The organism is Sphingomonas alpina (assembly GCF_014490665.1).
Classification (GTDB): domain Bacteria; phylum Pseudomonadota; class Alphaproteobacteria; order Sphingomonadales; family Sphingomonadaceae; genus Sphingomonas; species Sphingomonas alpina.
In genome coordinates this window covers 4,052,501-4,163,732 of sequence record NZ_CP061038.1, presented here as the reverse complement: position 1 = coordinate 4,163,732, position 111,232 = coordinate 4,052,501, and the positions used below count along the sequence as shown (strand labels likewise).

Genomic DNA, 111,232 nt, shown 5'->3' with positions numbered 1-111,232 from the left:
GCAACAGGGTGGTCGATTTCCCCGCATTCATCGAGGCGTAGTAGAAATAGAGCTTGGCCATGCCGCGCTTGTTCCACGCAGGGCCGTTGCGATCAATCGCCGGTCGCGAAGATCATCAGCATATCGTCGCCGTCATCGCCCGCGACCAGACCCTGTTCGACGAATCCTGCCCGCGCATAGGCGCGGCGCGCCCGGAGATTGGCCGCATCGGGATCGATCGCGACACATGGCGCACCTTCGGCGAGCAATCGTTCCGCCAATTGCCGCAAGAACGCCGAACCATGCCCGCCGCCGATCATGTCGGGCACGCCGATGAACGCATCGATCGCGACCGTGTCGGCGGGCATCGCCTGGAAATGCGGCTGCGGCCAGCGATGCACCTCATAATGCTGGGCATAGCCGAACGGGTGACCGTCATGGCTGACGATCCACATCGTCATGCCGGGTTCGTCGAGATCCTCGCGTAGCAAAGTTTCCTGTTCGTCCGGATCGCCCCACCAGCGCACGACCTCGGGCGTTTCGAGCCACACGCGCAACATCGGCAGGTCGGCGGCGGTCGCGGGACGGAAGTCGTAGTGGTCGTTCATCCCAGCAAGATGGGTCCTGCCGGATTCGGGAGTCAATCGTCGCTGGCGGTATCGAGATCTCGCGCAACATGCGGCGTGCGCAGCAGCTGATCGATATGGCTGCCCTCGTCAAAGCTCTCATCGGCGAGGAACTTCAGCTTGGCGGCATATTTCATCTTCACTCGCGCGGCTGCCTCGCGTTGCAGATAGGCGGTGTTGGTGCGCAGCGCCTTGAGCACTGCATCCTCGTCCTTGCCGAGCAGCGGCTTCACGAACACTGTCGCATGGCGCAGGTCGGGCGACATGCGCACCTCAGTCACCGTGACGAGATGCTTGGCCAGCGTCTCGTCATGCACATCGCCGCGGGCAAGGATGTCCGACAGCGTGTGACGCATCTGTTCGCCCACGCGCAGGACGCGGACGGAGCGGGCTTCGGGAGTTTCGGCTGACTTCATATCATTCCTACCCCCTCTCCCCCGCATGGGGGAGAGGGTGATGGGTTACAGCGTCCGTTCGCGCAGCTCGACCTCGAAGGTTTCGAGGAAGTCGCCGGGCTTGATGTCGACGAAGTTCTGCGTGAACGTCACGCCGCACTCCAGGCCCGCACGGACTTCCGCCACATCATCCTTGAAGCGACGCAAGGATGCGATCTCGCCCTGATAGATGATGACATCTTCGCGCGTGATGCGCGCCTTGAGCGCCTTGCGGATGATGCCTTCGGTGACGAGCAGGCCCGCCGCCTTGCCATGCTTGCCGGCCGAGAAGACTTCGCGGATTTCCGCGCGGCCGACGACCGTTTCGAACGCCTCGGGGCCAAGCTCGCCCGCCATGCCCGAGCGAATCTCGTCGATCAGGTCGTAGATCACGTCATAATATTTGAGCGCGACCTTCTGGCGTTCGGCGATCTCGCGCGCCTTGGCGTTGGCGCGGACATTGAAGCCGATGATCGGCGCGCCGCTGGCACCGGCCAGGGTCACGTCGCTCTCGGTGATGCCGCCGACTCCCGAATGGAGCACGCGCGCCTTGATGTCGTCGGTCGAGATCTTGTTGATCGACGCGACGATCGCCTCGACCGACCCTTGCGTGTCGGCCTTGACCACCAGCGGATATTCGATCGCCTGCTTGTCCTTGAGCGCGGAGAACATGCTCTCCAGGCTGGCCGGAGCCGACGTCGTGCGCTTGTTGGTGATCACGCTCTGACGATATTCCGCGACCTCGCGGGCGCGTGCCTCGTTCTCGACTACCGACAGCGGATCGCCGGCGCGCGGCACGCCGGATAGGCCGAGCACTTCGACCGGCATCGACGGGCCGGCTTCCTTGATCTGCTGACCCTTGTCATTGGTCATTGCGCGGACCTTGCCGCTCTCGGCGCCGACGACGAAGATGTCGCCGACCTTGAGCGTGCCACGATTGACCAGGATCGTCGCGACCGGGCCGCGGCCCTTGTCGAGCTTCGCCTCGATCACTGTGCCTTCGGCGGCGCGATTCGGATTGGCCTTCAGTTCGAGCAGTTCGGCCTGGAGCTGGATTTTCTCGACCAGTTCGTCGAGACCCGTCTTCTGCAAGGCGGAGACTTCGACGTCCTGCACATCGCCGGACATTTCCTCGACGATCACTTCGTACTGGAGCAGCGCTTCGCGCACCTTTTGCGGGTTGGCGTCGGGCTTGTCGATCTTGTTGATCGCCACGATCATCGGCACGCCGGCCGCCTTGGTGTGGTTGATCGCCTCGATCGTCTGCGGCTTCAGCCCGTCATCGGCGGCGACGACCAGCACGACGATATCCGTCACATTGGCGCCACGCGCACGCATTTCGGTAAAGGCCTCATGGCCCGGCGTGTCGAGGAACGTGACCTTCGACTTGTCCTTCAGCGTGACCTGATAGGCGCCGATATGCTGGGTGATGCCACCGGCCTCGCCCTTCACGACATCGGTGCCGCGCAGCGCGTCGAGCAAGCTCGTCTTGCCGTGATCGACATGGCCCATGATCGTGACGACCGGCGGACGCGGCTGCAGCGTCTCATCGGCATCGGCATCGGTTTCGATCGCGAGATCGATGTCCGAATCGCTGACGCGCGTGATGTTGTGGCCGAATTCGGTCACCAGCAGTTCGGCGGTGTCCTGGTCGATCGTCGCGTTGATCGTGACGGGCATGCCCATCTTGAACAATGCCTTGACCAGGTCGGCGCCCTTTTCCGCCATGCGATTGGCGAGTTCCTGAACGGTGATCGCTTCCGGCACGACGACGTCGCGGATCTGTTTGGCCTGCGCTTCGCGCGGGCCGCCCATCCGGCGATGTTCCTTTTCACGAGCACGCTTCAGCGCCGCGAGGCTGCGGGCACGCGCGCCGTCACCGTCGCCGAGCGCGCGGTTGACGGTCAGCTTGCCGGCAGTACGGCGATCGTCGCCCTTGCGGTCGCGCAGGGCGGCGCGCGGCACGGTCTCTCCGGCGCGCTTGATACCGACACCAGCGGGAGCCGGCGGTGCGTTGTTGTTGGCCGTGCTGGCGGTCGCAGCCGGCGCCGGTGCTGCCGGGGCAGGCGGCGGCGGAGGCGGCGGACGCGGGCGTTCCGGACGTGCGACCGGGGTGAACCGACGCGGCGCCGGCATGCTCGGGTCGAGCGTGATCTCGATCGGCGCGGGCGGGGGCGGTGGAGGCGGTGGCGGCGGTGCAGCAACGGGCGCTGCCGGAGCGGCGGCCACTGGAGTGGGCACAGGCACGGGTGCTGCGGCTTCGACTGGAGTCGGTTCCGGGGCCGGCTCGGGCGTCGGAGCCGGCTCGGGCGCTGCGGGCGAATCGGGGGCATCGCCGGCAAGGCGCGCTTCCTCGGCGCGGCGCCGGGCTTCCTCGGCCGCTTCGATGCGCTCGCGCTCCTCGCGGCGACGCGATTCCTCCAGCGCGTTCATGCGCGATTCGTCGGCCTCGCGCAGCAGCTTCGCCTGAAGCTCCTGACGCGACAGCAGGGAATTCGCGGGCGAGACCGGAGCAGGCGGCGGCGGGGCGGGCCGCGGGGCTACCGGAGCAGGGGCTGCCGTTTCCTCGACGACCGGCGCGGCTGGGGTTGCGGCCGGACCGAGGATACGGCGGCGCTTCACTTCCACCTGCACGGTGTTCTGGCGGCCATGGCTGAAGCTCTGCTTCACCTGGCCAGTCTCGACCGTGCGCTTCACCCCCAGCGGTGCGCGCATGACCAGTTTCGGCTTCTCGTTGTCCGTATCGCTCACTCGGATTCCTCGTAATTCTCGTCGGCCGGATCGTTCACTTGGTCGTCGGCGTCGTTTCCGTTCCCGGATTCAGACGGCGATGCGCCCTGCGAGGCCGTTTCGCAAGGCACGGGAGATGGGTCAGGGCCGATGAAATGCAGCCAGCGGTGAAGCGCTTCGCTCACCCTCTTGGCTGCATCGGGATCAGTCAGGCCGATATGTACCACATTCTGGCGGCCTAGTGCCACGGCCAATATGGTGCGCGGAACCGGCAGAACCAACCCCCTGCGGTCGCTGCCTTCTTCGTCGTTGCCGACGCGCCATGCCTGGTCGAGCTTGCGGTTGCCGTCGGTGCCTGCGTCGGACGCATGCAGCAGCAGATGAAGCTTGCCCGCGCGGGCGGCGGTCTCGATCTTGTCGGAGCCGGAGAACAGGCCGCCGGACCGCGATTCGAGCCCGAGCCGGTCGAGCGCCGCGCGTTCCAGCGCCGCCTCAATCTTTGTCGGCAGGTCGTCGGGTACGATGATCGGTCCGGTCTTGAAGGCACGCGCGAGCGCGCCTTTCAGCTTGCCCTTCTTTATCGCGGCCTCGAGTTCGGTCCGGGTCACGCCAATCCACGCCCCACGGCCTGGCGCCTTGGCGCGGACATCGGGGAGAATGTCGCCGTCCGGCGACAGGGCCAGCCGCACCAGCGCATGGCGCGGCGCGCGGTCGCCGAGCAGGATGCAGCGGCGAATCGGGTCAGCGGCGGTCATGCGCACGCCTCCACTCGCATCGCTGCGAACCCCGGAGCCAGTCCGGAGCGGTGAGGGAATGTCTGTAGCCCTAGCGCGTCATTGTGAGGGAACCGCATGCGCGTCCTCCCTCGACGGTGCCGATGAGGGAGTGTCACGATCGGCGATCAACTGACCACCTGCGCCGTAATTCTCCGTCGACACTTCTTCGATCACGACCTGCACCGCAGCCGGGTTCTTGCCGAGGCGCGAGACCAGGGATGCGGTGACGTCGGCGACGATCCCCGCTTTCTGATCGCGCGTCGCGGTTCCCGATATGCGGATGCTGACGAATGGCATTACGCTTCACTCTCCTCCGATGCATCGGCAGCAGGCGCTGCTTCCTCATCGTCGAACCAATGCGCGCGGGCGGCCATGATGATCTCATTGCCCTGCTCTTCCGACAGGCCATATTCGCCAAGCACGCCGCCCTTGTCTTCAGGGCGCTTGTTCTCGGTTTCGGCGCGGCGGCGCTGCTCCTGGCGCTTCTTCTGCACCAGTTCGTCGGTTGCAAGATCGGCAAGATCGTCGAGCGTCAGGATGCCGGCCTTGCCCAGCGTAACGAGCATCGCCTCGTTGAGATGCGGCATGGTGGACAGATCGTCCGACACGCCAAGTTCGCGGCGCAGCGTGCGATTGGCTTCCTCACGGCGCTCGAGCGCTTCGGTCGCGCGGCTCTGCAGTTCGGCGGCGAGGTCCTCGTCGAACCCTTCGATCGAGGCGATTTCGTCTGCCTCGACATAAGCCACTTCTTCCAGCGCGCCGAACCCTTCGGCGACGAGCAGCTGAGCCAGCGTCTCATCGACGTCGAGCTCGGTCTGGAACATCTCGGTACGCTCGGCGAATTCCTTCTGGCGCTTCTCGGATGCGTCGGCTTCGGTCAGGATGTCGATCGCCTTGCCGGTCAGCTGGCTGGCGAGACGGACATTCTGGCCGCGACGGCCAATCGCGAGGCTGAGCTGATCGTCGGGTACGACGACTTCGATGCGATCCTCTTCCTCGTCGATCACGACGCGCGAGACGGAGGCGGGCTGCAGCGCGTTGACGACGAAGGTCGCGGTGTCGGGCGACCAGGGGATGATGTCGATCTTCTCGCCCTGCATCTCCTGCACGACGGCCTGAACGCGGCTGCCCTTCATGCCGACGCACGCGCCGACCGGATCGATGCTGGAGTCATGGCTGATCACGCCGATCTTGGCGCGGCTGCCCGGATCGCGCGCGGCGGCCTTGATCTCGATGATGCCGTCATAGATTTCGGGCACTTCCTGCGCGAACAGCTTCTTCATGAAGTCGGGATGCGCGCGGCTCAGGAAAATCTGCGGCCCGCGATTCTCGCGACGCACGTTGAGGATCAGCGAGCGGATGCGGTCGTTGACGCGCACCACTTCGCGCGGGATCTGCGCGTCGCGACGGATCACGCCTTCGGCGCGGCCCAGATCGACCACGACATGACCGAATTCGACGCGCTTGACCACACCGGTGATGATCTCACCCATGCGATCCTTGAATTCCTCGAACTGGCGCTCGCGCTCGGCGTCGCGGACCTTCTGGAAGATCACCTGCTTGGCGGCCTGCGCCGCGATGCGGCCGAACTCGATCGGGGGCAGCGGATCGACGATATAGTCGCCGACCACCGCACCGGCCTGGAGTTTCTGCGCTTCCTTCAAATTGACCTGCTTGAAATAGTCATCGACGGCCTCGACCACTTCGACGACGCGCCACAGGCGAAGGTCGCCGGTATTCGCATCGAGCTTCGCGCGGATGTCGTTCTCGGCGCCGTAACGGGCGCGGGCTGCGCGTTGAATCGCGTCTTCCATCGCCTCGATCACGATCGCGCGATCGATCATCTTCTCGGTCGCGACGGCATTCGCGATCGCGATCAATTCTGCCTTGTTGGCGGAAACGGCAGTGGCCATCAATCTTGCCCTTCACTGGTGTTGGTATCGGCGGCCTCAAGCGCGCCTTCGTTGTCGGTAAAGTCTTCGAATTCTTCTTCGTCCGCGCCCTCGGTCGAGAGCGGGCGCGTCGCGGCGAGCAACCGGTCGGTGAACAGCAATTTCGCATCGGCGACCTGGTCGAACCCGATCGTCATCGGCACATGCTTGTTCACGTCGATCGTGATGCGGTCGCCTTCGACCCCGGCGAGATTGCCGGTCAGCTGCTTGCGGCCCTCGACCGGTGCGGTCAGCACGATGCGTGCTTCATGCCCTTCCCAGTCGGCGAAGTCGTTCAGCCGCGTCAGCGGCCGGTCGATTCCCGGCGAGGACACTTCGAGGCGATATTCGCTCTCGATCGGGTCGGCCTCGTCGAGCAGGTCGGAGATGCGACGCGACAATTCGGCGCAATCGTCGATCGTCAGCTGGCGCGTGTCGGGGCGCTCGGCCATCACCTGCAGGGTGATGTCGCCGGCTCCACCGAACAATTTCACGCGCACCAGGTCGAAACCCAAAGCCTGTGCCTCGGGTTCGATCAATGCCGTCAATTTGGCGAGATCCGCCATCTGCTCTCCGAATGAATAGGTCTCGTCGCCGCCGCGAGCCGGAGCCCGCAGCCTCTTCATCAATCAACGATGTAGAGAAAGCGCGAGTGCGATATAGGCGGATCGCACAAGACTGGCAAGCGGGCCGCGCAGTCACCGGCGCTATACCGCATTGTCCCGCCCAACCGACCGACCGGAGAGACGATATGCGCCTGTTGTACCTGAGTCTGCCGATAGCGCTGATCGCCTGCAGCGCGAATCAGGCAACCCCCGCGGCCGCACGTGGCGAGCTGCCCTTCGCCAGGACCGTGGTGGCCGATTTCGACTCGCCCTGGGCGATGACCTTCCTGCCCGACGGGCGCATGCTGGTGACCGAAAAGGCCGGACAGCTGAAGCTGGTGTCGGCCGACGGCAAGCAGGCGACGACCGTCACGGGCACGCTGCCGGTCGACAGCGCGGGGCAAGGCGGGCTGATGGACGTCGTCCTCTCACCCGGATTTGCACAGGACCGGCTGGTCTATTTCAGCTTCTCGGAAGCCGGGCCGGGCGGCAAGGGTGTGGCGCTGGCGCGGGGCAAGCTGGCCACCGATGCGGGCCAGCTGGAGGATGTCGCGGTGATCTTCCGCGCGCACCCCTATGTCGAGGGCGACGGCCATTATTCGGGCCGCATCGCCTTCTCTTCCGATGGCCAATATCTCTTCTTCACCAATGGCGAGCGGCAGAAATTCGACCCTGCGCAGGACCCCAGGGCCACACTCGGCAAGGTCCTGCGCCTGACCCTCGACGGCAAGCCGGCGCCGGGCAATCCGCTGGCCGCACAGGGCTTCGATCCGGCGATCTGGTCCTATGGCCATCGCAATCTGCTCGGCATCGCCTTCGATTCGACCGGCAATCTGTGGGAGCAGGAAATGGGCCCGAAGGGAGGCGATGAGGTCAATCTGATCGTTGCGGGCAAGAATTACGGCTATCCCAAAGTCTCCAATGGCAGCCATTATGATGGCCGCGACATTCCCGATCACAAGCCCGGTGATGGCTTTGAAGCACCCAAAGTGTGGTGGAACCCGTCAATCTCGCCCGGCGGGCTGATGATCTATTCCGGTGACCTGTTTCCGGCGTGGAAGGGCGATGCGTTCATCGGCGGCCTGTCGTCACGGGCGCTGCTGCGGGTCGATCTCGATGGCACCAATGCGAAGAAGGGCGACCAATGGGATATGGGCGCGCGGATTCGTGAGGTCGAACAGGGTCCCGACGGGGCGATCTGGATGCTGGAGGATGGTAGCGATGGGTCGCAGGGCCGGCTGATCAAGCTGACGCCGAAAAGCTAGGGCTCGGGACGGGCAACAGGAGATATGTTACACCGGAATGTCGCATATCTCAGGCCGATATTTCCGAAGAGGTCTATAAATAATATAATCATATCAAGTGCTTGATGTGATCTAGGGCCTTGGCCGCCGCTCTCAGCCCCGCGCCACCATATAATTCATTCGCGCCGCCGCGATCGGCTTGGCGGGATCGTCCTGCCAGGCCGTCGCTTCGACATTGGCGACGCGATTGCCGAGCCGGGTGACGACACCCTGTGCGCGGGTCGGCTTGTCGCGGCCGCCGCGCATGAAATCGACCGTGACGTTGATCGGCTTGATTCGCCCCCGAGACTCTTTGGCGCCTCCTTCGGCCGCCAGGGCGTGCTGGAGCGCGGCGATCGCCGCCATTTCCATCAACCCGCTGATCGCGCCGCCGTGCAGAAAGCCGGGGCGACCCAGTACGTCGTCGCCGAACGGCATGATCAGCACAGGGGCTGCATCACTCAAATCGGGATCGACGGTCAGGCCGAGCAGATCGGCATAAGGCGGCAGCATCAGCGATAGCCCTCCGGTGCCATGAAGGTGCCCGCGACATGCGCCAGTGGATCGGCCGGGTCGCCGTCATGCGCCGTACCGCGCACGAACGCGATCGAGCGTGTCAGGCGATAGCATTCGCCGCGCCCGATCACTGTTTTTCCGGGCGTTGCGGGGCGCAGATAATCGACCCGCAGGTCGAGCGTCGCGTGCGGGCGAAAGCCGTTGAGCTTGAGCCACACCGCCATGCTCGTCGCCATGTCCATCATCGACAGGATCGGGCCGGAGGCGATCACACCACTCGCCGGATCGCCGATCTGCTCCTCGCTATAGGGCAGAGCGAGTTCGACCCAATCGAGACCATGCGCGTGATAATGCAGCCCGAGCCGACGGCCATGACCACCGGCACCGTTGCGGAGGAAGCGTTCGGGATCGAAGACGAAGCCGGGGACTGTCATGTTCCGCGCTCTACACGGCAACGCGATCAAGGCAAGCCGGGCTGGATTCGGTCGTTGCGGGTGTTGCGGCCCACGTCTAGCATTAGGTTGCAAAACAAAACGAGGAGAGACGGGTGCATCCCAGCATTCATGGCGCCGCGACGCCCGACAAGGCGGCGCTGATCGTTGCCGAAACCGGCGAGACGATCAGTTTTGCCGAGCTAGACCGCCGCTCCAATCGCGCCGCGCAGCTGTTTCGCGCCCGCGGGCTGGCGATCGGCGACACGGTTGCGCTGTTCCTCGACAATATCCCCGAATTCTATGACATCACCTGGGGTGCGCAGCGGTCGGGCCTCTTCTATGTCTGCATCCCGTCGAAGCTGACCGCGCCCGAGGTCGAGTATATTCTGCGCGATTCGGGGGCGAAGCTGCTTATCGCCTCCGCGGCACAGGCCGATGTAGCGGAAAAGCTCGATCTTGCCGGCTGCACCGGTCTGGCGATCGGGGGCGTGGCGGGATGGGAAGACTGGGCCGCGGCAGTCGCGGCAATGCCCGATACGCCGGTTGCCGACCAACGCGCCGGCGCCGATATGCTCTATTCGTCGGGCACCACCGGACGGCCAAAGGGCGTGCGCGTCGCGCTGCCCGAGGATCCGGGGATTGCGACCCCCAATGTGCTCGCGACGCTGGCACAGGTGCTTTACGGCCTGGGTCCGGACACGATCTATCTCAGCCCTGCGCCGCTCTATCATGCCGCTCCGCTGCGCTGGTCGATGACCGCGATGCGGCTTGGCGGCACCGTCGTGATGATGCGGCACTTCACACCCGAAACCGCACTCGCCGCGATCGAGCGCTACGGCGTCACCGCGAGCCAATGGGTGCCTACGCATTTCGTGCGCATGCTCAAGCTCGATGAGGCGGCGCGCCGTGCTCATGACCTGTCGACGCTGAAGGTCGCCATCCACGCCGCCGCGCCGTGCCCGGTGCCGGTCAAACAGGCGATGATCGACTGGTGGGGGCCGGTATTGTTCGAATATTATGCCGGGTCGGAGGGCAATGGCCTGACCACGATCAACTCGGCCGAATGGCTCGCCCATCCCGGTTCGGTGGGCAAGGCGGCCTATGGTGCGCTGCACATCTGCAACGAAGCCGGCGAGGAGCTTGGCCCAGACGAGGAAGGCTTGATCTATTTCGAAGGCGGCGGCGTGTTCGAATATCACAACGACCCGGCCAAGACCGCCGAGGCGCGCAATGCGCTAGGCTGGACCACGCTCGGCGATATCGGACGGATCGATGCCGATGGCTTTCTCTATCTCACGGACCGCAAGAGTTTCATGATCATCTCGGGCGGGGTGAACATCTATCCGCAGGAAATCGAGAATCGCCTGATCACCCATCCACGCGTCGCAGATGTCGCGGTGATCGGCGGTCCCGATGCGGAAATGGGCGAGCGCGTGATTGCGGTGGTTCAGCCGCTCGACATGGCCGAGGCCGGGCCCGATCTGGCAGCCGAACTGACCGCCTGGTGTCGCGCCGAGCTTTCAGGGGTGAAGACCCCGCGCCAGATCGACTTCACGGCGGAACTGCCACGCCATGCGACAGGGAAATTGTACAAGAGGTTGCTCCGCGATCGCTATTGGGGCGAGAGCGGGAGCCGGATCGTCTAGCCATGATCCAATCCCGTTCGTGCTGAGCCTGTCGAAGCACCGTCCTTTTCACGACGCCGGGAAATAGCAGAAGGGCCTTTCGAAAGACGAGGGCGAACGGAGATTTTATGAACGACCGCGTATCCATCACTGTGACTGACCATATCGCCGATGTCCGGCTGACCCGCGCCGACAAGATGAATGCGATCGATCCGGCGATGTTTCAGGGCATCGCCGATGCGATCGACCAGCTTGCCGGCATGGATGACGTGCGGGTTGCGATCCTGTCGGGCGAGGGGCGCGGTTTCTGCGCCGGTCTCGACATGGGCAGCATGGCCACGGGCGGCTCGGGGCTCGAATTGTCGTCGCGTCCCTGGGACGGCGCCAATCTCGTCCAGCAGGTATCGATCGGCTGGCGCAAATTGCCGATGCCGGTAATCGCCGCGGTCCATGGTGTCGCGTTGGGCGGGGGTTTCCAGATCATGTCAGGCGCGGATATCCGCATTGCCGCGCCGGCCACGCGCTTCGCAATCCGCGAACTGCACTGGGGACTGGTACCCGACATGGGTGGCTTCCCGCTATGGCGCAGCCTGGTGCGCGACGATGTGCTGCGCGAACTGACCTACACGGCGCGAGAATTCGGTCCTGAGGACGCACTCGGCTATGGCTTCATCTCGCACATCGCCGACGATCCTCGCGCTGCCGCGCTGACGCTTGCGGCCGAGATCGCGTCGCGCAATCCGCACGCCGTGCGCGGTGCGAAACGGCTGTGCAATATGGCCCATGATGCGGATCCCACAACGATGCTCGAGGCCGAGACGGTCGAGCAGCTGAAGGTCATCCGCCAGCCCAATCAGGTCGAGGCGGTGATGGCCAATATGGAGAAGCGCACGCCCGTGTTTCGGGATTGATGTCGTTTGTCGTTCATGAATCCGGAAGCGGTCTCAGGATCCCGTAAGGATCGTCGCCAGCGGAGCGCTTCACTTCGTCGAGCAACCAGTCGCGGAGCGCGCGTACCTTGGTCTGGTTGCGCTTATGCTCCGGATAGACCAGCCAGAAGCCGTTGCGATAGGTCGCGAAATGCTCGAACGGCGGCACCAGCAGTCCGGCCTCGACCGCCGACTGGAACATTGGCGGGCTGACGATCGCGACGCCATGGCCGGCAATCGCGGCATGCCCGTCCAGCACTTGCGATTCGAACCGGATGCCGGTGCGCGACCGGCCATTCGAGTCCAGGTCGGCCAACGAATCGAACCATAGATCCCACCAGTCATCGTCGGGCGACAGGCGCGCAACCGTGAGCAGGTCGGCTGGTGTCCGGAGCGGATGCGCCGCCAGGAAAGATGGGCTCGCCAGCGGCGTTATCGGCATGCGCATGAGGAAATGCGAGACAAGCCCGGTCGATGGTGAGGGTGCCGGCATGCCGCGAATGGCGACGTCAAACTCGCTCGATGCCAGATCGACCATCTCGTCGGAAACGTGAAGACGCACCGATAAGTCGGGGCGGATGACGTTGAAATCCCCCAGCCGTCCGGAAAGCCAGTTGGTCGAGAAGGTGCGCGGGGCGGTGATGCTGAGGACCGAATCATTCTCCGTGCCGGCAATGGCGAACGCTTCTCCCAGCATGGTGAACGCGCCGGTCACGCGCGGTGCGATCCGGCGGCCAAGATCGGTCAACGCCATGCCACGTCCCTTGCGCACGAACAGTGCCGCACCCAGCCGCTCTTCAAGAATCTTCATTTGATAGCTTACCGCGGCCTGGGTGAGTGCAAGCTCCTCGGCGGCGCGGCTGAAATTCTCGTGTCGCGAGGCAGCTTCGAACACCCGGATCGCGGCAAGAGGAGGAATGCGATGCATAGCATATATATAAGGTGAATTTATATATCGAGTCCATCGCTTTGTTGGTGTCGAAACCGTGGCTGCGTCAAAAAGAATGCGTCGTTCACGATCAACAAAGGCCCCTGTCATGCTGAAGCTACTTCTCCCCGCACTGCTCCTCTCCGCCGGCGCAACGGATGCCGCATTCGCACGCAATGCGCAGCCGGACGTCCACATTTCCTATCATGATCTCGATCTGCGCAGCCAGGCGGGGATCACGCAGCTCGATCGGCGGATAAACCGCGCGATCAATGCGGTTTGCCCCGACCCAGTCGGTGTCGATCTGCAGCTCAAGCTGGCTATTTCCAAGTGCCGCAGAATAAAGGCCGCGGAGGTATCGGGACAGCGTATCGGGGCACTGGCCAGCGCTACGCGGGCCGATGTGTCGATCGCTGCATCGCGTTGAGACCGGCTATCCGATACTGACCGGCAGATATGCGGCGGCGTCCCATCGCCGTCGCATATCTGCTTATGAATATACAAGCCAAGCTGATGTTTTCTGATGGCCCGGCTTCCGTCCGACGCGCTGCGGCGCGGATCGCTTCATGCGCGCCTGATACGATGCCCCTCGAGTCCGATCCGGAAATCGGCGGCGAGGGCGGTCGCATTCGCGCCACCGCTCATCACGATTACCGTGTCGCAGGTGGCGATCGGTTCGCCATGCTGGAACGCGGCCGACAGCAGGTGCCAGCTTCGTGTGCCGATATCGCCGACCCCGGTCGCGATCTCGACATCGCCGGGAAAATGGCCCTCGGCGAGATAATTGATCTCGACCTTGGCGACGAGCCAGCGATGGCCGTGCCAGCCCGACAGATTCATCGCCTTGTTGAAGCGTACCCGCCCGCTCTCGAACAGGGCTGCCATTGCGACATTGTTGATATGGCCAAGCACGTCCAGGTCCTGGAACCGGGTCTGGATCGCTTCGCTATGTGGATAGCTGGCGGGGTCGAGCCGCCATGGTTCTGGTCGTGCGATTGGTCGTCTCCCCCTGCCGTCCGCGCCGCGCGCCGCCGAAACGCCGTCTCAAGGCAGCGTTTTCGACGTCGCGCGAGGCGACCGGTGACGCCATAGCGCGTGGCTCAGCGCGGCGCCATGCGGATCGCGCCGTCGAGGCGTACATCCTCACCGTTGAAATAGCTGTTCTCGATCATGGTCAGCGCGAGATGAGCATATTCCGGCGCATTGCCGAGCCGCTTGGGGAACGGCACGCTGGCGGCGAGCGCGTCCCTTACCGGCTGTGGCGCGCCCTGCATCAGTGGCGTGTTGAAGATGCCGGGCAGGATCGTGTTGACGCGAATCCCCTCGCTCATCAGGTCGCGCGCGATCGGCAAGGTCATGCCGACCACGCCGCCCTTCGACGCGGAATAGGCGGCCTGGCCAATCTGACCGTCCTCGGCGGCGACGCTCGCGGTCATCACGATCGCGCCGCGCTCGCCATCTTCACCCGGGTCGAGCGTCAGCATGCCCGCCGCCGACTTGGCGACGCAGCGGAACGTGCCGACCAGATTGATCTGGATAAGCCAGTCGAACGCGGCGAGCGGGAAATGCTTGATGCTGCCGTCTTCCTTCGACCGGCTCGCGGTCTTCACCGCATTGCCGGTGCCGGCGCAGCACACCAGCACGCTCTCCTGGCCATGCGCGGCGCGCGCCTTGGCAAAGCCGGCATCGACGCTCTCGTCCGAAGTCACGTTCACTTCGCAGAAGATGCCGCCGATATCGGCCGCGACCTTCTCGCCCTTTTCGGCCTGCAGATCGAAGATCGCGACCTTGACCCCCTTGGCCGCAAGCGCCCGCGCAGTCGCCTCGCCAAGGCCGGACGAGCCGCCGGTAACGACGGCGGCGGTGGTGTTGTCGAGTTTCATCAGAGTTTCTCCACGATCGTCACATTGGCGATACCGCCGCCTTCGCACATCGTCTGCAGGCCATAACGCTTGCCGCGCGTGCGCAATGCGTTGACCAGGGTCGCCATCAGCTTGGTACCAGACGCGCCGAGCGGATGGCCGAGCGCGATCGCGCCGCCATTGACGTTGAGCTTTGCCGGATCGGCGCCGACATGTTTGAGCCAGGCGAGCGGGACCGGCGCGAATGCCTCATTGACCTCGTACAGATCGATATCCTCGATCTTCATGCCCGCACGCTTCAGCGCCCGGTCGGTCGCGAACAGCGGCTCTTCGAGCATGATTACCGGGTCGCCGCCGGTCACCGTCAGATTGACGATGCGCGCGATCGGGGTGAGGCCATGCTCCTTCAGTGCTGCCTCGCTGACGATCAGCACCGCGCTCGCGCCATCGCAGATCTGGCTGGCATTGGCGGCGGAGATCGCTCCGCCTTCCTGCAGCAGCTTGACCGAGCCGATTGATTCGAGCGTCGCGTCATAACGGATGCCCTCGTCGCGGCGATGGCTTTCGACGCCTTCGGGCGTCTCGACATCGATCGCGACGATTTCGCGTTCGAACGCGCCGCTTTCGGTCGCGGCGATCGCGCGCTTGTGGCTTTCCAATGCGAATGTGTCGAGCTGCTCACGGTTGAAGCCGTGCTTCTTGACGATCATTTCCGCGCCCATGAACTGGCTGAACAGGATGCCAGGATATTTTTCCTCGAGCCGCGGCGACTTATAATTGCCCAGGCCCTCCTTCATGTGGAGCATCGCGGTCGATCCCATCGGGACGCGCGTCATGCTTTCCACACCTGCGGCGATCACGATGTCCTGAGTGCCCGACATCACGGCCTGGGCAGCGAACTGGATTGCCTGCTGCGACGACCCGCACTGACGGTCGATCGACACGGCGGGCACGCTGTCGGGCAGGTTCTTCGCGGCGAGCACGGCGTTGCGGCCGACCTGGCCGGCCTGCTGGCCACCCTGGCTGACACAGCCCATGATCACGTCGTCGACCGCTGCGCCGTCGAGTCCCGTGCGCTCGATCAGCTGGTCGAGGACATGCGCCGCCATGTCGACCGGATGCGTGCCGGCAAGCTTGCCGCCGCGCCTGCCGCCTGCGGTTCGCACCGCATCCACGATATATGCCTCGGCCATCCGACTCTCCTATAAGTCCCGATTTGCAACTTCTCTTGCTCAATCCGGCGTGCTCGGCAAGGGGTGTGCGAACAGTGCGGGTGCCGAAACGGAGTGTCTTCAATGAAAGTGTCCGAAGCCGTAGCGGCACGCCGATCGGTGCGCGGATTCCTCGATACGCCGGTCGATGCGGATTTGTTGCGCGGCCTCGTGACCAAGGCCGCGCGCGCCGCGACCGGCGGAAATCTGCAGCCCTGGCATGTCGACTTGCTCAGCGGTGCGCCACTGGCTGAGCTCAAGGCGATCGTCGCGGCGAAACTGATCGCCGGCGAGACTGAGGAGCCGGCGTATCAGATCTACCCGGCGCCGCTCACCGCGCCCTATCGCGACCGTCGCTTCGCGGTCGGTGAAGCGATGTATGGTGAGATCGGCATTCCGCGCGAGGACAAGGCGGCACGGCGGATGTGGTTCGCGCGCAACTTCCAGTTCTTCGGCGCGCCGGCCGCCTTGTTCTGCACCGTCGACCGACAGATGGGGCCACCGCAATGGGCCGATCTCGGCATGTATCTGCAGAATGTGATGCTGCTGGCGGTAGAGGCGGGGCTCGCCACCTGTCCGCAGGAATGCTGGGCGATGTATCCCGGGACGATCACGTCGTTCCTCGGCACACCGGCGGAGCGCATGCTCTTTTGCGGCATGGCGATCGGGTATGAGGATACAGAGGAGCCCGCGAACCGCTTGCGCAGTTCACGGGCTCCCGAGGAAGAGTGGCTGACGGTTAGGTCTTAAAGCGGGCCTGCTAAGCCCCTTATTCTTCTCCCCTCCCTTTATGGGAGGGGTGGGGGAGGGTGCGATCGCGGAGCGTATCGCTCGACGCGAAGCGTCGACCGGGGCATCGAGCCCCGCCCGCCGCTGACCCTCCCCTAGCCCCTCCCATAAAGGGAGGGGAATGATAGGGTCAGCACAAACGGTTGAAATTCTAGACCTTAAGCCGCTGGTGAACGGCGCCCGCCGCCCGAATGCTGACGACGCGGACCGCCACCAGCAGGACGGCCGGCATTGCCGCCGGGACGGCCCGGACCACCGGGCCGATGGCCACCGGCCGGACGACCGGCACCTTCAGGACGACCACCGCCCGGGCGACCCGCACCCTCGGCACGCTGGCCGGTCGGGCGCGCAGCATGCGTTGCGCGCGGCGGCGCGCGGTGACGGCCGCTATCGTCGCGACGGCGCTCGTCATCGGCGCCGGCCGGGCGGTTGGCCTTGATCTTCGCCGCCTCGGCGGTGAAGCCCTCGGGCAATTCCATCACGTTCGGCTTGACGCGCGTCAGCTTCTCGATGTCGCGCAGATACGGACGCTCGTCGCTCGCGCAGAAGCTGATCGCCACGCCGCTCGCGCCGGCCCGTGCGGTCCGGCCGATGCGGTGGACATATTGCTCGGGCACATTGGGCAGTTCGAAGTTGAACACATGGCTCACGCCCGACACGTCGATGCCGCGCGCGGCGATGTCGGTCGCAACCAGCACCCGAGCCTTGCCCGCCTTGAACTCGGCCAGCGCCCGCTCGCGCTGCGGCTGGCTCTTGTTGCCATGGATGGCGTTGGCGAGGATGCCGGCATGGCCGAGCAGCTTCACGACGCGGTCGGCGCCATGCTTGGTGCGGGTAAAGACCAGCGCGCGCTCGACGCTCTCGTCGCGCAACAGGATGGTCAACAGCGCCTGCTTTTCGGCCTGGTTGATGAAGGTGACATGCTGGTCGACGCGCTCGGCGGTGGTCGATACCGGCGCGACCTTCACGGTCACCGGATCCTTGAGGAACTGGTCGGCCAGCTCGCGGATCGCATTGGGCATCGTCGCCGAGAAGAACAGGGTCTGGCGCTGCTTGGGCAGCATGCGGACGATCTTGCGCAGCGCATGGATGAAGCCCAGGTCGAGCATCTGATCGGCCTCGTCCAGGACGAGGATTTCCAGCGTCGCCAGGCTGACGAAGCGCTGTTCGATCAGGTCGAGCAGACGGCCCGGCGTGGCGACCAGGATGTCGACGCCGCGCGCCATGTCCTGGCGGTTCTTGTTGATGCTGGTGCCGCCGAACACGGTTGCGACCGACATCTTGGAGAACTTGCCGTAGTCGCGTGCGCTGTCGGCGATCTGGCTGGCCAGTTCGCGCGTCGGTGCGAGCACGAGCATGCGGCAATGCGTCGGCAGGACGCGCTTTTCCTCATTGACGAGGCGCTGGATCGACGGGAGCACGAACGCGGCGGTCTTGCCGGTGCCGGTCTGCGCGATACCAAGCAGGTCGCGGCCCTCGAGCAAGGTCGGGATCGACTGCTTCTGGATCGGGGTGGGGGTAGTATAGCCCTTTGCTTCGAGAGCGCGGACCAGGGGTTCGGCAAGGCCGAGATGTGCGAAAGACATGAAAATGATAGCCTGAATCGGCCAACGCACGTCGAATCGACGCACGTATGGCGGGGGAGGATGACACCCCGCGTGAAAAGGGAAGCCTGTTAAAAACGACCGAGGCGGAGCCGGAACCTTGCGGATCCAATCACGCTGCATGACGCCTCGATGGGCGCTATTTAAATGCTGCGCTGCAAAATGTCAATGTGGATCGGGTTCGGCGCGTCGTCATGCGCGCGGCCGACGGGCTGGTTGATATCCGTTGTTCGGCTACCACTGCGTCAGACGGGCAGGTGGATTCCGGCCCTTCCGATTTGCCGCTATGCTCGGCGAAGCTCGATGCCGCCCTTGTGCGTCGAATGCATATTCAACCGCAGCCCGAGGATAATAGACAATGTCGCACGAGGACGGCACCAGGATCATTCACAGGAGAACGCCGGAATCTGCGGCCATGGTGGCGAGCGTCAAGCGGGCGATGGCGCTCACCCCGGCGCTCAATCGTTTGGCATATGACGATGCGGACGCAATCCGGGCCGTGTTCAGCGATTTGATCGGCAGGAAGGTGGACGACGGCTTTTCGTTGATCCCGCCATTCTACACGACCGGCGGCGAGAATATCCGCGTTGGGCGCAACGTGTTCATCAACCAGAATTGCACCATGTACGACCTTGGCGGGATTGATATCGCCGATGACGTGATGATCGGTCCGAACGTGAGCATCATCACATCGGGCCATCCCATCGAACCTTCTCAGCGACGCGCCTTCGTAATCGCAAAGCCCATCGTGATTGAGAGGAATGTGTGGATCGCAGCTTGCGTCACGATCATCGGCGGGGTGACGATTGGCGAAAACTCTGTTGTGGCTGCCGGTTCGGTCGTCACTCATGACGTTCCCCCGAATAGCTTTGTCGGAGGGAATCCGGCACGAATCATCCGATCGATCGGTGGCGAGTGAAAGGCATCCGCGAAGGTTCGTTCCAGCCGGCAGCCTCCTGCCCTCAGCGCTGATACGCCTTGGGCAACGCGCCTTCCTGCGGCACCAGATAGCGATCGCGCAGCATGCCCTGGCGCGTCTCGAGTGGTTGCTTGACCCCATCGATCCAGACGCTGAGCGCTGCCGTATCGAGTTCGAGTGGGTCGCCGCTCCAGATCACCACATCGCCGCGCCGCCCGGGGCGCAGCGAGCCGATTTCGCCGCCCAGGCCGATCACCTCTGCCGGGATCGAGCTGATCGCGGCAAAGGCGCTGTTCCAGTCAAGCCCGGTCGCACCAGGCAGTTTCGTCAATGCGACGAGGTTGCCGGCATATTGCTTCTCGAGCCGCGCCTGGCGCGCTTCATTGTCGTTGATCATGCCGATGCCGACCTGCACGCCCGCTGCCTTCATCCGGCCGATGTTCGACTGAGTCGATCCGAGCTGCTCGAACGAAGCGGGCAGGTCGGTCAGCGCGCTGGCGATCACCGGCACATGCGCCGCGGCGATCTGGGGCGCGACGGTCCAGCCCTCCGCCGCACCGACCAGCACCAGTTTCAGCGCAGGCATTTCCCGCTTCAGGTCGAGCAGCACCAATATGTCGGACGCCCGCTCGACATGGATCAGCAGCGGCATGCGCCCGCTCGCCACAGCGCCCAGCGCCTCGGCATCGGCGCGGGTGAGCAGCGCATCCTTGCCGAGATCGGCATAGCCAGCCGGGTTGCGCGCATAATCCCTCGCCTGGATCAGTGCATTGCGGAACTGCAGGATCGCCGAGGCGCGGCTGCCGCCGCCGGCACGTGCGCCGGATTCGCCATATTCCATGAACTGGAAAGCGCGGGCGCGAGTCACTGCGTCGCGGTCCGCTCCGAGATCGATCACTGCGCCCATGCCCGCGAAGACCGAGCCATTATTGTCCGGCGCGACGATCGCGCGGGTTACGCCCTCGGCGCGATTGAGCGGGATCGAGCTCGACTTGGGATTGACCGCCGGTGCGATATCGATCGCGGCGTGGAACGGGCTGCTCGATGCGCCCGAATCATTGGTCTGCGACACGCCATCGACTTCGATGATGCCCATGCGAGTGAAGCCGGCGACGATGCCCGGCGTGACCCAGCGACCACCGGCATCGACCGTGTCCACGCCCGCCGGCACCGCGATATGCGCGCCGGCCGCGATCACCTTGCCGTCGCGTACCACTACCGTGCCGCCCTCGATCGGGGCGGAGCCGTCGCCGATCACCAGCTTCGCATTGACGATCGCCACCGATTGGGCGGCTGCCGGGGTTGTCGTGAATGCCACGGCGCAGAGCAGGAGGCGCTTCACTTCACATCTCCAGCACCAGGTTGGCCAAGCTCGAAATCGGACACCGGCCTGAGTTTGGGGTTGGTCGCGTCGTAGAGCAGGGCGCCGTCGATCCAGACCTTTTCGGGGCGCGAATAGACGCTGAACGGATTGCCGTTCCACAGCACGACATCGGCCATCTTGCCGGCTTTCAGGCTGCCGGTGCGGTCAGCGATGCCGAGCGCCTTGGCCGGGTTGATCGTCAGCCATTCCCACGCCACCGCGTCCGAAATGTCGATCCCCGCGCGTCGCCCGGCGGCGAGCGCCTTGGCCACTTCCTGATTGAGCCGCTGAATGCCATTCTCGTCATCGCTATGGATCATCGCGCACGCGCCGGCCTTTTGCAGCAGCGCGAGATTCTCGCTGATCGCGTCATAGCTTTCCATCTTGAAGCCCCACCAGTCGGCCCATACCGCCGCGCAGGTGCCGTTCTGCTTCAACAGGTCGCCGATCTTATAGGCTTCGACCGCATGGTGGAACGCCGCGACATGATAGCCGAACTCCTTGGCCATATCCATGACGATGGCCATTTCGTCAGCGCGGTAGCAGTGATTCTGGACGAGGATTTCGCCGTCGAGCACGCCGCGCAGCGTGTCCATCGCGATGTCACGCGTCGGCGCGTCGCCACCGTCCTTCTCGTACTTGTCCCATTTGCGCTTATACTCGACCGCCTTGGCCCAGGTCTGGCGATCGACCGCGATATTGCCCATCCGGGTCGAGGGCTGACGGCCCTTGCTGCCATAGACGCGCTTGGGATTCTCGCCGCACGCCATTTTCAGGCCATAGGGTGCGCCGGGGAATTTCATCCCCTGCACGGTGCGGGCATAGACATTCTTGAGCACGACTGACCGGCCACCCATCAGGTTGGCCGATCCGGGCAGGATCTGCAGCGTGGTGACCCCGCCATTGGCGAGCGCACGGCTGAACCCCGGATCCTGCGGCCAGACGCTATGCTCCGCCCAGACATCGGCGGTGACCGGTCCGGTCGCTTCATTACCGTCGGAATTGGCTTCCACCCCGGGCGAGGGATAGTCGCCGAGATGGCTGTGGATATCGATGATGCCGGGGGTGACGACCTTGCCGGTGCCGTCGATCACCGTCGCGCCCTCGGGTGCGGTGACGGTCTCACCGACTGCGACGATCTTGCCGTCGGCGAACAGCACCTGGCCCCTGGCGATACTGCCGCCTTCGCCGTCGAAGATCGTGACGTTGGTGACCAAAGTCGGCGCGCCCGGATAGGCTTTGTAGGTCGATGGATAGGGATCGCGGCTATAACTCTTGCCCGGCGTGGACTTGGCCGAGCTGCTCGCGCTCTTCGGCTTGTCGGCATTGGCGTCTGTGGCGCAGGCCGAGAGCATCGCTGCGCCCGCACATGCCATCGTCGCGGTACGCAGCCAGTGTGCCGCCCGAAACCCGTCCGCCATTACGCCCCCTGTTATTCAATCCGGTGTCGTCCCGGGAAGCGGCACGAATCCGTTAGCGCGGGCCCTGTGTCAACCGTCGTGTCAACCGCTGGTTTGCGAAAATCAGCTGCCCGCGAGCCATGTTTCGGCGGCGGCGAGCGCCTTTGGATCATCGACGTCGATCCAGTCGATATCGCTGCAATCGACCACGCCGGCACCGCCGCCGGCGGCGAGCAGGCGGACCGCATCGGTGATCGACGGTTCGGCCAATGTCTCGAGTGCGGCGAAGAAGGGCACTCCGACCGCGAACACGCCGGTGTCGTAACAATCGTGCGGCGCCATGCCCTTGCCGATCGCGATGATTCGATCGCCTTCGGTCGCAACAAAGGTCACGTCGTCGGGATCGACCCAGGGATGGCCAAGCCGGCGATCGATGCCGAGGTTGAGCCCGTCACCCGCGCCGGCATCGGCCATGCGCGCATAGAGTGCCGGATCGACGAGATGGTCGCACATCGCAAGCAGCGTCGCTTCGCCCGCCAGCAACGGCGCGGCGGCCAGGGCGGACACGCCATTGGGCTGGCGCCAGTCGGCGGTCAGCGCGGTTTCGACCGTGACCGGCCAGTCGCGCGCGGCAAGATGCGCCTCGATCGCTTCGGCACGGTAGCCGGTGGTGACGATGACGCGGCGGATCCCCGCTGTCGCCATGCGTTCGATTGCATGGTCGATCAGCGGTTTGCCGCCAACGACGCACAGCGGTTTGGACTCGGCGGCGGAGCGCAGGCGCGTGCCGGCGCCCGCCGCGAGCAGGACCGCAGTGGTTATTCGATTCACGCAGCGGCGGCGATGAAGTCTTCAACCGCGAGCTGCGCCAGATCGTCGGTCATCTGGATCGGAGGATGCTTGCAGAAATAGGCCGATGCCGGATGGATCGGGCCGCCCATGCCGCGGTCGCTGGCGAGCTTCGCGCAGCGGATCATGTCGATCGCGACGCCGGCGGAGTTCGGACTGTCCTCGACCGAGAGGCGCAGTTCCAGGTTCATCGGCACGCCGCCGAACATCTGGCCTTCCATGCGCAGGAAGCAGACCTTGTTGTCATTCTGCCACGCGACATAGTCGCTCGGGCCGATATGCACATTGTCGTCGGTCAGGCGCTCGGCCGCGACCGATTGCACCGCTTCGGTCTTGGAGATCTTCTTCGATTCCAGGCGGCGATGGTTCGACATGTTGAGGAAGTCGGTGTTGCCGCCGGTGTTGAGCTGATAGGTGCGGTCGAGTTTCACGCCACGCTTGGCGAACAGGTCGGTCAGCACGCGGTGGACGATCGTCGCGCCGAGCTGCGCCTTGATGTCGTCACCGACGATCGGCACGCCGGCATCTTCGAAACGCTTCGCCCAGACGGCGTCGCTGGCGATGAAGACGGGGATGTTGTTGACGAAGGCGACGCCCGCTTCGAGCGCGCATTCGGCGTAGAATTCGGTCGCCTTCTGGCTGCCGACCGGCAGATAGTTCATCAGCACGTCGGCCTTGCTCTCGCGCAGCGCGGCGACGACTTCGGCCTTGGTCGGCTGGGGCAGGTCGGCGACGATGAAAGTGCGGTCATCGGCATAGTCGGCCATATGGTCGGCCACGCCGTCGAGCACATTGCCCATCTTCACCTTGACGCCGCTCGGCGGGACATCGGCGCAGAACACCGCGGTGCAGTTCGGCTTGGCGAAGATCGCGTCGGACACGTCGACGCCGACCTTGCGCGTATCGACGTCCCAGGCTGCGACGACCTTGATGTCGCTCGGCTTGTAGCCGCCCAGGTCCCAATGCATCAGGCCGACATGGTCGTTCGACCCCTTGTGGTAGAATGCCAGACCCTGGACCAGCGAGCTGGCGCAGTTGCCGATGCCGATCACTGCGACATTGATGGTTTTCATGGTTGAGGTAGCCCCTTCGATATTCAAATGTTCAAATGATGGTGTAGCGGATGGCGACCATATAGGTGCCGATGGTCATGTATTCACGGGTGCGGCGCCACCTGGATGCACCAGGTCGGCTTCGACGCGCCGATGCCAGACGAGCGTGGCAATGATCAAGAGGGTTAACGGTACGATCTCGAACCACCAGAACAAGCGGGGATTTCCGATCAGGCAGGCGACGAAGATCGCCAGAACGCGCATATTGGCGCTTTCCAGCGCCATCAATTTCATCACCGGTGCGGCGCGCAGGCCATAATCCACGCCAAAGCGTGCCGGATCGCGGCTTGACCGGAGCGCCTGATCGAACCGGCCCGCGACTCGATCGACCCCGTGCGAGATCGCGTCATAGCCGCGCTCGAGCAGGCCGCCAGTTCGCGCCGGCGGCGACTCGCCCGAATCTCCCCGTACGCGGCGGTGGAAACGGGCGCGTTCCGCCTCGTACAGGCTGGACTGGACGATATGGGCGGCACCGGCGACGACCGCCAGCGCCCAGCCTTCGCCGGTGCCGATCGACGTCGCGATCACGACATAGATGAGGATGAACACGCCATGGTCGCAAATGCCGTCGAGCAGACGGCCAAAGGCGCTGGCGGTCTGCGTCGCGCGTGCCACCATGCCGTCCAGACCATCGGCGATCAGCCAGCCGATCGACAGGATCAGGCCGATGACCGCAGCAAGCGGCGTATCCCAGTTCCAATAGGCGATCGCGGCCCCGATGCCGAGGACAAGGCCAATGAACGATACCGCATTGGCGGACACGCGCCATGCAAGCGCTACCGGGAGGAGCCGCCGAGCGGTGGGATGGATCAGCCAGAGATTGGTTGGATCTTCTATCCGCCTGTCTCGGGTGCCGTCAGGCGTTGGGGGTGTCATCGGATCGCCGTCATGCCGACATGACAGTGTTTTTGCAAGAGACGACGCGACGAACGGTGACGTAGCCAATACGCCACCGCCGTAACGGCTTTTCGCGGCACGGCCGTTACAGACTCCGCCCGATCAACTCTTTCATGATCTCGTTGGTTCCGCCGTAGATCCGGCTGACCCGCGCCGCGCGCCACATCCGGGCGATGGGATATTCGTTCATATAACCGGCACCGCCATGCAGTTGCAGGCATTTATCCATCACCTCCCATTGTAGCTCGGTGTGCCATAGTTTCGCGGCGGCGCCCTCGACCGGGGTCAGCTCGCCCTTCAGGTGCCGCGCGATTGCCCAGTCGAGATGCGCCCAGCCGACCTGCAACTTGGATTTCAGATCGGCGAGCACGAAGCGCGTATTCTGGAAATCGAACACCATGCCGGCAAAGGCCTTGCGGCTTTTGGTGAATTCGACCGTTTCGTCGAACGCCTTTTGCGACGAGGCCTGCGTTCCGACCGCGATCGACAGCCGCTCCTGCGGCAGCTGGCTCATCAGATAGATGAAGCCCTTGCCTTCCTCGCCCAGGCAATTGGTCATCGGCACGCGGACATCTTCGAAGAACAATTCCGACGTGTCGGCGGCGTCCTGCCCGATCTTGTCGAGCTTGCGTCCGCGCTTGAAACCCTCGCGATCACTTTCGATCAGCAGGATCGACATGCCCTTATAGGCCGGTTTGGCGTCGGGGTCGGTCTTGGCGACGACCAGGATCAGGTCGGCATTCTGGCCATTGGTGATATAGGTCTTGGAGCCGTTGACGACATAATGATTGCCGTCCTTCTTGGCCGAGGTGCGGATCGCCTGCAGGTCGGATCCGGTGCCCGGCTCGGTCATCGCGATCGCGGTGATCGTCTCGCCCGACACGAAGCGCGGCAGCCAGTGCGCCTTTTGCTCCTCGGAGCCATAAGCGACGATATAGTCGCAGACGATGTCGCTATGCAGCGTGAAGCCGGCCGGCACGCCATTATAGGCAAGCTCTTCATTGACGATCGAATTATAGCCGAAATCGAGACCCAGCCCGCCATATTCCTCCGGCACGGTCGGGCACAGCATGCCGATCTCGCCGGCCTTACGCCAGAATTCCTTGGGGACGAGTCGCTTTTCCTCCCATTCGCCGACATTGGGCACGCCTTCCTTCTGCAGGAAGCTGCGTACCGTCTGGCGGAACGCCTCATGATCTTCATTATAGGCGAAGCGGCCGGGAATGGCGTCGAGCATCGGTTAAGTCCTCTCTTGCAACTCGTTTTGAGCGGTGTGCTGTGAGGTTACGTCCGCGTCAACCCAAGACGTCATCCCCGCGAAAGCGGGGATCCCGCTGCCTTTTTCGTGGTCGGGGAGAAGAAAGCGGTATTCCCGCTTTCGCGGGAATGACGGGGAGGGCTATGGTCGCGTTCGAGAATAGAACCTAGGAGACCCCATGAAACTGGCCAGCCTCAAGCACGGGCGCGACGGGAAACTCGTCATCGTCTCCAATGACCTCGCCTGGTACGCCGATGCCAGCCATATCGTCCCCACACTGCAAGGAGCGCTCGACGACTGGGACCGGCTGTTGCCCGACCTGCAGAATCTCGCCACCGATCTCGAACATGAAATGATCCCGATGCGGCGCTTCCATGAAAAGGACGCCGCCTCGCCGCTGCCGCGGGCGTATCAATGGGCCGATGGCTCCGCCTATGTGAACCATGTCGCGCTCGTGCGTCAGGCACGTGCGGCGGAAATGCCCGAGACCTTCTGGCACGACCCGCTGATGTACCAGGGCGGCTCGGACGGCTTTCTCGGGCCGCGCGATCCGATCCCGCTCGCCGACGAGGCATGGGGCTGCGACCTGGAGGGCGAAGTGGTGGTGGTGACCGGCGATGTGCCGCTCGGCGCGACTCGCGAAGAAGCGCTGGCCGCAGTCCGGCTGGTCGGGCTGACCAACGACGTGTCGCTGCGCAACCTGATCCCGGGCGAACTCGCCAAGGGATTCGGCTTCTTCCAGTCAAAGCCGGCCAGTGCTTTCTCGCCGGTGTTCGTGACCCCCGACGCGCTCGGCGATTGGTGGAAGGACGGCAAGCTCCACCGCAAGCTGATGGTCGATCTCAACGGCAAGCCGTTCGGTCGCGCTGAGGCAGGCGAGGACATGACGTTCGATTTCGGCACCCTGATCGCTCATGCCGCCAAGTCGCGCGCGCTCGGCGCTGGCACGATCATCGGGTCCGGCACGGTGTCGAATCGCGGCAGCGACGGCGGCCCGGGCAAGCCGATCGCCGAGGGCGGAGTCGGCTATTCCTGCCTTGCCGAAGTGCGCACGGTCGAAACGATCAAGGGCGGGAAACCCATCACGCCGTTCCTGACCAAGGGCGACACGGTGCGCATCTGGGCCGAGGACGACAAGCATCACGCGATCTTTGGTGTGATTGAACAGACCGTCGGCGGCTGAGGACCCTGATGGGGCGGGAAAGGAGTGCGTGTCCGGCCGAGACACGCACTCCGACCCGATCGGAGAACGAAACGACACGATTGGCACAGTGGCGGCACGGCGGGACACTCGCCAAGCGCGTTGAAATTTTATAACAAGGGGACGATCATCGATTCCACGCGTTTGCTCAGACCAGGGGCAACGCCGAAAAGACTGGAGAGGCCATGGCAAGCGACATTCCGCGCGCCAATCTGAAACCTTTGTCGCTGTACGTGCCGGAGCCCAAGTTCCGCCCCGGCGACGCGGTCGACTTCACCGAAGTGGCGATTCCCGCGGCCGGCTCGGTCCGTCGTCCCGACATCGCCGATCCCGCCGACAGCTTTATCGACCTCGCCTATGAACTCGTGCGTGTGCTCGACCATGAAAATCAGGCGGTCGGCTCGTGGAATCCGCGCCTGTCGCCGGACACGCTGCGCGCGCTGCTCCGCAGCATGGCGCTGGTGCGCGCGTTCGACGAGCGCATGTTCCGGGCGCAGCGCCAGGGCAAGACCAGCTTCTACATGAAGTGCACCGGGGAGGAAGCGGTCGCCGTCTCCGCCGCTTTTGCGCTCGATTATGAAGACATGTGCTTCCCTTCCTATCGCCAGCAGGGCCTGCTGATCGCGCGGGGATGGAGCATGGTCGACATGATGAACCAGATCTATTCCAACCGCGGCGACCGGCTGCAGGGCAAGCAGCTGCCGATCATGTATTCGGTCAAGGAAGCCGGCTTCTTCTCGATCTCGGGCAATCTCGCCACGCAATATCCCCAGGCCGTCGGCTGGGCGATGGCGAGCGCCGCCAAGGGCGACACGCGCATTGCCGCGACCTGGTGCGGCGAAGGCTCGACCGCGGAGGGTGATTTCCATTCCGCCTGCACCTTCGCCAGCGTCTACCGCGCACCGGTGATCTTCAACGTGGTCAACAACCAATGGGCGATTTCGAGCTTTTCCGGCTTTGCCGGCGCTGAATCGACCACCTTTGCGGCGCGCGCGGTCGGCTATGGCATTGCCGGCCTCAGGGTCGACGGCAATGACGCGCTCGCCGTCTATGCCGCGACCGCCTGGGCTGCGGAGCGCGCCCGTACCAATCAGGGTCCGACCCTGATCGAGCATTTCACCTATCGCGCCGAAGGGCATTCGACCTCCGACGATCCCGGCCAGTACCGCTCCGAAGGCGAGCCGACCGCCTGGCCGCTCGGCGATCCGATCAAGCGCCTGAAGGATCATCTCATCGCGATCGGCGAATGGGACGAGGAGCGCCATGCCGCGCAGGACAAGCAACTCGCCGAGGATGTGAAGGCGGCCCAGAAGGAAGCCGAGAAGAACGGTATTCTCGGCCATGGCCTGCACCAGCCGCTCGATTCGCTGTTCGATGGCGTGTTCGAGGAAATGCCGTGGCACCTGCGCGAGCAGCAGGCGCAGATGATCGCTGAAGAAACGGCCTCGGGCCGCCCATGGGCACGCAAGTCATGAGTGAGACGATCGAAACCATCGCGGCAGACGCCGGCGAGCCTGCGCTTGGCGGTGAAACCACCCGCATGAACATGATCCAGGCGATCAATTCCGCGATGGAAGTGGTCATGGCGCGCGATCCGAACGTGATCGTGATGGGCGAGGATGTCGGCTATTTCGGCGGCGTGTTTCGCGCCACCGCCGGCTTGCAGGAAAAATTCGGCAAGACCCGCGTGTTCGACACGCCGATCACCGAATGCGGCATCATCGGCGTCGCGGTCGGCATGGGCGCCTATGGCTTGCGCCCGGTGCCCGAAATCCAGTTCGCCGATTATATCTATCCCGCGCTCGATCAGCTCGTGTCGGAAGCGGCGCGGCTGCGCTATCGCTCGGACGGCGAATTTACCGCGCCGATCACGGTGCGCTCGCCATTCGGCGGCGGCATCTTCGGTGGCCAGACGCATTCGCAGAGCCCGGAGGGCATCTTCACCCATGTGTCCGGGATCAAGACGGTGATCCCGTCGACGCCATACGACGCGAAGGGGCTGCTGATCGCGGCGATCGAGGACAATGATCCAACGCTCTTCTTCGAACCGAAGCGCATCTATAACGGCCCGTTCGACGGCCATTGGGATCGCCCGTCGCAAAACTGGTCGAAACATCCGGCCGGCGAAGTGCCGACCGGCTATTACAAGATCGAGCTGGGCAAGGCGAACATCGTCCGTGCCGGCGACGCGCTGACCATCCTGGCTTACGGCACCATGGTGCATGTCTGCATGGCGGTGGTGACCGATGCCGGTGTCGATGCCGAGATCATCGATCTGCGCACCCTGGTGCCGCTCGACATCGAGACGATCGAGGCGTCGGTGAAGAAGACCGGCCGCTGCATGATCGTGCACGAGGCGACACGCACCGGCGGCTTCGGTGCAGAGCTGTCGGCGCTGGTGCAGGAACGCTGCTTCTATCATCTCGAAGCACCGATCGAGCGCGTGACCGGCTTTGACACGCCGTATCCGCACAGCCTGGAATGGGCGTATTTCCCCGGACCGGTGCGGATCGGCGAGGCGCTGAAGAAAGTGATGCGGGACTAGGCTCCCGGACGACCCACCCCGCGCGCTGATGCCGCGAAGTCGAAAGGCGGGGCTGGATACAGGTTTTTTCGACTTCGCTCGAAACGAACGGATGACTGGGATGGCACGCTTCGAATTCAAACTGCCCGATATCGGCGAAGGCATTTCCGAGGCGGAGATCGTCGCGTGGCACGTCAAGGTCGGTGACCGGGTCGAGGAAGATCAGGGCTTGGCCGACATGATGACCGACAAGGCGACGGTCGAGATGGAATCGCCCGTCTCCGGCACGGTGATCGCGCTGGCCGGCGAAGTCGGCGACCAGGTGTCGATCGGCTCGCCCTTGGTGGTGATCGAAACCGACGCGGCCGAGGATCACGTCCCGGCGAGCGATGCAGCGGCCCGCGCGGAACTGGCGCAGGATGTCGCCGAGCAGATGGGTGCGGAAAATCCCGGTGCGGAAGAGATCGCGGAAACGCCGGCTCCCCCTCCCGTTCGCGCTGAGCCTGTCGAAGCGCCGGTCGCCGACACGCCGGCTGCTGCAAGCGCGCCGGTTCTCCACGCGCTCGCCTCACCCGCCGTCCGTGCCCGTGCGGCGGATCTCGGCATCGATCTCACGCAGGTGAAGACCGAGGGCGACCGGGTGCGCCACTCTGATCTCGACGCGTTCCTGCGCTACGGTTCGGGCCAGGGCTATCAAGCTCCACATGCCAGCAATGCGCGCGCCGATGAGCCGATCAAGGTCATCGGCATGCGCCGCAAGATCGCGGAGAATATGGCCGCGTCGAAGCGCGCCATTCCGCACTTCACCTATGTCGACGAGATTGACGTGACCGCGCTTGAGGAGATGCGCGCCGATCTCAACAATAATCGCGGCGGCCGGCCCAAGCTGACCATGTTGCCACTGTTGATCGTCGCGATCTGCAAGACCATCCCCGATTTCCCGATGATCAATGCGCGCTACGACGATGAGGCCGGCGTTGTCACGCGTCACGGCCAGATCCATCTCGGCATGGCGACTCAGACTCCGGCCGGCCTGATGGTCCCGGTGATCCGTGATGCGCAGGACCGCAATGTCTGGCAACTCGCGACCGAGATCGCCCGCCTTGCCGAGGCCGCGCGTACCGGCAAGGCCAAGGTCGAGGAATTGTCAGGCTCGACCCTGACCATCACCTCGCTCGGACCGCTCGGCGGCATCGCCACCACGCCGGTGATCAACCGGCCCGAGGTCGCGATCATCGGCCCCAACAAGATTGTTGAGCGCCCGGTTTTTGACGGCGATGAGATTCGCCGCGCCAAGCTGATGAACCTGTCGATCAGCTGCGATCACCGCGTGGTCGACGGCTGGGATGCAGCAAGCTTCGTCCAGGGGCTGAAGAAATATCTCGAAACCCCGGTGCTGCTTTTTGCCAGCTGATCCCGCGTAACGCGAAGAAGGGTAGGAGGTGGGTCCCGAAAGTCCTACCTCTCTCTCTCCCGTTCGTTTCGAGCGAAGTCGAGAAACAGCCATAAGCGCCGCGCGGGGTTTCTCGACTTCGCTCGAAACGAACGGATGGGGAGGGCCAATCCGCTGCTGCGTTTACAGCCCGAGCTTTTTCTCCAGCCAGCGCGCGGCCTCTTCCGGTGACGCCTTGTCGGCATCACGGTCGACCATATAGTTCGCCTCGCGCATGGCCTCGACCGGTACCTTGCCGATCAGCGGCTGCAACGCCGCAGCGAAGCGCGCATCCTGCGCCCGGCGTGGCGCAAGCAGCAGAATCGCATCATAGCCGGGAATCGCGCCCTTGGGGTCGGTGAGCACGGTCAATTTGTCCGCCGCGATCCGTCCGTCGGAAGAGAAGGCTGGAATGACATCGGCAGTGCCGCTGGTCAGCGCGCGGTACATGAAGGTCGGTTGATAGGGCTGGGCCGAGGCGAAGCGCAGGCCGTACGCCTTGCGCACCGCCGCCCATTCGGGCCGTTCGAGAAACTCGATATCGGTGGCGAGCTTCAGCCCCGGCGCGATCGCGGTCAGGTCGGCGATGCTCGTCACGCCGCGTCGCGTCGCATCGGCGCTGCGCATCGCAAAGGCATAGCTGTTCTCGAACCCGAGGTTGCCGAGCAGACGCACGCCATGCTGCTTCATCGCCCAGGCGCCGACCCCCGCCACGATCGCGTCGCGCGGCGGCACGTCGTTGCGCTTCATTTCGTTGGTCCAGATCGTGCCCGAATAATCGACATAGGCATCGACATCGCCGCCAGCGGTCGCGTGGAACGCAACGACCGATCCGAGCCCTTCGCGATATTCGACGCGATATCCGGCCTTTTCCAGCCTGTGCCCGATCAGCCGGGCCAGGATATATTGCTCCGAAAAGCCCTTTGCGCCGACCACCACCGTCTCACCGCCGCGCGGCCACATTGGCGCCAGCGCCGCGACCACGCCAAGCGCCAGCACGCCGCCTGCAATCCATACGCGCAGTTTCTTGCGCGCGGCGATGCCATGCTCGATCACGCCGAGTAGTGCATCGACCGCCAGCGCCAGCGCCGCCGCGCTGAGACAGCCGGCCAGCACCAGCGCCCAGTTCTGCGTCTGCAGCCCGGCAAAGATCATGTCGCCCAGGCTTGGCTGGCCGACCGTGGTCGAGAGCGTCGCGGCGCCGATCGTCCATACTGCGGCGGTGCGGATGCCGGCCATCAGCACCGGTGCGACCAGAGGGGCCTCGACCAAGCGCAATTTCTGCCAGGCGGTCATGCCGACCCCATCAGCGGCCTCGATCACCGCCGGATCGAGCCCGATCAGCCCGGTCACGCCGTTCCGCAGAATCGGCAGCAGCGCATAGAGCGTCAGCGCGAGCAATGAGGGCAGGAAGCCCAATGCCGGAATGCCGCCGCCGATCAGCGTCGAGAGCGACAGCAGCAGGGGATAGAAGAGCGCCAGCAGCGCCAGCGACGGAATGGTCTGGACCAGGCTGGCAAAGCCAAGCGCGACCCGCGCGATCAGCGGCCGCCGCGCCGACCAGATCGCCAGCGGCAGGCTGATCACCAGCCCGAGCGCCAGCGCCGACGCGGCGAGCAGCAGATGCGCGGCAAGCAGGTCGGGCACCCGCGCGAACGCGGCGAAGAACGGGCCGTTCATGCGCCGCGCTCCAGCGCGATCAGGCGGCGGCTCTGTTCGCGCGGCACCGCGACCAGCGCATCGGCGGCCGCACCGCCCTTGCCGGCCAGCAGCTCACGTGGCGTGGCGTCGGCGACGATCTTCCCCGCTTCCATCACCAGCACCCGGTCGGCGAGCAGCAGCGCCTCGGCCATGTCGTGCGTGACCATGATCGTGGTCAGCCCGAGCCGGTCGTGCAGCGCGCGGATCGCCACGCCGAGCTGGTCGCGCGTCACCGGGTCGAGCGCGCCGAACGGCTCATCCATCAGCATCAATCCCGGCGCAGTGGCCAATGCCCGCGCCACGCCGACTCGCTGGCGCTGCCCGCCCGACAGCGCGTCGGGCATGCGCACGGCAAAGCCGGCGGGCAGATCGACCAGGTCGAGCAATTCGGCGACGCGCGCCGCCTGGCTCGCCTTGTCGCCCGCGTTCGACAGCTTCAGCCCGATCGCGATATTGTCGGCCACGCTCAGATGCGGGAACAGGCCGATATTTTGGAACACATAGCCGATCCGCCGGCGCAGCGCGTGCGGTTCGACGGCTAGCACCGCTTCACCGGCGATGGCGACATTGCCTGCGCTCGGCTCGATCAGCCGGTTGATCATCTTGAGCAGCGTCGATTTGCCCGATCCCGATGCGCCGACCAGCGCGACGAAACTGCCCGCAGCGATCTCGACCGACACCGCATCGACCGCGGTCGTTCCGCCCGGATAGGATTTGGTCACGCCGTCGAACGCGACCGAAGGACCGGGCTTGGGGTTCTCTGGCATCGGCGAGACTGTGCGGGAGGAGCGGCGACGCGTCAACGAACGCGATTCAACATCGGCGGCTGCCGTGCCAGCGCAGGACTGCGCGGCCGCGATTCGGCGGCCACTCACGCTCTTTCTCGGGAGGAAACGGTCCGGTGCTGTGAACGCTCACTGTTTTTGCGATAACAGGGAGGAAAATCTCCCTGTTATCATGCCGTCGCTCCCTGTTCTTTGAATAACAGGGAGATTGCGGGTCAAGATACTGAAAATGATCAGCTATTTTCCTGCCAACCTCCAACATAACAGGGAGAAATTCTGCGAAAAAATACCATCCGGCGAAAACAGGGAGGATCAGGGAGTAACAGGGAGATGCCCGACGCCCGTTAAGACGCGGCGATGCAATCCCCGGCTTGTCCAACGCGCTCCCGTTCCGCATAGATCGCCGCGAAATTGACACGATGGGTGCCGGAACAGCGCCGGTACCGGAGCGAAGAGGGAAGCAGGATGGCGGACGGCGTGCAGCAGGCGATCTTCATCACTGGTGGCGGATCGGGAATCGGGCGGGCGACGGCGATCCTGTTCGCGTCGCGTGGCTGGCGGGTCGGGCTCGCCGACGTCAACACCGCTGGCCTCGCCGACACCGCGGCGATGCTGCCGGCAGGCATGGTCTCGACCTATCAGATGGACGTGCGCGATCGCGATGCCTGGGTCGCCAATCTCGATGCCTTCACCGCGACCAGCGGCGGGCGGCTCGACGTGTTGTTCAACAATGCCGGGATCGGTACCGGCGGGCCGATCGCGCAGATGAGTTTCGACGATATGGACCGCACTGTTTCGATCAACCTGATGGGAGTGCTGAACGGTGCGAAGATCGGTCATGCCTATCTTGCCCGCACGCCCGGTTCCTGCCTGCTCAACACCGCGTCGGCCTCGGCAATCTACGGCTCGGCCGGCCTTGCGCCCTATTCCGCGACCAAGTTCGGCGTGCGCGCACTGACCGAGGCGCTCGACGGCGAATGGGCAGCCGACGGCATCAAGGTCCGCGCGATCGTGCCGGCCTTTATCGAAACCCCGTTGCTCAACTCGCCCGCCGGTGGCTCGAACCGCTCGATCCGCGAGACGGTGACCGGGGCAGGGCTTGAACTGACCTCGGCTGATGTGGTGGCGCAGGCGGCCTGGGACGCGGTGCATGGCGACAAGGTCCATACCTATGTCGGCAAGACCGCCCACCGCATGGCCTTTGCCGCGCGCTGGATGCCCGGCAAGCTGCGCAAGATGATGCGTCGCGGTGTCGGCGCGGCAGCGGAGTAGCAGATAAATCCTCCCCGGAACGGGGAGGATTACCCCACCAACCCGTCGATCGCCTCGGCCATGTCCACGTCGCGGTGCGACAGACCGCCGGCGTCGTGCGTGGTCAGCAATATCTCGACCCGGTTCCACACGTTCGACCATTCGGGGTGATGGTCGGCCTTTTCGGCGAGCAGCGCGACGCGGGTCATGAAGGCGAACGCTTCGCTGAAATCGGCAAAGGTGATGGTGCGCGTGATCGCGTCGCGCGCCTCGTCATAATCCCACTCGTCCAGCGCATCGAGCGCTTCGACGCGGTCCTCTTCGCTGAGCGGCTCGATCGTCCCCGTCACGGCTTCCTCCTGCTGGCGCCATTTGCGCCTTGGCCTTATGGCATAGCCGATGGTTACACCCGATCAACCCAACCCGGGAGAATTCCGGGCACCCGACGCAAAAGCGATCGAGGACATCGCGCTCCGCACGCTGGAAAGCCTGCCCGAGGCGTTTCGCGCGCATCTCGGCGATGTCGTGCTGATCGTCGAGGAGCTCGCCGATGAGGAGACGCTCGACGCGCTCGGCATCGAACATCCGCTCGACCTGACCGGCCTCTATCACGGCCGGCCGCTGGGCGAGAAATCGTCGATGGAATCGGGCTCGCTGCCCGATCGCATCCATCTCTACCGTCGCGCGATCCTGGAGGAATGGGTCGAGACCGGGGTCGGGCTCGACGCGCTGGTGAGCCATGTCATGATCCATGAGATCGGGCATCATTTCGGCCTGTCCGACGCGGACATGCACGCGCTGGAGGAAGCGGCCAGTTGAGCCTGTCCCGCCAGGATGACGGGCTCGCTTTCCATGCTGTGGCGTGCGCGCGGGGTGGACGGCCCCTGTTCGAGGACCTGTCGTTCGCATTGAAGCCGGGTGAGGCGCTGCTCGTCACCGGGCCGAACGGCGTAGGCAAGTCGAGCCTGGTGCGCGTCGCGGCCGGACTGCTGCAACCGGCTTCGGGCCGGATCGATGTGCGTGGCGACCGGGCCTTGCTGACCGAGGCTAGCGCGCTCGATCAGGATCTGACGCTGGGTCGGGCGCTGGGTTTCTGGGCGTCGATCGACGGGCGGCCTGAAGGAATCGGCGCAGCGCTTGCGGCGTTCGATCTCGCCGTCTTGCACGATGTGCCGGTCCGCCTGCTCTCGACCGGCCAGCGTCGTCGCGCCGCGCTGGCGCGGGTTGCGGCGAGCGGGGCGGGGATCTGGCTGCTCGACGAACCCGCCAATGGCCTTGATGCCGGGGCGATCGGCCTGCTCGAGGCGGCGATTGCCGCGCACCGGGCGCTGGGCGGCATCGTGCTGGTCGCGACGCATCTGCCGATCGCCGTACCCGACGCGCAGGCGATTATGCTGGAGAGATGGGCATGATCGCCGCGCTGATCCTGCGCGACCTGCGCCGCGCCTGGGCGGGCGGTGGCGTGACGCTGGTGGTCGCCTTTTTCCTGCTTGTCGCGATCCTTTTCCCCTTCGCGATCGGGCCCGATGCCGTGCTGCTCGCTCGCGTTGGTGGCGGTGTGATCTGGGCCGCTGCGCTGCTTGCCGCATTGTTGCCGGTCGAGCGGCTGGTCGGTCCCGATGCCGATACAGGCGTGCTCGATCAGCTTGCGGTCCGCGGCGTGAGCATGGCGACCGTCGCCGCCGCGAAGATTGCGGCGCACTGGCTGAGCTTCGGCCCGCCGCTGATGCTTGCCGCGATCATCGCCGCCGGTCTGCTCGGCTTGCCGCTCGAAACGCTGCTGGCGGTCGAACTCGGGCTGCTGATCGGTACGCCCGGCCTCGCTGCGCTGGCGGTCGCGACCTCGGCGCTGGTCACCGGCGTGCGTGGCGCGAGCGCGGTGGCCGGGCTGGTGATGCTGCCGCTCGCCGTCCCGCTGCTGATCTTCGGTGCCGGCTCGATCGAGGGCGGCCCGGGCGCGGTAAAGCTGCTCGCCGCGGTCAGCCTGGTGCTGCTTGCCGGGGCGCCGTTCGTCGCCGGCGCGGCGATCCGCGCAGGGATGGACTGACAACGGGAGGTCAGTTTGTCAGTCTTGTGACCACCGCGCGAAGATCGCCGTCGGCAGCAGCAACCCGCGCGCTTCCTCGCGCACGACCAGCTCGCCCGCCTCGACCGTGCCGCCAAGATCGGCAAAGGCCTGGCGCAGCAGCTCGCCGATCGCCAGCGCCGACATGCGCACGGCATAGACGGTGAGGAACAGAAAGCGTGAGTCGGCGTCCAGCAGCTTGCGGCAGTCGGCGATCAGGTTGGGCAAGCCTTCCTCCAGCTTCCACACTTCGCCCTCCGGCCCACGACCATATTTCGGCGGGTCGAGCAGGATGCCGTCGTAACGCCGTCCGCGTCGCACCTCGCGCGCGACGAACTTGGTGCAATCGTCGATCATCCAGCGCACCGGCTTGTCGCTCATCCCCGACAGCGCGGCATTGGCGCGCGCCGCCTCGACCGATTTCTTCGATGCATCGACATGGACCATCTTCACGCCCTTGTCGGCCATCGCCAGCGTGCCGACGCCGGTATAACCGAACAAATTGAGGCATTCTGGCGCCTCGACCCCGGCCACGCGTTCGCGCATCCAGCTCCACACCGGCGCCATGTCGGGGAAGAAGCCGAGATGGCGGAACGGCGTGTTCTGCGCGGTGAAGGTGACGCCGTCCCATTTGAGCGGCCAGCCCTCGCGCGGCACCGGCTCATTATACTCCCAGCGACCGCCGCCATCCTCGTCGGATCCGGGCACGAACTCGCCCTGCGCGCGCCAGTCGGGGTTGGCGGGCGCCCATAATGCCTGCCCCTCGGGCCGGATGAAGCGGAAGCGGCCATAGCGCTCGAGCTTGCGGCCATGGCCCGAATCGATCAGGCCGTAATCCGCCCAGGGCTCGCCGATCAGGGTGGTGAGGTTCATGCCCTTACCTTGCTTTCCGTTCGCCCTGAGCTTGTCGAAGGGCCGTTCTTGCTTTTCCGACGTCCCGCAAAAGAAGGACGGGGCTTCGACAAGCTCAGCCCGAACGGATGGTTATTCGTTTAGCGCGTCGAGACCGCCCGCTCGGCGATATAGGCGGTCACTGCGTCGAACGTGCCGGGCAGGCTGTCATAGCGTTCCTGCCGCTCGAACAGGTCGCCGATCCGCGCCGGCAGCGTCGGGCGCACGCCGGTGGCGCGCTCGACCGCGTCGTCGAACTTGGCCGGATGCGCGGTCGCCAGCGTCACGACGGGCACATCGCCGAGGTCAGCACGCCGTGCGGCGGCCAGGCCGATCGCGGTGTGCGGGTCGATCACTTCGCCCGACTTCTCGCAAGCCCAGCGCATCGCCAGCGCCATATCGTCCAGGTCGATCCGGTCGCTGCCGAACAGTCCCGCCGCGCCCTCGCGCTGCGCATTGGTCAGGCGCATTGCCTTGCTCGATTCAAACCCGGCCATCTGTGCGGCAAGGGCAATGCCGTCGCGGCCGCCAAGGTCGAACAGCAAGCGTTCGAAATTGCTCGAGACCTGAATGTCCATCGACGGGCTTGGCGTCGGCACCACGGTGCCTTGCGAATAATCGCCATCGGCGAGCGCGCGGTGGAGGATATCGTTGACGTTGGTCGCGACGATCAGCTTGGCGACCGGCAGGCCCATCTTCGCTGCGACATAGCCGGCGAAGACATCGCCAAAATTGCCGGTCGGGACGGAGAAGGCGACCGGCCGCTCGGGCGCGCCGAGCCGGACGGCGGCGTAGAAATAATACACCACCTGGGCCATCAGCCGCGCCCAGTTGATCGAATTGACCGCCGACAGCGCGAAGCGGCCGGAGAAGTCGGGCGAGTTGAACATCGCCTTCACCAGCGCCTGGGCATCGTCGAAGCTGCCGTCGATCGCGATGTTGTGGATGTTCGGCGCCAGCACCGTGGTCATCTGGCGCCGCTGCACGTCGGACACGCGGCCTTTGGGATGGAGCATGAAGACGTCGACGCCCTCGCGCCCGGCAAGCGCATCGATCGCCGCCGAGCCGGTATCGCCCGAGGTCGCGCCGACGATCGTGACATGCTTGCCGGAGCCGCTGAGGAAGCGCTCGAACAACAGCCCGAGCAGCTGCAGCGCGACGTCCTTGAAGGCGAGCGTGGGCCCATGGAACAGTTCGAGCAGCCAGTGGCGCTGGTCGAGCTGGACCAATGGCGTGACGGCGGCATGCGAGAAACGGCCATAGGCTTCAGTGCACAGCGCGCGCAGTTCGTCGTCGCTCAGCACGCCGGCGACGAACGGCGCCATCACCGTGACTGCGGTATCGACATAGGACATGCCGCGCATCGCCGCGATCGTCTCGGTCGAGAGGGTCGGCCAGCTCTCGGGCAGGTAGAGCCCACCATCGCTGGCAAGGCCGGCCAGAGTGACCTGCTGGAAATCAAGGGCTGGCGCGGTGCCGCGGGTGCTGATGTAACGCATGGCCTTGGCGACTAGCGGCGTGGGCGCAGAGTCACAAGTTGTGTGTCATTGCTTCATCACCCGAACTGGCTCCGAACCAACCCTTTCCACCAGGGCATGGGCATAGTTGAAAACCATTGCTCCGAACTTTGTGCTCCCGCGAAGGCGGGAGCCCAGGCTGGGTTCCCGCCTTCGCGGGAACACAAACTTCCTTACTTGAATGAGATAGGCCCTGACTTGTTTCACCACGGCGAAATCAAAGCTTTGCGAGAATACCGGGCAATGGATCCCGGAACAGGTCCAGCATGATGGCTAGGCCTTCATCCGCCGCCTGAGCGCGAGCGCATAGATGATCCCGGCGATGGTCGCGAACACGAACCATTGCACGGCATAAGCGAGATGGTTGTTGGGCACCGCCGACAGGTCAGGCTCGGGATTGGCGTCGAACCCGGCCAGCGGCGTGTCGGTGACCAGCATCAGCGTCTTGGGATGCGCGCGCCCGATCAACGAGGCGATCAGCGGCTGATCGTCGGGGGCATGGGTGATATAGCCATGCACTTCGCCGCCGGTCCATGTCGGTTTCGCGTCGGGGGTACGCGCCAGGCCGATCTGCACGGTCAGCCCAGGGCCCTCGGCGCCGGTCCGGCACTGCGCGATCTGCCGCCAGCCGGTCGCACCCCTGGCGTTGCGCCCGGCGCGATTGGTCCAGCCGACCGGCTCCAGGCAAAAGGCGCCAGCCTTGCGGAACAGCAGCGAATCGTCGACCGGAATGGCGGGAAAGGCGATCGGCGGCAGCGTCCGGTTCGCGGCGTATTGCGCGATCAGCGCTTCCTTCTCTCCCTTGCGTTGCAACTGCCAGATGCCGAGCGCGATCATGATCGCAATGGCGAGGCCGACCACGATGGTGGCGACGATCGGGATCCGCTTCACGCGTCTTCGCCCTTGATCCGGCCTTCGCGCGCGGCGTTGCGATATTCGAGCGCGATCAGCACGCCCTTGACGGCGCGCAGCGATCCGACCACGCCGGCCGCGGTCACCGGGATCCAGATCAGCATGTGCAGCCAGAGCGGCGGGTGCAGCGTCAGCTCGGTGGTGATCGCCATGGCGACGACGATCGCGCCGAGGATCAGGGTCAGGAACGCGGCCGGGCCATCGCCGACATTGAAGCTGTCGAAATCGAGACCGCAATTCGGGCAATTCGGCGCGAAGGCGGCAAGGCCGGCGAACAGCGTCTTTGCGCCGCACCGCGGGCAAAGTCCCTTGATCGCGACCTGGGCCGGCGTCGGCGCCGTGGTGAGATCAGGCGCGGCCGACACACCATGGATCGGGTTGATGATCGACCGGAACGCCGGACTCGTCGGGCGCCGGGAAACGCGCCTTGAAGGTAAAGGCTTGAGCCGTCGGGCCATAGCGGTCGAGCCGCCACAGTCGTCCCAGGGCTTCGTCGATCGTCGGTATGTGACCGGCGGGAATCCACCACAGCGCCTGATAGGCACCGTCGAAGCGATCGAAGAATTCGCGTCGCCGCGCCATGACCGGCGTGTGCGCGCTGCGATAGACATAGTCGAACAGCGCATCGGCATCGCGCCACACCGACATGTTGACCGCGAACAGCGGGTCGGATGTCGGCCGGATCGCGGTCGCATTGCCGCTATCGTCCTGCAGCCGCCAGATGAAACCCGGCGATGCGTCGGCAATGGCGTTGATCCGGTCGAGCGCAGCCATGAATGGCTCGATGCGCGGGTCGCCGGGCGGCGCGACGAACCGCCCGACATTGACCTGCGCGAGGTGCCAGCTCTCGCTCACCCGCCGTGGACCGGCGCGCCCCAGCCGCCCCAGACATAGATGGTGACGAACAGGAACAGCCACACCACGTCGACGAAGTGCCAGTACCAGGCAGCGGCTTCGAAGCCGAAATGCTGGCGCGGGGTGAAGTCGCCCTTATAGGCGCGCACCAGGCAGACGATCAGGAAGATCGTGCCGATCAGCACGTGAAAGCCGTGGAAGCCCGTCGCCATGAAGAACGACGCGCCATAGTTGATGCCCTTGAACGGGAATGGCGCGTGCATGTACTCATAGGCTTGGATCGAGGTGAACAGCGAGCCGAGGATGATGGTCAGCCACAGGCCCTTGAGCACGCCATCGCGGTCGCCCACGCCGAGCAAGCCCCACAGGCCGGTCTTCTCACCGCCACGCTGACCATGGATCAAGGCATGGTGCGCCCAGGTCACTGTCGTGCCCGAGGTCAGCAGGATGATCGTGTTGAGCAACGGCAATTCGAAGGCGTTGATGACTTCGATGCCCTTGGGCGGCCAGTGCGCCGCGCCGGCGGCGGCATCGGCGATCACGCTCGTCGCGCCATCCGCATATTGGATCGCGGCGGGAAAGAGCGAGAAGTCGAAGAATGCCCAGAACCAGCCAACGAAGAACATCACCTCGGAGGCGATGAACAGGATCATGCCGTAGCGCAGGTGAAGCTGCACCACCGGGGTATGGTCGCCGGCATGCGCTTCCTTGATCACGTTCGCCCACCAGCTGAACATGGTCAGCAGCACGCCCGCCACGCCCAGGAAGAAGACGATGCCACCACCGTTCGGCTTGCCGACATGGCCGCCATGCATCCACATGATCGCGCCCGCCGCCATGGCGAGAGCCGAAAAGGCGCCGGCGATCGGCCAGATATCGGGTGGCAGGATATGGTAATCGTGGTTCTTGGCGCCGGCCATGCGTCGGTCCCTTGTTGAGATAGGCTGTTCGTAGGTGCTCTAGCTTGCGCCGCCGCCGGAATCCACCGGGTAAAATGTATAGCTGAGCGTGATTGTCTTGATGTCCTTCGCGTCGGGATCATCGAGCATTTTCGGATCGACGAAGAAGATCACCGGCATGCGCGCGGTCTCCCCCGGTTTCAGCGTTTGCTGGGTAAAGCAGAAGCACTGGATCTTGGTGAAATATTTCCCGGCCTGGGCCGGAGTGACGTTGAAGGTCGCGGTTCCGGTCACCGGCTTGTTCGATGTGTTGGTGGCGGTGAAGAAAGCCATGTCGCGCGCGCCGACATCGACCGTCTCGGAGGGATGCTCGGCGGCGAACTTCCAGGGCAGCTTCGCGCTGACATTGGTATCGAAGTCGATCTGCACGCGGCCCGCGCCGGCGACTGCTCCTGGTGCGACCAGGCCGCGCTGTGTCGTGCCGTTGAGCCCGGTCGCCTCGCAGAACATGCTGTAGAGCGGCACGCTGGCAAAACCGAGCCCGGTCATGAAGCAAACGCCAAGCCCGGCAAGCAATGCGGTGCGGACCGGCGGGGTCAATGCGGCATCCCCGCCTTGATCTTCACGATGGTGATCGCGAACACCAGGATGACCAGTGCGCCGAGGATCAGGCCCATGACGGTGGCGCGCGAGCGCTGGCGCGCGCGGATCAGCTTGTCGGTATCGGACTGGAGGTCGGGCATGATGTCAGATCCAATGATCGACGACGAGCGCGCCGAAGAGAATGAACAGATAGAGGATCGAATAGGCGAACAGGCGCTTTTCCGGGCGCATCGTATCGCCGGCGCTGGTGGTGCGCAGCGCGACCTGCAACGCCATTGCGCCGAACACCGCAGTCGTCACGACCGCGACGATCCCGTAAAGCTCGCCCGCCAGCCCAAGCGGCCAGGGCGCGATCGCGGCGGCCGCCATCGGCAGGGTGTAGAGCCCGATCTGCACCCGGGTGGTGCGCTCGCCCGCGACGACCGGCAGCATAGGCACACCGGCAGCAGCATAATCGGTCTTCATGAACAGCGCGAGCGCCCAGAAATGCGGCGGCGTCCACAGGAAGATCAGCGCGAACAGCAGGATCGGCAGGGTCGCGACGTCGCCAGTCGCGGCGGCCCAGCCGATCAGCGGCGGAAAAGCGCCGGCGGCGCCGCCGATGACGATGTTCTGCGGCGTGCGGCGCTTCAGCCAGATCGTGTAGATGAAGACATAGAACAGGATCGAGGCGGTCAGGATCGCGGCGGCGACGAGATTGAGCGCCAGGCCCATCAGGATCACCGAAAAGGCGGCGAGCCCGACGCCGAAATGCAGCGCCGACTGGCGCTCCATCCGCCCGGCGGGCAGCGGCCGGCCGGCGGTGCGCTTCATCACCAGATCGATATCGGATTCATACCATTGGTTGAGCGCGCCCGCGGCACCCGCGCCGAGCGCTATGCACAGGATCGCGGTGAAGCCGAGCACCGGGTCGATCGTCACCGGCGCCGCGAGCATGCCGCATAGGCCGGTGAACACGACAAGGCTCATCACCCGGGGCTTGGTCAGGGCAAGAAAGTCGCGCCAGTCGGCGGGCAAGGTGAGAGTCGCGGAGGTCATGATTGCCAGCGCCTATAGGCCGCTGGGACGGCTGGGGAAAGTGCTGCGTTTGCCGGCCGGCCATTGCATTGGATGACACGTGATTCTAGCCTTTGGCATGCCTTCCGAACCCGACGCTGCGATGGATCCGTCGCTGATCGAATCCTGGTTGCGCGCGCGATCCGTAGCGCGGAACCTTCCCCAGCCTGTCCGTGACCAGGGCGGCCTGAGACTCGACACCAATCTGCCCGCCGAGATGCGGCGATACGTCTTCGCACGGCCCGGGCCGGGACTGGTCGAGCTGGGCCGATCGATCACCGCGCCGCTTGTCTTTCTGAAGCTGTGCGGTCCTCCGGAGCAGCTCGCAGCGTTGCTCCCCGCACATTGGCGCCTGTCTCCGGTCGGCTATGTCATGACCTCCGACGCAACGCCTGCAGCCGCTGGGCTGTCGCCGGGCTATCGGATGGAAATTCATGCCGACGGTCCGACCACTGAAATCCGCATCCTCGACGACCGCGGCGATCTCGCGGCGAATGGCTTCGCCGCGGAATGGGACGGGCTGTTCATATACGACCGCATCGTGACGGATGCCGGGCATCGCCGGAAAGGTCTTGGCCGCGCCGTCATGGCCGCGCTCGGCGCGGCGCGACGGTCGCCGCAATCGCGCCAGCTGCTCGTGGCCACCGAAGAAGGACGCGCGCTTTACGCCACGATGGGCTGGGAGGTGGGGATGCTCTTTTCCTCCGCCGGCATCGTGGATGCCATTGGCATGGTGGCAGGCGGCGATTCAATCGCGCGGTGAGATGCCGCACAGCGACGGTCGGACGAGATGCCGCCCGCTATTCTTGTTCCGCTCTTTCACATGGCCGCGAAGCGTCGCCCCTGTTTTGATCGCACGGCCCCTGTTGTTGCCCCTGTTTCACCCCTGTTTCCATAACAGGGGCTGGACCAGTCATGGTGCTGAAAACAAACGCGTAATTCGGCAGGCGAATCCAACTTAACAGGGGCGGGAAAATACAACGCCGAAAACAGGGGATAACAGGGGCGAAGCCCGAGCCATCGGCGGACGCGACAGCCGTCCCGGGTTTCCATCCTAACCGATCTCCCTCGCCGCTTGCGCGATCGCATCGGCAATGTCCTTGCCCGACATCTCCCCGGCGCGAAACGCACGGGCGGTCGCGTCCGCCCAGAGTGTCGGCGGATCGGAGCTGGCGCGCGAGAGGCCGCCGACCGCTGCCGCTTCTTCCCGTGCCCAATGTTTGAGCGGCGCTGCCAGGACGGGGTCCGGCTGAGGCGAATCGCCTCGGGCCAGATAGGCGCCCCAGCGATGCGGTGCGTCGCACACCATGCTGACCAGTGCGCGGTCGAACCGCCGGCGGACTTCGTAATGGCCGAAATCGACCAGCCGGGCGCGAACCCCCGCCTGCCGGTCGAAGCGCGCGAGTTGAATGTTGATGCCGTCGCAAGTCGCGGCGTCCGTTCCGTCAAGCGCCGCCTCGACCTTGGCCCGGATGCCCGGATCGACTGGTTCGAAGGCGCCATCGACATAGGCAATGCGCGACCCATCCGCTGTCGCCTGAAGATGGTGGCGCGATCCGGCATTACTGCTGGTCAGACCATAAGCGCGCAGCAGCAGCTCGATTTCCAGCCGAACCCGCTCGCCGGTCGAGCTGCGCCAGGGCAGAACCGGTTCGTCCTGGTCGCGGGCATGGGCGCGGCGCACCAGCACGGCGGCGGGCAGCTGCTCGCCGCGATGAGTCAGGACATCGAAACCGAGATCGAGCACCGCATAGGTCGGCACCGTCCACAGATCCGGTGCGGCGCGCGCGAAAATCGCGGCGATGATTGCCTCCATCAGCACTTCGCGCAGTGCCTCGCGAAGCGAGCAAAGTCCCGACGAATGATGCGCGCGTGCCGGGACATGCCCCGCACCGCGACCAACGCCTTTCAGGTCGAGCAGCAGATGGTCGGCGCTCCCGGGTCCCTCGGTACGCAGCACGGCGGCGCGGCCATAGCGCGGCGGCCGCCATGCCGGGCGCGGTGCGCCGATGGTGGCGATCGGCGTGTTGACCTCGGTCTGGGCTGCCTGGGTCGGCGAGACCAGGCCGGCATGGTCCACTATCCAGGCCTCGCGCGCCGCAACCGGATCTTGGTCGACGGCACGAAGCGCGGCGTCGGACAGGGCCGGCAGGTCATGGGCGAGCAGGGCGTGATCGAGCAGGACGACCCGCGCCGTGGCGACCCGCACCAGCTGGCCGGCAACCCCCTCCGGGGCATCGATCTCGGCCAGGTCGCGCTTCGGCGGGTCGAGCGGCAGGCGCCTCGCCAACAGGCTCATCTATGACTCGATCGGTGCAGGAACATTGTCTATGCGTAACGAACCGCCGGAGCGAGTACAAACACGTGCCGATGGTGGCGGCAACAGGGGGATGCAGACCATGAGCAGCGACGACTCGACGCCATCGACCGATCCACATGCCACCGCCGCGAATCTGGCGTCGCAACAGGCCGGGCAGGCCGTGCCCGGCGATGCCGGCCTGAGCGACGATATGAATGACCTGCTGCTCGGCCTGAAACGCAAGATTGCGGCCAGCCCGGCATTGCAGAGCACGCTCCATGCTGCCGAAGATGTCGAGGATTTCTTCAAGCGCCTGGTCGGCATCGGTGCCGACCACAATGTCGAAATCACCCCGGAGCAGTGCAAGGCGTTCGTGCAGCGCCGCAATGATGTGGTGGCCGCCAATCTCGGTGCTGAGGTGCCGGCCAGTTCGCAGACCAATGGCTGCACCCAGGGCAATACCTGCCAGACGCTGTGCACCAACAATCCCTATAACTCGGCCTGCTGACGGCCGGACTGGCCGGGACGGCGAATTGCATCGCGAGTGGTTCCATCTGCGACTCGCTCGACGCCAAAACATTGTCTATGCGTAACGAACTGCCGACGCCCGGACGGACGATCTAGGCCGGTATCTGGCAACAGGGGATGCACGCGATGAGTGGTGACGAACAGAAACCTTCGACCGACCCGCATGCCGCCGCGGCGAGCGCCGCGTCGCAAAAGGCGGGGCAAGCAGTACCCGACGCTCACGGCCTGAGCGACGATATGAACGACCTGCTGCTCGGCCTGAAGCGCAAGATCGCGGCCAGCCCGGGGTTGCAGGGCATTCTGCACGGCGCCGAGGATGTGGAGGATTTCTTCAAGCGGCTGGTCGGCATCGCCAGCGATCACAATGTCGAAATCACGCCCGAGCAGTGCAAGGCCTTTGTCAAGCGCCGCGACGACGTCGTCGCCGCCAATGTCGGCACCGAACCTCCGCCCAGCTCGCAGACCAATGGCTGCACCCTGGGGAACACCTGCCAGCACTTGTGCACGGCAAATCCCTATAATTCGAGTTGCCGCTGACGGTTGATCGCGCCGCTCCGGCCTTCCCGTCGGGGCCGGACGGCGTTGCCCGATGATGGTTGATCGGTCATGCCTGACATGATGACGCAGGCGCCGATCCTGTCCGCCTCCACCCGCCCGGCAAGCATCTTGCCGGGCGTCGATCCAGCCATGCCATTGCCGTTCGAGCAAGTCCTGGCGCCGCTGGTCGGCCGGACGGTGGATGCATTGCTGGCGACGCTCGGGCAGGCGCATCCCGCCTTTGCCGAGCGGCTGGCGCCCGCGGCGATCGGGATGATCGAGCGCTCGCTGCTCCACCGTCTGGTGTCGTGCAGCGTGCCGATGCTGCTGGGCGCGTTCAACGACTGCCGCCCGCCGGGATTCACCCTGTTGTCGCGCTTCCTCGATGGCGAGGTTCGGGCGGCCAATCCCGAGGAAGGCGCGTCGCGGGTCCGCTATGACGGCTTCGTCGCGGACATGCTCGCCGGCGGGTTCGAGCGACTGCGGCTCAGCCATCCGGTCTTCGCTCATGTCCTCGATACCGAGACGGGCCATTTCCACGATCATCTGGTCGAGGCGGCGGGGCGCCTGTTCGCCGATCTTCCTGCGATCGTCCGCATACTGGGCGGCGAAGGCGATCCGGGTGCGATCCGGTCGCTCCATCTGACCCTGTCCGATCCGCATCGCCATGGCCGTTCGGTGATGATTTTCGCGTTCGAATCCGGCCTGTCGATCGTCTACAAGCCGCGCGATCTGGCGCTTGATGCCGCATTTCACGCCTTTTGGCAGCGCTGCGAACCATCCGCGACCCGACCGGCCTTTCTGCTGCGCGGCGACTATGGCTGGATGCAGGCGATCGAGCCGGTCGCGCCCGCCACGCCTGCGGAACAGCGAGAGCTCGACACAGCGTCGGGGCGGTTGCTGGCGGTGCTGTATCTGCTCGGCGCGACCGATTGCCATTTCGAGAATTTCATCGTCCGCGGCGGCGAGCTGGTGATGATCGATGCGGAGACCGCATTGCACCCGGCGCTATCCGGCCAGCCGGTCGATCGCGCCCATCTCGGCGATCCCTGGGAATGGGACAGCGTCGTCCGCCCGGGTCTGCTGCCCTATTGGATCCATGCACCCGAAGGCGACGGGGCCTGCGATGTCAGCGCGCTTGGGTGGCGCGGCGCGGTGCGCGGCAATTTCGCGCGTCAGCGCTGGCGCGCCCTCAATACCGACGCGATGACGCTGGCGAGTGAGCCGGTGATGCCCGATGCCGAGGCTTCCGACAGTCCCGCGATCGATCTCGACGCGTTGAGCGATGGCTTTGCCGCGATGTACCGGAATCTGGTCGAGCGGCGCGGCGCGTTGAAGGAATCGGACGAACTTCGCGCGCTGGGCGCGGCGCGGGCGCGGTTCGTGCTGCGCGGGACGATGCAGTACGGAACCATGCTGCAGAAGAGCCTGGTACCGCATTGCCTGGAAAGCTTCGCTGCTTACCGCGCGCATTTCGAACAGCTGCCCGTGCTGGTCGATGCTACCGATCCGCATTGGGCCCGGCTGCGCGAGGCCGAGATTGCCGCGCTGGAGCGGCGCGACATCCCGTATTTCGCGGTCGATACCTCGGGTGTGACGGTGACTGCATGCGACGGCGCAACGGTCGACGCATCCGGGTTGCGCCGCGCCTATCCCGATATGCTGGAACGGTTCGACCGGCTCGGCACGCCCGATCTTGCGCGGCAGATCGCGCTGATCGGTGCGAGCGTCGCGGCGACGCAAACCCGGCGCGGGACCGTCGATGGCGATCGCACGCTGGTGCCGATTCCGGAGCCGGGCGATCGGTCGGATGAGCTGACACAGGCTGCGCTGGATATCGCCGACCGGATCGTCGCCAGCGCTCATGGCCTCGATCGGGGAAACGCGCAGTGGATCGGGCTGCACTATTACAAGGCGGCCGATTGCTACGCACCGCAGCGCCTGGGCCATGGGCTTTATGAGGGCAATGCCGGGATTGCGCTGTTCCTCGCCGCCGCTGCGGGGCTCGGCCGGCGCGATGACCTGCGCGACGCAGCGCATGCGGCACTGGCCCCGGTCCGTGCATTCGATCCGCATGGGCCGGATGCGGCGGCCGGGCGGATTACCGGGATTGGTGCTGGCGCCGGTCTCGGCTCACTAGTGTATGCGCTGACCCGCTGCGCCGATCTGCTTGGCGACGACTCGCTGCTCGACGATGCGACGCGGATCGCCGGCGCGATCGACGATGCGGCGATCGCCGCCGACACTCATGCCGACATCCTGTACGGCACGGCCGGCGCAATCGTCTCGCTGCTCACGCTGCATCAGCGTACTGGTGCGCCGGACTTGATCGATCGGGCCGTCGCCGCCGGCCGGCGCCTGACGCAGCAATGGACCGAAGTGTCGCGCGCGCCGGGCATGTCGCACGGTGCTGCCGGTTTTGCCCTCGCGCTGGCGCGACTCTCCCATGCGACCGGCAATGCGGCGTTCGGACGCACCGCCGGCGAGGCGATCGCGTTCGAGCGCAGCCTGTTCGATACGGCGGCGGGCAACTGGCCGGACCTGCGCTTCCCGCCAGAGCCGGAGACCGGCCGGCCGCCCTGCTCGATGATGTGGTGCCACGGCGCGCCGGGCATTGGCGTGGCGCGCCTTGCCATGCTGGACCTCCATGCCGATCCGCAGTTTCTGGAGGAGGTCGACGCCGCGATCGCGGCGACCTTGGGTAATGGTGTCGGTCCGATCGATCATCTGTGCTGCGGCAATTTCGGGCGGCTCGATTTCCTGGCCGAGGCGGGACGCGTGCTCGATCGACCCATGCTCCAGGCCCAGGCATCCGCGATCGCACTGGCTCGCCTTGCGCGCTGGCGTGACACCGGATCGTTCGCGCTCGACGTCAACGATGCACCCGATGCGCTGAAGCCGGGATTGTTCAGCGGTCTGGCCGGGATCGGCTATAGTCTGCTGCGCCTCGCTGTGCCGGGACGGCTGCCCACGGTCCTGACATGGAATTGAGTCCGGGCGAATTGATTCCCGGCGTGACGCCGACGGTCGGGACCATGCTCAACCGCCTGGCGCCGGCGCTGGTGCCGCCGCTGTTCGGTTCGGTCGCGCTCGACCGGTTGCACGCCGTGTCGAAGCGCCTGCCGCCGGCGCGCTTCCTGCTGTTCGAACGCCATCTGGGTGATGAGGCCGGGCGCGTCGATCTGAGCATCGGCCACCCTGCCCATCTGCCCGCGGGGCTCGATCTGACGGCGATACCTGCCGCGCCGGGCGCGCTGTGCCTGGAATATGATCTGCACGGTGATATGCCGGCACCTGCTCTGTTTTATACGGTGTCGCCCAGCCCGGCGCTGGCGGATATGGCACTGGTTGCGTTGGCGACCGGCCTGCTTGGGCAAGTGCCGGCGCCGATGCGCGACTGGCTCATGGGTGCCGCGGCGGCACAGGTGCCGGACGAAAGCTGGATCACCCATGTCGGCGCGATGCTGGGCCGGGACGGCCGGCCGATCCGGATCAATATCGGCGCATCGGCCGCCGCACCGCTGCGCCGTTATGCAGCGGCGGCGGGATGTCGGGCCGGGCCGCTGGCCGCGCTCGATCGTCTGTTGTCGATCGTCGATGGCCTCCCATTATCGCTGATCCTCGCGCTGGAATTCGGCATCGCGCTGTCGCCGCGTATCGGAGTCGAGCTCTATATGCCGCCGCCCGAACAGGCGGTGGCGGCGTTGCTTCACCGCCTCGAGACGCATGAATTGTGCAGCGCCGCCGAAGCCATCGCGATCCTCGCCTGGACCGACGAAACGGACGCGGATGGACCACCCTGGCCGGAACCGCTGCGCAGTCTCGACGCGCTGCTCGGCCCGGCCGAGCAGGGGCGGGCGATGCGGTCGGTCGCACATCTCAAGCTGGTCGCCGAACCCGAGGGCGACGTGCGGGCAAAGGCGTATCTCGCGGCATTCTATGTGCGCGGCGATCCGCGAGCGGTACGACAGGCATGAGTGACATGCGGGTCGAGTGGCGCGGCGACCTGTTCGCGACTGACCTGGCCGCTGCGCGGGCCGGCCTGGCCCGTTTTCCGGTCATCGCGCGCCCGTTCAGGCACACCATCACCATATTTCTGCATCCCTCGCGTGACGATGAGATCGATCTCGGCGCGATCATCCGCCTTCGCGCCTATCACGACCTGGCGATTGTCTCGGCCGAGGCGATCGCGGTGCTGTTGCGAGATGGGCTGCACGGCAAGCTGCAACGCAAGGCGCAATCAGGGGAGATGTGCTCGCTCGGGTTCGCAACGCTGCGCTGGCCGGACGGCGAGATATTGGTCGCGGGCACGCTCTATCGGCCACTGTCGGTGCGGGTATCGGATCGCATCCATCACAGCCTGGCCGATGCCGCATCGTCCGGCCCGGAGGCCGAGGCGCGACGCGTGACGGTCGATCTCGATCGGCATCTGTTCCGGCTCGCTACAGATGGGGAAGTCAGGCTGGTCGGGCAATTGGGGCCGCGGATCGAGTTCAAGGGGCCGACACAGGCCTGGGTCGATGATGTGCGCCTCGCGGTCGCTGCCGACCATCTGGTCAGGCGCCGACCCAATCGCGCGCTCGAACTGCTGTTCCAGGATATGCTACGCGACAAGGTCGTTCCCGCACCTGGTGGGTTCCCCGAAGTCGAGCTTAAATTCGACCTGCAGGGCGGGATCGATGACGCGCTGGTCGACGATGCCATGCGGGCGCTTGGCGATGTGCGGCCGCTCCTGCCGCCGCCGCACCGGATCGAGCGGATGCGCCGTTATCATCTCTGCCGTGACCGCCCGGGCAGCGATGCCTGCACCGTGGTCGAAACACCGTGCGGGCGACTGTCCGAAAAGCGCAAGCGCAACAGCCGGGCGCTCGGTGCCGTATTGCTGCGCGATACATCGGCCTCGCGCACGACCGACCGCGACGGCGCAGCGGTGCCGATCGCGTCCTTCCTCGCCGAGCGTGGCTGGACATGCCTCGCCATGTTCGAAAAGACTCAGACCAAGCTGCCCTTCGCGCTGCCTGGCGGCCGTGCTTATCTAATCAGCATCGATCAATGTTTCGCGTCCGATGGGCGGACGCTGGATCAGGTCGAGCTCGAATTCATCGGGTCGGTGGATGGAGCGCCGGTCGATCCGGCAGTGGTGGTTGCGGAGCTTGAGGATCTTGGGTGGCGGCTAAGGCAGAGCGCGCTGGGTCGGCGCCTCACGCCCAGCACGCACACCAAGCATGGATTTTTCAGCGCCGCCGCGGCGCTTGTCGCCTGAGGCGGAGAGTATCAGATCGAGCACGGCATGGAAGGCGCGCCGCTCGGCTGGCATGCCATGACCTGACGCCATCTTGCGGCCGTTCCGCACCAGGCGAGCGCGCAGGTCCTGATCCTCGATCGCGCACAGGACCGCCCCGACATGCGCATCGAGATCGCCGAACGGCGGCTGAAGGCAGGTCTCCTGCGCAATGCAATGGCCGTGCGTGCCGGCGACGTCGCTGCAGACAACGATGCATCCGGCTGCCATCCCCTCAAGCGCCGGCAGATAGAAGCCTTCGACCCGGCTGGGCAGCGCGACCAGCACATCGGTGGCGCGAATGATGCCGACCTGCTCGGCATGAGGGCGCCAGCGACCGTCGAGCAGCTCCGGTTCGTGACCGCGCGCGCGCAACTGTTCGTCCAATCGGGCCGCGAACTCGGGCTGTTTCGCGGCCAGAATGGTGATGCGGTGGCGCTTGCACGGATGGCGCGGCGCGAAACAGGCGGGGTCGATGCCGATCGGCACGACATGGATCGGCCCGTTCGCCACCGGCGCGATCTGGTCTGCTAGGGCCGGAGTGGTGCAGATGCGCCGCGCCGGCCGTTCGAGATAGCCGCGTAGCACAGGGTCGGCGAGATAGCCGGGGTGCTGGACGAAATGGATGATCTCCGCGGCGGCGGTGTCGTCGGGCAGCAGCGACCAGTCCTTGCCGTTGATACAGACGAAGCGGATGCCGTCCATCGTCGGCGTTGTGGCAAGACGATCGGCCGGCAACTCGGCCCAGATGTCGTTCGACTGGTGATTCGAGCAGGGCGGAAACCAGATCGTCGCGTCGATGCCGGGATGCGCCGCCGCGTGCGTGAAATAATCGCGGACCTTGATGTTGCCGCCAGTCGGCCGCCGTACGCTGCGAATGAACAGCATCCGGCTTGGGACTGGCGGCGACGGGATCATCCCGCCCACCGTAGCTATCCGCCCGGTCTTCGCAACGCTCCATAAGCAAAACGCCCCGGCTCATCACCGGGGCGTTTCGTTGCTTTAGGGACCCGTCGGTCTCAGTGATGATCGCCGTCGTCGATCACCGGGAGCGTCTCGAACTGGTGATAGGGCGGCGGGCTGGACAGCGTCCATTCCAGCGTCGTCGCGCCTTCACCCCAGGTGTTGTCGACCGCCTTGCTGCCCTTGGCCAGAGACCAGAACAGATTGACGAAGAAGATGATCATCGACGCGCCCATGATCATGTAGCCGACGGTCGCGATATAGTTCCAGTGCGCGAGGCCGTCAGTATAGTCGGGCATGCGGCGCGGCATGCCCTGCAGGCCGAGGAAGTGCATCGGGAAGAACATCACGTTCACGCCGACGAAGAACACCCAGAAGTGCAGCTGGCCGAGGAACTCGTTATAGTTCTTCCCCGACATTTTCGCGAACCAGTAGTAGAAGCCCGCGAACAGGCTGAACACCGCGCCGAGGCTCAGCACATAGTGGAAATGCGCCACAACATAATAGGTGTCCTGCATGTAATCGTCGACGCCGCCATTGGCGAGCACGACGCCGGTCACGCCACCTACGGTGAACATGAAGATGAAGCCGATCGCCCACAGCATCGGCGTCTTGAAGGTCAGCGAACCGCCCCACATCGTCGCGATCCAGGAGAAGATCTTGATGCCGGTCGGCACCGCGATAACCATCGTCGCGGCGGTGAAGTACATCTTGGTGTTCACGCTGAGGCCGGTGGTGAACATGTGGTGCGCCCACACGACGAAGCCGACCACGCCGATCGCGACCATCGCATAGGCCATGCCGAGATAGCCGAAGACCGGCTTTTTCGAGAAGGTGGCGATGATCTGGCTGACGATGCCGAAGCCCGGCAGGATCATGATGTACACTTCGGGGTGACCGAAGAACCAGAACAGATGCTGGTACAGGATCGGGTCGCCGCCGCCAGCCGGATCGAAGAAGGTCGTGCCGAAATTGCGGTCGGTCAGCAGCATGGTGATGGCGGCCGCGAGCACCGGCAGCGCGAGCAGCAGGAGGAAGGCGGTGACCAGCACCGACCATACGAAGAGCGGCATCTTGTGCAGGGTCATGCCCGGCGCGCGCATGTTGAAGATGGTGGTGATGAAGTTGATCGCGCCGAGGATCGAGCTGGCGCCGGCGAGGTGGAGCGACAGGATCGCCATGTCGGTCGACGGCCCGGGCTCGCCATAGGTGGAAAGCGGCGCGTAGAGCGTCCAGCCATTGCCCGCGCCGCCGAAGAACGGCGACGCGAGCAGCAGCGTGAAGGCGGGCACCAGCAGCCAGAACGAGATGTTGTTCATGCGCGGAAACGCCATGTCCGGCGCGCCGATCATGATCGGCACGAACCAGTTGCCGAAGCCGCCGATCATCGCCGGCATGACCATGAAGAACACCATGATCAGGCCGTGCGCGGTGACGAGAACGTTCCACAGATGCAGCGAGTGATCGAGACCCGCTTCGCCGCCGGGCAGATAATGCACCCAGGTGTTGAGATACTGGATGCCGGGATGCATCAGTTCGGCGCGCATCAGGCCGGAAATCGAACCGCCGATGATCCCCGCGGTAATCGCGAAGATCAAATAGAGCGTGCCGATATCCTTGTGGTTGGTCGACATGAACCAGCGCGCGAAGAAACCGGGCTTGTGATCCCCGTCATGCGCGTGATCGTGACCATGGGCATGCGCGTCGAACGCGGACGAATGAATGGCGGTATCGGTCATGTCTTAGCGTCCGGTGCCGGCTGCGGCGGTGTTAGCCGTCGCGCCCTGAGTGGTGGTGGGGGCGGGCAGGCTCGCATTCTCGACCGGACCCGTGGTGTTGGCGACGGCCGCGGCAGGTGCTGCGGTTGCCGGAGCAGCGGCCGGCTTCGCGCCCTTGGGCGTACCGCCCTTGGCCTTGACCCAAGCCGCGAACTGTTCAGGCGTCACCGCCTCGACCGCGATCGGCATATAGCCGTGGCGCGCGCCGCACAGTTCCGAACACTGGCCGAAATAGACGCCCGGCTTCTCGATGGTGAAGCTGGTCTCGTTGATGCGGCCGGGGACGGCATCGAGCTTGATCCAGAAGGCGGGTACCGCCCAGCTGTGGATCACGTCATTGGCGGTGGTGATCAGGCGGATCGGCACACCGACCGGCAGGACGACGCGATTGTCGGCGGCGAGCAGACGGGGGCCGTCGGCGTCGGTGCGGAAACGCTCACCGGCGGCGACGTCGGCCTTTTCCTTGAGCATGTTGGCGGTCACTTCGAACCCGCCATTGTCGGGATATTGGTACGACCAATACCATTGGTTGCCGATCGCCTTCAGCGTGATCGCATTGGCCGGGGCCGGCTTGTACTGCGCCTGGAGCAGGCCGATCGACGGCACCGCGAGCAGCACCAGAATGATCACCGGCGCAAGCGTCCAGACGATCTCGATAAAGGTATTGTGCGAAGTCCTGGACGCCACCGGATTGGCGGCGGCGCGATAGCGGTACATCACCCAGAACAGCAGGAAGAGGACGAACAGTGAGATCACCGTGATCACGGGAACGAGAATATGGTCGTGGAACCGATGAGCAGTATCGCCATTCTTGGTGACCTGCGGCTGGATGCCCAAATGGCCATCGACCGGCTGGCCGATGCCTGCGGTCGGGGCCATGATCGGCGCGCCATCCTGGGCGAGCGCCGGATCGGTCGGCTTGGCAGTCGCGGCGGCGGGCGCTGCTTGCGGTGCCGTGACGGCTGGTGCGGTCGCGGTCGGCGCGGTCGCCGCGCCTGGTGCCGTTGCTGCCGGCGGCGCGGCATGGCCAGCCCCTGCCAGCAGCAAGCCTGCCGCCAGTACGATCGATTTCAACCCCGTTATACGCATCAATGTCGTCATCCCCGAAATCTTGGCCCAAAAATCTTGGCCCCGCGAACACGTCACCCCTGCTGGAAAGGTGACGCTGGGCGGGAATACGCCCGTTTATGACGGGCCTATACGCGCGACCCTCGCGTGTCTCAAGCTTGCGAGCGGCTTTTTTGACCATGACGTTGCGCTTGGGGTGCCCACCCCCCTATTTGAGCTGCGACGAAAGGGCCCAGCCATGACCAAAGCCATGACCGAAGATCAGGTTCTCGCAGAATTCCGTGCCGCGGAGGCGTTGCTCGAGGGGCACTTCATTTTATCGTCGGGTTTGCGTTCATCGCGCTATCTGCAATGCGCGCGCGTCCTGATGGATCCGGCGCGCGGCGCGCGACTGGCCGAAGCGGTTGCAGCGCAACTCCCTGACGATGTTCGCGAATCGATTCAAGCGGTGGTTTCGCCGGCGATGGGCGGGGTGATCGCCGGTCATGAGATGGCGCGCGCGCTGGGCGTCGAGGCGATGTTCCTCGAACGGCCCGAGGGCGTGTTCGGACTGCGCCGCGGATTCCGCCTTGCGCCCGGCACACGCGTGCTGATGATGGAAGATGTGGTGACCACCGGTCTCTCGTCGCGCGAGGCGATCGCCGCGATCGGCCGGGCCGGCGGCGTGACCGTTGCGGCGGCCGCGCTGGTCGATCGGTCGAATGGTGCCGCCGATCTCGGCGTGCCCTTCTTCCCGCTGATCCGGCTCGAGGTGCCCACTTATGCCGCCGACGCGCTGCCCCCGGAGCTGGCGGCGATCACGGCGATCAAGCCTGGAAGCCGCGCGGCATGACCGATCATCTCCGTCTGGGGGTCAATATCGACCATGTCGCGACCGTCAGGAATGCGCGCGGCGCGGGCTATCCCGATCCGGTGCGCGCGGCATTGCTTGCGGCGGATGCAGGCGCGGACGGGATCACGGCGCATCTGCGCGAGGATCGGCGGCACATCACCGATGATGATATCGCGCGGTTATCCGATGCGCTGGCCATCCCGCTCAATCTGGAAATGGCCGCGACCGACGAGATGCTGGCGATCGCGCTGCGCCACCGGCCGCATGCCGCCTGCATCGTGCCTGAAAAGCGCGAGGAGCGCACCACCGAAGGCGGGCTCGACGCGGCCGGCCAGCACAATCATCTTGCGCCGCTGGTCGCGAGCCTCAGAAACGCGAACATCCGGGTCAGCCTGTTCATCGAACCAGATGCGCGGCAGATCGACGCCGCGCTCAAGCTCGGCGCGCCGGTCGTCGAGTTGCACACCGGGCGCTATGCCGAACTGAGCGGGGAAGCGCAGACCGAGGAATTGCGCCGCCTGGCGGACGCCGCTGCGCTGGCGGCGAAGAATGGGATCGAGGTTCATGCCGGCCACGGCCTGACCTATGACAATGTCGCCCCGATCGCCGCGATCCGGCAGGTGCGCGAACTGAATATCGGCCATTTCCTGGTCGGCGAGGCGATGTTCGTCGGGCTGGGCGAGGCGGTCCGCACCATGCGCGCGGCGATGGACGTGGCCCGGTGAGCGGCCTGCTCGATCCTCCCTCGTCCCGAAGAGGAACAAGAGGATGATCATCGGTCTTGGTTCCGACCTGTGCAGCATCGAGCGGATCCAGGCGTCGCTCGACCGGTTCGGCGAGCGCTTCGAATTGCGCGTGTTCACGGAGGTCGAGCGGGCCAAAGCAGCGCGCCGTCCCTTCACCAAGGCCGGAACGCTGGCCAAGCGCTTCGCCGCCAAGGAGGCCTTTTCCAAGGCGGTCGGTACCGGCTTCAAGGCCGGGGTGTTCATGAAGGATATCGGCGTGGTCAACGCGCGGTCGGGCGCGCCGACGCTCGCGCTGACCGGCGGGGCCAAGGCGAGACTTGACGCGTTAACCCCTGCGGGCCACGTCGCGGCAGTACATTTGACGATGACCGACGATCATCCCTGGGCGCAGGCCTTTGTGATCATCGAGGCCATTGCGATCAAACACGATAATGGCAAGGAAGAGTAATGGCGGCCGAGGATTTGGCGTTGGACGCAAACCAGCCGATAGCGGAAGAGGCCGGAACGGAGCCGCCGTCAAAGGCCGGCAAGCCGCGTACCAGCTGGTGGGATGAGGCCAAGGGCATTGTCTGGCTGGTGCTGGCGGTGCTCGGCTTTCACAGCTTCATCGCCAAACCCTTCTATATCCCGTCCGAATCGATGCTGCCGGGCCTGCTCGTCGGCGACCGGCTGGTAGTGACCAAATATCCCTATGGCTGGTCGTTCGTGTCGCCGACCTTTCATTTGCTGCCCTTTTTCCATGGCCGGCTGTTCGGTCGCATGCCGGAGCGTGGCGATGTCGTCATCGTCACGCCGCCGGGAACCAAGACCGACTATATCAAGCGCATCATCGGTCTGCCCGGCGACCGGCTGCAGGTGCGTGGCGGCGTGGTGTTTCTGAACGGCGTCGCGATCAAGCGCGGGCCGCTGCATGAGGCGCGCATTCCGGTCGATCCCAACGCGACCTGCGACCCGGGCCAATATCCTGGCGCGCTCGAGACCGACAAGGACGGCACGAGCTTCTGCCGTCTGCCGCTTGTCACCGAGACTTTGCCCAATGGCCGCAGCTATGAGACGGTCGACCTGCAGCCCGACAGCCCGGGGGACAATTACGGCCCGATCACCATCCCCGACAAACATGTCTTCCTGATGGGCGACAATCGCGACCGTAGTTCGGACAGCCGCTTCCGGCTCGGCGAGCCCGACCTCGGTCTCGGCGGCCCGGTGCCGTGGGAATATGTCGGCGGTCGTGCCGAATTCATCACCTTCTCGCTCGATGGCGCGGCGACCTGGAACCCCCTGACCTGGTGGGGGTCGCTGCGGTCGGGCCGCGCCGGCACGTCGCTGCATCCGCGGGAAGAAAAGAAATGACCGATCAGCGCCCTCGTGACGGCATCGAACTCGTCACCGGTGCCAGCCCGCATGAGGTGCGCGATCCGATCATCCGCGCGGAACTGAAGCGTGCGACCGTCTGGTTGAGTCTTGCCGCGGCGATGGCGCTGGTCGTCCTGCTGATTCAGCCCTTGCTGATCATCTTCGCCGGGCTGGTGTTCGCGTCGATGCTCGATGGCGGTGTGCGCTTGCTCGGCCGGGTGCTCAAGATCGGGCGCGGCTGGCGGTTGATGATCGTCGTCGTGCTGACCGTCGCCTTTCTCGGCGGGACATTCTACCTGACCGGCGTGCAGGTCGTGCAGCAAGTCACGCAGCTGCAATCGACTCTGATCGAACAGTTTAATCGCGTCACCCATTGGCTGTCGGAAATGGGCATCATGCCCGGGCGTTCCGACCTCAATAGCATCCTGCAACAGGCGATGGGGTCGGTCGGCCGGCTCACATCCTTTGTCGGCACGGCGGCGGGCGCACTGACCAGCCTGTTCATGGTGCTGATCATTGGCCTGTTTCTGGCGATGGACCCGAGAGTCTATGAACGCGGCGTGCAGTGGATGATCCCGATGGACAGTCGCCGCGAGTTCGCCATCACGCTGCAGCGCATGGGCGTGACGATGCGCCGCCTGCTTGCCGGGCGGCTCGCCGGCATGGCGTTCGAAGGCGTGCTGACCTGGATCGTGCTGGCGCTCGGCGGCGTGCCGATGGCGATGCTGCTCGGCATCATCACCGGCATTCTTGCCTTCATCCCCAATATCGGCGCGTTCGTCAGCGGCGTGCTGATGGTCTCGGTCGGCTTCAGCGCCGGGGTGGATACCGGGCTGTGGGCGATCTTCACCTATTTCGCGGTACAGACCTTCGATGGCTATGTCGTCATTCCGATGGTTGCCAAGCGCACCGTCGACCTGCCGCCGGCACTGACGCTGGGTGCACAGATCCTCGCCAGCGCGCTGTTTGGCGTGATGGGGCTGGCGCTGGCCGATCCGATGACGGCGATGATCAAGGTCGCGCTCGAACGCAGCTCCGAGCGCTCCGACGAGGAGGATGCGGAGGCGGCAGGAGCGACAGTGGCATGATCCTGCTGCACGATTATTGGCGGTCCTCTGCCTCCTATCGGGTGCGCATCGCGCTCGAACTGAAGCAGATCGCCTATGAGCGCCACGACATCGCCCTGCTCGAAGGGCTGCAACGGGCGCCCGAGCATCTCGCGCGCAACCCGCAAGGGTTCGTCCCGACGCTGGAAATCGACGGCGCAGTGCTGACGCAAAGTCTTGCGATCATCGACTATCTCGACGCGACCCGGCCCGATCCGCCGCTGGTGCCGCGCGACCCGCTGGCGCGGTCGCATGTGCTGGCCCAGGCGCTGGTCATCGCCGCCGATATTCATCCGGTCGACAATCTGCGCGTGATGAAGCGGCTGCAAAGCCAGTTCGGCGCCGACCAGGCCGCGCGCGACGACTGGTACCGACACTGGATTTACGAGGGATTCGACGCGCTCGAACGGATGGCAGGGGACGGGCCGTTCCTCGGTGGCGAGGCGCCCAATCTCGCCGATATCTGCCTGGTGCCGCAGATGTACAATGCGCGGCGGCTGGAGATGGATCTTGCAGTCTATCCGAAACTGGTCGCGGCGGATGCGGCGGCAGCGGCCGTGCCGGAGATCGCGGCGGCGCATCCGGATCGGGTCAGGCCGACCGCCTGAGGACTATCGTCCGACCAGCCCGTCGAACAGTGCCAGATACTCTTCACCGGCAGCCTCTCCCGGCTGCGGCACCGGAGCGGGGCGGGCGCGGCCCGGCGCGAGCCAGTGGTCGAGCGCCGCAATCAACGCCGCCGCATCGCCCGCCGGTACGATCGTGCCAAGCGTCGGGCCGGTCACGATTTCGTGCACAGCGACGGTCGAGTCGGTCGTGACGACCGGTGTGCCCAGCGCCAGCGCCTCACGCAGCACGCCCGGCACGCCTTCGAAATCCGAGACCAACGCCGCCACCGTCGCGCGCGCGATGACGGGGAGCGGATCGGCGGCATGGCCGGGCAGGCTGATGCGATCGCCCAGGCCAAGCGCCGCGATCCGTGCCTCCAGCGCCGGCCGCTGACCGCCTTCGCCAAGAATGACGAGCGCAATCGCCGGGTCGGCCAAGTGCGGCATGGCGTCGATCAACCGCTCCCAACGCTTTTGAGGCTCGAGCCGGCCGACGCCGAGCAGGAAGCGGCCGTCGGGCAAGCCAGGCATGACCGCGCCCGGTATCGCGCGGGCCGGAGGGTTGGGGATGACGCTGATCCGGCCGGCGGGCATGCCCATCGCGACGGCAGCTTCGCCGGCCATTGCCGATGTCATCGCCACGACATGGGTGATGAAGCGGGGATGCAGCCGCAGCCACGCACGATAGCCTTGCGCGACGGGGAAATGCTGGTCCGGCCGGACCAGTGCATTCGAGACTTTTGCGACGATCGCCGGGCAAGCACGGCCGAGCCGCAGCCGGGTCGCGGCGGCGATGCTGGTATAATGATTGCCGGGGCAAAAGATCAGGTCGGGCCGCAACCGCGCAACCTGGTGCGGCACGGCGGCCAACAGATGTCGATATCTGGCCGATCCGAGTGCGATCGTCTCGACCCCGTCCGGTACCTCGGCGGCGAGCGGGCCGCTCGGATCGCCGATCAGCAATGTCACGCGTCGTCCCGCCGCGATCCAATCGCGCAGCAGTCGTAATTGCACGCGCTCCACGCCGCCGCCGCGCCAGGACTGGGCATAGGTCAATATGTGTCGGGCGGTGGCGGACGAGGAGACGGGCATGAACCGGGACACTTCCCGAGACGCTGCCGGGCGTCAAAGGAAATCCCCATTGGACCCCTGCTTGATTTCGCTCTGCCGCATCCCATGTTGCGGTGCGGCAATTATACGGCTATGCGCGCAGTGCTCCGTCTTGGAACTGTGCGATAACAGCGGACGTTTTCCTCAGTGACCATCCCCACCAGTGGAGCTTCCATGAGCACGAGCATCGCCGAGGCTTCCCTGCCGCTTGCCCCCGACCTTGCGGGGCTTGAGCCGCTTCAGACGATCAAGAGCCGCTGGCCGACGATCATCGGCGCGATACTGACGGTGGCAATGGTCATCGGCCTGGGTCACGAACTGTTCGGGTCCGGGCTGGCCGGGCTGAGCCGGATGGTCCCCGCGAGCCCCTTATTCTATCTGTTTTTCGGCTTGCTCTACATGTCGCCGCCGACCGGCGATCTGATCATCTTCCGCAAATTATGGGGGATTCCGATCGGGCAAGGCTATGCCGCACTGCTCAAGAAGCGGATCGCGAACGAAGTGGTGATCGGCTATTCTGGCGATGCCTATTTCTATACCTGGGCGCGGCAGCGTGCGCAGATGATTGCAGCGCCGTTCGGTGCGGTGAAGGACGTCACCATCCTGTCGGCGATCGCCGGCAACGGCATCACCTTGCTGATGATCGCGCTGGCCCTGCCGCTCGGCATCAATCTGCTCAGCGAAGCGCAACTGCAGACGCTGGGCGGCTCGGCGGCGGTCGTATTCGCAATTTCGCTGCCCTTCCTGATCTTTTCCAAAAAAGTCTTTTCGCTGCCGCGCAAGACCCTGTGGTGGGTCTTCATGATCCATTGCCTCCGCTTGACCGCGGGCTCGGTCCTGATCGCGCTGGCCTGGCATTTCGCCCTGCCGACGGTATCGATCTGGATGTGGCTGTTCCTCGCCGCCGCTCGCCTGCTGGTGTCGCGCCTGCCACTGGTGCCGAACAAAGACCTTCTTTTCGCCAACTTCGCGATCATATTCATCGGCCAGGATCAGGCCCTGTCGGAACTGGTGGCATTCAGCGCGGCGTTGACCCTGCTGATCCATGTCGTTCTGATCGGATCGTTCGGCTTGTACGGCCTGGTGAGGAAGAAGATATGAAGTCGCAACTGGCAGTCGTATTGACCGCGCTCGGCGTGGCAGCGGCCGCCTTTCCGGCGATCGACGCGGATGCGCAGGCGAGCGTGATCGGCAGCGATGCCGCGGCTTGTATCGCCGGCGGCGGTCCGGCGATTCGCGCCAATATCATCGGTCTCAAGGATCGCATCGGCGAGCTCAAGCTCGAACTCTATCCCGCGACGGAGGAGGATTTCCTCAAGGACGATCGCGACCTGATCAAGCAGGGCAAGTTCTTTCGCCGCGTGCGCGTGGCGACACCGCAATCGGGTGCGGTGTCGGTGTGCATCAGGGCGCCGCGCCCGGGCCGCTACGCCCTGCTCTTCACGCATAATCGCGACGGCAAGAACAAGTTCGACTTCTGGTCCGACGGAGCGGGCTTTCCGAGCAACCAGAAGCTCGGCCGGTCGCGCCCGAAACTGCCACAGGCGGTGATCAACGTGCCCAACGGCGTGGTGACGACCGAGATTCGCGCGCAATACCTGCGCGGCCTCGGTGGTTTTGCGCCAATGAAGGGCGATTGAGCCGATGCGCATCGTCGACGTCAACGAGTTCTACTCGCCGACCGGCGGCGGGGTGCGCACCTATATCGACCGCAAGATGGGCATCATGGCCGATCTGGGCCATGAACTGATCGTCATTGCCGCGGGCCGCGAAAACCTCGTCGAGGAGCGCCCCGGCGGCGGCAAGATTATCTACGTCAAGGCATCGCGCCTGCCGTTCGACAGCAATTACGGGCTGTTCTGGGATGCCGATCCGATCCTCCGGCTGCTCGACGAGTTAAAGCCCGATCTGGTCGAGGCGTCGTCGCCCTGGCGTCCGGCCTGGATCGTCGGTCAGTGGCAGCCCCAGCCCGGGCATGACGCCGCCAAGGTGTTCTTCATGCATAACGATAATGTCGCGGCCTATGCGCTGCGCTGGTTCGAGGGCCTCGCGCCGCACGACCGGATCGAGCGCGCCTTTGCCTGGTACAGTCGTTACATGAGCCGCTTTCTCGACAATTATGATGCGGTCGTCACCAACGGGCCGGCACTCGAAAAGCGCTTGAAGGCGCGCGGGGTACGGATCGATGCCGCGATGCCGCTCGGGATCGAGCGCAGCCACTTCTCCCCCGATTTCCGTGACGAGAAGCTGCGTCGTGCCTTGCTCGCGCAGTGCGATCTGCCGCCCGAAGGATTGCTGCTGCTCGGGCTCGGCCGGCATCACCCGGAAAAGCGCTGGCAATTGGTCGCCGACGCGGTCGCGCGCGCGGGATCGAACATTCCGGTCGGCATGATCCTGCTCGGCACTGGCGTTGCCAGCCGCAAGATCGAAAAGACCATTGCGGGCAGCCCGCATATCCGCATGTTCCGCCCGGTCTATGATCGCGAGCGGCTCGCCCGGATCATGGCGAGCTGTGATGCGCTGGTCCATGGATCGGAGGCCGAACCGTTCGGGCTGGTCGCGTCGGAGGCGATGGCCGCCGGCCTGCCGCTGATCGCGCCCGACACCGGCGGCTGTGCCGAGATCGCCGATCCGCTGGCGTCGGAACTCTACACCGCGCGCGACGCGGCGGCCTGTGCTGCGGCGATCGAGCGTTTCTATGCGCGCGACCGCAAGCTGGTGCGCCGCGCGGCGGTGGTGGCGGCCGGCAAGGTGCGCAGCGACCGCGAGCATACTGAGGAACTGATGGCCTATTATGCCGGGCTGGTCGCGGCCAAGCGCGCAGGCGGTATCCTCAAGGCCGCCTGACTCAGCTTCCGTTCGTGCTGAGCTTGTCGAAGCACCGTTCTCTCTTTCGTCGCAACAAGGACGGCCCTTCGACAGGCTCAGGGCGAATGGAGAGAAGGCGGTATGTAGAGCCGGAAGCGGCCACCTGTCACAGGAATCGACCGCCAGCCATTGCGCTTTGCCCAATCTTCAAGCGCCTGATCCAGTACGGCGTCGCCGCTGGTCCATTTGCTCTCGCCGCCGATCAGGATGGCCGCGGGTGGGCGAGCGAAATGCGCAGCCAGCGTGTCGCGCGAAATGAATCGATCCACCGCTTCGATCTTCAGGCCAAGCAGATGACGGCTGCGGAAATAGAAAGGACCCGTGGCAAAGCGCGTGTCGGGCAGCCGCCCCGTCGCCGGCAGGAATTGCGGTGAGAGCGTCGCGACCGGGCCGGTCACCGCGCCCGTATCCATTGCCGCGCGAATTGCCTTGCCCTGCCGTATCGCCTCGATCATCGGCACGCCCAGTACCGCGCGGGCAAGCGCCTCGACCGACGGGGCAAGACCGGCACAGGCGAATACCACCAGCGCGATCCGCGTCCGTCGTCCGGGCGGGCTGGCGTGCCAGCCGATCGCGAGGCGCACGAACAATGGCGGCAGGATCGGCAGCAGATATTGCCGCCAGGTCGGGAAGGGAAGAAGCGCGGCGATGATCCCCGCCCAGAGCATCCAGTCGATCGCCCGCCCCGATCGCGCGCGCCCCCATTTCCCTCTCCAGCGCACCCGGCTGGTCAGCAGCAATCCGATCAGTGCCGGGCCGAGCGCGAGGAATTTGAGCGTGTCGAGCAGCTTGGCCAGCCAGGACATCTTCCACGGCCGGTCGCGATAATAATCGCCTGGGGCAAAAGCGGGGAATTCGAACACGCCGAACATGAAGCCGTGCGGATTCCAGCTGAAACTGGCCGCCACGAACAGGATGATCGGCAGGGAACCCGCCGCAACCCAGAGTGGGCGATGACGGCGATCGAAAAGCACATAGATGCCATAAGCGGCTGCCGGCAGCGCATAGGAGATCTTTGCCGCCGCGGCCGCCGCCAGCAGCGCTCCGGCGAGCAAGGCGCTCCAGCATGTGCCGCGATCGTTGGCAGTGCGAATCACCAGCGGCAAGGCGGCGGCGAGCAGGGCGACCGGCAGCGCATCGTTGCGCGCAGTGCCGATGCTGAACAACAGGATGTCGGTGCAGGCGAACAGGCCGGCGCCCAGCAACGCCGGGCCGGCCGCCGCGCCGCCCTCGCGCGCGGCGCGATAGACAAAGGCGATCGCGGCTGTGCCGAGCAACGCATTGACGACCCGCAGGCCAGGCCAGGCCCAGTCTCCCAACAGCCAGGCGAGCGGCGCAAACAGCATCGGCTGCAACGGCACCTGCAGATAGGCGAAGTCGCGATAGGGAAGATTGCCGTGCGCGGTCAGCACCGCCGCGGCGACATATTGGCTCTCGTCGTGATCGAGCGGCCGCGCCAGCGCCAGCAGCACGAGGATCAGCGCCGCCGCGCCAAGCCATGCGCGCGCGGACATCAGGGGTGAAACCGGACTGGGAGGCATGGCTCTTTCGTTTCAGAGTGGACTGGCGCAGCCTTACCCAGCGCGGGGCGGCCTGTCACGGAAAGGCCCGGACTGTCACGAACCCGCCATATCCGCGGCGCATCAGACGCCGGCAAAGAGAAGAGGGTCGCCATGGAATTCACGATCGATCGCCGTTCACTGGTCCTGACGGGCGCATTGGGGCTGGGCGCTTATGCGATTCCGGGCTTTGCCCAGACTGCGGCGCTCGCCACCGCGCGCGGCTTCACCCATTCGGTCGCGAGCGGCGAGCCGGCAAGCGATTCGATGCTGCTCTGGACGCGCTATGTCCCCGCCGATGGCGGCGCGGTCGAACTCAAGGCGGAGGTGTCGACCACGGCGGATTTCGCAAAGGTGGTGAGCGGTGGGGTACAGATCACCGGTCCGTGGCGGGACCATACCGCAAAGATCACCGTTGCGGGACTGAAGCCCGGCACCGCCTATCACTACCGCTTCGTTGCGCCTGACGGCGGCATCTCGCCGGTCGGCCGCACCAAGACCCTGCCCGAGGGCCAGGTGGCACGGTTCCGCGCGGCGATCTTCTCCTGCTCGAACCTCGCATTCGGCTATTTCAACGCGTACGCCCATGCCGTGGCGCGTGACGATCTCGATCTCACCATCCATCTCGGCGACTATTTCTATGAATATAAGCCGGGCGATTATCCCTCGCTCAAGGACACGGTCGGCAACCGCCTGCCCCTCCCGGCAAGCGAAATCCTCCATCTCGCCGACTATCGGCTGCGCTATGGCAGCTACCGTGCCGATCCCGATCTGCAGGCACTCCACGCGAAGCATCCGATGATCGTGCAATGGGACGATCATGAATCCGCCAATGACAGCTGGGAAGGCGGGGCACAGAATCATCAGCCGGGCGAAGGCGACTGGAACGACCGCCGCGCCGCATCGATCCAGGCCTATCGCGAATGGATGCCGGTCTCCGACGAGCCGTGGAAAGCCTATGACATCGGCACGCTGGCGACTCTGTTCCGCACCGAAACGCGGTTGCTGGGACGCACCAAACAGCCCGATCTCGAACCGTTGCTGAAGGGGGCGGACCCGGCCCGGGCGCTGGTCGATTTCCGCAACGGGGCGTGGATGGATCCGGGTGCGACGATGATGGGCACGCAACAGGAATATTGGCTCGATCACGGTGTGCGCCAGTCGGTCAAGACAGGGCAGAAATGGCAAGTGGTCGGCTTCGGCACGATCATGGGCGAGACGATGACGCCGCCCGATGCACTCGACTGGCTCTCGCCGGACGCGCCGTCCTATGTGCGCGGCTATATCAATGAAGGCCTGGCGGCGGCAAAGGCCGGCCTGCCGTCCAACCTCGATAATTGGGGCGGTTATCCGGCGGCGCGTGCGCGCTTCCTGAAGGGCGCGCAAGGCGCTGGCGCGAACCTGGTGGTCATTTCCGGCGACAGCCATAATGCCTGGGCATTCGACCTGGCGCAGGACGGCAAGCCTGCGGGCGTGGAGTTCGCCGGGCATTCGGTCACCTCGGGCGGCTATGAATCCGCACTGACCGCCGATCCGAAGATCGTCGCGGCGGGGCTGGTCAGGGCCAATCGCGAGCTGAAATGGTGCGACACCTCGCGGCGCGGCTATATGGCGATGACGCTGACACCCGATCGGGTGAGCAATGACTGGGTGATGGTCGACAGCGTGAAGACCAAATCGGCCGGCGGCGTGGTCGGCCACAGCACGACGGTGACGCGCGGCCGGAACGTGATGGCGTGATCGTTCCAGGCATCTGCCATCCTCTTGCACCCGTTTGCCGTAATGTGCGTTGAGGGAGACGGTCTCACCCGACGCCGATCGAGATGACTCGATCCGCGCGGGTGCGGCCGGCTTTCAACGGTGACGGGAGTTGCGTGTGGGTATTCAGAAACAAGGTGTGTTCTACAAAGGTCTTTGTGGCGGTCTGGCCGGCATGGCGCTGCTCGCGACGGCCGCCTGCAACGACAAGAGCAGCGGTGGCAATCAGGCGATGCAGGCCGGTGATGCCGGCGGAAAACAGCTCGGCGACCAGGAGGCTCAGAAGAAGTTCAACACCTATGTCAAGGCGATGAACATGCTGATCGATTCGGGCAAGTTCGAGGAGCGCATCGCCTATTTCGAACGCCTCAATCCGCAACTGAAGAACAGCGCCCCGCTCACTGAAATGTACATGATGAATATCGGCGTCGATCATATCATCAGCCGGCTGGACGAAGCGCAGAAGATGAACGCCACCATTCCCGGCGTGGATGAAAAGGCCAAGGCGCTCATCCCGGTGCTGACTCAGCTCGATACGGTCAACACGGAACTGAACACCTATGTGTCGGCCAAGGAATATACGGTCGATGGCGGCAAGAAAGGGCGGGAGATCGCGCCGCGCTATCTGGCGGCGCTGGCCGCGGCACGCGATGCGCAGCAGCAATTCGCCGATACGACCGCAGCCTATGAACTGCAGCGCGATCAGGCGGCGCTGGCCAAAGCCAAGCCGGACTCGTTGCAGTTCCACAAGCTGACCGTCACCCTGGCCGCGCGCGGGGCGACACGCGAATTCGACAAGATCAATGCGCCGGGCGACGATACCAGCGCCTTCACCGCGAGCCTGACCAGGCTCGGCGAGGTCAATGCATCGCTGGCGGGCTTCGTCGGCAAGGCCCCGAAAACCGGTGCCGGGTCGCTGTCGTCCGACTGCCAGCGCTATGTCGACAAGGTCAATTCGATGATCGGCACGGGCCGGACCTTTGCGCAGACGCTCAAGAGCAAGCCCGCTGACGTGGCCGATGACGCGAAGGACTTTATCGAGGCGTTCAACGACGGTGTCGGCGAAGTGTCGAGCTGCGAGCTGGAGGATAATTGAGCCGCCAATACCAAAGCGCGTTGATCGAGACTCATTTTCGATTGGCTTCCCCCGGCGAAAGCCGGGGAAGCGGCAGGGATAGGGTCAGGATCAATGCGATCTGGTATAGGGCGACCGGATCCTTCTCGTCGCGGCGGGAAGGATCAGGCCCGCACTGCGGTTACGAAATAATCCAGCTTCCGGTCGTCGCTGAGCACGAAGCCCTTGGCGACCGAGAAGCTCAAGCCCCGCGTATCGACCAGCGTCAAGCCGGCCGCCTCGACCAGGGCGGTCAGCTCGTCCGGGGTCAGGAACTTGTTCCAGTCATGCGTGCCGCGCGGGATTTGCCCCATGCCCTCCGCCACCGTGATCATGGCGAGACGCGATAGCGCGGTGCGGTTGGGGGTCGACAGGATCAGCAGCCCGCCCGGCGCCAGTGCGCGGGCCAGGCCGGCAACGAAGCCGGCCGGATCGCTGACATGCTCGATCACCTCAAGCGAGGTGACCAGGTCGAATCGTTCGCCCTGCAACGATTCGACGCTGCCGGCGCGATAGTCGATCGCCAACCCCGACAGCGCCGCATGAGCGGCGGCGGCGGCGATATTCTCGGGTGCGGCATCGAGCCCGGTGACCGCCGCGCCGAGCCGCGCAAGCGGCTCGCACAGCAGCCCCGCGCCGCATCCGACATCGAGCGCGCGCTTGCCGGCGAGCGGGGTGAAGCTGGCCTCGTCGATCTGCCAGTGCCGGTTCACCTGCTCGCGCAGATAGCCGAGCCGTACCGGGTTGAGCTTGTGCAGCATCGCCGACGATCCCTTGGGGTCCCACCATTCCGCTGCCATTGCGCCGAAATGCGCGGCTTCGGCCGGGTCGATCGTCACTGCATAGATGTTTGCGGGCGTCGTTACGGGTGCGCTTGCGTTTGCCATGGCTGGTTCCTATCAGCACCCCTCCGCAGCCCAAGGACTTCCCGACCTTCCATGTCCGATCACTCACCTCGTATCGTGATGAAATTCGGCGGCACCTCGATGGCCGGTATCGAACGCATCCGCACCGTCGCCGCACGCATCAAGCGCGAGGTCGAGGCCGGTAACCAGGTTGCCGTGGTCGTCTCGGCGATGGCGGGGGAGACCGACCGGCTGGTCAATTTCTGCCGCGAGGCCTCGTCGCTGTACGATCCGCATGAATATGATGTGGTCGTTTCGTCGGGCGAACAGGTGACCAGCGGGCTGCTGGCGATCGCGCTGCAGGCGATCGGCGTGCCGGCGCGCAGCTGGCTTGGCTGGCAATTGCCGATCCGCACCTCGGACGGCCATGCCTCGGCGCGCATCGGCGAGATCGAGACGAGCCGGCTCAACGAATCGCTCGCGCGCGGTGAAGTCGCGGTGATCCCCGGCTTCCAGGGTGTCGCGGCGGGCGAGCGCGTGACCACGCTTGGCCGCGGCGGATCGGATACCTCGGCAGTGGCGATGGCGGCGGCGATGGGCGCGGATCGCTGCGACATCTATACCGATGTCGATGGCGTTTACACGACCGACCCAAGGATCGTACCGCGCGCGCGGAAACTGAAGCGCGTGACCTATGAGGAGATGCTGGAACTGGCGAGCGTCGGCGCGAAAGTGCTGCAGACGCGCTCGGTCGGTCTGGCGATGAAGGAAAATGTCCGTGTGCAGGTACTGTCGTCGTTCGTCGACGACGACGCGCCGCTCGGCAGCGCGGAGCCTGGCACGCTGATCGTCAGTGAAGAGGAATTGGGAACCATGGAACGGCAGCTCATCACCGGTATCGCGCACGACAAGAACGAAGCGAAGATCACGCTGACCGCGGTGCCCGACCGGCCCGGCTCGGTCGCGTCGATCTTCTCGCCGCTTGCCGACGCCAATATCAATGTCGACATGATCGTGCAGAACGTCGCGCATTCGACCGGGTCGACCGACGTGACCTTCACCGTCCCTTCGGCCGACCTCGCCAAGTCGCTCGACGTGCTGGGCAAGGCGCAGGGCGATATCGGCTATGTGCAGCTGGTCCATGACACGCGCGTCGCCAAGATCTCGGTTGTCGGCGTGGGCATGCGCAGTCATGCGGGCGTCGCCTCGACCATGTTCAAGACACTGGGCGAGCGCGGCATCAATATCCAGGCGATCACCACCTCGGAGATCAAGGTCAGCGTGTTGATCGAGGAGGATTATACCGAACTAGCGGTGCGCGTGCTGCACACGGCGTACGGGCTCGACGCCGAGGACGCGGCCTGACCTGATTCAGAATGTAGCGGTCGCGCGCTTGGCTCATCTTTGAAGGTTTCCGACCCATTCGGACGTTCAAATGGCTATTAATTGCCAGCGGAGGCTCTTCTTTCGTCGGGATCAAATCCCAGCAACATCGCGAGTGCCATTCGCTTCACGCCCCGCCAATAAGGCCGCCGGGGCCTCGACTTGTCTCGACCCACGATCGCCCGCAGCCAGTCGATATGTGCGCCGGACAGGTATAGCTCGCGTTCATCGGCGGTGACTCGGATACCTTTGGCCCACGCGCTCTCGTAATAGACATAACCGTCATTAATTGGCTCAAATGCGGCTGTCTTCACATGTCGGTCATTCATGACCGTATGCTATCCTCCAAATAATTGCGTTCCACCACAACCGGATATGCCGTCACGAAAGAACAGACTATCGGTTGTGCGTGAGCCCTTTTCCGGCACGACCTCAGGATCGAACGAACCAAGACTCTAGGCATTGCTTCATCCCCGATCATCGCCCCGAGTTGCGATAATTGGCGACGGACCCTAAGCCCCCGCCATGAATCAGATAACTTCGATCGGCGCTGAGCGCCTGCAGCGGCGCATGGCGCGGGGCGCCGCCTTCCTGGGCAGCGAGGTCGCGATCCTGTGCGGTGCCATGTCCTGGGTGAGCGAGCGTAATCTCGTCTCCGCCATGTCCAATGCCGGCGGCTTCGGGCTGATCGCGTGCGGCGCGATGACCCCCGAACTGCTCGATGCTGAGATTGCCGGCACCAAGGCGCTGACCGACAAGCCGTTCGGCGTAAACCTGATCACCATGCATCCCGGCCTGTTCGACCTGATCGAGGTCTGCAACAACCACAGGGTCAGCCATGTCGTGCTCGCCGGCGGTTTGCCGCCGACCGGCAGCATCGATGCGATCAAGCAGAATGGCGCAAAGCTGATCTGCTTCGCCCCCGCGCTCAGCCTTGCGAAGAAGCTGATCCGCTCGGGCGTCGATGCGCTGGTCGTCGAGGGTATGGAAGCGGGCGGGCATATCGGCCCGGTCTCGACCAGCGTGCTGGCGCAGGAGATTCTGCCCGAGGTCGCCGAGCAGGTGCCGGTGTTCGTCGCCGGCGGCATCGGTCGGGGGAAGCGATCGCCGCCTATCTCGATATGGGTGCAGCCGGGGTGCAGCTTGGCACGCGCTTCGTCTGCGCCACTGAAAGCATCGCCCACGCCAATTTCAAGAAAGCCTTTATCCGTGCCTCGGCGCGCGATGCGATCGCCAGCGTGCAGATCGACCCGCGCTTGCCGGTGATCCCGGTGCGCGCGCTGAAGAACGCCTCGAGCGAACTGTTCACCGCCAAGCAGCGCGAAGTCGCGCAATTGCTCGACGAAGGCGCGGTCGCGATGGGCGAGGCGCAGCTGCAGATCGAGCATTATTGGGCCGGGGCGCTGCGCCGCGCGGTGATCGATGGCGATGTCGAGCATGGCTCGATGATGGCCGGCCAGTCGGTCGGCATGGTGACGAAGGAAGAACCGGTCGCCGAGATCATCGCGACCTTGATGGCCGAGGCGGCGCATGCGCTGGAGAAGCGGGCAGCCTGAATGGAGACCGAGCGCGCCGGCCTGCCGATCCTTCCTTTCGCCGATGCTGCGGCATGGGAGGCATGGCTTGGCGCGCAGCCGCGCACATCGAAAGGCGTGTGGCTCAAATTCGCCAAGGCGAGCAGCGGCGTTCCCTCCGTCAGCAAGGCGCAGGCGATCGACGGTGCGCTGATCCATGGCTGGATCGATGGGCAGCTTAACCCGTTCGACGCCGACTGGTGGCTGATCCGCTTCACCCCGCGAAAGCCGCGGAGCAAATGGTCGGAGAAGAACTGCATCCGCGCAACCGAGCTGATCGCCGCGGGTCGGATTGCGCCGGCGGGACAGCGTGAGCTCGATGCGGCCAAAGCGGATGGCCGCTGGGACAAGGCCTATGCACCGCAAAGCACGATCGAGGTGCCCGACGACCTCGCTGCGGTGCTGGATGCCGAACCACAGGCGCGCGCCTTTTTCGACACGCTGACCGGCGCGAACCGCTACGCCATATTGTATCGCATCCATGAGGCGAAGAAGCCCGAGACCCGCACCGCCAGGATCGCGAAGTTCGTCGGCATGTGCCTGCGCGGCGAAACGCTGCATGGGAAGCGGTAACTCTGCGTCCGACAGCGCCTGTTTTCGATCAAGTACCTGATATATAGTGAATTATACGGACATCTCATTGACGCGCGCCGGAAAGATATGTTACATTCCGGTGTAACATATCTCCCCGCCGCCTCCTCGTTGTCGGCGATTCTACCATCACACAGGATCGGGCATGCCATCCCTTGCCGGACCAATACCGGCGCGCTCCTTCTCAGTGTCGAAACCGCATGGCTACTGCGCCGCTAGCGCGACGGGCTCGCGCATGACCCGCGCCGTGATGCCTTACGTCCGATGAGGATAACCCGATCTTAACCATCTTCGGGCGATGGCTGTCCGGCCGGGGGGCAACGGAGAGCCTGTATGACACGCCTGTGCCGCGTCCTGTTGCTGCCGCTTGCGATCGCCGCGATGTCGGGCTGTGCGCGCCGGCAAGTCGCAGTGGCGCCGCCACCGCCGCCGATAGCGCTGGTGCCGCCGGCCTCGAGCATCGCAATGCCGGCCGGTGCACATCCCGGCATGCTGATCCCCGTCATGCGGTCCGACGGCAGTTACCCCACCCCCAATCAGGGCCTCTCGCCCGCCGCCAGCATCTGGCATTTGCGCGCCGGGCTGAACTTCGCCGCACTTGCCTGTCGCGGCCCGGAGGAAGGCGCGATCATCGCCGGCTATAATGCGATGCTGAACGGCCAGAAAACGGTCCTGGCCCAGGCGGAGCGGTCGCTGGCAGCGGAATATCGTGCCTCGGGCGGCGCGACGTGGCGCGACTCCTATGACGATGCGATGACCCGGCTCTACAATTACTATGCCCTGGCGCCGGCCAAGCCTGCTTTATGCACGACGGCTGAGCGGTTGCTGGCCGAGGCGGCAACGGTGCCGTCTGCGGATTTCACCGCCTTTGCTGCGGCACGCCTGCCCGAACTCGACGCCAGCTTCACCGATTTCTACCGCGCCTATGATGCGTGGCGGAATCAGCGCCAGGCCTTCGCCCCGATCATTGCCATCGCCTCCAGCACTACGACGCGGCTGCCGCCCCGGATCGAGATCGACCCCGCGATCTTCCGGCTGCCCTAGCTTCTACCTGCCGATCCTCGCTGCCGGCTGGTCCTGCGACCCTATGGATTGCAGGCGGAGATCAGGGCAGGGGCAAAAGGAGCGTTTGACGGGGCAAACGGGGTTCCTTCCCCGGCTCCCCTTCGCTACGACCGGGGCGATGGCCGAGCATGATCCCGACCAGCCGCCCGATCGGCCGCCCGATTGGCCCCCCGATCGGCCTATTGCCGACCAGCCCGTGGGCGGCCGCTTTGACGGTTCCGAGCACCGCTTCCCGATCCGCGTCTATTTCGAGGACACCGATCTGTCTGGCGTGGTCTATCACGCCAACTATCTGCGCTTCATGGAACGCGCCCGGTCGGACATGCTGCGCCTTGTCGGAGTCGATCAGCGCGGCGCGCATGACGCTGGCGAGGGCGCATATGCGATCACCGAACTCGCCATCCGCTACAAGGCGCCGGCGAAACTCGACGACGCGCTGGTCGTTGTATCGCGCGTGGCAAAAGTGCGCGCGGCATCGGTGGATATTCAGCAACGAGTCATGCGCGGTGCCGAGATACTCACCACAGCAGAGGTGACGGCGGCTTTGGTGGGGGCATCGGGGCGGCCGCGCCGGCAACCGAAACAATGGATCGAGGCGTTCGAACGCTTGGTCTGGGTTCAATCGGGGGACGAAGGAAAATAATGAGCGTACTCTTAAATACCGACGCCGCGACCATGTCGCCCGTCGCCCTGTTCCTGCAGGCCGATCTGGTGGTGAAGTTCGTCATGCTCGGCCTGCTCGCCGCGAGCATCTGGACCTGGACCATCATCGTCAGCTTCGCGCTGAAACTCGGCCGAACCCGCACCAAGATCGACCGCTTCGAGCGCGATTTCTGGAAGGCCGAAGATATCGATGCCTTTCACCGCATCGAAGGCGATAGCGACCTGCCGATCGCCAAGGTCTTCTCCAGCGGCGTGGCGGAATGGCGCCGCTCCACCGCCAGCGGTGCAGTCGATCGCGGCGGCACGCGCGAGCGGCTCGCGACGGCGATGGGCGCGTCGGTGGCGCATGAGATCGACAAATTGTCCGATCGGCTCAACATCCTCGCGACAGTCGGCTCGGTCGCGCCGTTCGTCGGACTGTTCGGCACGGTGTGGGGCATCATGCGCAGCTTCACCGGCATCGCGCAGCAGCAAAGCACGTCGCTTGCGGTGGTCGCGCCGGGCATTGCCGAGGCGTTGTTCGCCACCGCGATCGGCCTGTTTGCGGCGATTCCCGCGGTGATCGCGTACAACCGCTTCAGCCATGGCATCAACCGCATCGAGGCGCGGCTCAACCGCTTTGCCGACGGCTTCCACGCGACTCTGAGCCGCCAGCTCGAGACCGAGGCGCGGCGCTAGGCGATGTCGATCAACCTCCCTTCGCAACGCGGTCGTGGCCGGCGGGCTCCGATGGCGGACATCAACGTCACGCCATTGGTCGATGTGATGCTCGTGCTCCTGATCATCTTCATGGTCACTGCTCCGCTGCTCACGGCCGGCGTGCCGGTCAATCTGCCCGACAGCCGTGCCAAGCCGCTCGAGCAGGACCAGAAGCCGGTGCAGATCTCGCTCGACGACAAGGGCAAGCTGTTCGTCGATGACGACGAGATCAGCGACGCGATCCTGCCCGATGTGCTGCAGCAGATCGCCAAAAAGGCCGAAGCCGGTCAACCGCCACAGGTCTTCCTGCGCGCCGACAAGACGCTGAACTATGGCCGCATCATGCGCGTGATGGGGGAGCTCAACCGGGCGGGGCTCAATCGCGTCGCGCTGGTGACGGTGGGCGACGATACCAAGTGACCGGACGGACGGCCTGATGGAACGGACCGAAAAAATCGGATTGGGCGTCGCGGCCCTGGGGCATGTCGTGCTGTTCGGTGCGCTGTCGCTCAGCTGGCTATGGCCGGCAAAATCGCCGCCCAAAGTGACGCCGATCGACATTTCACTGGTCGACGATGTCGCATTGCAGTCGCAGGCGCCGCCGGCGACCGAAGCGCCGGCTCAGTCGCAGGCACCGGAAGAAGGGCCACCCGAAGAAGCGGCACCGCCCGAGGCGGCTGAGGCCGAGCCTGCGCCAACGCCGCCGGCCAAGCAGCCTGAGCCTGCGCCGGCCCCCAAGCCGGCACCCAAGGCCCCGCCGCCGCCCAAGAAGGAGCCGGTGGCTAAGCCGGACAAGGCCAAGACCCCACCGGCCAAGACCAGCACCGCGGCGGTCAAGCCGCCCAGTCCCGTCAAAGCGACCGGCACCAAGCCGAACGCCGTCCGGCGTAATCCGGGTGGCTTCGCTTTATCGGAGGAAACGCTCAAGGGGCTGTCCGCGACAAAGTCGACGTCGAAGGCTGAAACACCGCCGGGTGCGACTATGAACGCCCAGGCGGCTGCCGATATCGGTTCCGCCATCAAACGCCAAGTACAGCCGTGCGCTGATCGCCAGGTCAATCCGGGACCGGGGGCATCGCGTATTCGCGTCACGATTCGTTTGCAGCTCAACAAGGACGGATCGCTCGCCGCGCGGCCGGCGATCACGGCGCATAGTGGCGTCGATGATGAAAATGGCCGTTATGTCGATGCAGTCGACCGCAGCGCGATCGCCACATTCATGGGCTGTTCGCCGCTGCGCGGACTGCCAGCCGAGCTATACGACGTGCCTCGCGGCTGGAAGACGTTCAGCCTACGTTATAATCTACCCGGGTGAGGAAAGACGATGATGCACCACAGTAAATTACTGGCGCTCGCGCTGGCGCTTTCCGGATCGACCGCTGCGCTGGCGCAGACCGCGCCGCCGGTTCAGCCCGCACCGCAGCCGGGCCAAGCTGCTCCCGGCCAGCCAGACGAACTGGTCGTCGATGTCGTCGGCGGCATTTCCGCGCCGCTCGGCATCGCCATTCCGGTCATGCCGACATCGTCCCCGGTCGACACGCCGGCCGGCCGCACCGACGAACTTGGCCGCCAGCTTGCCGGGATCATCACCAATGATCTGCGCAACAGCGGGCTGTTCAAGCCGATCGCGGCGAACGGGCTGAAGAGCGTCGCCTTTTCCGAAGTGACTGCGCCGGCGTTCGATTATTGGGGCGGAGCGAACGCATCGGCGCTGGTGCAGGGCTTCATCCGCGCCAATGGCGATGGGACGCTCACCGTCGGCTGCTATCTCTATGACGTGTTTTCGCGCAACGAGCTGGTGCGGCAGGGCTTTGTCGTGCCGCCCGGCGATTGGCGCCGCGCCGGCCATAAATGCGCCGACATGGTCTATGCGAAGTTGACTGGCGAAGGTCCCTATTTCGACAGCCGCGTGATCTACGTCTCGGAAACCGGGCCCAAGGGCAAGCGCATCAAGCGCCTGTCGATCATGGACCAGGACGGCGCCAATCACCGCTTCCTGACCAATGGCCAGTCGATCGTGCTGACCCCGCGCTTCGCGCCCAATCAGCAGACCATCGTCTATATGAGCTATCTCAACGATCGCCCGGCGATCTATGTCTATGATATCGGCACCGGCAAGCAGCGCCTGCTGGTCAACAACCCCAGCCTGACCTTCTCTCCGCGCGTGTCGCCCGACGGCCGCTCCGTCGTCTTCTCGATGGCGGTTGCCGGCAATACCGATCTCTACAAGGTGGCGACGTCGGGCGGCTCGCCGCAGCGCCTGACCGACGCACCGGGGATCGACACCGCACCGAGCTTTTCGCCCGATGGCCGGCGGATCGCGTTCGAAAGCGACCGCTCGGGCGCGCAGCAAATCTATGTCATGAATGCCGACGGATCGAACCAGCAGCGCATCTCGTTCGGCAGCGGACGCTACGCGACCCCGGTCTGGAGCCCGCGCGGCGACCTGATCGCCTTCACCAAGATCGCCGGCAATTTCCGCATCGGGATCATGAGCCCGTCGGGCGGTGGCGAAAAGCTGCTGACCGACGACTGGCAGGATGAAGGGCCGAGCTGGTCGCCCAATGGCCGCGTGCTGATGTTCTATCGTCAGGGCCGCGGCGGCGCGGGCAAGGCCGATCTCTGGTCGGTCGACCTGACCGGGGTCAACGAACGCCGCGTGCCGACCCCGCTTGATGGATCCGATCCGGGCTGGGGACCGTTGCGGCCGTAGGAACGTTACACCCTCGACCTGTATTTTTTGCGTACCACCCGTCGATGCCCGATCCGTTTCAAACGCCTCGATATCGACACGACCACTGACCGAAGGAGAAATCAGATGGCCAGACTGACAACCACGATCCTCATTGCGACGGCATTGCTTGCTACTGCTGCCTGCAGCAAGAAGCGCCCTGCAACGCTCCCGCCGGGGCCGGGTGAAGAGCAGACCGGCCCGGGCCCGGTTCAGGGCGACAATGTCGTGCCCGGCTCGCGCGCCGATTTCGAGCGCTCGGTCACCAGCAACACGGTCAATTTCGCGCTCGACCGCTACGATATCGATGCGCGCGCCCGCGAAATCCTCGACAGCCAGGCGGCCTGGCTCGCCAAATGGCCCAATGTGCCGGTCAGCCTGGAGGGACATGCCGACGAACGCGGCACGCGCGAATATAACCTCGCGCTCGGTGACCGCCGCGCCAATGCGGCGAAGAATTATCTTGCCGGTCGCGGCGTGAATCCGGCGCGCATCTCGACGATCAGCTATGGCAAGGAACGCCCGATCGCGCTGGGATCGGACGAAGCGAGCTGGGCGCAGAATCGCCGCGCGGTGACGATCGTCCTCAACTGATTGGCGTCCTCAACTGATACCGGGCGGCCTGCCGCTCGATACGATGCGAAACGCCGCCGGATCCCGGGTCCGGCGGCGTTTCTGCGTGCTCTCCCGCCCGATCCGAATCCTCTTGCGCCGCGGGAATACTGGATATAAATATGATATCATATTAATGGGAGGTTCCAATGTCGGATTCGGGTACGACCAACACTGCGCTCACGCTGTCGCGCGAGCGGCCGGCAGTCACGTCGAGCGGTTATGTGATGTTGCTGGTCATGCTCTTCATGATCGTGGTCGGCGTGTTCGGCGCGTCGATTATGCAGGACAGGCCTGGCACGGGCGGTTCGATCATCACCGCCGCGATTCTGGCTTTCGCTTTCATCCTGTGCGGCTTCTATATGCAGCAGCCCAACCAGGCGACGGCGATTACCTTGTTCGGCGCCTATAAAGGCACGGACCGCAATACCGGTCTGCGCTGGCTGATGCCGTGGCTCGGCCGCAAGAAGGTGTCGCTGCGCGCCAACAACATGATCTCCGAACGGTTGAAGGTGAATGACCTGCGCGGCAACCCGATCGAGATTGCGGCACAAGTGGTGTGGCGCGTCACCGACACGGCGCAGGCACTGTTCGACATCGACGATTACAAGGCGTTCGTCATCGTCCAGATCGAGGCTGCGGTGCGCACGATCGGCGCGCGCTATCCCTATGACGATTTCGAGCACCAGGAGGTCACGCTGCGCGGCAATCACGATCAGGTCGCGGTCGAACTGCGCCAGGAACTGATCGCGCGTCTCGTCGTGGCCGGGATCACGGTTGATGAATGCGGCTTCACCCACCTTGCCTATGCGCAGGAGATCGCCGGCGCCATGCTCCGCCGCCAACAGGCCCAAGCGGTGGTCGCGGCGCGCAAGACCCTGGTCGAGGGCGCGGTCGGCATGGTCGAGATGGCGCTCGAGCTGCTCAGCGAGAAGAATGTGGTCCATCTCGACGATGAACGCCGTGCGGCTATGGTCTCGAACCTGATGGTCGTGCTGTGCGGTGAACGCGATACGCAGCCGGTGGTGAACACGGGCAGTCTGTATCAATAGGCGCGTGGCATGACCGCTCCTTCCAAAAAGGCGTTCCCGTTGCGCCTCGACCCCGCACTCTATGCGGCGATCGAGCGCACCGCGGCGAGCGACCTGCGCAGCGTCAACGCACAGGTCGAATGCCTGCTGCGCGAGGCGCTGGCGAAGCGGGGGGTTAAACTGGAGGCGCCGGTCGCTGCGCGTCGTGGCCGGCCGCCGAAATCAACCGAAGGAGAATGACATGCTCGGACTCTTTACCTCCAAGGCGCGCCGACCATGGCCGCTCGCCGTCTCGCTGATCGTGCTGGGGCTTGGCCTGCTGATCCAGCTGGCGTGGCGGAAGTGACGACCATGGATATCGACTCGATCAAGCGCGCCTATCAAGTCCGCGAGGGGTATTGGTTTGCTCCCAAATTGTTCGGCCTGGGCGCGACGCCGGCGACCTGGCAGGGCTGGGTGCTGACCTTGGCTTATTCGGCAGCGATGCTCGCGACGCTGCGTCTCCTGCCGGGTCTCGTGCCACGCATCATCGTCTGCCTTGCCCTGACAGCTGCCTATGTGAGCATTGCCGCGCGCAAGACCGAAGGTGGCTGGCATTGGCGCTGGGGCGGAAAGTGATGGCCATGATGAAGGTACCGGGATTCGCCATCCTGGCGATCGTCGCGGTGTCCGCTGCTGCCGCACCCACACCCTTGGTAACGACCGAACTGACGGTGCCCGGTCCGCAGGGGCCGGTCGCGGGAACCCTGGTCGACCCCGACGGCAAAGGCCCGGCGATCGTCATCATCCCGGGGTCCGGGCCGACCGACCGCGACGGCAACAACCCGCTCGGCGTCAAGGCTGCGTCGTATCGCATGCTTGCGGAAGCGCTCGCTGCGCGCGGCATAGCGACACTGCGCGCCGACAAACGCGGGCTGGGCGCCAGCAAGGCCGCCATGGCCGACCCGTCGGCGGTAACGATCGCCGATTATGCCGGAGATGCCCATGCCTGGGCGAAGCTTATCGCCGAGCGTACGGGGCGGCGATGCGTCTGGCTGCTTGGCCACAGCGAGGGCGGGCTTATCGCGCTGCGTGCCGCACAAGATCCGTCGGGTCTATGCGGCATCATCCTGGTGGCTGCGCCCGGCCGGCCGCTCGGCACGGTGATGCGCGGCCAGTTCAGGGCAAATCCCGCGAACGCGGCGATCCTCGATGCCGCGCTCGCCATGCTCGATGCCATCGAGGCGGGCCGGCAGGTCGATCCGGCAACACTGCCGCCGCCACTCGACAAGATGTTCCCGGCCGCAGTGCAGCCCTATATGATCGACCTGCTTTCCTACGATCCGGCGAAGCTGGCGGCATCGGTGCGGCTGCCGATCCTGATCGTGCAGGGCGAGCGCGACACACAGGTCGGCGTCGAGGATGCCCGTGCGCTGGCGGTCGCCGCGCCGCGTGCGACGCTGGCGCTACTCCCTGGCGTCAACCATGTGCTGAAGCTGGTCGCCACCGATGATCGCGCGGCGAATCGGGCGACCTATGGCGATCCGACGCTGCCGATCGCGCCAGCAGTGATCGATACGGTCGCCGCCTTTGTAACGATGACGCGCTAGCCTAGTGCTTCGTCGAGCAGTCGTGCCAGCCGCAATCCACCGCGCTCGATCTCGAGCCGCGCGGTGGGCACCAGTTTCTCGATCGTCGCCTGATCGAGCCTGGCACGCGCCGGCACCGGGCCGCACGCATCGCCACCGAGCGCGGTGGCATAGGTCGCGTCGTGCGCGACCTGCCAGCTCTCCCGGCTCCAATCCTCGACGCTGCCTGCCTGAATCGCTGCCTTTTCTTCTGGCGAATAGCGCCGCACCAGCGATGGCGGCGTGGAGATCGACCGCTCGGCGAGATAGCCGTCCCAGATCGCATGCAGGTTGAGCCGTTCGGGTGCATAGGCGCCGTAGGCCGCGGTCACCTTGTTGCCGCCGAGATCGCCCCGATCGCCGGCATGGAGCGGCTGGTGCAGATCCCCCATGAAATGGACCAGAAAGGCAAGCGCCTGGACGCGCTCGCGCATCGGCAGGGTCTTGTCCTTGAGCAGCTTCAGGTCACGCTCGATCTGCGCCGACACGCAATTGCCGTCGCGGCATGCCGATTTCAGGTCGAACGGCTTGCACACATCGACATTCTGGTAATGCCAGTTGGAGGTGTAGCTGAAGCGCGGTCCCAGCGTCTTGATGCAGTCGGCCCAGACGCTGGCCTGCTCGATCGTCCTGGCGGGGCAGGTCGGCGTCTCGAGCAGTTGCGCATGATGCAGGATGCGGTCGATCGCAATTCGCGTTTCCGGCTTGGCATTGCGATAGCCGATCGTGGCGACCGTCTCATGGCCATATTCCCAATAGGCGGAAGCCGGAGCGGCGATGGTGGCCGCGAACAAGGCGAACAGGACGGGGGCGAGCAGGGCGGGGAGGATGCGACTCATGGCCCCGCTCTACTCCTCTTGCTTTCCCGGACAAGAGCGAGAGGTGTCCTCCCTTATTCGTCGGCGTAGATCGCGATCGATCGTGCGCCATCGGAGGTTGTGCGCGCGCGGTTCATCCCTGCGGTGATGAAGCTCCACGCCAGGTCGCCGTTCGGCGCGGCGACGATCACCCCGCCGGTGCCGCCCAGCGAGCGGACGTCGGCAAGCACCGCGTCCGCTGCCTCTTGTACGGTCGCGCCGCTCAGCCGGACGCGGGCGCAGATCTCGTGGGCGACGCCGGCACGGATGAAGAATTCGCCCGCGCCGGTTGCCGACACCGCGCAGGCGCGGTCGTCGGCATAGGTGCCAGCACCAATCAGCGGCGAATCGCCGACTCGCCCCCAGCGCTTGCCGGTCACACCGCCGGTGGAGGTTGCTGCCGCGACATGGCCGTGCACGTCACAGGCCACGGCGCCGACCGTGCCGTATTTCATGTCCACATCGAATGCGCCGCCGCCATGCGACTTGAGCTCGTCCAGCTGCCGGCGCCGCTCGGGCAAGGCGAACCAGTCCTGGCCCGCCTGTTCCAGTTCCGCGTCGACCGAAAAGGCATCGGCGCCCGCGCCCGACAGCAGCACGTGCCGTCCGTCCGCCATCACCGCTTGCGCCAGATCGACCGGGTGACGCGTCGCGGTGATGCCCGCCACCGCGCCCGCACGCCGGTCGCGTCCGTCCATGATCGCCGCGTCGAGCTCGGCCACCCCGTCGAAGCTGAGCGCTGCGCCGCGCCCGGCATTGAAATGCGGGTCATCCTCGAGCACGCGCACTGCCGCGGCGACTGCGTCGAGCGCCGATCCGCCGCCGTCGAGCACTGCCGACCCGGCGTCCAGCGCAGCGGCCAGCCCGGCGCGGGTGCCGGCATCCTGCTCCGGTGTCAGGCGGTCGCGTGTCATCATGCCCGCCCCGCCATGGATCATCAGCGTCCAGCGCGAATCGGAAACGGGGTCAGGCATGGACAGGGCTCCAGTCGGGGGGCTCAGATAATCGCGGGTCTGGTATCAGATGATACCGGCGGTGCCACCCTTGCCCGCAATCCGATCAGCGGCCGCAGCCATCCGACTTCGCGCCCGATCAAATAGAAGGCCCAGCATCCGGCGACCGTCGTCACGACCAGGATGGCGAACTCGACGCCCGCCGGCAGGCCGAATGGCAGCAGCAGATATTCGACCCCGACGATGATCGTCTGATGGATGATGTAGAACGGGAACACGGCTTCGGTGAGCATCGCGCGCCATGGATGGTCGCGGTTCCAGTGCGTATCGGCAAAGCCGATCAGCGCGACGATCGTGCTCCAGCCCTGCACCGCTCGCGCCCAGGAAAAGGCCTGACCATAGGGCCAGGGCATGGCGCTGCCGGGCCAGTTCCACTCGATCGTCGCGACCACGGCATAGCTCACCACCGCTACGATCGCTGCCGGGCGCCACCAGCGCCCGATTGCCGCAAAGGCGGGCTTGGACCCGGCCAGTGCGAAGCCGAACAGGAACCCCGGAAGATATTGGGCATGTGCGACCCAGTCACCGAACAGGGCGTGGGTTTCGCGCGCGCCGGGGAACAGCCATGCCGCGACCAGGATCAGCCAGATTACCGGGATCAGCCAGACAGTGACATTGCCGAACAGCCGGTCGAAGAGCGTCTGTAGCGGCAGCCGGTGGAGCAGCGCGATGCCGATCGCCAACGCCATGGTATAGACCCACAGATAGACCACGAACCACAGATGCTGCCAGGTCGGCAGGATGATCCCGGCAAGCGTGCCGAAGCGGAAATAGTCGTGCAGCCAGAAGGTCCACAGGCTTCCGGCATAGCCGAACTTGGTCGTCACCTCGACCCAGGGCTGGAGCGGGATGACCACGATCACGCCGAACAGCAGCGGGATCAGCAGGCGCTTGCTGCGCGATCCGGCAAATGCGCCAGCCCCGCCCCCCTTCATCAACAGCGCGCGGCTGGCATAGCCCGACACCACGAACAGCAGCAGCAAGCGCCAGCTGTTGGTCGCGAGCATCGGGATCGCCACCCATTCCAGCGGATGAGCGGTCTTCACATGGAAATCCCACGGCACGAAGACCATGCCGATATGGTAGAAGATCAGCAGCCCGAAAGCGCCGATCCGAAGCCAGTCCAGTCCGAAATGCCGTTCCATCGCAGTCCCTTTAGCAAGTAAGAGGCCGCTGGCTAGCGAGCAGCGCGTCCGCCCGGTATCGGCGAGGGGCCGGCGGCGGCATGCAGGGGACGAGAGTGACGGGCAGCGGGACCAGCGGCGGGGATGGCGGGACGAACGGCGCGCGGCGGCGGCTGGCGCTGTTGCTTGGCGCCGGCTTTGCAGTGATCCTGACTGCGATCATGGTCGCCGATGCCGAATCGATGATGAGCGACTTCGCCGCGGCGGGCGTGCCGGTGACCCGCACTCATGTCTGGGTATGGGAGGTGTCGAGCGTCATCGCCTGGCTCAGTCTGGCGCCGCCGATCTGGTACATGATCGCAAAGGTTCGTCCACCGCGCTTCACCTGGGTCCAGGTCGCGCTGATCCTGGTGCTTGCGACCGTGCCGGCATCGGCCTGGCACATCGGATTGATGATCGTGCTGCGCAAGATCTTCTATGCCTTTGAAGGACAGGCGTATCACTTTTTCGGGCCGCTGAAGAACCCACTGCTCTACGAATATCGCAAGGATGTCGGCACCTACCTGCAATGGGCCGGCATGGCGACGATCGCGCAATGGCTGCTCGCCACTGCCGGCGCGGCGACGCCGTCACGGCAGCAGACGGGCGCGGCCTTCCTTGCGGTGCTGGACGGCGCGGTCACGCACCAGGTGCCGGCGGTGGAGATCGATCAGGTCGTCGCAGCGGGAAACTATGTCGAGATCGCCTGGGGTACGCGCACCCTGCTGCACCGCGCGACGCTTGCCATGGTCGAGGCGGAACTGGGGGGCGATTTCGTGCGCATCCATCGCAGCCGTATCGTTCGCCGCGCCGCGATCCGCCGGGTCGAGACCGACCGCAGCGGCGACTTCACCGTCGACCTGGCGAACGGCGTCAGTGTGCGGGGGAGCCGACGCTATCGGGCCGCGCTGCAGGCCTGAGCCGGGGCCGGGCACGCAGGCCGATCAGCGGCCGCAGCCAGTTGATCTCGCGTCCGATCAGGTAAAAGGCCATGCATGCCGTGGCGGTGGCGGCGAACAGCAGGGCGAACTCGGTCCAGGGTGTAAGGCCGAGCGGCAGCGTGAACCAAGCCGTCACCACAATCACCGGATGATGGATGATATAGAAGGGAAAGACCGCCTCGCCCAAGGTCGCGCGCCAGGGATGATCGCGGTTCCACCAGGTCTCGGCGATATGCAGCAGCATGACGATCATGCTCCACGCCATCACGACCCGGGCCGACCGGTCGACCGCCATCTGCAGGTGGGGCGGGACGTGATCGCCTTGATAGGTCAGCTCGAAAGCGATGACGAAGACGCCGCTGATCAGCGCAAGCAGCCCGGCCATCCGCCAGTGGCGGGCGATGCACGGCCAAAGCAGTCGTGACCCACCAAGCGCGAAGCCGAACAGGAAGACCGGAACATACAGCGCGTGTCCCGCCCAGTCGGTGAACAGGCCCTGTTGTTCGGGTACGACGAACAGCAGCGCGAGCTTCGCCGCGATGAGCAGGCCAAGCGGCGCCCACAGGATCCGGCTGCCGCTTGCCAGCCATTCGACCCCGCGCTCCAGCCGTGCCGCGCCGCCCGCCCAGCCGAGGAACGCCGCCAGCAGCATGGTGTAGGCCCAGAGATATTCGACGAACCAAAGATGCTCGACGCTGGGGAAGCTGCGCCCGTAAAAGGTGCCGATGCGCCAGTAATCATTGATCCAGAAGTGCAGCAGGCCGAACGGATAACCCTTTTCCAATACCCGCACCCACATTTCGGGCGGCACGATGACGGCCATCGCGAAGGCCCAAGGGATCAGCAGCCGTGCACAGCGCGAACGTACAAAGCCCTGAACCGAGGGCGATTTCTCGAACAATTTGCGCGAGGCATAGCCCGACACCGCGAACAGCAACGGCAAGCGCCACGGTGTCAGCGCGGCCATCGGCGCGACCAGCCCGGGATAGGTATGGGCGGATTTCACCACCCAGTCCCACGGGGCGAAGACCATGGCGATATGGTACAGGATCAGCAGGCCGAACGCGGCGATGCGCAGCCAATCAAGGCCGAAATGGCGACTGCTCTGTGTCAAATGGTCCAGCTTCGTAAGAGTCCGTCATTCTGTTATAGCGGCGGTCCAATCACCAAAAGGTTAGGACGGACGATGCGGATCGGCGGCTGGATCGGATTGGGGGGCTTGCTTGTCGCGGGGGCGACGACACCGGCGGTGCCGCAGATCGGCCAGGCGCTGAAGATCGCGCGCAACAACCAGCCGCCGCCCTTCCCGTTCGACCCGCGCAAGGCGCCGCCGGCGCCGGATTATGCAAGAGCCTCGAACTGGGCCGCACTGCCCACGACGCGCGACGAGGCTGATGTGACGCCGCGCGGCGTGACCGCGATCGACCAGCGTAGTGCCGACGCCGATGTCTTCTTCATCTATCCGACCGTGCTGATGAGCCGCACGCAATGGAATGCCGATGTCGGCGACGCAGCACTCAATCGCAAGATCGAGGAGACGACGATCCGCGCCCAGGCCAGCGTGTTCAATGGTTGCTGCGCGATCTATGCGCCGCGCTACCGCCAGATGACACTCGGCGGTTACATCAAATGGTCGGCCAACAGCGAAGCGGCGACCGAGCTGGCCTATGGCGATGTCGCGCGCGCCTTTCGCTATTTCCTTGCCAATCACAACAAGGGCCGGCCGTTCATCATCGCCGGGCACAGCCAGGGATCGCGGCTAGGCCGGCTGCTGATCGAGCGCGAGATCGACGGCAAGCCGGTCGCGCGGCGGATGATCGCGGCCTATCTGATCGGCACCTGGATCGAGAAGGACTGGTTCAGCCGCCTGCGCGACGTGCGCGCCTGCGCCCAGGCCTATGACACCGGCTGCGTCGTGACCTGGTCGACCTATGCGCAGGGACGCAATGCGTCGCTGCAGCGGGTGAATATCGGGCGACAGTCTAAATACGCGCCCGAGACGAAGATCCGGCCCTATGCCGGGATCAATCCGTACAGCTGGAGCACCGGCGACGCGATGGCGCCCAAGGCGATGAACAAGGGCGGCTGGCTGTACGGCACGGGCGCTGCCCCAGCCGCTGCCGTACCCGGGCTGGTCTCCGGGCGGATGCGCGACGGCGCGCTGTACATATCGCCGCCGGGCAAAGCCTATACCGACCTGATGATCCCGTTCGGCAACTTCCATAATGTCGATTACAATGTCGCCTATATGAACCTGCGTGAGAATGCCTGGGTGCGGCTGGGCGCGTTCTGGAAGCAATAGGTTCCGCCGCCCACGCGGTCGCGCTATAGGGAGCGGGAATATACCCCGAGGAATCCTCATGTCCCTTCGTCCGTGGCGTGACATCACGCGCCGCCAGAGCCGCCAGATCATGGTCGGCAACGTCCCCGTCGGCGGCGACGCGCCGGTCACCGTGCAGACGATGACCAATACGCTGACCTCCGACGCGAAGGCGACGATCGCCCAGATCCGCCGCTGCGAGGAGGCCGGGGTCGATATCATCCGCGTGTCCTGCCCCGATGTGGAGAGCACTGCGGCCCTGAAGCAGATCGTCCGCGCGAGCCGCGTGCCGATCGTTGCCGATATCCATTTCCATTATAAGCGCGCGCTCGAGGCGGCCGATGCGGGCGCCGCCTGCCTGCGCATCAACCCCGGCAATATCGGCTCGTCGGACCGGGTGCGCGAGGTCGTCAATGCGGCCAAGGCCAATGGTTGCGCGATCCGCATCGGCGTCAATGCCGGCAGCCTGGAAAAGGACCTGCTCGAAAAATATGGCGAGCCCTGCCCCGAGGCTTTGGTCGAATCGGCGCTCGATCACATCAAATTGCTGCAGGACCATGATTTCCACCAATTCAAGGTCGCGGTGAAGGCATCCGACCTGTTCCTGGCGGTCGCCGCGTACCAGCAGCTCGCCGAAGTGGTCGATTGCCCGCTGCATCTCGGCATCACCGAGGCGGGCGGGTTCGTCGGCGGCACGGTGAAGAGCGCGATCGGCATGGGCAGCCTGCTCTGGTACGGCATCGGCGACACGATCCGCGTCTCGCTTTCGGCCGAGCCGGAAGAGGAAGTGCGCGTCGGCTTCGAGATCCTCAAGAGCCTCGGGATTCGCAACCGCGGCGTGCGCGTCATCTCCTGTCCGAGCTGTGCGCGCCAGGGCTTCGACGTGATCCGCACCGTCCAGGCGCTGGAGGAGCGGCTCCAGCATATCCGCACGCCGATGTCGCTGTCGGTGCTCGGCTGCGTGGTCAATGGCCCCGGCGAAGCGCGCGAAACCGATATCGGCCTGACCGGCGGCGGCAACGGCAAGCATATGGTCTATCTGTCGGGCGTCACCGACCATACTGTGTCGAGTGCCGACATGCTCGAACATATCGTCAAGCTGGTCGAGGCCAAGGCGGCGGAGATCGACGCGGCGGACGAAGCGCGCGCGGCGGCCTGAGGCTTTAGATAGTATTTGAATGCTGTTTCCCCGGCCTTCACCGGGGAAGCACTTAGGATTGCCATTAGGACATTATTTGCCATCGCTCTTAGCCCCGGCCTAACGCCTGGCGGCTACAGCGGGCGGCATGAAGATCGCGCTTGCCATCATGGCCGTGACGGGCATCGCCATCGGCCTGGCCGTCCCGACCGCCAAGCCCAAGGTCGCGGCCGCTCCGGCTGCGCAGCCGGAGGGCGCCGTGCCGGTCAGGGACGTGCCGGTCGAGACGGTGCTCGACCGCAGCCCGAGTGGGTCCTTCGTGGCGATCGCCGACGTCAATGACGAGCCGATCCGCTTCGTGGTCGATACCGGCGCCGACACCGTCGCGCTGACGGTGGAGGATGCCAAGCGCGCGCATATCGTGTTCGACCCGTCGCAATTCCAGGTCGTCGGCCGGGGCGCTTCGGGCGACGTGCGCGGGCAGGAAGTGCGGATCGCCGACATCGTGCTCGACGGCAAGCGCGCGACCGATGTCCGCGCCGTGGTGCTGGAGGGAAGCGACATGTCGCTGCTCGGCCACACCTATCTGCGTCGCCTGAAAAATGTGCAGATCAGCAACGACAAGATGACTCTGCGCTAGCCCGAGCCGGCCTGTGCCGCACTGCCGTGCAGCAGGGGGGCGAGGGATGCGAAGTCGTCCTCCGCGCTCCCGGTCGCAAGCGCCCGGCGGAAGAGCGTATCCATCGCGTCCGGTATCGCGGCATTCAAGCCACGCTCTTCGCATGCTTCGAGCAAGTGCTGAAACGCACCATAATGGGCACCCAGCGACGCCAGCGTTTCGTCGTCGCCGGCAAAGCGGCGGGCGTGTGTCCGGCCGATCACATCGTAGAGCGCTGCATCGACAACCGGCTTGAAGGCAGTGAAATGACTCTCGAACGCCCGCAGGTCGAGGCCCTCCGCCGCAGCGACCGCCATGCCCTGCAGCGCTCCGAACAACCCGCCCCACATCTGAGTCAGCAAGGCGGTGTCGAGCGCCGACGCCTGGCCCGGCGCCTCACCGACAAATTGCGTATTGCCGCCGAGCGCCAGGAGCAGGTCCTTGTGCCGTTCATAGACCTCCGGGCGACCCGAATAGAGCAACGACGTGTCCGGCTTGCCGATGAAATCCGGCGTGGCCATGATCGCCCCGTCGAGATAGCTGCCGCCCTGCTGCTCGACCCAGTGCGCCTCGTCGCGCGCCAGGCGCGGCGAGCCGGAGGTGAGCTGCACCACGGTTTTTCCGCGCAGTGTCGCCGCCACCACGTCCTGTTTCAGCAGCGCATCGCTGGCGGTGTGATCCAGGACATTCACGATCACGACATCCGCGGCGCGGACCCCGTCCTCCACGCTCGCGGCCAGTGTCGCCCCGAGTTCGACCAGCGGTGCGCATTTTTGCCGGGTCCGATTCCACACCTGTACGGGATGGCCGCCGGCGAGCAATGTCCGGACGATGGACGAGCCCATCCGGCCCGCGCCGAGAACGCAGACAGTCGATTTCATTTGTCATCTCTCCATGGGCGGCCGCCTGTCACGATACGGTCGAGAGCGTTTGCCGCGCTGAGTGAGAAGATATAAATTTCGCTGAAGGTGAGAAGTACGCACCTTCAGGTAAGCGCCCAAAATCGAAAGAAAGGGATCTGACAATGAGGCGGAAGGAACCGGACAGCTGCGGCTTCGCTGCCGCCTTGGAAGCAATTGGCGGCAAGTGGAAAACCTCAATCCTGTGGGAGCTGCATTTGCGCCCGCACCGGTTTGCCGAACTGCGCCGGTCCTTGGGCGGCGTCAGCGAAAAGATGCTCGCTCAGCAATTGCGGCAGATGGAAGCCGACGGACTGGTCAGCCGCTGCGACCATGGCGAGGTGCCGCCGCGCGTGGATTATTCGATCACGCCGCTCGGCCTGAGCCTGAACGAAGCCGTCACCGCGATGTCGGCATGGGGAAAATATCACGAGACGTGGAAATCCGGGCGGCAGGAAGCGGCCTGATCCGAACCGGCAGGACCGGGCAGTATGTGCCCGCGACAGGCGTTTCCCCCTGTTATCCGCCGAAAAAAACGTCACCCCTGTTATGTTGGATTTCGGGTGAGATTTATCGGCTCGTTTTCAAGGACTTGAGCTTCATGACCCCTGTTATCCGTAACAGCGGTGGAACAGCGGCGGAACAGGGGTCGCAGGTGCCGGAACAGGGGTGCCGGATGTCCAGGATGTCCAACGATGAGAAATAGCGCGCCGGCATGCCGGAAGCATCCCGTTCGCCGGCACGCTGTCACAAGTGGATCAGCGATTGAATCGCCAAGTGGTCCGCCGGATCGGCATTCGTTGTGGTGACGTGACGATTCCGCGCCGCTATCGCATCGGGTATGAAGCCAAGCACCACCGCCTTCGCGATCGCGACACTGGGCATCGCCCTGTACTCGTGCATGGACGCGCTGATGAAGGGGCTGACGCTGGCGATCGGCGCCTACAACACCTTGCTGTGGCGCAGCCTGGCGGGGGTGGCGATCAGCGGCGTGCTGTTTCTGGCGACGCGGACCGCCTGGCCGGCAAAGGCGGTGATGCGCGTCCATCTGATTCGCGGCAGCGTGTCGGCGGTCATGGCAGTGACCTTCTTCTGGGGGCTGGCGCGGGTGCCGATGGCGCAGGCCGTGGCGCTGGCCTTTATCGCACCGCTGATCGCGCTGTTCCTCGCCGCGGTACTGCTCAAGGAACATGTCGGGCGGACCGCGATCATCGCTTCGCTGCTGGCGATCGCGGGCGTGGGCATCATCCTGGCTGGCCAGGCCCGCGCCGAGCTTGGGCATGAGGCGCTGCTCGGCACCATCTCCATCCTGATCTCGGCGGTGTGCTACGCATACAATATCATCCTGATGCGGCAGCAGGCCCAGCTTGCCGGGCCGATCGAGATCGCCTTTTTCCAGAGCGTGATCGTTGCGGTGATCCTGGCACTGGCGTCGCCCTGGCTCGCCGTGGTGCCGGCGCTCGAACATGTACCGGCGATCGCAGGCGCTGCGCTGCTTGCGGTCGGCTCGCTGCTGTTGCTCAGCTGGGCCTATGCGCGCGGCGAAGCGAGCTATCTCGCACCGACCGAATATACCTCGTTCTTGTGGGCCGCATTGCTCGGCTGGCTCGTCTTCGGCGAAACCGTTTCGCTGTTCACGCTGGCCGGCGCCGCATTGATCATCATTGGCTGCGTGATCGCAGCGCGGCGCCGTCCCGTTCCCATATCCAATGTGGAGGCTGCGCTATGAGCATCACGATCCGTCCTGCCGTTCCCACCGATATCGCCACGATCCTGGGGTTCGTGCGCGAACTCGCCGAGTTCGAGCGCGAACCCGATGCGGTGACCGCGACCGAGCCGCATCTGCACGACGCGCTGTTCAATTCGCCTCCGGCGGCCGAAGCGATCATCGCCGAGCAGGACGGCGTGCCGGTCGGCATGGCGGTGTTCTTCCATAATTTCTCGACCTGGACCGGGGTGCGCGGAATCTGGCTCGAGGATCTCTATGTCACGCCGGCCGCGCGCGGATCGGGCGCTGGCAAGGCATTGCTGGTTCATCTCGCCGGACTGGCGGTCGACCGCGGCTGTGCGCGGTTCGAATGGGCGGTGCTCGACTGGAACGTCCGCGCGATCGATTTCTACCGCGCGATGGGCGCCGAGGCGATGGAGGAATGGACCACGCAACGCGTCTCCGGCAACGCACTCGTCAAGCTGGCCGGGCGCAGTTGATGGCCTGGATCCTGCTGATCATCGGCGGCTGTTTCGAGATCGGCTTCACCACCTGCCTTCGCTATGTCGATGGCTTTCGCAATCTGCCCTGGACCGCCGGCTTTCTCGTCTCGGTCACCTTGTCGATGGGGCTGCTCGAAGTCGCGTCGCGAACCATTCCGATGGGGACGGCCTATGCCGTCTGGGGCGGAATCGGCGCGCTTGGCACGGTGCTGGTCGGGATCGCCTGGTTCGGCGAGCCGGCGACGCTGCCGCGGCTGCTGCTGATCCTCGGCGTGGTCCTGTGCATTGCCGGGCTCAAGCTGACATCGGGGCATTGAGAGGAGGACTGGATGGCATTGGATACCGGACTGGTCGATTGGGTCACCGAGGCGATGGCGCCGGTCGGTACGGTGACGATGCGCCGCATGATGGGCGGTGCGACGCTCTATCTCGACGGCATAGTGTTCGCGATCGTTGGCCGGGAGGCGCTGTGGTTCAAGGCGGATGCGGAAAGCGACGCGGCCTGGGATGCGGCGGGTTGTGCGCGCTTCACCGTCGAGATGAACGGCGAGCTCAAGTCGATGAATTATCGGCGTGCGCCCGACGATGTCTATGACGATGCCGATGCGCTCAGGGAATGGGGCGGGCTGGCGGTGGCGGCTGGGCTGCGCGCGCCGCCCAAGAAAGCCAAAGCTAAAAAGAGCGGCGTGAAAAAAGCCGGGGCGCGAACGACGCGATAAGCGCGGCGATCAGCAGCGCGACCCAGGCGAGTGCGAAAGCGCTCATCATGCCGCCTATCGGGAAGATGGTCAGGCCGTACAGTGCGTACAGCCCACCACCGAGCAGGATCAGCCCAAAGACAACGGCGAGCCATTTGCGGCCTGTGATCAGCGCCACGCCGATGCCCGCCGTGCCGAGTGCCAGAAACGCGAATTTGACATGCACCGCCCACCACAAGGGATCGAGCAGCGCCTGGGTGCCGGGCAGGTCGCGCAGGATTGTGTAGAGCAGTACGCCTTCGATCTCGTCACTGAGTCCGGCAATCGCCAGTGCGGCGATGGTCAGCGTGCGCAGCATGCCGCGCTTGCCCGTCGCCAGCGCACCGAGAATCAGGAAGGCCGTATAGGCGGGGATGAAGCCGAATTCGTCGAGCAGCAGGCCGGTCTTTTGCGCTGCGACCAGCGCCGACCGGCAGGGGTCGCTGCCGAACAGCAGCGCCACCTCGGCCGGTGTGCGCACGAATTCGAACGCGATGATCGGGGTGAGGTCCCCGATCGGACCGCACGCGACCAGACCGGGGATTTGACCGAACAGCCAGGAACAGAGGAATGCGACGACACCTGCCGCCGCGCACCACCGCCAGGCTGCCCGGTTGCTCAAGCCGGTTCCGCGGCCTTGGCCACCTTGGCTGCCTCGATCGCCTCGACCACGATGCGGCGCGCTTCCTCGGCATCGCCCCAGCTGCCGATCCGGACCCATTTCTGCGGCTCCAGATCCTTATAGTGGGTGAAGAAATGCTCGATCTGGGCGAGGACGATCGAGGGCAGATCGCCGCGCTCGCCGACATCGGTGTAATAGGGGAAGGTCGTGTCGACCGGCACGGTGATCAGCTTTTCATCGCCGCCGGCTTCGTCTTCGAGCTTAAGCACGCCAATCGGCCGGACGCGCACGACGCTGCCCGGAATGAAGGGCGAGCGGGCGATGACCAGCGCGTCGAGCGGATCGCCATCGGGCGACAAAGTGTGCGGTACGAAGCCGTAATTGGCCGGGTAGCGCATCGGCGTATGCAGAATGCGGTCGACGAACAGCGCGCCCGATTTCTTGTCGAATTCATATTTCACCGGCTCGCCGCCGACCGGCACCTCGATGATGACGTTGAGGCTGTTCGGCGGATCGTCGCCGACCGGAATCATGTCGATACGCATATCATTCCTTTGGAAATCGTCGTTCGCCGCGTCACCGCGGCATCAGAAGCTTATCCAGGCCACCCTCTCCGGAGCCGATTTTTTCCAGGCGCGGATAGCGCGGCCCGCCATGATAGTCGATGGCGATGGTGTCGATCCGTTCGCCATTCTTGACCAGCAGCCGGATCGGGTCCTTCGCCGTCTTTGCCGTGACGATCGCCGCCTTGAGGATGGTGTCGCTATAGGCGAGGTCGTTGACTGCCAGCACCTTGATGCCGATGTCGAGGCCCGCTTTATAGGCCGGGCTGTCCCAGCCGACCGCGGTGATTTCCGCATCCTTGTCGATCACCAGCCCCAGTGAATAGGTCAGGTCGGTCTTCTTTCCGGTCATTTCGCTGTTCTTGAACGCCAGCGTCGGCTCATCGGTATAGATCAGCTTGTAGCCGTTCGCGACGAACCCGCCGAGTGGCGCGGGTGCGCCGGTTTCGTTGATCCGGGTGCCGAGGAAGCCGTTCCAGTCATAGGGCTGGATGGCATTGAGCGTCGCAACCACGTCGTCGAAAGTATAGGTCACCTGGCCCCAGTCGCCGTCGTTGATCCCGAAAAACGCCTTCGCGAAATCGTCGATCGATTTGGTCCCGCCGGACTGTTTGCGCAGGATCGAATCGACCTCCATCCAGATCAGCAGGCCCTCATTGTAATAATCCTCGGAGCGCTGATAGCTGGTCCAGCCCTTGGGCTTGCGCTGCGACATCACTGGATCGTTGGTCGTGTCGACCATCGGCCGCCAGTCGCGCGCCGGGCGATTGTCGAGGCTGGCCAGGATCGAGGCGTACATGTCGAGCGTATCCTGTTTCGACACGATGCCGGAGCGCGCCTGCAGCACATAGCCCCAGAATTGCGTCTGGCCTTCATAGACCCATAACAGGCTGCCGCGCATCGGCGTGCGGAAGTCGGGCGTCCACAGGTCGGCGCCGCGGCGGAACTTGCCGTCCCAGCTATGGGTGAATTCGTGCGGCAACAGATTGCGCGACCCCGGGCCGTCCTTCCATTTAGTGAAATAGCCCGGCTTCACCCCGTTTTCGGACGAGCGGTGATGCTCAAGCCCGATCCCGCCCAGTTCGTCGGTGATCGAGAGCAGGAATTCATAATTGTCGTAATGCTGCGCGCCGAAATTCTTCACCGCCTGCTCGACCAGCTTCTTGTGCGCATCGATCTGTTCGGGGGTCGCGACCAGTTCCTCGGGCGTGTCGGCGACCACGTTCAGATTGACGCGCGGACTGAGCGCCCAGCGCTTGTAATAGCGCCCGGCCAAAACGGGGGAATCGACCAGCACCTCGTAATTGGTCTTTTCATAGGCATAGGTCGATCCGACCGCCTTGGCCGTCAGGGCCGACGCGGCGGTCCAGCCATCGGGATATTTCACCGTCGCCTTGATCGGAATCTGGCGTGTGAAATAGCCCGCCGGATACAGGCTCATCGAGTTGAACTGCAGGCTGAGCATCTTCGGCGTCATGACGATGCGGCCCTGATCCGTCTTGGTCGCCGACAGGAATTTCAGGCTGATATCGAGCGCTTTCGCGCCCTTCGGCACGTCGATATGGAAAGCGAAGACATCGACCGGGTCGCGCTTCCACGGCACCGGCTTGCCGTTCGCGGTGATGAACAGGCCGGCGAGCTTCTCGATCTCGCCGCGCGGGCTGTGCGCGCCGGGGAGCCATTTCGGATAGAGCAGCACCATCGGGCCGGCTTCCTTGACCGGGATGCTTTCCCTGACCGTGAAGATGCCGCGCCTGGTATCGGTGGCATCGACGTCGAGCGTGATCGTGCCGGGATAGGCGATGTCGCGCGCCGCCGGGATGGTATCGACAAAGGGCACCGGCTGCGGCTTCGAATTCTCGGCGAGCGCGGGGGTGGCGGCGGAGGCGAGCATCGCGGCGGTGATAAGCGGACGGATCATCAGGAGCGGGGCCTTTCGGCAAAGGGGAGGTTGTGCGTGGCTTAAGCCCCCGAGGCAGCGGGCGTCCACCCCTTCAGCCGCTCAAGTGCCGTTTGATCCGGTCGTGCGAACGGGAGATACCTCAGCCGCCCAGCACGTTGATGGTGAAGGCAAGCACCCCGATGTTGAACACGAAGGCGGCAAGGCAATGGCCGATCACCACGCGGCGGATGCGCGGTGCGGTGATCTCTACGTCCGAGGTCTGGAAAGTCATGCCGAGGGTGAAGCTGAAATATACGAAGTCCCAATAGTCGGGCTCGGAGCATTTGGGGATATCGACCCCGCCGCTGTCCTTGCCGGTGCCGTTGTCGAGGTAGAAGAGGTGCGCATAGTGCAGCGCATAGATTGTGTTGGAGAACAGCCAGGCGAGGATCAGCGTGACGACGATCAATGCGGTGCCAAAGCTGGTGCTCTTGCCGCCCATCATCTCGCTCACGACCGAAACCAGGATCACGATCGTCACCGTGGCGGTGATGGCAAGCAGCAAGGCGCGGTTGGCGTCATTGTCCTTGGTATGGGCGCGCATCGCGTCGGCCTTGCTTCCCAGCAGCGGCGTGACCAGGGCCAGGAACGCGGCGGCGGCGATATCGAATGCCGCCATCGTGCCCAATCCCTTGCCCAGTGGCGGGATCAAAATGGCGAGGCCGATGACGAACAGGATAGCAAAGGCAAGGAAGCGCGGCGGTGCGATCCTGTTGCCGAGCTGCAGACCCGAGTTTTTCGCTGCCATGCCGAAGGTCTAGCGCTCCTTCCCGCGCTCGCATAGAGAGCAGCCGCAAATGGCACGTATCGAAACCCCCAAGCGCATTCGCGGCACCCAGGACATCTTCGGCGAGGAGCAGCGCCGCTTCGCGCAGGTCATCGACACGTTCGAGCGGGTGCGGCGACTTTATTGTTTCCAGCGCGTCGAGGTGCCGATCTTCGAATCGACCGCCGTGTTCGCGCGCTCGCTCGGCGAAACGACCGATGTCGTGTCGAAGGAGATGTACAGTTTCGAGGATCGCGGCGGCGATTCGCTCACCCTGCGGCCCGAATTCACCGCCGGCATCGCGCGCGCCTATCTGACCGAGGGCTGGCAGCAATATGCGCCGCTGAAGCTCGTCGCGCATGGGCCGGTGTTCCGCTACGAACGCCCGCAAAAGGGCCGTTACCGCCAGTTCCACCAGATCGACGCCGAGATCATCGGCGCGCCCGAAGCGGCGGCGGATGTCGAGTTGCTGGTCTTGGCCGATCAGCTGCTGCGCGAGCTCAAGATCGATGACGGTGTGACCCTGCAGCTCAACACGCTGGGCGATGCCGAGACGCGCGATGCCTGGCGCGCGGCGCTGGTTACCCATTTTGAGCAGCACGAAGGCGATCTGTCGCAGGACAGCAAGGACCGGCTAACCCGCAATCCGTTACGCATCCTCGACAGCAAGGATCCGAAGGACCGACCGATCGCCGAGGCCGCCCCCGATATCGACGCCTATCTGACGCCCGAGGCGGGCGCGTTCTTCGAAAGCGTGGCCAAGGGTCTGGATGCGGCCGGCGTCGCCTGGACGCGCAATTCGCGGCTGGTGCGGGGCCTCGATTATTATCGCCACACCGCGTTCGAATTCGTCACCGACCGGCTCGGCGCACAGGGCACGGTGCTTGCCGGCGGGCGTTATGACGGGCTGATCGGTTCGCTAGGCGGGCCTGAGACGCCGGGGATCGGCTGGGCGGCGGGGATCGAACGGCTGGCGATGCTGCTGGACGAGCCGGCGGTCGAGAAGGTCGACGCAGTGATCGTTCCAATGGGTGCCGCCGCGGAAGCGCGAGCGCTGGCTATCGTTGCCGATTTGCGTCGGGCCGGGGTCGCCGTCGACATGGCGTATCGCGGCAACATGAAGCGGCGGATGGCGAAAGCGGATGCGCAGGGTGCGCGCTTTGCCGTTATCCTTGGCGACAATGAGCTCGAAAAGGGCGTCGCCGCCGTCAAGGAACTGGGCCCCGGTACGCAGAAAGAAGTGGCGCTCGACGCCCTGGCGGAGGCGCTGCGTTGACGATTGAAGGCCGGCCGGCCGCATGACCGGCATCTCCGCAGCACGGATCGCGCAGATCGAGGCGCGGCGCGACGAGTTGCAGGCGCAGATGGCGACTGGCGACTTGCCCTCCGACCGCTTCGTCGCGGTGTCGAAGGAATATGCCGAACTCGAACCGGTCGCGCGGGCGGCGGGCGAAGTGCGGCGGTTGCGCGCCGAGCTCGAAGTGCTTGCAGGCATGGAGAATGACAGCGATCCCGAGATCAAGCAGATGGCGCGCGAGGAGATCGAGGCGATCCGCGCGACCCTGCCCGCCGCCGAGCGGGCGTTGGCACTGTCGCTGCTGCCGCGCGATGCCGCCGATGAGCGTGCGGCAATGCTCGAAATCCGCGCCGGGACCGGTGGTGACGAGGCGGCGTTGTTCGCGGGCGACCTGTTCCGCATGTATCAGCGCTATGCCGAGCGCCAGGGCTGGCGGGTCGAGCTGATCTCCGCCTCAAGCTCCGAATCCGGCGGGTTTCGCGAGGCGATCGCCTCGGTCGAGGGCAAGGGCGTGTTCGCGCGGCTGAAGTTCGAAAGCGGCGTGCACCGCGTGCAGCGCGTCCCCGCGACCGAAGCGCAGGGGCGGATCCATACCTCCGCGGCGACGGTGGCGGTGCTGCCCGAGGCGGAAGAGGTCGACGTCAAGATCGACGACAAGGATCTGCGCATCGACGTGTACCGATCGTCGGGTCCCGGCGGGCAATCGGTCAACACTACCGATTCCGCGGTGCGCATCGTGCATATCCCGACCGGGCTGGTGGTGATCCAGCAGGACGAAAAATCGCAGCACAAGAACAAGGCCAAGGCGCTGAAGGTCCTGCGCACCCGACTTTATGAGGCAGAGCGCGAGCGGCTGCACAATGAGCGCGCCGGCGCGCGCAAATCGATGGTCGGATCGGGTGACCGCTCGGAGCGGATCCGCACCTATAATTTCCCGCAAGGCCGCGTGACCGACCACCGCATCAACCTGACCCTGCACCGCCTGCCCGAGATTCTTGAGGGCGAGATGGACGAGCTGGTCAGCGCGCTGATCGCCGAGGACGAGGCCGAACGGCTGGCGACGCTGGATGCGGCCTGATCTCTTATTCCCCTCCCGCTTGCGGGAGGGGCTAGGGAGGGCCTGTCCCGCCCATGGTGGCGCCTGTGACAGGCCCTCCCCCGACCCCTTTCGCAGGCGGGAGAGGAGTCAGGGCGGCGCTCGCCAAGGCGGCGACTGTCTTCGCCGCCAGTTCGCAAACGCCGCGCCTCGATGCCGAGCTGCTGATGGCCCATGCCCTTGGCATGTCGCGCGAGAAGCTCCTGCTCAACCATCTAGACGCCGCCGTGCCGGAAGCCTTTGCCGCGCTGGTCGCGCGCCGCCTCGCGCATGAGCCGATCGCCTATATCACCGGCAGCCGCGCCTTCTGGACGATCGACCTCGCCGTCGGCCCCGGCGCACTGGTGCCGCGCGCCGATAGCGAGACGCTGATCGAGGCGGCGGTCGCGCATTTCGGCGATCGCGCCCCGAGCCGGATCCTCGATCTGGGGACAGGGCCTGGCACGCTGCTGCTCGCCGCCCTGTCGCAATGGCCCGGGGCGAATGGGCTCGGCATCGATGCATCTGACAAGGCGCTTGGCTATGCCGCGATCAATGCGCGCAATCTAGAGATGGGCGATCGTGTGTCCTTCAGGTTCGGCAATTGGGCCAAGGGTCTGGAGGGCGAATTCGACCTGATTCTTGCCAATCCACCCTATATCGCGACCGGCGACACGCTCCCCGCCGAAGTGCGCGATCATGAGCCGGCCGGGGCGCTGTTTGCCGGCGCGGACGGGCTCGACGATTACCGCATCATCGCGCCGCAGCTTCCCGCCTTGCTCGCACCGGATGGGGTCGCCTGTATCGAGGTCGGTGCCGGGCAGGCGGCGGCAGTGGCCGAATTGCTTGGTGCGCAGGGGCTGGCGACGGGAATTCGATCCGATCTGGGTGGAATCGAGCGCTGCGTGACCGCTCGCCTCTCCTGAACGGGGAGGCATATCGCCCGCGTATGGAACGCAGCCGAAATGGAATCTGATCTCAAGCTTCGATTGGAAAACTCAGGCCCCTGCTAATGCCGGGTTTCGAACCGGTCCGCCGGGGGAGAAGTCATGTCCAACGTCACGCGCTCGATCAACATTCAGGTTTCGAACGCCGCACATCTGAACATCTGTTCGATCAACGATTTTACCAGTGGCACGGCGCTGTCCGCGACCAACCAGAATATCGCGCCGATGAAGCATCAGAGCTTTACTGGCAGCAACACGTCCGAGGCGATGTCCGGAACGCTCGCATTCCATCAGAATAATTATCAGGGTCTGGAATGCCTGACGGTCGCGTATTGCGCGTCGTCGCAGGCCGACAATACCAGCCTGTCGATCACACCGATCGCCGCCTTCGCCGCCTCGATCTCGAGCGAGACGATCGGCGCCAGTTCGGTCGTGGCCAATATCACGCTTTATGACGGGCGGCCGCAGCGGGAAGGGTCGACGATCATGATCATGTCGCTGACCGCGACGCCGATGACGATTGCCAACGCTTTCTCGTATGTCTTTGCTGACCTCACCAACGCGATGTTCAACACCGGGGTGCGCAATGTCGATGGCATTGCGACGGTATCCACCCATATCACGAGCTCGGTCGGGGCGGGCATGCCGCCGGCGATCCATTATTACGACCTGACCGGCGGGCAGCTCAAGACCATGGTCGCGATGTTGAGCAGTTGCTGGATGACCGGCGACGCTACCAAATGTGCCGCGCCCGACGCCTATCTGATCGGCTTGCTGAAAGGCTTTATCAGCGCGACACCCAGCCCGCCGATGTTGTGGATTCCCGAAATCGATTATGCCGCGACGAAGGGAAAAGCTGCGGTCTTCACGCTGAGCGGTTATGCCGGCCTGTCATTCTTCGATGGCGGGAACTGGAACCAGACCGCGGTCGACACTTTCCTGACATTGCTGGTCGCCGGCGCCCATATCGTCACGATCTGCGCGACGAACGATGTTGGAGGCTATAATCGCAACCGTGACTTCTATGCCTGGTTCAATGGTTCCAGTGCCTGGGGCCGTCCGGATGGCGGTACGTCGCATTATTGTTCGCCGCTTAGTACCACCAACACGGCGCGCTATTATCTGAACATCACTGGCGAGACCATGCCGGCGACGGTCGCCTATGATTATGTCGATGAGGCGATCGGGCCGGCGGGCATACTCAATGCCTTCATGACCGGAAAGACCGTGCCGGACGCGACCGATGGGGGCGATTACAACGCGTATATCCAGCTCGAGGGGTGGCAGCAGCAGGGCATGACCGGCGGCACGCGGCACATGGCGGATTATTCGAGCTTCAAGGATACGCGCTGGAACATGTCCACCTTTGCGGCGTGTCCGTACAGCGAGACGCGGGCTACGGCGGTGTTCCTTGCGCCACCGGGCTGGCAGCCCTTGGTCACCAAGACGATCGGCATGATGCCCTATGTCGGTGCTTATGGGAGCGAGTGGATCAACGAGGGCGCGGCGCACCAAACGGTCGATGGGCCGTATCCGCCCGACTGGATGCATCCCGACCTCGTCGGAATTCCGGCCGATGCGGCGCCCCTGTCGAGCGCCTATATCACGGTGCACACCAGCCACGCCTCCTGAAAGCGAGTTCCTTGAACTTGTCCCCACGCGGTAACATATTTCCGCTTGGAGATTGGCGCGCCAGCCGCTATTGAACGGACAGGGGCACGCGCTTTCACCATAACTGGTTGAAAACGGGCTGTTGCCCATCTCCTTCGTCATGGCACCGCTGCAGTCCGGCGGTCGTGGCAGGCTCGTTTCGCCGAAGGTCGGCGAACACAGGCCAAGGAGCATTGCATCCACATTGTTGCGGAGCACTAGCCGGTTGGTTTCGAAGGACAGGACAACAGCACTTGATTAACAATAATCGTCAGGCCGGCCGCCGTCGCGGTCGTGGCGGGCAGCAACAGCGCCCGCAGGGTAATTCGGGCCGCCCGGATAATGGCAACCGTATCGACAACCGGGCGCGCGGCAACGCGAGCCAGCTGCTCGAGAAATACAAGACGCTGGCGCGCGACGCACAGATGCAGGGCGACCGCGTCAACACCGAATATTATCTGCAGTTCGCGGACCATTATTTCCGCGTGCTCGCGGAAACCCGGTCGCGCTTCGAGGACAACCGGCGCCAGAATGGCGGCGCGGCGTTCGAAGAGGACGAGCAGGAATATGACGAGGACGGCGAGCCGATCGCCCGCGTCGAGCCGCAGCAGCGTCCGCACGACCGTAACCAGGGTGGCCAGAACCAGGGCTATCAGGGCAATGGTGGTCAGAACGGCAACGGCCAGTATGACGATGATCGTCGTCCGGCGCGCGGCAATGGTAATGGCGGGGGTAACGGCGGGGGCAATGGCGGCGACAATGATCGCGCCGATCGTGCCGATCGCTATGTCCGCGACGATCGCGGCGATGACCGGCCCAACAACGACCGGCCCAATAACGATCGCCAGAATGGCGACCGGCCGCAGCGTCAATCCAACGACCGGGGCGACCGCTACGAGCGCAACGACCGGAACGCGAACACCGATCGCGGCGACCGCAACGGCAATGAGCGCGTGAATCGCGCACCCTACGCACAGGACGAGCAGGACGTCGCCCCGGCGCGTCGCGAAACCCGCGCTCCGCGTGTGGACCGCGCACCACGCCAGGACGAGGCCCCGCGTCAAGAGACTGCGCCGCAGCCCGAAGCGGCTCCGATTCAGGAGGAACCACGGCGGCGCGGCCGCCCGCGGCGCGATGCTGCGCCGGCCGTAGTCCGGGAAGAGGCGCCGATGTTCGAGCCGGATCGGCTGCCGCCGTCGCTCGGCATCTCGGCGATCGTGCCCGACGCCGAGCCAGTGCCCGAGAAGAAGCCCCGGGCACGCCGCACGCGTGCAGCGACGACTGACGAGTCGACCGCCGTCGAGTAATTGGCCGACGACAATGAACCGGCAAAGGCCGGCCCGGCATCCGCTGGGCCGGCCTTTTCCTTTTATACCCTGCGACTTGCCGTTGACCTGTCACCATTGCCCTCTAGCATGGCCCCCGAGAAGCGATCGGGGAGAGTGGGAATGCGGTACTGGATCGGCACGGCGGCACTGGCGCTACCCCTGATCGCTCAGGCTCCGGCTCAGGCGCAGACCGCCGCCCCGCAGACCGCCAATCCGCTGGCGGCCAATGCTCAGGGCGATGTCGCGGTCACGATCTATCAGAACGGCCAGTCGCTGGTGCAGGATGTCCGGCAGCTCGATCTCGACGCCGGCCGGACGCGGCAGGATTTCCCCGACGTCTCGGCGCAGATCCGTTCCGAGACGGTGACGCTTGGCGGGCCCGGCATCGGTATCGTCGAACAGAATTTCGATTACGACCTGCTCTCGCCCGATAAATTGATGGAGAAAGCGGTCGGCTCGGTCGTGACGATCGTGCGCACCAACCCGGCAACCGGTGCGGAGACGCGCGAACAGGCGCGCGTGCTGGCGGCCAATGGCGGCATCGTGCTGCAGATCGGGAGCCGGATCGAAGTATTGCGCGACGACGGCCTGCCGGTCCGCGTGATCTTCGACAAGGTGCCGGAGAATCTCCGCGCCCGCCCGACTTTGTCGGTCACGCTGCAGGTGGCGAAGGCGGGCCGGGTGCCGGCGACGCTCACCTATCTGACGCCGGGCCTCGGCTGGACCAGCGACTATGTCATGCTGTTCGACGAAGCGAAGGGCGCGATCGATGTGCAGGGCTGGGTCACGCTGACCAACAGCACCGGCACCACCTATCGCAATGCCGATGTGCTGCTTGTCGCGGGCAATCCCAATCGCGGCGCGGGTGGTTTCTCGCAGCTTGGTGATGCGACGCTCGAGGTGGCCGGCACCGAGACGGGGCCGCGCGAAAAGCTCGGCGACTATTATCTCTATCCGCTGGGCGAGCGCACGACGATCGCCAACGCACAGCAGAAGCAGGTCAGCTTCCTGGATGTGAAGGGCGTCGCCGCGCGCAAGACCTATGAATGGACCAATGGCTGGCTCGAAACCCAGGCCGAGCCGCGCAGCGCCGCGACGGTACTCAAATTCTCCACCTCGCGCACGGGCGGGCTCGGCGATCAGCTGCCGGCGGGCACGATCCGCGTCTATATGCGCGACAAGCGCGGCGATCCGCAGTTCATCGGCGAGAGCCGCGTCGCCGCCGCGCCGATGGGGTCGCAAATGTCGATCCGCACCGGCGAGGCGTTCGACGTGAAGGGCGCGGCAGTGGTGGTCGAGCGCAAGCGCCTGTCGTCGTCGCGCTGGCGCACATCAATGCGCTATGATTTCTCCAACGCCCGACCGGATGCGGTGACCATCGACCTGGCGCAGAACGGCCTGTGGGGCGATGTCCGCGTCATCGATCAGAGCATCACCGGCGAGCGCGTCTCGGCCGACCGGATGGAATGGAAGGTGCCGGTTCCGGGCAATGGCAAGGCGTCGGTGACCGTGGTGTTCGACACGCGCTATTGATCCGATGCACCGCATCGCCGTCCTTTCCGCGCTTTTTCTAACCGCGGCGCCGGCTGCGGCGCAGACGCCCGTCGCTTCGCAAGCCATCGTCAATTCCGAGCGCGTCGATAAGATCTCGGTCACGCTGTATCGTGAGCCGGGTCGCGGCGAGCGGGCGATCGGCCCAGGCTGGCCGGGCGGCTATGCGCTGATCACCGAGACGCGTACGATCACGCTTCCTGCCGGCCGCTCGACGATCCGCTTCGCCGGGGTTTCCGAAGGCATGATGCCGGAAACCGCGATCGTCACCGGCTTGCCGCGCCGGGTGAACGAGAAGAATCGCGATGCGCGGCTGCTCGGGCCGGCGACATTGGTCGATGCCTATCTGAAGCGCAGCGTGACGATCCGCCGCACCAGTCGCGCCACCGGCAAGACCACCACCGAGGAGGCTGTGATCCAGTCCGGGCCGGCTGGCGGCGTGGTGATCACCACGGCTGCCGGCGCAGAGGCATTATCCTGTTCGGGCTTGCCCGAATCGCTGTCCTATCCCGGCGTGCCCGGTGACCTGGCCGCCAAGCCGACACTGTCGGTCACGACCGACAATGCCGTGGCGGCGACGGCGACGGTGCAGCTTTCCTATCTGGCGCAAGGGTTTGACTGGTCGGCCAATTATGTCGCGCGGATCGGCGATGACGGAGAGACGCTCGACCTGTTCGCCTGGCTGACCGCCGCCAATGGCGGCAGCCAGGGTTTTGCCGATGCCGATACCCAGGCGGTTGCGGGCGGCCTTCACCGCGAAGCGGCGGCGCGGCTGCCGAAAGGACCGGCGCCGCAGCTGCATCTGAAATGCTGGCCGATGGACATCACCAGCACCTATCCGAAATGGAGCATCGAGCGGGCGCCGCCGCCGCGCATGGACGAAGAGAGCGAAGATCTTGTCGTGACCGGGTCGCGCCGCGAGAGGATGATGATGCGGGCAATGGCACCGCCGCCGCCGCCGCCTCCCCCTCCGCCGCCAGCGCCGGTAGTGATGGCGCAGCAGGAGGAGCTGGGCGACCTGAAGCTGTATCGTATTCCAGAGCCGGTCACTGTTGCCGCCCTGAGCCGCAAGCAGGTGGCGATGATCGATCGCAAGGGGGTGCGCTTCGACCGCATCTATACCGGCGACTTTGGCAATTGGCGCTATCGCTCGGCCGGCGAAACGCCGCCGATTGCGGCGAGCCTGGTCCTGCGCACCGAGAATCTCGATACCAAGGGCCTCGGCTTGCCTTTGCCCGCGGGCCGGGTGGCGGTGTTCGAATCCGCCCGTAATGCGCCGATGCTGGTCGCTGAGAGCAGCCTGGCGGATCGCGCGATCGGTGAAGAGGTCGAATTCGGCGCCGGCGCAAGCAACGATATTCGTTTCGTAACGGTGGCACTGCCTGCGACGAAGCAGCGCGCCGCTTTCAAGGTGCGGGTGACCAATGCACGAGCGACACCCGAGACGTTCGAGCTCGCCTTACCGGCCAAGGTCGATTCGGCCAGCGACAAGCTGATTCAGCGCAAGGGGCGCAAGGCCTGGCGAGTCATGGTGCCCGCCAATGGGAGTGTATCACTCGACCTGGCATTCGATCGGCGCGGCTGAGGTGCGGCGCATCGCTCCTCTGCTCGTCCGGGTCGCTTTCGCGCCGGCGCTGACCCTGCTGGTTGCGGCGCTGCCGGCCAGTGCGCAAATGCTGGTCCAGTCGGAGAAGATCGATGCGATCTCCGTCACGCTTTACCGTGATCCCGGCCGCAGTCAGGGCGCGGCCGACGGCAATTGGCCCGGGGGCTATGCGCTGATCACCGAAACCCGCACCATCACGCTTCCCGCCGGCCGCTCGACGATCCGCTTCGAAGGGGTTTCCGAAGGCATGATGCCGGAAACCGCGATCGTCACCGGCCTGCCGCGCCGGGTGAACGAGAAGAATCGCGATGCGCGACTGCTTGGGCCGGCAACGTTGGTCGATGCCTATCTCAAGCGCCGCGTGACGATCCGCCGCACCGACCGCGCCACCGGCAAGACGACGATCGGCGAGGCGGTGATCCAGGCCGGGCCGAATCGCGGCGTGGTCCTGACCACCGCCGAAGGGATCGAAGCGCTGGGTTGTTCGGGCCTGCCCGAAGCCTTGTCCTATCCCGGCGTACCCGAGGATCTTGCGGCCAAGCCGACCCTGTCGGTCGTGACCGATACGGTGACCGCAGCGACGGCGACGATCCAGCTCTCCTATCTCGCACAGGGCTTTGACTGGTCGGCGCATTATGTCGCGCGCGTCGCCGATGACGGGGACACGCTCGACCTGTTCGCCTGGCTGACGGTGGTGAATGGCGGCAGCCAGGGCTTCGCCGCCGCCAATACCAACGCGGTGGCGGGCGCGCCGAACAAGGAAGCCAATCAGCCCTTGCCCAAGGGCCCCGAGCCGGCGCTTCATCTGAGCTGCTGGCCGATGGACAATACCAGCACGCATCCGGGCTGGGGGATCGATCCTCCAGCCCGGCCGGAGCCGGTGCCGGTGGCGATGATGGCCTATGGCGCGGACATCATCGTAACCGCCCAACGGAGAAGCGGCTTGATGGCCGAATCGGCTGTGCCGGTCACTGTTATAATGGCCAAGCAGGAGGAACTCGGCGACCTCAAACTCTACCGCATCCCTGAACCCGTCACGGTCGCGGCGATGAGCCGCAAGCAGGTGGCGATGATCGATCGCAAAAGGTTCGGTTCGACCGTGTCTATACCGGCACGTTCGAGGCATTCGACTATGACGCGGATGGCGACGGGCCCGAAAGCGAAGCGGCAACGCGAGTCCTGCGCACCGAGAATCTCGAGGCCAAGGGCCTGGGCCTGCCACTGCCCGCGGGCGGAGTTGCGGTGTTCGAACGGGCCGGCGGCGACTCGCTGCTGGTCGGCGAGAGCGACCTGGCCGACCGCGCGATCGGCGACGAGGTGGAATTCGGCACCGGCGAGAGCAGCGATGTACGCTACCGGATCGTCGCCAAGCGCCCATCCGAGCGGCGCAAACCCTATCGCCTCAGCGTTACCAATGCACGGTCGACGCCGGAAACGTTCGAACTGATCATTCCCTACAAGCTGGCAAATGCCAGCGCCAAGCTGGTCGAGCGCAAGGGGCAAAAGGCCTGGCGCGTCACAGTCCCGGCCAATGGCGAGGCGACGCTCGATTTCGCGTTGAAGCTGGAGACCGGGCGGTAGCGCCCGGTTCCCGGCCTAGTCGATATCCTTGACCGATTCGTCATGGCCGGTGCCCGAGCTGAGGAATGCCAATCCCATCAGTGCGGCGGCAAGCATGACCGAGCCGCCGACGCCGCCGATCGTCGCCAGGATCGCGATCCACGACAGCGGGCCATAAAAATGATCGAGCCCGACGATCGCGACAGCGATGACGATCGCCGTGGCGAGCCCCATCCATGCCAGGATACGGCGGAACCGCCGCCAGGCGAAGGCGGCATAATCGGGATCATCGAGTCCGGTGGGCGTGCTCATGCTTGCGCTTTGCCCCGCAAAGGTGGAATCCTCAACCGCCTCGAAGACTCGGGAAAAACGGGCTGGGCAAAGAGGAGACGAACCATGACGATCGCGGCGATCCTGGGCGGCAAGGGCCGGGAAGTCATATCGGTGACGACGCAGCAAAGCGTGCGTGAAGCGGTTGCCCTGCTGGCGCAGCGACGGATCGGTGCGGTGCCGGTGATGGACGGGGCCAATGTCGTTGGCATCTTTTCCGAACGCGACGTGATCCATGGGCTGGAGGCGCATGGCGCCGCCGCACTCGACGCCAGGGTCGGTGATGTCATGACCTCTCCGGCGATCACCGTCGGGCTATCCGAAGCCGTGATCGGCGCATTGTCGCTGATGACGCGGCGGCGGATTCGCCATTTGCCGGTGGTCCAGGACGGCCAGGTGGTCGGGGTGGTGTCGATCGGCGACCTCGTCAAATATCGCATTGACCGGATCGAGGCCGATGCGGAAGCGATGCGCAGCTATATTCAGTCTGCCTGAAGCGGCTGTTTGCGTACCACCGCGATCAGTTCGCGAACCACCTGGCGTGCGAAGACCATCAGCCAGGCGCCATAGACGGCCGCGCCGGCCGTCACGAGAATCGCGAGGCGCGGTAACGGGCCCATCGGCGGCAGGGCTGCATCGACCAGACGGACGGCGAGCGCCATGCCGATCGCCGCGAACAAGGCCGGAGCGATGGCATCGGCCAGGGCGCGAATCGAGGTGCCGATCACCGGAAGGGATCGCCACAGGCTGATTGCGAGATAGAGCGGATAGGCGGCGATCCAGGCCCAGGCGATTCCGGTCGCGCCCCAGCGCACGCCGATCATGAAGGCGATCGACAGCAACACTGCGCCGACCGCGCCGTTGCTGACCCCGATCCCGGGCTTGCCGAGTGCGTCGCAGGCCGGCGAGAACAGGATCTGCAAGGTCATGAATGGCATCGCGAGCGCCAGCAGATGGACGACCGGAACCGCCTCGGCCCATTTCTCGCCCAGGACGGTCAGCACCAGCGGCTCACTGGTGACGGCAAGACCGAAATAGAAGGGCAGGGCCGCGACCATGATGATTCGCACGCTGCGCGCAAAGGCATTCGCCACGGCTGCGCCGTCATGCTGGATCCGGGCATAGGCGGAGAAAGCGATCTCGTTCAGCGGCGGCACGAACTTCGATACGAAGATCTGCGTCAGGAACAGGCTGGTGGTATAGATGCCGAGCATGTGCGGGCTGAAATGCCGGCCGGCGATGAACACGTCCGCCTGGCTCTGTGCGAACCAGAAGAGCTGGCTCGCCGCCATCACGCCGCCATAGCGTGCCAGGCCGCCCGCACCGCGAAAGTCGAAGCTCGGCCAGACCAATGAGTTCGCCGCGATGGTCATGCCGACCGCACGCACCGTGAACAGCACGATCGGCGCGAACACCAGGGTCCAGACGCCCCAGCCCGCAAGCGCACCACCGAGCGCAGCGACCGCACTGGCGACCGAGGCGATGATGTTGACCCGTGCCTGAAGCCGGAACTCCATCGAGCGCGACAGCAACGCATAGGGGAGCGCAATGAATGGGGTGGTGAGATAGAGCAGTGCCTGCACGCGCAGCAGGTGCGCGACAATGTCCTGGCGGTAATAGGCGGCAGCGAGCGGGGCGAGCAGGAACTGCGCGAGGCCAAGACCGAAATTCAGCAGGATCAACATGCCGAACAGCTGACGAATCTCGCGCTTGCCGATCTCGGCCTGCTGGATCAGCCCGCTGGCCAGGCCATAGCCGTTGAGCATGTTGAGGAAGACCATGATCACGCCGGTCATCGCGAACAGGCCGTAATCATGCGGGTCGAGAATCCGAATCACCAGGAATGTCGCGGCCCACATGACGAGCTGAGCGACGATCTGGCTGCCGGAACGCCAGATTACGGCACTTCTGACCTGATTCCCGAGCGATTCGGGGGACTGATTCGGGGCTGGGGCGGTCGTTTCCATGATTTTGGAGGTAGCAGCAAAGCCTTTAAA

General features: G+C 65.0%; 114 protein-coding genes and 1 pseudogene (1 of these 115 only partly in view). 63 read left to right on the top strand and 52 right to left on the bottom strand.

What is annotated here, in order from left to right:
• From H3Z74_RS19325 to rimP, 8 genes are all read right to left on the bottom strand, one after another.
• Positions 1–61 carry the beginning of a thymidine kinase gene (locus tag H3Z74_RS19325; RefSeq protein ID WP_187761171.1) on the bottom strand. It extends 524 nt beyond the left edge of the window, so only the first 61 of its 585 coding nucleotides appear in the window; the start codon lies at positions 59–61; the stop codon falls past the left edge of the window.
• Between the two features lie 31 nt (positions 62–92).
• Complete coding sequence (locus tag H3Z74_RS19320) at positions 93–587, bottom strand: GNAT family N-acetyltransferase (protein ID WP_187761170.1); 495 nt, start codon at positions 585–587, stop codon at positions 93–95.
• A gap of 32 nt (positions 588–619) precedes the next feature.
• Positions 620–1,021 carry a 30S ribosome-binding factor RbfA gene (rbfA, locus tag H3Z74_RS19315; RefSeq protein WP_187761169.1) on the bottom strand — a complete coding sequence of 134 codons (402 nt, stop codon included), beginning with the start codon at positions 1,019–1,021 and terminating at the stop codon, positions 620–622.
• Positions 1,022–1,066: 45 nt separating this feature from the next.
• Positions 1,067–3,790 carry a translation initiation factor IF-2 gene (infB, locus tag H3Z74_RS19310; protein ID WP_187761168.1) on the bottom strand — a complete coding sequence of 908 codons (2,724 nt, stop codon included), beginning with the start codon at positions 3,788–3,790 and terminating at the stop codon, positions 1,067–1,069.
• Positions 3,787–4,524: a DUF448 domain-containing protein gene (locus H3Z74_RS19305; protein ID WP_187761167.1), complete on the bottom strand. Its 738-nt coding sequence runs from the start codon at positions 4,522–4,524 to the stop codon at positions 3,787–3,789. Before H3Z74_RS19305 ends, infB begins: the two co-directional genes overlap by 4 nt.
• A gap of 78 nt (positions 4,525–4,602) precedes the next feature.
• Complete coding sequence (locus tag H3Z74_RS19300; protein WP_187761166.1) at positions 4,603–4,842, bottom strand: tautomerase family protein; 240 nt, start codon at positions 4,840–4,842, stop codon at positions 4,603–4,605.
• Positions 4,842–6,458, bottom strand: coding sequence for a transcription termination factor NusA (gene nusA / locus H3Z74_RS19295; protein ID WP_187761165.1), 1,617 nt, complete (start codon positions 6,456–6,458; stop codon positions 4,842–4,844). The genes H3Z74_RS19300 and nusA overlap by 1 nt, the downstream gene beginning before the upstream one ends.
• The gene (gene rimP / locus H3Z74_RS19290; protein ID WP_187764416.1) at positions 6,458–7,042 is read right to left on the bottom strand and encodes a ribosome maturation protein RimP; all 585 of its coding nucleotides are present in this window, start codon (positions 7,040–7,042) and stop codon (positions 6,458–6,460) included. The genes nusA and rimP overlap by 1 nt, the downstream gene beginning before the upstream one ends.
• A 185-nt stretch (positions 7,043–7,227) precedes the next feature.
• Here rimP and H3Z74_RS19285 point away from each other — a divergent pair, with 185 nt between their 5' ends.
• Entirely contained in the window at positions 7,228–8,346 is a 1,119-nt protein-coding gene (locus H3Z74_RS19285; protein WP_187761164.1) for a PQQ-dependent sugar dehydrogenase, read from the top strand.
• Positions 8,347–8,478: 132 nt separating this feature from the next.
• Here the strand turns inward: H3Z74_RS19285 and H3Z74_RS19280 are convergent, their stop codons facing one another.
• Together H3Z74_RS19280 and H3Z74_RS19275 are read right to left on the bottom strand one after the other, a co-directional pair.
• Positions 8,479–8,877: a PaaI family thioesterase gene (locus H3Z74_RS19280; RefSeq protein WP_187761163.1), complete on the bottom strand. Its 399-nt coding sequence runs from the start codon at positions 8,875–8,877 to the stop codon at positions 8,479–8,481.
• Positions 8,877–9,314, bottom strand: coding sequence for a PaaI family thioesterase (locus H3Z74_RS19275; protein ID WP_187761162.1), 438 nt, complete (start codon positions 9,312–9,314; stop codon positions 8,877–8,879). Before H3Z74_RS19275 ends, H3Z74_RS19280 begins: the two co-directional genes overlap by 1 nt.
• 113 nt (positions 9,315–9,427) lie before the next feature.
• Between H3Z74_RS19275 and H3Z74_RS19270 the strand changes: the two genes are divergently transcribed.
• Both H3Z74_RS19270 and H3Z74_RS19265 read left to right on the top strand, forming a co-directional pair.
• Complete coding sequence (locus tag H3Z74_RS19270) at positions 9,428–10,960, top strand: acyl-CoA synthetase (RefSeq protein WP_187761161.1); 1,533 nt, start codon at positions 9,428–9,430, stop codon at positions 10,958–10,960.
• A gap of 107 nt (positions 10,961–11,067) precedes the next feature.
• Entirely contained in the window at positions 11,068–11,850 is a 783-nt protein-coding gene (locus H3Z74_RS19265; protein WP_187761160.1) for a crotonase/enoyl-CoA hydratase family protein, read from the top strand.
• Between the two features lie 13 nt (positions 11,851–11,863).
• On the opposite strand, the gene H3Z74_RS19260 is transcribed toward H3Z74_RS19265, so the two are convergent.
• Complete coding sequence (locus H3Z74_RS19260; RefSeq protein WP_187761159.1) at positions 11,864–12,796, bottom strand: LysR substrate-binding domain-containing protein; 933 nt, start codon at positions 12,794–12,796, stop codon at positions 11,864–11,866.
• Positions 12,797–12,905: 109 nt separating this feature from the next.
• Between H3Z74_RS19260 and H3Z74_RS19255 the strand changes: the two genes are divergently transcribed.
• Entirely contained in the window at positions 12,906–13,223 is a 318-nt protein-coding gene (locus H3Z74_RS19255; RefSeq protein ID WP_187761158.1) for a UrcA family protein, read from the top strand.
• Between the two features lie 137 nt (positions 13,224–13,360).
• Here the strand turns inward: H3Z74_RS19255 and H3Z74_RS19250 are convergent, their stop codons facing one another.
• From H3Z74_RS19250 to H3Z74_RS19240, 3 genes are all read right to left on the bottom strand, one after another.
• Positions 13,361–13,792: an acyl-CoA thioesterase gene (locus H3Z74_RS19250; protein ID WP_187764415.1), complete on the bottom strand. Its 432-nt coding sequence runs from the start codon at positions 13,790–13,792 to the stop codon at positions 13,361–13,363.
• Between the two features lie 104 nt (positions 13,793–13,896).
• Entirely contained in the window at positions 13,897–14,679 is a 783-nt protein-coding gene (locus H3Z74_RS19245; RefSeq protein ID WP_187761157.1) for an SDR family NAD(P)-dependent oxidoreductase, read from the bottom strand.
• Positions 14,679–15,851, bottom strand: a complete 1,173-nt coding sequence (locus H3Z74_RS19240; protein WP_187761156.1) for an acetyl-CoA C-acetyltransferase — start codon at positions 15,849–15,851, stop codon at positions 14,679–14,681. Before H3Z74_RS19240 ends, H3Z74_RS19245 begins: the two co-directional genes overlap by 1 nt.
• Positions 15,852–15,953: 102 nt before the next feature.
• Between H3Z74_RS19240 and H3Z74_RS19235 the strand changes: the two genes are divergently transcribed.
• On the top strand, positions 15,954–16,619 hold the full coding sequence (locus tag H3Z74_RS19235) for a nitroreductase (protein WP_187761155.1): 666 nt from the start codon (positions 15,954–15,956) through the stop codon (positions 16,617–16,619).
• A 197-nt stretch (positions 16,620–16,816) separates the two neighbouring features.
• Here the strand turns inward: H3Z74_RS19235 and H3Z74_RS19230 are convergent, their stop codons facing one another.
• Complete coding sequence (locus H3Z74_RS19230; RefSeq protein ID WP_187761154.1) at positions 16,817–18,244, bottom strand: DEAD/DEAH box helicase; 1,428 nt, start codon at positions 18,242–18,244, stop codon at positions 16,817–16,819.
• Between the two features lie 376 nt (positions 18,245–18,620).
• Between H3Z74_RS19230 and H3Z74_RS19225 the strand changes: the two genes are divergently transcribed.
• Entirely contained in the window at positions 18,621–19,181 is a 561-nt protein-coding gene (locus tag H3Z74_RS19225) for a sugar O-acetyltransferase (RefSeq protein ID WP_187761153.1), read from the top strand.
• A 43-nt stretch (positions 19,182–19,224) separates the two neighbouring features.
• Here H3Z74_RS19225 and H3Z74_RS19220 read toward each other — a convergent pair whose 3' ends face one another.
• The 6 genes from H3Z74_RS19220 to H3Z74_RS19195 all read right to left on the bottom strand — a co-directional run bounded on the left by H3Z74_RS19220 (position 19,225) and on the right by H3Z74_RS19195 (position 26,039).
• Positions 19,225–20,523, bottom strand: a complete 1,299-nt coding sequence (locus H3Z74_RS19220; protein WP_187761152.1) for an amidohydrolase family protein — start codon at positions 20,521–20,523, stop codon at positions 19,225–19,227.
• Complete coding sequence (locus H3Z74_RS19215) at positions 20,520–21,965, bottom strand: amidohydrolase (RefSeq protein ID WP_390901782.1); 1,446 nt, start codon at positions 21,963–21,965, stop codon at positions 20,520–20,522. The genes H3Z74_RS19220 and H3Z74_RS19215 overlap by 4 nt, the downstream gene beginning before the upstream one ends.
• Before the next feature lie 102 nt (positions 21,966–22,067).
• On the bottom strand, positions 22,068–22,775 hold the full coding sequence (locus tag H3Z74_RS19210) for a phosphocholine cytidylyltransferase family protein (RefSeq protein ID WP_229726682.1): 708 nt from the start codon (positions 22,773–22,775) through the stop codon (positions 22,068–22,070).
• The gene (locus tag H3Z74_RS19205) at positions 22,772–23,866 is read right to left on the bottom strand and encodes an inositol-3-phosphate synthase (RefSeq protein ID WP_187761151.1); all 1,095 of its coding nucleotides are present in this window, start codon (positions 23,864–23,866) and stop codon (positions 22,772–22,774) included. The genes H3Z74_RS19210 and H3Z74_RS19205 overlap by 4 nt, the downstream gene beginning before the upstream one ends.
• Before the next feature lie 75 nt (positions 23,867–23,941).
• Entirely contained in the window at positions 23,942–24,667 is a 726-nt protein-coding gene (locus H3Z74_RS19200; protein ID WP_187761150.1) for a CDP-alcohol phosphatidyltransferase family protein, read from the bottom strand.
• A gap of 220 nt (positions 24,668–24,887) precedes the next feature.
• Positions 24,888–26,039 carry an acyl-CoA dehydrogenase family protein gene (locus H3Z74_RS19195; RefSeq protein WP_187761149.1) on the bottom strand — a complete coding sequence of 384 codons (1,152 nt, stop codon included), beginning with the start codon at positions 26,037–26,039 and terminating at the stop codon, positions 24,888–24,890.
• 199 nt (positions 26,040–26,238) lie between these two features.
• Here H3Z74_RS19195 and H3Z74_RS19190 point away from each other — a divergent pair, with 199 nt between their 5' ends.
• The 4 genes from H3Z74_RS19190 (at position 26,239) to H3Z74_RS19175 (ending at position 31,199) form a co-directional block, all read left to right on the top strand.
• Positions 26,239–27,243: a fumarylacetoacetate hydrolase family protein gene (locus H3Z74_RS19190; protein WP_187761148.1), complete on the top strand. Its 1,005-nt coding sequence runs from the start codon at positions 26,239–26,241 to the stop codon at positions 27,241–27,243.
• 203 nt (positions 27,244–27,446) lie between these two features.
• Positions 27,447–28,736 carry a 3-methyl-2-oxobutanoate dehydrogenase (2-methylpropanoyl-transferring) subunit alpha gene (locus H3Z74_RS19185; protein ID WP_187761147.1) on the top strand — a complete coding sequence of 430 codons (1,290 nt, stop codon included), beginning with the start codon at positions 27,447–27,449 and terminating at the stop codon, positions 28,734–28,736.
• 65 nt (positions 28,737–28,801) lie between these two features.
• Entirely contained in the window at positions 28,802–29,806 is a 1,005-nt protein-coding gene (locus H3Z74_RS19180) for an alpha-ketoacid dehydrogenase subunit beta (RefSeq protein ID WP_187764412.1), read from the top strand.
• Between the two features lie 100 nt (positions 29,807–29,906).
• Positions 29,907–31,199, top strand: a complete 1,293-nt coding sequence (locus H3Z74_RS19175; protein WP_187761146.1) for a dihydrolipoamide acetyltransferase family protein — start codon at positions 29,907–29,909, stop codon at positions 31,197–31,199.
• A gap of 162 nt (positions 31,200–31,361) precedes the next feature.
• Here the strand turns inward: H3Z74_RS19175 and H3Z74_RS19170 are convergent, their stop codons facing one another.
• Both H3Z74_RS19170 and H3Z74_RS19165 read right to left on the bottom strand, forming a co-directional pair.
• Positions 31,362–32,897 carry an ABC transporter permease/substrate-binding protein gene (locus H3Z74_RS19170; RefSeq protein ID WP_187761145.1) on the bottom strand — a complete coding sequence of 512 codons (1,536 nt, stop codon included), beginning with the start codon at positions 32,895–32,897 and terminating at the stop codon, positions 31,362–31,364.
• Positions 32,894–33,685 carry an ATP-binding cassette domain-containing protein gene (locus tag H3Z74_RS19165; protein ID WP_187761144.1) on the bottom strand — a complete coding sequence of 264 codons (792 nt, stop codon included), beginning with the start codon at positions 33,683–33,685 and terminating at the stop codon, positions 32,894–32,896. The genes H3Z74_RS19170 and H3Z74_RS19165 overlap by 4 nt, the downstream gene beginning before the upstream one ends.
• Before the next feature lie 483 nt (positions 33,686–34,168).
• Here H3Z74_RS19165 and H3Z74_RS19160 point away from each other — a divergent pair, with 483 nt between their 5' ends.
• Positions 34,169–34,975: an SDR family oxidoreductase gene (locus H3Z74_RS19160; protein WP_187761143.1), complete on the top strand. Its 807-nt coding sequence runs from the start codon at positions 34,169–34,171 to the stop codon at positions 34,973–34,975.
• A gap of 29 nt (positions 34,976–35,004) precedes the next feature.
• On the opposite strand, the gene H3Z74_RS19155 is transcribed toward H3Z74_RS19160, so the two are convergent.
• Positions 35,005–35,304 (bottom strand): 4a-hydroxytetrahydrobiopterin dehydratase, encoded by a 300-nt coding sequence (locus H3Z74_RS19155; protein WP_187761142.1) that lies wholly within the window; start codon positions 35,302–35,304, stop codon positions 35,005–35,007.
• 49 nt (positions 35,305–35,353) lie between these two features.
• Between H3Z74_RS19155 and H3Z74_RS19150 the strand changes: the two genes are divergently transcribed.
• Genes H3Z74_RS19150 through H3Z74_RS19140 form a run of 3 tightly spaced genes read left to right on the top strand, consistent with a single transcriptional unit; the run spans position 35,354 to position 37,001 of the window.
• The gene (locus H3Z74_RS19150) at positions 35,354–35,773 is read left to right on the top strand and encodes a metallopeptidase family protein (protein WP_187761141.1); all 420 of its coding nucleotides are present in this window, start codon (positions 35,354–35,356) and stop codon (positions 35,771–35,773) included.
• A gap of 2 nt (positions 35,774–35,775) precedes the next feature.
• A complete protein-coding gene (gene ccmA / locus H3Z74_RS19145; protein WP_187764411.1) occupies positions 35,776–36,366 on the top strand; it encodes a heme ABC exporter ATP-binding protein CcmA in 591 nt (196 codons plus the stop codon).
• Positions 36,357–37,001: a heme exporter protein CcmB gene (locus tag H3Z74_RS19140; RefSeq protein WP_187761140.1), complete on the top strand. Its 645-nt coding sequence runs from the start codon at positions 36,357–36,359 to the stop codon at positions 36,999–37,001. The genes ccmA and H3Z74_RS19140 overlap by 10 nt, the downstream gene beginning before the upstream one ends.
• Positions 37,002–37,019: 18 nt before the next feature.
• Here the strand turns inward: H3Z74_RS19140 and H3Z74_RS19135 are convergent, their stop codons facing one another.
• From H3Z74_RS19135 to H3Z74_RS19095, 9 genes are all read right to left on the bottom strand, one after another.
• Positions 37,020–37,892, bottom strand: a complete 873-nt coding sequence (locus tag H3Z74_RS19135) for a class I SAM-dependent methyltransferase (protein WP_187761139.1) — start codon at positions 37,890–37,892, stop codon at positions 37,020–37,022.
• Positions 37,893–38,011: 119 nt separating this feature from the next.
• Positions 38,012–39,409 carry a threonine synthase gene (thrC, locus tag H3Z74_RS19130; protein ID WP_187761138.1) on the bottom strand — a complete coding sequence of 466 codons (1,398 nt, stop codon included), beginning with the start codon at positions 39,407–39,409 and terminating at the stop codon, positions 38,012–38,014.
• Positions 39,410–39,700: 291 nt separating this feature from the next.
• On the bottom strand, positions 39,701–40,318 hold the full coding sequence (locus tag H3Z74_RS19125) for an SURF1 family protein (RefSeq protein WP_187761137.1): 618 nt from the start codon (positions 40,316–40,318) through the stop codon (positions 39,701–39,703).
• Positions 40,315–40,704 (bottom strand): DUF983 domain-containing protein, encoded by a 390-nt coding sequence (locus H3Z74_RS19120; RefSeq protein ID WP_229726680.1) that lies wholly within the window; start codon positions 40,702–40,704, stop codon positions 40,315–40,317. The genes H3Z74_RS19125 and H3Z74_RS19120 overlap by 4 nt, the downstream gene beginning before the upstream one ends.
• Positions 40,688–41,194, bottom strand: coding sequence for a DUF3291 domain-containing protein (locus tag H3Z74_RS19115; RefSeq protein ID WP_187761135.1), 507 nt, complete (start codon positions 41,192–41,194; stop codon positions 40,688–40,690). The genes H3Z74_RS19120 and H3Z74_RS19115 overlap by 17 nt, the downstream gene beginning before the upstream one ends.
• Positions 41,191–42,114, bottom strand: coding sequence for a cytochrome c oxidase subunit 3 (locus H3Z74_RS19110; protein ID WP_187761134.1), 924 nt, complete (start codon positions 42,112–42,114; stop codon positions 41,191–41,193). Before H3Z74_RS19110 ends, H3Z74_RS19115 begins: the two co-directional genes overlap by 4 nt.
• A gap of 39 nt (positions 42,115–42,153) precedes the next feature.
• Positions 42,154–42,642, bottom strand: a complete 489-nt coding sequence (locus tag H3Z74_RS19105) for a cytochrome c oxidase assembly protein (RefSeq protein ID WP_187764410.1) — start codon at positions 42,640–42,642, stop codon at positions 42,154–42,156.
• A 47-nt stretch (positions 42,643–42,689) separates the two neighbouring features.
• Positions 42,690–42,836 carry a hypothetical protein gene (locus tag H3Z74_RS19100; protein WP_187761133.1) on the bottom strand — a complete coding sequence of 49 codons (147 nt, stop codon included), beginning with the start codon at positions 42,834–42,836 and terminating at the stop codon, positions 42,690–42,692.
• Positions 42,837–42,840: 4 nt separating this feature from the next.
• Entirely contained in the window at positions 42,841–43,734 is an 894-nt protein-coding gene (locus tag H3Z74_RS19095) for a heme o synthase (protein WP_187761132.1), read from the bottom strand.
• Positions 43,735–43,831: 97 nt separating this feature from the next.
• Here H3Z74_RS19095 and H3Z74_RS19090 point away from each other — a divergent pair, with 97 nt between their 5' ends.
• Positions 43,832–44,515 carry a GNAT family N-acetyltransferase gene (locus H3Z74_RS19090; RefSeq protein WP_187761131.1) on the top strand — a complete coding sequence of 228 codons (684 nt, stop codon included), beginning with the start codon at positions 43,832–43,834 and terminating at the stop codon, positions 44,513–44,515.
• Positions 44,516–44,806: 291 nt separating this feature from the next.
• Here H3Z74_RS19090 and H3Z74_RS19085 read toward each other — a convergent pair whose 3' ends face one another.
• Complete coding sequence (locus H3Z74_RS19085; RefSeq protein WP_187761130.1) at positions 44,807–46,051, bottom strand: hypothetical protein; 1,245 nt, start codon at positions 46,049–46,051, stop codon at positions 44,807–44,809.
• Between the two features lie 100 nt (positions 46,052–46,151).
• On the opposite strand from H3Z74_RS19085, the gene H3Z74_RS19080 reads away from it, so the two are divergent.
• The 5 genes from H3Z74_RS19080 to H3Z74_RS19060 all read left to right on the top strand — a co-directional run bounded on the left by H3Z74_RS19080 (position 46,152) and on the right by H3Z74_RS19060 (position 52,379).
• On the top strand, positions 46,152–46,559 hold the full coding sequence (locus H3Z74_RS19080; RefSeq protein WP_187761129.1) for a hypothetical protein: 408 nt from the start codon (positions 46,152–46,154) through the stop codon (positions 46,557–46,559).
• A gap of 146 nt (positions 46,560–46,705) precedes the next feature.
• Complete coding sequence (locus H3Z74_RS19075; RefSeq protein WP_187761128.1) at positions 46,706–47,116, top strand: hypothetical protein; 411 nt, start codon at positions 46,706–46,708, stop codon at positions 47,114–47,116.
• Between the two features lie 69 nt (positions 47,117–47,185).
• Positions 47,186–50,107, top strand: coding sequence for a type 2 lanthipeptide synthetase LanM (gene lanM, locus H3Z74_RS19070; RefSeq protein WP_187761127.1), 2,922 nt, complete (start codon positions 47,186–47,188; stop codon positions 50,105–50,107).
• Complete coding sequence (locus H3Z74_RS19065; protein ID WP_187761126.1) at positions 50,098–51,093, top strand: hypothetical protein; 996 nt, start codon at positions 50,098–50,100, stop codon at positions 51,091–51,093. The genes lanM and H3Z74_RS19065 overlap by 10 nt, the downstream gene beginning before the upstream one ends.
• Positions 51,090–52,379 carry a hypothetical protein gene (locus tag H3Z74_RS19060; protein WP_187761125.1) on the top strand — a complete coding sequence of 430 codons (1,290 nt, stop codon included), beginning with the start codon at positions 51,090–51,092 and terminating at the stop codon, positions 52,377–52,379. The genes H3Z74_RS19065 and H3Z74_RS19060 overlap by 4 nt, the downstream gene beginning before the upstream one ends.
• On the opposite strand, the gene H3Z74_RS19055 is transcribed toward H3Z74_RS19060, so the two are convergent.
• The 3 genes from H3Z74_RS19055 to coxB all read right to left on the bottom strand — a co-directional run bounded on the left by H3Z74_RS19055 (position 52,290) and on the right by coxB (position 56,239).
• Positions 52,290–53,315, bottom strand: coding sequence for a glycosyltransferase family 4 protein (locus H3Z74_RS19055; protein WP_187761124.1), 1,026 nt, complete (start codon positions 53,313–53,315; stop codon positions 52,290–52,292). The genes H3Z74_RS19060 and H3Z74_RS19055 overlap by 90 nt on opposite strands.
• A gap of 101 nt (positions 53,316–53,416) precedes the next feature.
• A complete protein-coding gene (gene ctaD, locus H3Z74_RS19050; RefSeq protein ID WP_187761123.1) occupies positions 53,417–55,099 on the bottom strand; it encodes a cytochrome c oxidase subunit I in 1,683 nt (560 codons plus the stop codon).
• 3 nt (positions 55,100–55,102) lie between these two features.
• Positions 55,103–56,239 (bottom strand): cytochrome c oxidase subunit II, encoded by a 1,137-nt coding sequence (gene coxB, locus H3Z74_RS19045; RefSeq protein WP_229726679.1) that lies wholly within the window; start codon positions 56,237–56,239, stop codon positions 55,103–55,105.
• A 217-nt stretch (positions 56,240–56,456) separates the two neighbouring features.
• Here coxB and pyrE point away from each other — a divergent pair, with 217 nt between their 5' ends.
• The 6 genes from pyrE to maiA are packed head-to-tail and all read left to right on the top strand — an operon-like array spanning position 56,457 to position 60,851.
• Positions 56,457–57,038, top strand: a complete 582-nt coding sequence (pyrE, locus tag H3Z74_RS19040; RefSeq protein WP_187764408.1) for an orotate phosphoribosyltransferase — start codon at positions 56,457–56,459, stop codon at positions 57,036–57,038.
• Positions 57,035–57,763 (top strand): pyridoxine 5'-phosphate synthase, encoded by a 729-nt coding sequence (locus H3Z74_RS19035; RefSeq protein ID WP_187761122.1) that lies wholly within the window; start codon positions 57,035–57,037, stop codon positions 57,761–57,763. Before pyrE ends, H3Z74_RS19035 begins: the two co-directional genes overlap by 4 nt.
• A 43-nt stretch (positions 57,764–57,806) precedes the next feature.
• A complete protein-coding gene (acpS, locus tag H3Z74_RS19030) occupies positions 57,807–58,232 on the top strand; it encodes a holo-ACP synthase (RefSeq protein WP_187761121.1) in 426 nt (141 codons plus the stop codon).
• Positions 58,232–59,134 carry a signal peptidase I gene (gene lepB / locus H3Z74_RS19025; protein ID WP_187761120.1) on the top strand — a complete coding sequence of 301 codons (903 nt, stop codon included), beginning with the start codon at positions 58,232–58,234 and terminating at the stop codon, positions 59,132–59,134. The genes acpS and lepB overlap by 1 nt, the downstream gene beginning before the upstream one ends.
• Complete coding sequence (locus tag H3Z74_RS19020) at positions 59,131–60,225, top strand: AI-2E family transporter (RefSeq protein ID WP_187761119.1); 1,095 nt, start codon at positions 59,131–59,133, stop codon at positions 60,223–60,225. The genes lepB and H3Z74_RS19020 overlap by 4 nt, the downstream gene beginning before the upstream one ends.
• Complete coding sequence (maiA, locus tag H3Z74_RS19015) at positions 60,222–60,851, top strand: maleylacetoacetate isomerase (RefSeq protein ID WP_187761118.1); 630 nt, start codon at positions 60,222–60,224, stop codon at positions 60,849–60,851. The genes H3Z74_RS19020 and maiA overlap by 4 nt, the downstream gene beginning before the upstream one ends.
• A 3-nt stretch (positions 60,852–60,854) precedes the next feature.
• Here maiA and H3Z74_RS19010 read toward each other — a convergent pair whose 3' ends face one another.
• A complete protein-coding gene (locus H3Z74_RS19010; RefSeq protein ID WP_187761117.1) occupies positions 60,855–61,943 on the bottom strand; it encodes a glycosyltransferase in 1,089 nt (362 codons plus the stop codon).
• Between the two features lie 192 nt (positions 61,944–62,135).
• Between H3Z74_RS19010 and H3Z74_RS19005 the strand changes: the two genes are divergently transcribed.
• The 3 genes from H3Z74_RS19005 to H3Z74_RS18995 are packed head-to-tail and all read left to right on the top strand — an operon-like array spanning position 62,136 to position 64,808.
• The gene (locus H3Z74_RS19005; RefSeq protein ID WP_187761116.1) at positions 62,136–63,062 is read left to right on the top strand and encodes a hypothetical protein; all 927 of its coding nucleotides are present in this window, start codon (positions 62,136–62,138) and stop codon (positions 63,060–63,062) included.
• A complete protein-coding gene (locus tag H3Z74_RS19000) occupies positions 63,059–63,601 on the top strand; it encodes a DUF2141 domain-containing protein (RefSeq protein WP_187761115.1) in 543 nt (180 codons plus the stop codon). The genes H3Z74_RS19005 and H3Z74_RS19000 overlap by 4 nt, the downstream gene beginning before the upstream one ends.
• Before the next feature lie 4 nt (positions 63,602–63,605).
• Entirely contained in the window at positions 63,606–64,808 is a 1,203-nt protein-coding gene (locus H3Z74_RS18995) for a glycosyltransferase (protein WP_187761114.1), read from the top strand.
• A 77-nt stretch (positions 64,809–64,885) separates the two neighbouring features.
• On the opposite strand, the gene H3Z74_RS18990 is transcribed toward H3Z74_RS18995, so the two are convergent.
• The gene (locus tag H3Z74_RS18990; protein ID WP_187761113.1) at positions 64,886–66,343 is read right to left on the bottom strand and encodes a glycosyltransferase family 39 protein; all 1,458 of its coding nucleotides are present in this window, start codon (positions 66,341–66,343) and stop codon (positions 64,886–64,888) included.
• Positions 66,344–66,502: 159 nt separating this feature from the next.
• Here H3Z74_RS18990 and H3Z74_RS18985 point away from each other — a divergent pair, with 159 nt between their 5' ends.
• Positions 66,503–68,128, top strand: a complete 1,626-nt coding sequence (locus H3Z74_RS18985) for an alkaline phosphatase D family protein (RefSeq protein ID WP_187761112.1) — start codon at positions 66,503–66,505, stop codon at positions 68,126–68,128.
• A gap of 136 nt (positions 68,129–68,264) precedes the next feature.
• On the top strand, positions 68,265–69,242 hold the full coding sequence (locus H3Z74_RS18980) for a DUF3829 domain-containing protein (RefSeq protein ID WP_187761111.1): 978 nt from the start codon (positions 68,265–68,267) through the stop codon (positions 69,240–69,242).
• A 143-nt stretch (positions 69,243–69,385) separates the two neighbouring features.
• On the opposite strand, the gene ubiG is transcribed toward H3Z74_RS18980, so the two are convergent.
• The gene (gene ubiG / locus H3Z74_RS18975) at positions 69,386–70,147 is read right to left on the bottom strand and encodes a bifunctional 2-polyprenyl-6-hydroxyphenol methylase/3-demethylubiquinol 3-O-methyltransferase UbiG (protein ID WP_187761110.1); all 762 of its coding nucleotides are present in this window, start codon (positions 70,145–70,147) and stop codon (positions 69,386–69,388) included.
• Between the two features lie 51 nt (positions 70,148–70,198).
• Between ubiG and H3Z74_RS18970 the strand changes: the two genes are divergently transcribed.
• Positions 70,199–71,470: an aspartate kinase gene (locus tag H3Z74_RS18970; RefSeq protein WP_187761109.1), complete on the top strand. Its 1,272-nt coding sequence runs from the start codon at positions 70,199–70,201 to the stop codon at positions 71,468–71,470.
• A gap of 77 nt (positions 71,471–71,547) precedes the next feature.
• Here the strand turns inward: H3Z74_RS18970 and H3Z74_RS24490 are convergent, their stop codons facing one another.
• The gene (locus tag H3Z74_RS24490; RefSeq protein WP_229726678.1) at positions 71,548–71,817 is read right to left on the bottom strand and encodes a hypothetical protein; all 270 of its coding nucleotides are present in this window, start codon (positions 71,815–71,817) and stop codon (positions 71,548–71,550) included.
• 196 nt (positions 71,818–72,013) lie between these two features.
• On the opposite strand from H3Z74_RS24490, the pseudogene H3Z74_RS18965 reads away from it, so the two are divergent.
• The 13 genes and pseudogenes from H3Z74_RS18965 to H3Z74_RS18905 all read left to right on the top strand — a co-directional run bounded on the left by H3Z74_RS18965 (position 72,014) and on the right by H3Z74_RS18905 (position 82,043).
• A pseudogene (locus H3Z74_RS18965) lies at positions 72,014–73,044 on the top strand (NAD(P)H-dependent flavin oxidoreductase).
• Positions 73,045–73,635 carry a YdeI/OmpD-associated family protein gene (locus H3Z74_RS18960; protein ID WP_187761108.1) on the top strand — a complete coding sequence of 197 codons (591 nt, stop codon included), beginning with the start codon at positions 73,045–73,047 and terminating at the stop codon, positions 73,633–73,635.
• A 351-nt stretch (positions 73,636–73,986) separates the two neighbouring features.
• Positions 73,987–74,697, top strand: a complete 711-nt coding sequence (locus H3Z74_RS18955; protein WP_187761107.1) for a hypothetical protein — start codon at positions 73,987–73,989, stop codon at positions 74,695–74,697.
• A gap of 139 nt (positions 74,698–74,836) precedes the next feature.
• Positions 74,837–75,361, top strand: a complete 525-nt coding sequence (gene ybgC / locus H3Z74_RS18950; protein ID WP_187761106.1) for a tol-pal system-associated acyl-CoA thioesterase — start codon at positions 74,837–74,839, stop codon at positions 75,359–75,361.
• The gene (tolQ, locus tag H3Z74_RS18945; RefSeq protein WP_187761105.1) at positions 75,361–76,059 is read left to right on the top strand and encodes a protein TolQ; all 699 of its coding nucleotides are present in this window, start codon (positions 75,361–75,363) and stop codon (positions 76,057–76,059) included. Before ybgC ends, tolQ begins: the two co-directional genes overlap by 1 nt.
• Before the next feature lie 3 nt (positions 76,060–76,062).
• Positions 76,063–76,500, top strand: a complete 438-nt coding sequence (gene tolR / locus H3Z74_RS18940) for a protein TolR (RefSeq protein ID WP_187761104.1) — start codon at positions 76,063–76,065, stop codon at positions 76,498–76,500.
• Positions 76,501–76,516: 16 nt separating this feature from the next.
• The gene (locus H3Z74_RS18935; protein WP_187761103.1) at positions 76,517–77,395 is read left to right on the top strand and encodes a cell envelope biogenesis protein TolA; all 879 of its coding nucleotides are present in this window, start codon (positions 76,517–76,519) and stop codon (positions 77,393–77,395) included.
• A gap of 12 nt (positions 77,396–77,407) precedes the next feature.
• Entirely contained in the window at positions 77,408–78,793 is a 1,386-nt protein-coding gene (gene tolB / locus H3Z74_RS18930) for a Tol-Pal system beta propeller repeat protein TolB (protein ID WP_390901786.1), read from the top strand.
• A gap of 105 nt (positions 78,794–78,898) precedes the next feature.
• Positions 78,899–79,405 carry a peptidoglycan-associated lipoprotein Pal gene (gene pal / locus H3Z74_RS18925; RefSeq protein ID WP_187761101.1) on the top strand — a complete coding sequence of 169 codons (507 nt, stop codon included), beginning with the start codon at positions 78,899–78,901 and terminating at the stop codon, positions 79,403–79,405.
• Between the two features lie 167 nt (positions 79,406–79,572).
• Positions 79,573–80,475, top strand: a complete 903-nt coding sequence (locus H3Z74_RS18920; protein ID WP_187761100.1) for an SPFH domain-containing protein — start codon at positions 79,573–79,575, stop codon at positions 80,473–80,475.
• Between the two features lie 9 nt (positions 80,476–80,484).
• Positions 80,485–80,694 (top strand): type II toxin-antitoxin system antitoxin, encoded by a 210-nt coding sequence (locus H3Z74_RS18915; RefSeq protein WP_187761099.1) that lies wholly within the window; start codon positions 80,485–80,487, stop codon positions 80,692–80,694.
• A 111-nt stretch (positions 80,695–80,805) separates the two neighbouring features.
• Positions 80,806–81,072, top strand: a complete 267-nt coding sequence (locus H3Z74_RS18910) for a hypothetical protein (protein ID WP_187764407.1) — start codon at positions 80,806–80,808, stop codon at positions 81,070–81,072.
• Positions 81,073–81,080: 8 nt separating this feature from the next.
• Positions 81,081–82,043 carry an alpha/beta hydrolase gene (locus tag H3Z74_RS18905; RefSeq protein WP_229726677.1) on the top strand — a complete coding sequence of 321 codons (963 nt, stop codon included), beginning with the start codon at positions 81,081–81,083 and terminating at the stop codon, positions 82,041–82,043.
• On the opposite strand, the gene H3Z74_RS18900 is transcribed toward H3Z74_RS18905, so the two are convergent.
• Genes H3Z74_RS18900 through H3Z74_RS18890 form a run of 3 tightly spaced genes read right to left on the bottom strand, consistent with a single transcriptional unit; the run spans position 82,040 to position 85,076 of the window.
• On the bottom strand, positions 82,040–82,900 hold the full coding sequence (locus tag H3Z74_RS18900) for a S1/P1 nuclease (RefSeq protein ID WP_187761098.1): 861 nt from the start codon (positions 82,898–82,900) through the stop codon (positions 82,040–82,042). The two genes, H3Z74_RS18905 and H3Z74_RS18900, sit on opposite strands and share 4 nt — an antisense overlap.
• 53 nt (positions 82,901–82,953) lie before the next feature.
• On the bottom strand, positions 82,954–83,892 hold the full coding sequence (locus tag H3Z74_RS18895) for an isoaspartyl peptidase/L-asparaginase family protein (protein WP_187761097.1): 939 nt from the start codon (positions 83,890–83,892) through the stop codon (positions 82,954–82,956).
• Positions 83,893–83,915: 23 nt separating this feature from the next.
• Complete coding sequence (locus tag H3Z74_RS18890; protein WP_187761096.1) at positions 83,916–85,076, bottom strand: acyltransferase family protein; 1,161 nt, start codon at positions 85,074–85,076, stop codon at positions 83,916–83,918.
• Positions 85,077–85,171: 95 nt separating this feature from the next.
• On the opposite strand from H3Z74_RS18890, the gene H3Z74_RS18885 reads away from it, so the two are divergent.
• Positions 85,172–86,014 carry a LytTR family DNA-binding domain-containing protein gene (locus H3Z74_RS18885; protein WP_229726676.1) on the top strand — a complete coding sequence of 281 codons (843 nt, stop codon included), beginning with the start codon at positions 85,172–85,174 and terminating at the stop codon, positions 86,012–86,014.
• On the opposite strand, the gene H3Z74_RS18880 is transcribed toward H3Z74_RS18885, so the two are convergent.
• Entirely contained in the window at positions 85,968–87,149 is a 1,182-nt protein-coding gene (locus H3Z74_RS18880; protein WP_187761094.1) for an acyltransferase family protein, read from the bottom strand. The genes H3Z74_RS18885 and H3Z74_RS18880 overlap by 47 nt on opposite strands.
• 72 nt (positions 87,150–87,221) lie before the next feature.
• Here H3Z74_RS18880 and H3Z74_RS18875 point away from each other — a divergent pair, with 72 nt between their 5' ends.
• From H3Z74_RS18875 to H3Z74_RS18865, 3 genes are all read left to right on the top strand, one after another.
• Positions 87,222–88,337, top strand: coding sequence for a DUF3089 domain-containing protein (locus H3Z74_RS18875; RefSeq protein ID WP_187761093.1), 1,116 nt, complete (start codon positions 87,222–87,224; stop codon positions 88,335–88,337).
• Between the two features lie 58 nt (positions 88,338–88,395).
• Positions 88,396–89,514 (top strand): flavodoxin-dependent (E)-4-hydroxy-3-methylbut-2-enyl-diphosphate synthase, encoded by a 1,119-nt coding sequence (gene ispG / locus H3Z74_RS18870; protein ID WP_187761092.1) that lies wholly within the window; start codon positions 88,396–88,398, stop codon positions 89,512–89,514.
• Between the two features lie 127 nt (positions 89,515–89,641).
• On the top strand, positions 89,642–90,133 hold the full coding sequence (locus tag H3Z74_RS18865; RefSeq protein ID WP_187761091.1) for a retropepsin-like aspartic protease family protein: 492 nt from the start codon (positions 89,642–89,644) through the stop codon (positions 90,131–90,133).
• On the opposite strand, the gene H3Z74_RS18860 is transcribed toward H3Z74_RS18865, so the two are convergent.
• Positions 90,130–91,032, bottom strand: a complete 903-nt coding sequence (locus tag H3Z74_RS18860; RefSeq protein ID WP_187761090.1) for an NAD(P)-dependent oxidoreductase — start codon at positions 91,030–91,032, stop codon at positions 90,130–90,132. The genes H3Z74_RS18865 and H3Z74_RS18860 overlap by 4 nt on opposite strands.
• 143 nt (positions 91,033–91,175) lie before the next feature.
• On the opposite strand from H3Z74_RS18860, the gene H3Z74_RS18855 reads away from it, so the two are divergent.
• The 5 genes from H3Z74_RS18855 to H3Z74_RS18835 all read left to right on the top strand — a co-directional run bounded on the left by H3Z74_RS18855 (position 91,176) and on the right by H3Z74_RS18835 (position 93,980).
• The gene (locus tag H3Z74_RS18855) at positions 91,176–91,517 is read left to right on the top strand and encodes a winged helix-turn-helix transcriptional regulator (protein ID WP_187761089.1); all 342 of its coding nucleotides are present in this window, start codon (positions 91,176–91,178) and stop codon (positions 91,515–91,517) included.
• Between the two features lie 374 nt (positions 91,518–91,891).
• A complete protein-coding gene (locus tag H3Z74_RS18850; RefSeq protein ID WP_187761088.1) occupies positions 91,892–92,779 on the top strand; it encodes a DMT family transporter in 888 nt (295 codons plus the stop codon).
• Entirely contained in the window at positions 92,776–93,258 is a 483-nt protein-coding gene (locus tag H3Z74_RS18845) for a GNAT family N-acetyltransferase (RefSeq protein WP_187761087.1), read from the top strand. Before H3Z74_RS18850 ends, H3Z74_RS18845 begins: the two co-directional genes overlap by 4 nt.
• The gene (locus tag H3Z74_RS18840; protein WP_187761086.1) at positions 93,258–93,578 is read left to right on the top strand and encodes a DMT family transporter; all 321 of its coding nucleotides are present in this window, start codon (positions 93,258–93,260) and stop codon (positions 93,576–93,578) included. Before H3Z74_RS18845 ends, H3Z74_RS18840 begins: the two co-directional genes overlap by 1 nt.
• A 12-nt stretch (positions 93,579–93,590) precedes the next feature.
• On the top strand, positions 93,591–93,980 hold the full coding sequence (locus tag H3Z74_RS18835; protein ID WP_187761085.1) for a TfoX/Sxy family protein: 390 nt from the start codon (positions 93,591–93,593) through the stop codon (positions 93,978–93,980).
• On the opposite strand, the gene H3Z74_RS18830 is transcribed toward H3Z74_RS18835, so the two are convergent.
• The 4 genes from H3Z74_RS18830 to H3Z74_RS18815 form a co-directional block, all read right to left on the bottom strand.
• Positions 93,934–94,620, bottom strand: coding sequence for a hypothetical protein (locus H3Z74_RS18830; protein ID WP_187761084.1), 687 nt, complete (start codon positions 94,618–94,620; stop codon positions 93,934–93,936). The two genes, H3Z74_RS18835 and H3Z74_RS18830, sit on opposite strands and share 47 nt — an antisense overlap.
• Positions 94,617–95,165, bottom strand: a complete 549-nt coding sequence (ppa, locus tag H3Z74_RS18825; RefSeq protein ID WP_187761083.1) for an inorganic diphosphatase — start codon at positions 95,163–95,165, stop codon at positions 94,617–94,619. Before ppa ends, H3Z74_RS18830 begins: the two co-directional genes overlap by 4 nt.
• Positions 95,166–95,196: 31 nt before the next feature.
• A complete protein-coding gene (locus tag H3Z74_RS18820; protein WP_187761082.1) occupies positions 95,197–97,104 on the bottom strand; it encodes a M61 family metallopeptidase in 1,908 nt (635 codons plus the stop codon).
• Between the two features lie 121 nt (positions 97,105–97,225).
• Positions 97,226–97,873 (bottom strand): DUF1345 domain-containing protein, encoded by a 648-nt coding sequence (locus H3Z74_RS18815; protein WP_187761081.1) that lies wholly within the window; start codon positions 97,871–97,873, stop codon positions 97,226–97,228.
• Positions 97,874–97,922: 49 nt separating this feature from the next.
• On the opposite strand from H3Z74_RS18815, the gene hisS reads away from it, so the two are divergent.
• The 8 genes from hisS (at position 97,923) to H3Z74_RS18775 (ending at position 108,792) form a co-directional block, all read left to right on the top strand.
• Positions 97,923–99,167: a histidine--tRNA ligase gene (hisS, locus tag H3Z74_RS18810; protein ID WP_187761080.1), complete on the top strand. Its 1,245-nt coding sequence runs from the start codon at positions 97,923–97,925 to the stop codon at positions 99,165–99,167.
• A 22-nt stretch (positions 99,168–99,189) separates the two neighbouring features.
• Positions 99,190–100,266 carry a peptide chain release factor 1 gene (gene prfA / locus H3Z74_RS18805; protein ID WP_187761079.1) on the top strand — a complete coding sequence of 359 codons (1,077 nt, stop codon included), beginning with the start codon at positions 99,190–99,192 and terminating at the stop codon, positions 100,264–100,266.
• Positions 100,267–100,319: 53 nt separating this feature from the next.
• A complete protein-coding gene (gene prmC, locus H3Z74_RS18800; RefSeq protein WP_187761078.1) occupies positions 100,320–101,189 on the top strand; it encodes a peptide chain release factor N(5)-glutamine methyltransferase in 870 nt (289 codons plus the stop codon).
• Positions 101,190–101,312: 123 nt separating this feature from the next.
• Positions 101,313–102,842, top strand: coding sequence for a hypothetical protein (locus H3Z74_RS18795; RefSeq protein WP_187761077.1), 1,530 nt, complete (start codon positions 101,313–101,315; stop codon positions 102,840–102,842).
• 272 nt (positions 102,843–103,114) lie between these two features.
• Positions 103,115–104,167 carry a DUF4167 domain-containing protein gene (locus H3Z74_RS18790; RefSeq protein ID WP_229726674.1) on the top strand — a complete coding sequence of 351 codons (1,053 nt, stop codon included), beginning with the start codon at positions 103,115–103,117 and terminating at the stop codon, positions 104,165–104,167.
• A 141-nt stretch (positions 104,168–104,308) separates the two neighbouring features.
• Positions 104,309–105,721, top strand: a complete 1,413-nt coding sequence (locus tag H3Z74_RS18785; protein WP_187761076.1) for a DUF4139 domain-containing protein — start codon at positions 104,309–104,311, stop codon at positions 105,719–105,721.
• Between the two features lie 4 nt (positions 105,722–105,725).
• The gene (locus tag H3Z74_RS18780) at positions 105,726–107,324 is read left to right on the top strand and encodes a DUF4139 domain-containing protein (protein ID WP_187761075.1); all 1,599 of its coding nucleotides are present in this window, start codon (positions 105,726–105,728) and stop codon (positions 107,322–107,324) included.
• Complete coding sequence (locus H3Z74_RS18775; protein ID WP_229726673.1) at positions 107,281–108,792, top strand: DUF4139 domain-containing protein; 1,512 nt, start codon at positions 107,281–107,283, stop codon at positions 108,790–108,792. Before H3Z74_RS18780 ends, H3Z74_RS18775 begins: the two co-directional genes overlap by 44 nt.
• A 149-nt stretch (positions 108,793–108,941) precedes the next feature.
• Here H3Z74_RS18775 and H3Z74_RS18770 read toward each other — a convergent pair whose 3' ends face one another.
• Positions 108,942–109,217 (bottom strand): hypothetical protein, encoded by a 276-nt coding sequence (locus H3Z74_RS18770; protein WP_187761074.1) that lies wholly within the window; start codon positions 109,215–109,217, stop codon positions 108,942–108,944.
• An 84-nt stretch (positions 109,218–109,301) separates the two neighbouring features.
• Between H3Z74_RS18770 and H3Z74_RS18765 the strand changes: the two genes are divergently transcribed.
• Positions 109,302–109,730 carry a CBS domain-containing protein gene (locus H3Z74_RS18765; protein ID WP_187761073.1) on the top strand — a complete coding sequence of 143 codons (429 nt, stop codon included), beginning with the start codon at positions 109,302–109,304 and terminating at the stop codon, positions 109,728–109,730.
• On the opposite strand, the gene H3Z74_RS18760 is transcribed toward H3Z74_RS18765, so the two are convergent.
• Entirely contained in the window at positions 109,718–111,202 is a 1,485-nt protein-coding gene (locus tag H3Z74_RS18760; RefSeq protein WP_187761072.1) for a lipopolysaccharide biosynthesis protein, read from the bottom strand. The genes H3Z74_RS18765 and H3Z74_RS18760 overlap by 13 nt on opposite strands.
• Between the last annotated feature and the right edge of the window lie 30 nt (positions 111,203–111,232).

Excerpts from the sequence above, each read along its gene's own strand:
- H3Z74_RS19320 (WP_187761170.1), bottom strand. The coding sequence starts at position 587 with ATGAACGACCACTACGACTTCCGTCCCGCGACCGCCGCCGACCTGCCG.
- rbfA (WP_187761169.1), bottom strand. The coding sequence starts at position 1,021 with ATGAAGTCAGCCGAAACTCCCGAAGCCCGCTCCGTCCGCGTCCTGCGC.
- H3Z74_RS19305 (WP_187761167.1), bottom strand. The coding sequence starts at position 4,524 with ATGACCGCCGCTGACCCGATTCGCCGCTGCATCCTGCTCGGCGACCGC.
- H3Z74_RS19300 (WP_187761166.1), bottom strand. The coding sequence starts at position 4,842 with ATGCCATTCGTCAGCATCCGCATATCGGGAACCGCGACGCGCGATCAG.
- nusA (WP_187761165.1), bottom strand. The coding sequence starts at position 6,458 with ATGGCCACTGCCGTTTCCGCCAACAAGGCAGAATTGATCGCGATCGCG.
- rimP (WP_187764416.1), bottom strand. The coding sequence starts at position 7,042 with ATGGCGGATCTCGCCAAATTGACGGCATTGATCGAACCCGAGGCACAG.
- H3Z74_RS19285 (WP_187761164.1), top strand. The coding sequence starts at position 7,228 with ATGCGCCTGTTGTACCTGAGTCTGCCGATAGCGCTGATCGCCTGCAGC.
- H3Z74_RS19280 (WP_187761163.1), bottom strand. The coding sequence starts at position 8,877 with ATGCTGCCGCCTTATGCCGATCTGCTCGGCCTGACCGTCGATCCCGAT.
- H3Z74_RS19275 (WP_187761162.1), bottom strand. The coding sequence starts at position 9,314 with ATGACAGTCCCCGGCTTCGTCTTCGATCCCGAACGCTTCCTCCGCAAC.
- H3Z74_RS19265 (WP_187761160.1), top strand. The coding sequence starts at position 11,068 with ATGAACGACCGCGTATCCATCACTGTGACTGACCATATCGCCGATGTC.
- H3Z74_RS19260 (WP_187761159.1), bottom strand. The coding sequence starts at position 12,796 with ATGCATCGCATTCCTCCTCTTGCCGCGATCCGGGTGTTCGAAGCTGCC.
- H3Z74_RS19255 (WP_187761158.1), top strand. The coding sequence starts at position 12,906 with ATGCTGAAGCTACTTCTCCCCGCACTGCTCCTCTCCGCCGGCGCAACG.
- H3Z74_RS19245 (WP_187761157.1), bottom strand. The coding sequence starts at position 14,679 with ATGAAACTCGACAACACCACCGCCGCCGTCGTTACCGGCGGCTCGTCC.
- H3Z74_RS19240 (WP_187761156.1), bottom strand. The coding sequence starts at position 15,851 with ATGGCCGAGGCATATATCGTGGATGCGGTGCGAACCGCAGGCGGCAGG.
- H3Z74_RS19235 (WP_187761155.1), top strand. The coding sequence starts at position 15,954 with ATGAAAGTGTCCGAAGCCGTAGCGGCACGCCGATCGGTGCGCGGATTC.
- H3Z74_RS19230 (WP_187761154.1), bottom strand. The coding sequence starts at position 18,244 with ATGTCTTTCGCACATCTCGGCCTTGCCGAACCCCTGGTCCGCGCTCTC.
- H3Z74_RS19225 (WP_187761153.1), top strand. The coding sequence starts at position 18,621 with ATGTCGCACGAGGACGGCACCAGGATCATTCACAGGAGAACGCCGGAA.
- H3Z74_RS19215 (WP_390901782.1), bottom strand. The coding sequence starts at position 21,965 with ATGGCGGACGGGTTTCGGGCGGCACACTGGCTGCGTACCGCGACGATG.
- H3Z74_RS19205 (WP_187761151.1), bottom strand. The coding sequence starts at position 23,866 with ATGAAAACCATCAATGTCGCAGTGATCGGCATCGGCAACTGCGCCAGC.
- H3Z74_RS19195 (WP_187761149.1), bottom strand. The coding sequence starts at position 26,039 with ATGCTCGACGCCATTCCCGGCCGCTTCGCCTATAATGAAGATCATGAG.
- H3Z74_RS19190 (WP_187761148.1), top strand. The coding sequence starts at position 26,239 with ATGAAACTGGCCAGCCTCAAGCACGGGCGCGACGGGAAACTCGTCATC.
- H3Z74_RS19185 (WP_187761147.1), top strand. The coding sequence starts at position 27,447 with ATGGCAAGCGACATTCCGCGCGCCAATCTGAAACCTTTGTCGCTGTAC.
- H3Z74_RS19180 (WP_187764412.1), top strand. The coding sequence starts at position 28,802 with ATGAACATGATCCAGGCGATCAATTCCGCGATGGAAGTGGTCATGGCG.
- H3Z74_RS19175 (WP_187761146.1), top strand. The coding sequence starts at position 29,907 with ATGGCACGCTTCGAATTCAAACTGCCCGATATCGGCGAAGGCATTTCC.
- H3Z74_RS19170 (WP_187761145.1), bottom strand. The coding sequence starts at position 32,897 with ATGAACGGCCCGTTCTTCGCCGCGTTCGCGCGGGTGCCCGACCTGCTT.
- H3Z74_RS19165 (WP_187761144.1), bottom strand. The coding sequence starts at position 33,685 with ATGCCAGAGAACCCCAAGCCCGGTCCTTCGGTCGCGTTCGACGGCGTG.
- H3Z74_RS19160 (WP_187761143.1), top strand. The coding sequence starts at position 34,169 with ATGGCGGACGGCGTGCAGCAGGCGATCTTCATCACTGGTGGCGGATCG.
- H3Z74_RS19150 (WP_187761141.1), top strand. The coding sequence starts at position 35,354 with ATGGTTACACCCGATCAACCCAACCCGGGAGAATTCCGGGCACCCGAC.
- H3Z74_RS19140 (WP_187761140.1), top strand. The coding sequence starts at position 36,357 with ATGGGCATGATCGCCGCGCTGATCCTGCGCGACCTGCGCCGCGCCTGG.
- H3Z74_RS19135 (WP_187761139.1), bottom strand. The coding sequence starts at position 37,892 with ATGAACCTCACCACCCTGATCGGCGAGCCCTGGGCGGATTACGGCCTG.
- thrC (WP_187761138.1), bottom strand. The coding sequence starts at position 39,409 with ATGCGTTACATCAGCACCCGCGGCACCGCGCCAGCCCTTGATTTCCAG.
- H3Z74_RS19110 (WP_187761134.1), bottom strand. The coding sequence starts at position 42,114 with ATGGCCGGCGCCAAGAACCACGATTACCATATCCTGCCACCCGATATC.
- H3Z74_RS19105 (WP_187764410.1), bottom strand. The coding sequence starts at position 42,642 with ATGACCGGGCTCGGTTTTGCCAGCGTGCCGCTCTACAGCATGTTCTGC.
- H3Z74_RS19100 (WP_187761133.1), bottom strand. The coding sequence starts at position 42,836 with ATGCCCGACCTCCAGTCCGATACCGACAAGCTGATCCGCGCGCGCCAG.
- H3Z74_RS19095 (WP_187761132.1), bottom strand. The coding sequence starts at position 43,734 with ATGACCTCCGCGACTCTCACCTTGCCCGCCGACTGGCGCGACTTTCTT.
- H3Z74_RS19090 (WP_187761131.1), top strand. The coding sequence starts at position 43,832 with ATGCCTTCCGAACCCGACGCTGCGATGGATCCGTCGCTGATCGAATCC.
- H3Z74_RS19085 (WP_187761130.1), bottom strand. The coding sequence starts at position 46,051 with ATGAGCCTGTTGGCGAGGCGCCTGCCGCTCGACCCGCCGAAGCGCGAC.
- H3Z74_RS19080 (WP_187761129.1), top strand. The coding sequence starts at position 46,152 with ATGAGCAGCGACGACTCGACGCCATCGACCGATCCACATGCCACCGCC.
- H3Z74_RS19075 (WP_187761128.1), top strand. The coding sequence starts at position 46,706 with ATGAGTGGTGACGAACAGAAACCTTCGACCGACCCGCATGCCGCCGCG.
- lanM (WP_187761127.1), top strand. The coding sequence starts at position 47,186 with ATGCCTGACATGATGACGCAGGCGCCGATCCTGTCCGCCTCCACCCGC.
- H3Z74_RS19065 (WP_187761126.1), top strand. The coding sequence starts at position 50,098 with ATGGAATTGAGTCCGGGCGAATTGATTCCCGGCGTGACGCCGACGGTC.
- H3Z74_RS19060 (WP_187761125.1), top strand. The coding sequence starts at position 51,090 with ATGAGTGACATGCGGGTCGAGTGGCGCGGCGACCTGTTCGCGACTGAC.
- H3Z74_RS19055 (WP_187761124.1), bottom strand. The coding sequence starts at position 53,315 with ATGATCCCGTCGCCGCCAGTCCCAAGCCGGATGCTGTTCATTCGCAGC.
- ctaD (WP_187761123.1), bottom strand. The coding sequence starts at position 55,099 with ATGACCGATACCGCCATTCATTCGTCCGCGTTCGACGCGCATGCCCAT.
- coxB (WP_229726679.1), bottom strand. The coding sequence starts at position 56,239 with ATGACGACATTGATGCGTATAACGGGGTTGAAATCGATCGTACTGGCG.
- pyrE (WP_187764408.1), top strand. The coding sequence starts at position 56,457 with ATGACCGAAGATCAGGTTCTCGCAGAATTCCGTGCCGCGGAGGCGTTG.
- H3Z74_RS19035 (WP_187761122.1), top strand. The coding sequence starts at position 57,035 with ATGACCGATCATCTCCGTCTGGGGGTCAATATCGACCATGTCGCGACC.
- acpS (WP_187761121.1), top strand. The coding sequence starts at position 57,807 with ATGATCATCGGTCTTGGTTCCGACCTGTGCAGCATCGAGCGGATCCAG.
- lepB (WP_187761120.1), top strand. The coding sequence starts at position 58,232 with ATGGCGGCCGAGGATTTGGCGTTGGACGCAAACCAGCCGATAGCGGAA.
- H3Z74_RS19020 (WP_187761119.1), top strand. The coding sequence starts at position 59,131 with ATGACCGATCAGCGCCCTCGTGACGGCATCGAACTCGTCACCGGTGCC.
- maiA (WP_187761118.1), top strand. The coding sequence starts at position 60,222 with ATGATCCTGCTGCACGATTATTGGCGGTCCTCTGCCTCCTATCGGGTG.
- H3Z74_RS19010 (WP_187761117.1), bottom strand. The coding sequence starts at position 61,943 with ATGCCCGTCTCCTCGTCCGCCACCGCCCGACACATATTGACCTATGCC.
- H3Z74_RS19005 (WP_187761116.1), top strand. The coding sequence starts at position 62,136 with ATGAGCACGAGCATCGCCGAGGCTTCCCTGCCGCTTGCCCCCGACCTT.
- H3Z74_RS19000 (WP_187761115.1), top strand. The coding sequence starts at position 63,059 with ATGAAGTCGCAACTGGCAGTCGTATTGACCGCGCTCGGCGTGGCAGCG.
- H3Z74_RS18995 (WP_187761114.1), top strand. The coding sequence starts at position 63,606 with ATGCGCATCGTCGACGTCAACGAGTTCTACTCGCCGACCGGCGGCGGG.
- H3Z74_RS18990 (WP_187761113.1), bottom strand. The coding sequence starts at position 66,343 with ATGTCCGCGCGCGCATGGCTTGGCGCGGCGGCGCTGATCCTCGTGCTG.
- H3Z74_RS18985 (WP_187761112.1), top strand. The coding sequence starts at position 66,503 with ATGGAATTCACGATCGATCGCCGTTCACTGGTCCTGACGGGCGCATTG.
- ubiG (WP_187761110.1), bottom strand. The coding sequence starts at position 70,147 with ATGGCAAACGCAAGCGCACCCGTAACGACGCCCGCAAACATCTATGCA.
- H3Z74_RS18970 (WP_187761109.1), top strand. The coding sequence starts at position 70,199 with ATGTCCGATCACTCACCTCGTATCGTGATGAAATTCGGCGGCACCTCG.
- H3Z74_RS24490 (WP_229726678.1), bottom strand. The coding sequence starts at position 71,817 with ATGAATGACCGACATGTGAAGACAGCCGCATTTGAGCCAATTAATGAC.
- H3Z74_RS18960 (WP_187761108.1), top strand. The coding sequence starts at position 73,045 with ATGGAGACCGAGCGCGCCGGCCTGCCGATCCTTCCTTTCGCCGATGCT.
- H3Z74_RS18955 (WP_187761107.1), top strand. The coding sequence starts at position 73,987 with ATGACACGCCTGTGCCGCGTCCTGTTGCTGCCGCTTGCGATCGCCGCG.
- ybgC (WP_187761106.1), top strand. The coding sequence starts at position 74,837 with ATGGCCGAGCATGATCCCGACCAGCCGCCCGATCGGCCGCCCGATTGG.
- tolQ (WP_187761105.1), top strand. The coding sequence starts at position 75,361 with ATGAGCGTACTCTTAAATACCGACGCCGCGACCATGTCGCCCGTCGCC.
- tolR (WP_187761104.1), top strand. The coding sequence starts at position 76,063 with ATGTCGATCAACCTCCCTTCGCAACGCGGTCGTGGCCGGCGGGCTCCG.
- H3Z74_RS18935 (WP_187761103.1), top strand. The coding sequence starts at position 76,517 with ATGGAACGGACCGAAAAAATCGGATTGGGCGTCGCGGCCCTGGGGCAT.
- tolB (WP_390901786.1), top strand. The coding sequence starts at position 77,408 with ATGCACCACAGTAAATTACTGGCGCTCGCGCTGGCGCTTTCCGGATCG.
- pal (WP_187761101.1), top strand. The coding sequence starts at position 78,899 with ATGGCCAGACTGACAACCACGATCCTCATTGCGACGGCATTGCTTGCT.
- H3Z74_RS18920 (WP_187761100.1), top strand. The coding sequence starts at position 79,573 with ATGTCGGATTCGGGTACGACCAACACTGCGCTCACGCTGTCGCGCGAG.
- H3Z74_RS18915 (WP_187761099.1), top strand. The coding sequence starts at position 80,485 with ATGACCGCTCCTTCCAAAAAGGCGTTCCCGTTGCGCCTCGACCCCGCA.
- H3Z74_RS18910 (WP_187764407.1), top strand. The coding sequence starts at position 80,806 with ATGGATATCGACTCGATCAAGCGCGCCTATCAAGTCCGCGAGGGGTAT.
- H3Z74_RS18905 (WP_229726677.1), top strand. The coding sequence starts at position 81,081 with ATGAAGGTACCGGGATTCGCCATCCTGGCGATCGTCGCGGTGTCCGCT.
- H3Z74_RS18900 (WP_187761098.1), bottom strand. The coding sequence starts at position 82,900 with ATGAGTCGCATCCTCCCCGCCCTGCTCGCCCCCGTCCTGTTCGCCTTG.
- H3Z74_RS18895 (WP_187761097.1), bottom strand. The coding sequence starts at position 83,892 with ATGCCTGACCCCGTTTCCGATTCGCGCTGGACGCTGATGATCCATGGC.
- H3Z74_RS18890 (WP_187761096.1), bottom strand. The coding sequence starts at position 85,076 with ATGGAACGGCATTTCGGACTGGACTGGCTTCGGATCGGCGCTTTCGGG.
- H3Z74_RS18875 (WP_187761093.1), top strand. The coding sequence starts at position 87,222 with ATGCGGATCGGCGGCTGGATCGGATTGGGGGGCTTGCTTGTCGCGGGG.
- ispG (WP_187761092.1), top strand. The coding sequence starts at position 88,396 with ATGTCCCTTCGTCCGTGGCGTGACATCACGCGCCGCCAGAGCCGCCAG.
- H3Z74_RS18865 (WP_187761091.1), top strand. The coding sequence starts at position 89,642 with ATGAAGATCGCGCTTGCCATCATGGCCGTGACGGGCATCGCCATCGGC.
- H3Z74_RS18860 (WP_187761090.1), bottom strand. The coding sequence starts at position 91,032 with ATGAAATCGACTGTCTGCGTTCTCGGCGCGGGCCGGATGGGCTCGTCC.
- H3Z74_RS18855 (WP_187761089.1), top strand. The coding sequence starts at position 91,176 with ATGAGGCGGAAGGAACCGGACAGCTGCGGCTTCGCTGCCGCCTTGGAA.
- H3Z74_RS18850 (WP_187761088.1), top strand. The coding sequence starts at position 91,892 with ATGAAGCCAAGCACCACCGCCTTCGCGATCGCGACACTGGGCATCGCC.
- H3Z74_RS18845 (WP_187761087.1), top strand. The coding sequence starts at position 92,776 with ATGAGCATCACGATCCGTCCTGCCGTTCCCACCGATATCGCCACGATC.
- H3Z74_RS18840 (WP_187761086.1), top strand. The coding sequence starts at position 93,258 with ATGGCCTGGATCCTGCTGATCATCGGCGGCTGTTTCGAGATCGGCTTC.
- H3Z74_RS18835 (WP_187761085.1), top strand. The coding sequence starts at position 93,591 with ATGGCATTGGATACCGGACTGGTCGATTGGGTCACCGAGGCGATGGCG.
- ppa (WP_187761083.1), bottom strand. The coding sequence starts at position 95,165 with ATGCGTATCGACATGATTCCGGTCGGCGACGATCCGCCGAACAGCCTC.
- H3Z74_RS18820 (WP_187761082.1), bottom strand. The coding sequence starts at position 97,104 with ATGATCCGTCCGCTTATCACCGCCGCGATGCTCGCCTCCGCCGCCACC.
- H3Z74_RS18815 (WP_187761081.1), bottom strand. The coding sequence starts at position 97,873 with ATGGCAGCGAAAAACTCGGGTCTGCAGCTCGGCAACAGGATCGCACCG.
- hisS (WP_187761080.1), top strand. The coding sequence starts at position 97,923 with ATGGCACGTATCGAAACCCCCAAGCGCATTCGCGGCACCCAGGACATC.
- prfA (WP_187761079.1), top strand. The coding sequence starts at position 99,190 with ATGACCGGCATCTCCGCAGCACGGATCGCGCAGATCGAGGCGCGGCGC.
- prmC (WP_187761078.1), top strand. The coding sequence starts at position 100,320 with ATGGTGGCGCCTGTGACAGGCCCTCCCCCGACCCCTTTCGCAGGCGGG.
- H3Z74_RS18795 (WP_187761077.1), top strand. The coding sequence starts at position 101,313 with ATGTCCAACGTCACGCGCTCGATCAACATTCAGGTTTCGAACGCCGCA.
- H3Z74_RS18785 (WP_187761076.1), top strand. The coding sequence starts at position 104,309 with ATGCGGTACTGGATCGGCACGGCGGCACTGGCGCTACCCCTGATCGCT.
- H3Z74_RS18780 (WP_187761075.1), top strand. The coding sequence starts at position 105,726 with ATGCACCGCATCGCCGTCCTTTCCGCGCTTTTTCTAACCGCGGCGCCG.
- H3Z74_RS18775 (WP_229726673.1), top strand. The coding sequence starts at position 107,281 with ATGGGAGTGTATCACTCGACCTGGCATTCGATCGGCGCGGCTGAGGTG.
- H3Z74_RS18770 (WP_187761074.1), bottom strand. The coding sequence starts at position 109,217 with ATGAGCACGCCCACCGGACTCGATGATCCCGATTATGCCGCCTTCGCC.
- H3Z74_RS18765 (WP_187761073.1), top strand. The coding sequence starts at position 109,302 with ATGACGATCGCGGCGATCCTGGGCGGCAAGGGCCGGGAAGTCATATCG.
- H3Z74_RS18760 (WP_187761072.1), bottom strand. The coding sequence starts at position 111,202 with ATGGAAACGACCGCCCCAGCCCCGAATCAGTCCCCCGAATCGCTCGGG.